Here is a 115,343-nt window from a genome sequence, read left to right as displayed (position 1 = left end):
CAGAAGCTCAAGAGCTCCGCTTTTGCTGAAGGAGAGGCCGTTGGAGAAGGGATTATACAGCTCCGGGTCGGCAATGGCGAGGCGGTTGATATCGCTGTGTTGGCAACAGATACTCTATCCGATGTGGCAGAGGCCATTAACGAGGCCGATGTCGGGGTGCGCGCCAATGTCATTTATGACGGAACAGATTACGTGCTCTCCCTTTCGGTTCAGGAATCCGGTGAATCAAATAGGGTTGCCCTAACAGTGACAGAAAGCGGAACGACTGCAGAAGACCCCGCAAACTTTGACTCGACCGGTCTTTCGAGACTGGTTTACCAGGCCGCCGGGACCCAGAACCTGATCCAGACGCAGGAGGCATTGGATGCTCTGATCAGTGTTGATGGAGTTGATAATATCAGGCGACCCAGCAATATTTTTGAAGATGTGATTTCGGGAATAAGCATCACTCTGAAGGCGGAGTCGGCCGCCGGCGTATCTGTTACAGTCAGCCGTTCAACGGTGCCGGGCCGCACCAAAATCGAGAATTTCGTTAAAGCATATAACAATTTTGTAGATTTTGTAGCGGAATACCAGGGCTATTCTGAGGAAACGGGAACCGCAGGAAGGTTATTGGGAGATTCGACCACAAATCTTATTCGCAATCGCTTGCGGCAGAGCCTCTCGGTCTCCTTTTCAGCAGATGAAGGCTATCAACACCTGTCGGAATTGGGGATCAGCTTTCAAAAGAACGGCAAACTCGTCATCGATTCGGTGAAACTGGGTGACGCCCTGTCAAACAGAATCAACGATGTCATCAACTTTTTCACCCGGGGAGATGATGGCGGGAATGGTTTTGCCCAGACCCTCTCAGAACAGCTCGATTCGATGCTTTCGACCAACGGAGGTATTCTCGCTGCTCGCACCAGCGGCATAGAGAAGTCCATCAGCAAGTTGCAGGACGATGTCGACACTCTGCAGTCAAGACTTGCGCGCATCGAAGAGCGCTACCGAAAACAGTTCAACGCCCTGGAATCGCTCATCGCTGAATATACCACCACGGGAGACTACCTGACCCAGCAGATTGACGCACTACAAAACCTGAACCGCGCCATATCCAATCGTTCTTAGTAGCACCCCGCAGCTCGCTCATCAACCCACCAGGTCGATTTGCTGGATGCTCTTGACCGCGCCGCTTTCCTCCAGGTAGATCCCGCTTGCCCTCACTTGGCCCTGCAGGTTATGGGCGGCGTCCTTGAGGTCGAACGGGGTGTGGACCGCCACCAGAGATATGGCGCCAACGCCTTTATCCTTAAGCGATTCCAGCTTATCTTTGCCTGCCTCGTCCCGGCTCCAAACGGCAAGTCGATGGAAAATGGGGTCATTTTCATCGATCCAGAGATTGCCGTCGCGGTCAAACTGGGCGAGTTCCTTGAATCCATTTCCGCTACTCGGACCAAACAGCTCGCCGCCATCGTTGATCGTGCCGTCGCAGTTGCGGTCGAACACCAGCAAGCCGCTCCCGGAGCTCAGCAGAGGCACTTGTTCCTTGCGGCCGTCCCCATCCAGATCAAAAGCAAAGGTCATGTTTGAGAGCTCTGCCGCAGTTCCCTCAAAATTGAGCACCAGAGGATCGGTCACAGGCGTGCCGCCCGCTGCGAAGGAGAAACTTTCCCGGTGATAAAATTCGCGGCTCATCTGCAGGTTCAGGGAAAAAGTGATTTCCTGGCCATCGGCGGTCAGGACGGATCCACGGGCTGAGAACAGAGCTTCCTCATATTCGTAGTGAGACGTTGTCCGGCTGTAGGTGACGCCCCAGTCTACCTGAGAGCTTCGGCTGCCAGCCTGCTGCGGTTGTACGGGGGCGGCGTCGGGTCCGTCCAGCCAGGCGCGCACATCCGCCAGATGAATCTTTTTGCCGGTTATGGCTTCAACGATGCTCTTGAGCAAAAGCAACCTGCGATCGGTATGGCAGCATTCGGATGATTTCCGCACTTCGGAGGAATGTGCCTGGTTGGCGCCGTGGCGGCCGGGAGAGAATCGCCTGGGGCGGTTGCCCGACAAAGTAACGCGATCATCGCCCGTCGCAGCGTGCCCCGCCTGTGGGGAGCGGGCCGGCAGCTCTTCCGCGCCGGTCCTGGATGCGGACCTGGACCAGAGCCGCACCTTTTCCTGGCTCTCTTCCCTGGTAACCCGGGTGTGAGCGGAGCTCAAACGGAGTGTGGAGGAAGCGATTTTCATCTTGGTCTCCTGATATGACAGGTTGACGCATGGCGGCGATAGTTGTGCAGGCGGCAGAGTCACGCATTGGAGGTGCAGAGCCGCTGATATTTTGGCAGTTCACGCGGATCGATGGACCACTGCAGGGCCTGGCGGTTCTTGGCGTTGAACAGCAGCGGCCCGGTAAAATGGGGCCGCGGGATGTTCTTGCGGCGGTCAAAGGAGATCATGACGAGCACCACAAGGTCCTCTCGATCCTCCAGTTGCAGATGCCGCAGCTGGCTCTCCGGTATCTGATAAGTGACCCCCACCACCTCGGGAGGAGAGACGATAAAGGCCACCTGTGGATCATCGACGGACTGCAGCCATTTGAATGGCCCTTCGCGGTGATCCAGCAAGACATATTTTTTGAGATTCTCAAAGCCGGGTATCCCCCAGGGGAAATGAATCACTGCGTCACGGCTTAATTGCAGGATTCCAAATCGCGCTGTTTCAATCCGCATGATAACTCTTCAACCATTGGCAGAATGTAGATTCGGCAATTTTGCCCGTAACCCTCTGCTGAATCCTGAATTTGATGCTCGAAGTTCTCTCCGTTTCTCTTATAACCCCTGCTTTTCATCATCCACTTCGTCGCGCGCCGAGCTCTTCGGCTGCAGCAGATCACTCAGGCGATCGATATCGCTCACGCTCATGCACACGGCCTTGCGGTTCTCCTGCCGCATCTTGCGGTACAACTCTTCACGATGTACCGGAATGTGGCGCGGACTGCGGATGCCTACTCTCACCTTGTTCTGTTCCACGGCGGTGATGACAATTTCTATGTCGTCGCCGATGCGGATGGATTCTCCCGTTTTTCTTGTGAGTACCAACATGGCTGCTCGTCCATGGATGTCTATGGTTTTCGATGCTCATGGGCATTCCAGAGAGAATCATCATAGCAGAAACCATCAGGGCTGAGCAAAACCATCAATTGCTCAGAAACTGTTTGACTTCCCGCAGGGCTACTGCCAGGTCCGCCAAATATTTTTGTGCCATCAAGGCAGTGATGCCGAGTTCGACAAAAGCCTCATCCTGGTTGGGCTGCATGAAGCCGTCCACTCCGCATCCCACTCCCAGGGCGGAGACCATTCGGTTGGCAACATAGATGAGGTGCACCAAATGCCGGTGCCTGGGTGCCTGGGTGGGACGATGATGATGCCCGATCGCCATGACCACTTCTTCGGGGAAGCGCCAACGACGCGCGATGCGCATTCCCAGTTGCTGATGGTCCAGGCCGAGCACCTGCCGTTCGGCATCGAGAAAGCTCACATTCTGCTCCCGGGCCAGACGAAAAATGGAATCGAAATACGTTTCAACATAGTAGTTCAAAACGGTTTTTCCGACATCGTGCAGAAGCCCGGCGGTATAGGCGGCAACAGAGTTGTTCCAGCCAAGCCCGGCAGCAACGATCTCCGTCATCAACGCAGTGGCGATGGCATGCTCCCAGAGCTCCCCTTCCATCAGGTCGTATCCTGCCGCCCCGCTTTTGAAATAGCGGCTGGAACTGGCCGCCAGAATGACCTTGAGCAGTTGCTGCTCGCCCAGTCGAAGCACCGCCTCCTTGACCGTGCCGATGGAATATCGGCCGGCATAATAGCTCGATTGACTGAGCGCCAGTAACTTTGCAGTGATGGCCTGATCGTATTGGATAACCGCTTCGATTTCGTGGACAGGGGCGGCACGACGGATCAGCGGAATCACCTTCCAGATGACGTCCGGGAAAGGGGGAATGGACTCCGAAGCTCGAATCAACTGCTCGACGTCGGACTGCGATGGGGGCTTGGCCATAAGATTCTTTTCCATCCTGTGATCACTGCCATACACCTTCAACTTACTACCCTATCGAACCGGTTCGTGCAAAACTTGAAATCTTTCTGCAGGCGGGAATATTTTTCGCGGCCGGAACTTGACGATGGGTGCCTCCCGCCGTCCGCTTGTATCATGGCCTCGGGGCTGGCGGGCATCCAATCCTGAACCCTTGCGAGCCCCAACGGGATTGCCGCCGCCTTGGCGGTACTGCTCGCAATTGCCGGAAGGCCGCGCAGAAAATCGACCGGCTGCGGAGGGCAGATGGATCGGGACATGAGGGATGCGTGCACAGGCGTTGGCGTTGGTCATGCCGAACCGTCAAACATCTGACGATGACAAAAAACCGCCATGGGCGCCACTGCACCCGGTGCCGAAAAAGATCCCAATGGCAAGGTATTTGCTTAACACTGTCGATGTTTGTCAAGATAGCGCACTCAACCTGTTTGGATCGACAAGTGTGGAGTTGGCTGAAGCAGACAGGCATTTGTCATGGACCCGAGTTGAAATGGTTACATCAGCACGTCAGCGGGTGAATCGATGAAAACGCACAACATTCCTGCTCCCCATACACCAGATGAGGTTTCTGCCGGACGAGCCAGGTCCGTCGCTCCAGGGAGCGGCGGTTTCGAGGCGATGCTGAAACCGATGCAACTGACGACATCGAGCAGTGTCAGTGACCTGATCGGTTCCAGGGAAACATCGAACCTGCCGTTATGGAAACCGAGGGCGAATCCTGCTGCGATCAATTCACATCAGGTGATTGCCGCCTATGATTCCAAACGTTTCTATCCCCTCGGGGGCAGGCAGGAATCGGGTCGGCCGGGGGCTAAGATCGGAGCGCAAAATCAGGCCAACGAGTTAAGAGGATTGACGGCACGGGGCGGTGAGGACTCCTGGAAGACGAAAGGGCGGATCACCAAATCCTCTCAAAGCAATCCCTCATTTTCCAATTTTATCAGCAAAATCAAAAACTTTTTCGGTAGGCTGTTGACCCCGCACGCCTCCGCCTCCGAGGTGTCACCCAGTTTGCCAGCGGCCGCGGGACCTCAGTCGCAGTCTTCATTTAAAGCGACGTCCATCGGTTCTTTCTTCAAGAACCTTGGCAATTATTTGACCACCGGCAAGTGGGGCCGAGCGGCCGAGGACCATCTGCAGGAAGAGGTCGATGCCAGCATCGGCAGGTCCCAGCAGAGTGAGCAGGCAGTTTTTGCCGCAAAGGGTGGGCAAATTTTGCCCGGCATCGGCGCTGTTGATGGACAGGAGACCGCCGACCAGCGGGAGCGTGCAAAGATGCGGCAGCAATTTCGACGTATCGCCCGATTGCCCGCGAGCCGCGCCAGTTTGCGAAGATTTCCACCAGCCGGCGGCGGCAGCCGCGCAGGAAATCTCAGCATCAGCTCCAGGTTGGTGGAACACCAGGGCTTGACGGACAAGATCCATAAAGCCATTATCGATTCGGCGGTGCGCTATCAACTGCACCCCAATCTCATCGCCTCCGTCATCAATGTGGAATCCAACTTTTACCCGCGCGCCGTTTCCTCCAGAGGCGCCCGCGGACTGATGCAATTGATGCCGGCGACCGCCGCGGAGCTGCGTGTGCGGAACAGCTTCGACATCGAGCAAAACATTGACGGGGGCTCCCGCTACCTCAAGAGCTTGCTGGATGAGTTCGGTGGCAGAGTGCACCTGGCTTTGGCAGCGTATAATGCCGGGCCCGGTGCGGTGAAAAGGTATGGAGGGATACCCCCATACCGCGAAACCAGGCATTTTGTGCGCAAGGTTATGGCCAACCTCTAGGAGGCTGTCCGTGGATTCCCTCTCCTGTGCGGAAGAGGGCCGGGGTCAGGGAGTCAGTGCTTGCGACTTCACCCCCTTGGGATGGCAGTAAAACAGACTTTGAGCTGGTTCCTTCGGCTTTGAACGAATATGCCGACTAGTCACGAGAAAGCATCACAGCACGATTTTGCGATACTGGGAGTGAGCTCCAAAGCTTCTCCAGAGCAGATCAGAAAATGTTACCGCGAGCTGGTCAAAAAATGGCATCCGGACCACTTCCAACAGCGCTCGCCGCAGGATCGGCAAATGGCCGAGGAGAGATTGAAAGAGCTCACGGCGGCGTACCGGCGTGTTTCACGCAGTTGGATTGCGCAAGGAACAAGGGCGGAGAAGCCGCGGCAATCCGAACCATGCTCCCGGGAGGCCCCTTTTTCCGCAAAGCCGGCGGCGGCTAAATCCGCTTCCGCCGGGGCGCAAGCTTCTCGACAAGGTGGGCAGGAAAAGGCCAAAAGCAGGGTTTTGGTGCCATCCAAGGAGCACTTCATCGGTTATGCTGTGCTGTTACTGGTACTTCTTTTGACAGTGCTGGTCACTAACTTCTTACCTCACAGGAAGCCGCACCCGGTGCATCCCAATCCGCAGGGAAAAATCCTGCAGACCGATCCGCGAAAGGTCCGTCCCCAACAGCAGGCAGGGGCACCGACACCTGCCGGTGCGCCCTCCCGGCAGTCGTCCGGGACTGCCGGCCGGAGACAGGAGAGTGCCCCGCCGGCAGCGCAACACGTTGCCCCAATCGGCTATTTCAGCGTGGGCTCCAGCCAGGCGGAGGTGCTGCAGATTCAAGGACCGCCTCAGAAGATCCACGGGCAAACGTGGGTCTATAACTTGTCCGAAGTGAAGTTCAAAGACGGCCGGGTAGACCGCTACAACAATTTCGACGGTTCCCTCAAGGTGCGCCTGTTGCCCTCTCAGCCCTCGACGGCCGGCGCCGCGTACTTCACCCTCGGCTCCACGCAAGATGAGGTGCTCGTGGCCCAGGGGACGCCCACACGAATTTCACACGACACGTGGTACTATGGCTTCAGTCAGATCCGCTTCCGGAACCGGGTGGTGGTGGCCTATGACAACTTCTTCGGCAACCTGAAAGTGCGTATGCCGCCTTCCAGGCAGCCTGAGGCCGGTGCGCCGGTATCGTTCTTTACCGTGGGTTCCGATGCCGATGAAGTCCTGGCGGTACAGGGCACGCCCACGAGTATTCAAGGCAACATGTGGTTTTACGGTTTCTCGAACATTCTATTCCGAGACGGAAGAGTAGAGTACGTGTTCGATACCAGCGGACATTTGCGTTTTCGGGAGCCCGATTCTTATTGAAGTTCTGTATGCCGGTGCGAAAGGGGGAAAACATGGGAGAAAACGGCAAAGCTAAGAATCTACTGCTGGGGCTGGGAGCGGATTTGCTGGTGCGCATCCAAGGGATCGAAGCCCGGTTGAGGAGCGTCCTCGTCGGTGTGAAGCCGGATGAGTACCTGATCATAGAGACCCCCAGAACCAAGGGTATCGAGGCGCGACTTGGCATCGGCAACCGCGTGACGGTCATTTTTATCTGGGCGGGTACCGTGCATGGCTTTAAATCGTCCATTATCGGCACCATAGAAAAACCGGCAAAGGTGATGTTTATTACTTTTCCCGAGAAAGTTGAAACCCATGAGCTCAGACAGTCCCAGAGAATAAGTTGCTATTTGCCGGCGACCATGAACCTTGCCGGAGATGACGCCGCCTATGACGGCGTCATCCTGGATATCAGCCGGCTGGGGTGTAACTTTACTTCTCTTGTCATTCCCAGGCAAAAAGCCAATTTGCTTCAGCTGGGGGGCACAGTCGAATTGACATTCGAAGTGTTTGGCGTCGAGGGTAAAAGGACGCTCACTGCAGAAATAATGAATCTCAACCTGGACGATCGAACCGCCAGCATTGGTGTGCGCTTTGACGCGGTAGATGATGAGCTGCAAAGAAAAATTGACAGTTATGTGGAGTGCGTCACCGAGCATTTCAAAGTCTAGGAGAATGCCCGAGACCCCCCTATCCCTCAAGGGCCGCAAGTTGCCCTGCAGCGATCGTCCGCTGAAGCGGTACGGTTTTGCTAAAGATCATGGTCTTATTTGCCGATAGAAAGGAGATGCCGAGTCCGTTCGTGGTTGCCGGGATCAAGGCCGCGCGTTGAACCGATCGCCTGTGGCCGCCCTCTAGGCCAAATGCGGCCGAAGATGCTCGGGTACCATGATGGTGACCATCGTTGCGAGAGGGAAGTGCCCGTGAATGATGGCAAAAAATCCTTAGCGTCTTGTTTCTTTATGGTGCTGTTGTGCCTGCCTGCGTTTGCTCTGGCCGGGAATGCCGGGCAATCGCCCCTGACTGCCTATGACGTCGAGATAGGATCGGTGAGGTCCTACCAGGTGCCTCTTGCCATCATCAAGAAGTTCAAAAAGGCGGGCGTACCCGTATATTCAGTCCCTGAAGGCGGGAATGTGCGGCTCGTTGCCGATACAAATACCTCGCGCCATGGTGCAGAAGTCTTTGTGGAGCGTTATTTGGGTGAAGGCAAGGGAACTCCGGTTGAGAGCAGACTGGATGTCGCCCGGAACGGGGCGGTGGTGCGCGCCGGCATCTATCCCCCCGGCCAGTTGTACGTGTACAGTCCCAAGGATGATCGCTCGGCGAGGGACAAAACATTCAAAAAAGAGCGAGATACGTCGGTCTCGAGGAGGACGGTTCGAGACCTTGCCGCTCTGCCCTCCGATCCGAACAGCCTGTCCGCAAACGAACTGGCCGCACTGCCGCCGCACCCCGGCCGGCTCTCGGCACGGGAGCTCAGTCGACGGTCCCGCGACGCTCCCTCTGTTGGGCAGGAACCCCGGCCACATCGCGGGGTGCCCGCTCCCGCCGGCACCGAAGACCTGACCGAGCTGCTTGCCGGCAATGAAAAAAAGTTCAATCGGGCCACCTTCATCGCAGTCATGAGTGAGTACATCCGGCGTGAATACAAGCGGGGTTCTTACGGCAGCGATCTGCCCGCGCTCAATCGAAAAGGTGCGGCTTACTACGCAGCCTGGATCTATGATGCTGCAACGCTTTACCAGTTGGATCCGTTCCTGATGATCGCCATTCCGAATCACGAAACCAACTTCATGAATGTGAACGGGGATTGGAATCATTTCACCAACGGCGTGCGGAACCACTCGGAGGGTATATTTCAAATGCTCAAGACCACGCAGGTTGAAGTGTACAACGATATGAAAGAGCGCGGCGTGGCCCATTTGGTCAGCTGGAGGCCGGGCCAGGATCTCAAGAAATTTCCGCGCGACCAGGCATATATGGCGGCCCATTTCCTGAGATTTTTCTGTTCCGCCCATCCCAAGAACTATCAAAAAGCACTCACCACCTACAATGGCAGTCCTGCCTATCCTCCCAAAGTCATTCAACGATTGCGCAACGCCAAGAGCTTCTTCCTGCAGCATATCTCGTGATTACCGGCAGTGCGCCTGACGTGACCCATGTGTATGGCGCATACAGCGCCCCGGGACACTCTCGACTTGCATTGCCTGGACATTGAAGAGCTATTCGTGCCTCGCTGTGTTGCCAATTTGGTCTCGGTTTTGCTTCTACCCGAGGTGTCTCACTAGGCTTTACACCCTAACTCAATTCTCGGACAGTCTGCGCCGGGGTGCGGGAAAAGACTGCCGTTGCAGTGGTAGAAAGGGAACAGTTCAATGGGCGTGGTAGAACGTATTTCCGAGATCATTATCGAGACTCTGCACGATCTTTCGGCCAGCCAGCAACCTCTGACGATCAGATCCATGAGTCGGGCGTTATGCGCCAGAGAGGATTTCGAACGGTTGTTGGCTGAGGGTTCCAGCGGCAACGGGAAACAACCGAAGGCGTCATGCGGCGCATGCCGCACCCGGGCCGATGACAGGGATTCCACGGAGGAGATGCGCAAGCAGGAAAGCAGGACGCTGTGGGCGGCGGAAGAGCTCCACAGGCAATATGTGGAAGGCCAGGAATTCACCAGGCGTGCTCTGCTCACGCTGGCAAACCTGCTGGAATGCGAAGAAAGCGAGAATGTCGGGAAAGCCCTTGCGGAGCTCAAGAGCAAACTCAGAGGTGAAATCGCCTTGGACTCTCTTGAAGAGTGCCTTCAAGCCCTTAAACGTGCGGTGCTGCAGGAGGACTTCAAGGCTGGCGGCAGGAGTCACAACCGAAACGGCTTCTGGAAAAAATTGCTCGGGCGCGATGCCAGCGCAGGGCAGCCGCGAGAGGCCACAGAGCTGGACGGTCAGCAGATGCAGCAGTTGTATGTGGATATTTTGAGTTCACTTCCCCTGCAAGACAGTGAAGTTTTTTCGCGCCGGCGTGACCAATTGCTGCAGCGGATCTGCGAAACTCGAGGTGTCCGGCAATTGTTCTCGTTAAATGAGCAGGTGATGGCTATCATTGAAGAGTTTTCCGCGTCCATAGCAGAAGAAAGATCCCTGCTCACCGCCTTCATTGGCGATTTGGGCGTCAATCTTTCGCAGATTGAACGACAGATTGCGGCTTCCTTCTCGATGGATGCCGAGTCGCAAGATTCAAGTCGAAAATTCAACAGCCTGCTCGACGGGCAGATAGAAGAACTCAAGCGCAACGCCCGTAGCAGCAGCACGCTTGTCGAGTTCAGGGGATTTGTCAATTCCCGCCTGGCTTCGCTCAAGGATATTCTGGATCGCAAGCGCAGGGAGGAGGAACGGCGCTGGCAGGCGGCCATGCTGGAAAAACAGGCGCTGGAGCAAAATCTGCGGCACGTCCGGCAGGAGATAGAGAACGCTCGCTCTCGAACGACGGCTTTGGAACGTGAGACACTGCTGGATCCGTTGACCGGCATTTACAACCGGAGAGCATACGAGCAGCGTCTCAAGCAGGAGATGCAGCGCTTCAGCCGCTACGGTCACAGATTCTCACTGCTGCTGTTTGACGTGGATCACTTTAAGGGCATCAATGACCAATACGGCCATGCAGCAGGGGACAAGTGCCTGAGGGAAATGATCCAGCGCTTCAGGCCGATTCTGCGTGGGTCGGACTTTATGGCGCGTTACGGCGGAGAAGAGTTCGTCGTCCTGCTGCCGGGCGTAGACCGCGAGGGCGCCTACCTGGTGGGCGAGAAGCTGCGTCGCACGCTTGCAAACATTCGTTTTCGCTGGCGAGGCAAAAACATCCCTCTCACCATCAGTGTCGGCGTTTCCCAGGCATGCCCCGCAGATAAGGATGAGGGGGTTCTTTTTCAGCGGATCGACAGGGCCCTCTACCAGGCCAAGCAGCTGGGCAGAAACAGGACGGTGGCAGTGTGATCCGCGAGGTGGAGTGAGGGCTCGCAAAGAGCCTGCAGCCCCAATGCCGGGAACAAATGTTCCTTTCCAGCTATTTTTCACTCAAGTTGGTCACCCCTCTTCCCGATACTAATTCAGAATACTTTGTGCGCTGCAGGCAAGGTGTTCCACATGGTGAATTGTTGGTTTTGATCAGCACCCCGGGGAGGTCTTCAATGCTCAAAAACATCCAGCTCAGTACCAAGTTGATCGTTAGTTTTGCTCTGGTTGCACTCATTTCACTGGTTGTCGGCTTCATAGGATGGAACGCCATCGGCAATCTGGGCGGCCACCTCGATGCAATTGGCAGGGTGCGCCTGCCGAGCATCGTGAGTTTGCAGGATATAGAAAAGAATATGGAAAGCGTGAGGGTTGCGCAGAGGACCCTGCTCGATCCCAACCTCGACAGTGCTGCCCGACAAAGGCAGTACGACAATATTGCCGAGGCGCGGAAGGGCTATGAAAATGCCTGGAAGATTTACGAAGCGCTGCCGCAAACGGATGAAGAAGCCCGGTTGTGGCAGCAGTTTGTGCCGGTGGTAGGCGCGTGGAAAGAGGTCAACAATCGCTTTTTCACGTTGACTAAAGAGTTGGAAAGTTCGGGCATTACCAACCCGCTGGAATTTTCCCGCCGGCTCGAAACCTTCCGCGCTGATCATTACCGGCTGTTGAGTGATTGTTTTGCCTTGATTGTGAACGGTAAAGCTTTCGAGGGGGGAGAGGACCCGACTGCCTGCAATTTCGGAAAGTGGATGGCGGGTTTGAAGATCGACAATCCAACCCTCACGGCAGCGGTTGAAAAAATAGGGTTCTCCCATGCCCATTTTCATGAGTGCGTTGCCAAGGTCAAGCAGGCCATGGCCAATGGAGACAAGCAGGCGGCGGCCATTGTGGTGAGCGGTGAAATGATGCCGTCCGCCGATCTGGTCTTTGCTGAATTGCGCAAGATGCAGAACGAGGCTGCCAGGGCAGGCGAGCTCTACCAGGCTATGGAGCAGGTGGCGATGGAGGATTCCCGCGAAAAGCAGGTGGTGGCACTCGGACTGCTGAAAAAGCTCAGGCAGGTCAACGCGGATGCCGTCAAACAGTCCATGGGGGCCGCCCGGCAGGATTCCGACAGCTCCCGCTGGTTTGCCGCCGCCGCCATGGTTGCGGGCACCCTTTTGGCACTTGCGCTCGGTATCATTCTGAGTCTTTCCATCACGCGTCCGCTCAACCAGGTCATTTCCGGGGTCAGTGAAGGGTCCGAACAGGTCGCTTCCGCTTCCACCCAGGTATCCTCGGCAAGTCAGCAACTGGCCGAAGGGGCCTCCGAGCAGGCGGCTTCACTGGAGGAAACCTCGTCCGCCCTTGAGGAAATGGCCTCCATGACCCGGCAGAACGCAGGCAATGCCAAGGAAGCCGATGCGTTGATGCGCGAGACCTTCAAGATCGTCGACCAGGCCACTCGGGCGATGGGGCAGCTGACCACTTCGATGGCGGACATTTCCAAGGCCAGCGAAGAAACCCAGAAAATCATTAAGACGATCGACGAAATTGCCTTCCAAACCAACCTGCTGGCTCTCAATGCAGCGGTTGAAGCGGCGCGTGCCGGGGAGGCGGGGGCCGGCTTCGCGGTGGTTGCCGATGAGGTGCGCAATTTGGCCATGCGTGCCGCTGAAGCCGCCAAGACCACCGCCGATCTCATTGCCGAATCGGTGAAGCGCATCGGTGAGGGTTCCGACATCACCAATGATACCAACCAGGCCTTTCAGAAGCTGGCCGAAACTTCCAAGCGGGCCGGCGAGCTGGTCAGTGAGATCACTGCGGCTTCGGAAGAACAGGCCCAGGGCATCGAACAGGTCAATCGAGCCATTGCGGATATGGACAAGGTGGTGCAGCAGAGCGCCGCAAACGCCGAAGAGACGGCTTCTTCCTCTGAACAGCTCAACGCCCAGGCCGTTCAAATGAAAGAGTTCGTCGGGAAGCTCACCGCGCTGGTGGGAGGAAACGGCGGGCAAGGGGCGAAAACCGGGAAAAAGAGCCGGCACCAGCAAACCACGCAAGCGTTTGCTGTGCTTAAAGAAAAAACAGTCGGTGCAGCAGACAACGGCAGAAAAAGGGTGGCGGACAGTCGCTCACCCGCGATTCGGCCGGAGCAGATGATTCCGTTCCAGGAATCGGATTTCAAGGATTTTTAGTTCAAGGCAGAGCATGCCGCAAACATTCGGGAAATGACCTGAGGTTGCCTGGAGTGCGGGCAGCTGCAGCGCCAGGCTCAAGCCATCAAACCATCAAAAAGGAGGTCCGGAGAGCTCATGCATAGATTGTCCCTCAAGGTGAAACTGATTGTCGTCTGCGTGGCATTGACTGCTTTGCCGGTCCTGCTCATCGGAGGATTCAACCTGTGGCAGCTCAATTCGTTTTCCGGCAACGTCCTGAATCTTTCCTATTCGGGATTGGAAAAACAGGCCCAGGAAAGTCTTTCCAATGGTCTGCTGGCCGATCAAGAAAAAATAACCGCATTGATCGATAAGGCTGAGAGCAACGTATTACAGCTGGCGGCTTCCGCCAATATGAAGAATTACCTGGATTCGACGGTGGGTAAGAATGAGGTGCTCAACGAACTGGCCTCCAGAGAAGTGCACCGGATCGTAGCGGGACTCATCGACAGCTGCATTATCCAGCAGGATCTCCTGCAACGGCAGTTGAACGGCAACCTGGCGGTCATCGCGCATCTGGTCGAGTCTTATGGATCGCCCACACGGACTTCTCTCTCCTCCAGTTGGACGGCAATCGATCAACACACTCAAACGCAGCAGCAGATTACCCTGCCGATTCTCCAGCTGGGCGAAATCTATTTCGATCCTCATCGAGCCCGGGCAAAGCATGTGCCTGTCGTCGACGATGTGGAAAAACTGGCTGGAGGGACCTACAGCATTTTTCAAACAATCAATGCGCAGGGGGATATGCTGCGAGTGGCCACGAGTGCTCGCAACGCCGACGGCACGCGCGCCGGCGCGATATTCATTGCGGCGATGGGAGCGGACGGCAGGCCGAACCCCGTTCTGGAAAAAGTCATCCATGGAGAAACGTACCGGGGCAGGGAGCTGGTGGGCGATGATTGGTACACTGTGGCTTACCAGCCGCTGCACGACCAGACGGGGAAGCTGACGGGCATGCTGTATGCCGGACTCAAGGAACAGCAGAACAGCCGCTTGAACGATAGTATAAAGAGTCTCAAAATAGGCCGGTCGGGTTATCCCTTCATCATGGATTCGCAGGGGTACCTCATCATGCACCCGCGTGCCGATCTGGTGGGGAAAAATGTCATCTCGGACCTCAACCTTGGAATTTTTTCAACGATACTGAATGAACGAGAGGCTGGTCAAATCAAATCATTGTCCTACCAGTGGGAAGGCAAGGACAAATTCGTTTCTTACGGATATTTTCCCGCTTGGGACTGGATCGTTTGCGCCAGCGGCTATTGGGAGGAATTTTCGCAGCAGGCGGCGGAGGTTTCCATGGCGCTTTTGAAATCCGAAATGGAAGCGCTGCATGATACCAGCCACATTGAGACGGATGGCAAAAGAATTCCCGTCTATAACCAAATTCGCTATGTCGATGAGAACGGCAAAGAAGTGGTCAACCTGAAGCAAGGACATTTCTCCGAGAGTTTGGGGTCCAAGGCTCAAGAGGGTTGGTTCAAAGCCTGTTTGGACCTCAAGAGCGGAGAGATGTTTAATTCCGGCGTGGTGCTTGCCGCCAATACCGGCAAACCGGAGATGCGCTTCGCCTGCCCCGTCCATCAGGGAGAGACGTATAAAGGGGTCGTTGTGTTGAACCTTGATTGGAGCCTGGCCTGGCAGTTGCTCAAAAATCATGTGTACGGCAAGACCGGATATTCCTACATCATCAACGAGGAAGGAGTGCTGGTCAGTCACCCCAAGTACGACCTCACCAACCCTGTCAACATCGGCAATGCCGAATACGGGGAACTGGCCGAAATCGTGAGAAATAAGATGCTCGCCGGTGAACAGGGTGTCGGCACCTACACCTTCGAGGGGTTGGATAAGGAGGTTTCCTACGCGCCTCTGCGAGTTGGAGAAAGGATTTACAGCATTGCCGCAACCTGCCCCCTCAGTGAATTTTTCGAGATGGCGGACAGCATCAAAGCCAGCGCCCAACAGGAAACATCGCGCCTGAGCTGGATTCTTGCCATTGCCATTGGCGCGATGGTGCTCATGGGAAGCCTGGTTGGGTTTTTTTCCAGCAACAGCATCGCCAAGCCGCTATTGCGGATTGTGGGAGGCATGCGCGAGGGAATTCAGCAAGTCTCGGCGGCTGCCGATGAAGTCTCTTCCTCCAGCCAGTCGGTGGCCGAAGGGGCTTCGCAGCAGGCCGCCTCCATCGAGGAGACTTCTTCCGCTTTGGAGGAGATGTCCTCCATGACCAAGAGGAATGCAGACAACTCCGATCAGGCCAACACCCTGATGTCCGAGTCGGCACAGGTGGTGCAAATTGCCAATACTTCCATGCACGACCTTACCCGGGCCATAGAGGAGGTTCGGCAATCCAGCGAAGAAACCCAGAAGATCATTAAAACCATCGATGAGATCGCCTTTCAAACAAACCTGCTCGCTTTGAACGCGGCGGTTGAAGCCGCCCGCGCGGGTGAAGCGGGGGCCGGCTTTGCGGTGGTGGCCGACGAGGTGCGCAATCTCGCCATGCGCTCGGCGGAAGCGGCCAAGAATACGGCGATGTTGATCGAGGGCACGGTACAAAGAGTCCGGGGTGGCTCCGAACTGGTGAAAAAAACCGCCGAGGCCTTCTCCAAAGTCAATATGACTACCAACAAAGCCGCCGAATTGGTTGCCGAAATCACCGCTGCCTCCAAGGAGCAAGCGGTGGGGATCGAAGAAGTCAACAAGGCGGTGAGCGAAATGGATAAAGTCGTGCAGCAGAATGCCGCCAATGCGGAAGAATCTGCTTCTGCGGCTGAAGAGCTCAATGCCCAGAGCCAGCAAATGAAGGATTATGTTGGAGAGCTTGAGCAGGTCGTTGCCGGAAATGGCAGAAAGACAAAGTCCGCCAGGTTGAATAAGCACGCCTATGGGGCCGCCCGGGAGTTCAGACCAAAAAGCGTTATGGATGATCTTGACGGCAATGGGAACGGGCTGAAGGAAAGGAAAAACAGGTTTGTGTTGAAAAAGACCGGGCCTGATGAGTTCTCTTCCCGACCGACCATCCCCCTTGAAGATGATGCACCGGACCGGTTTTAAGAGGGTGTCCATGGGCTTTCTCTTGTAAGGGAGAGGCTTGAGGCGTGGGCGTATCACCCTCCCGCGCCCGACCTCTCCTCCTCGATGGAAAGAGGGATTGGTGATGCGTGGACTGTCTCCCACGAGGCCGATCCGAAAATGCTTTATGCTCTGTAGCGGCGGGGTTTTTCCCGGCCCGTGCAGGTTCGAGGAAGGGAAGCCGACTGCAGCTCTGCTCAATGACAGGATTTTCTAATTGAAAAAAAAATTGGTGATCATCATCGGCGGGGAACCTGAAGGAACCATGCTTCGTCGCTTGATGGCAGAGCATGATCTTGATGCGACGGCGTTTGGCAGCGGAGAGGAAGCACTCCGCTACTTCGGCCTGGGGGAGGTGCCCGATCTGATTGTCACAGACCTCCATCTGCCCGACATGGACGGCCGACGCCTGTGTCGCTTGCTGCGCTCTTGGCGCTACCGGCCATACCACCGTGTTCCAATAGTGGTTGCGGTGCCTCGGGTCACGGACGAATTGATCGCCACAATGGTCAACGAGGCCGGGGCCGACGCCTTGTTGCCGCAACCCCTGGATGATAAAGCGTTCATGCGCAAGGTGCACGGGCTGCTCCGCAACGGAAGAGCCCATAGTGCTCCGCGGGTTTTGATCGTCGATGACAGCAGGACCCTGGCACTGCTCTTGAAGCAGGCTTTTGACGACCGGGGATACCATGCCGACACCGCCTATGACGGTCGGCAGGCTTTGGATAGATTGAATGAGCGGAGCTATGATTGGGTGGTTCTCGATTATCACCTGCCGGACATGCGGGGAGATACCATCGCAGCGCTTATTGGTGAAAAATGGCCGCGCACTATAGTCATAGTCATGACGGCTGATTCCCGCCCCGATCTCGCCTGTCACTGCCTGCAGAAAGGTGCCGCCGCCTTTCTGCAGAAACCTTTTGATTTAGCCGTTCTCCTGGAGCTCTGCAGCACAACCCGGGAGCCGTCGAATCACCAGTAGCCTCGTCGCGACACCGGCCGCGCTGCAGCACTCCGGCAGCTGTCCGTACAATCCGGAAAAGTGCTCCGGTACCGTCTCCCACCGTTATTTCCCCATGGATCCGGTAAAGCATCGGGTAAAAAACCACAACGACAAAAACATCCTGCAGGGCGTAAACGGTCACAGGTCGATTCCCGGGGTGCAGTTCCGTCGGTGGCACATATTTTGATAGATGCAAGGTGGTGGAGTGATTGGATGGTCCTGCTCTGTGCTCGCCACGGGATCGCGCAGACCGGACCCGAGCGGAATCATGTCAAAATTGTGACGTTGGGTTGATTGCATGGATATCCTGACTACTGTGGCTCCGTACCACGCTTTGTTGACCTTCGAGCAGGTCTCCATTACGGCGTGGGGTGTTTTTGCGCTGCTGGCCTACTTTTCTGTCTCAGTAGCCGTCCTGTGGCGCTCCTGCAGCAAGATGGCTCGATCCGTCGACCGCATCGCACAGGATTTTTCTCCCTCGGTTATCGCCGCAGATCCGTTCCTTGGAGAATCCTGGGACAACTATTGGCGCACCTTCCTGCGGGAAAGCGGCAAACCCCGCAAGACCTGTGAAGATGCGGAGAATTATTTCAATGCGCAAACCTTGATTGATCCGCACCTGAACCTGCGCTACTGGCAGGCGGTGCCGGCGACTCTAGTGGGGATGGGCATACTTGGAACCTTTGTCGGTCTCACGTTCGGCATCTCTGCTTTTGACGTGGATTCCGTCGCTAAGATTCGGCAGAGCATTGCGGCGCTGCTGGCGGGCATGAGCACGGCCTTTGTGACCTCGTTGTGGGGTATGCTGCTGTCCATTCTGTTCGGCTGGTTTGAAAAGGGGCAAGTGAATGGCATTGCGGTGCGCATTCAGCGCCTCTGCTCATCCATGAACAGAGAATTTAAAATGACCCGGTTGGACGAATTGAGACTGGCCAGGGACTATCAGAAGGAGACACTCGAACCGCTCTTCCTGGTCGCATCGGACCAGGGGGGTCATAAGACCCCGGGAAATATCCTGAGTGAGTTGCTGCAAGAATCGATCGAGCACAAGCACAAACTCGAATCGCTCGTGCGGGTGGTTCGCTTCACCTCGGCCTCGTTCTCTTCAAACTTTCACGCAATAACCGCGCAGGTGGAGGCACTGGCCAAGACTTTATCCAATTTTTCCGGGCAGTTTCATGAGGTCGTCGCGCAACTGCACTTACCGGTTGACGAGACCAAGTCTCGCCGTCACGGGCCGGCCGCGATTTTCGAGCAGGCTTCCGCACGCCTCTTGGAGGAAGTCCGCCAGGTCATCTCTTTGCAAAAACAGGCCATGGACAATTTGGCGGCGAAGGTGGATGAGCAGGCTCTGGCTTCTTACAGCCTGGTTCGTGAGACATCGAAGGTGAGCGTCGAGCAGATTGAAGCCCTGACACGATGTTTCCATGACAATCTGGCCGGAATCCTCGACCGGCAGGAGCAGCACGCCCGCACTGTGGAAGATCTCATTGCCCAGTCCAAGTCGCTTGTTGATCAGGGGAAGGAGCTCACCCAAGGTGTTGATTCCACCCTGGGGAGAGTGACCAGCGTATTGCAGTCAATGGGGGCAGTCTCCGTCCAGATCCTGCAGAGCAGCGACCGGTTGAAGACCGGCAGTGATACGCTCCATACCGCCAGCAGGCACCTGGAGAGGTACGGTGATCGCATGCTCCATCTTAATCAGAGTACCTTTGCCAATCTGGAGATGCTGTTGAGCAGGGCCGAACAACTGGCCTCCGACTATGTGCATCAGTTTGAAAGCATTCGGGCAGGGCTCAATGGAATCTTTGCGCAGATGCAGGAGGGCCTCTCCGACTATCAAAAAAGCACCCGCACTTCACTCAATGAATACCTCGGGCAGTTTGCCGACCAGCTGGCCAGAGCGGTCCAATCATTATCGGGAGGAATAGAAGAGTTGAACGAGGTATTTGGCGAAATAGCAGACGCCAAAGTCAGGCTCAATTAGTTTTTCAGAGCAACATCAGCCGTGAGAGGGTCTCCGTGTAGCATGTCACAAAAATCCAGATCATTGAGCATCTCGCATCACCGGGACAACCCCTTCTCCCTGTCTTTGGGCGATCTGATGGCAGCACTGACGCTTATTTTTGCGCTGCTCATGTCCGCCACCTTGCTGCAGTTGGAGTCTGATCTGAAGCTGAAGAGGGAACTGGCCGTTCGGGAAGAGCAAACCGCCAGAAAAATTCAGCTCATTGCTCACACCTATCGCCGGCTCCAGGATGAGCTCTATCAGGACCTGAACCGGGAGTTTAGGGAGGAGCTCAATGCCTGGTCGGCGGTTATCGATAGAAAGTCGCTTTCCATTCGCTTCCGGGAGCCGGAAGTATTTTTCGGCCGTGGGGACACACGCATAAAGGAGACTTTCAAACAAATTCTCAATAGTTTCTTCCCCAGGTACATCGCCCTGCTGGCACAGCCCAGATATCGCGCTACCATCGAAGAGATCCGCATAGAGGGGCATACTTCCAGCGAGTGGAGCACGGATGTGGACGCGCAGACCGCCTACATAAGGAACATGAGACTCTCCCAGGACAGAACCAGAAGTGTGCTGCAATATTCGTTGGCGCTCATCGCTGATCCCGCACTGAAGGAGTGGGCACGCAGCAAGATAACCGCCAATGGATTGTCATCGAGCAGGCAGGTCATGGTTGATGGATTGGAGGACAGGGAGGCTTCCAGGCGAGTCGAGTTTCGAGTGCGCACCGACGCCGAAAAGCGCATCGGTGAAATTTTGAAAACAGCCAAATAATACCAGTTGTCTATGGACCTGCAGACGTTATTCACAACCACCCCGGAACGGCTCGAGGCCCTCAGCCGCCTGCCCGGCTACGATCATTCGGGATCACCCGGCGAAAAACAACTGCTTTACGGGACCGGTCGGCAACTCATGCGCCATGCCCAAAGGGTCATCCGGGAAGTCTCCTGGCGCCACTCGATCTACTCGAAGCAGCGCGCCTGTTCGCAGGTGAATGCGCGCTTCCATCAGCTGGCTCCCGCGGGGATGGCGGCAGTGAGCGAGCATTTCAAGAGCATCAGGCAGGTGCACCAGCTTGCCTGGTCCTTGGATGCGCCATCCTCCGGCCGCAGCAGAAACGACCATGCAGTCCCTTTTCTGGACCTGGCTCTGGCTATCATCGAGCAGCGCTTCCATTATGGAATGCTGCTGGGTTTGTTCGACCTGCTATTGAAAAGATGGGTCGGTTTGGACCGTGACAGCCGGCAGGTTCTCAGCGACTTCATTGCAAAGAAAGCGAGCGATTATTCGGCCAGACGCATTTGTCTCGACAACATCAGGCGATATGCCAAGTATTACACACGCCGGGATGGGCCGGCCGCTCTCAGTAGAGATCTCTGGCAATCCGGCTTTGGTTTGGCGCTGGTTTGGGAATACCTCCAGTTGCCCGACCATGTCGCCACCTACGAGTATTTTTCAGAGGTCGCAATCGCGTACACCCGTCTCATTGTGCAGGAGGGAGAATGCGAGCAAGGCTTTCCCGATATCATCCAGTTTCTTGGCATGCATCAACAAATTGAGGTCAGCAAAAAGTGCCTGACGATGATGATACCGGCGCTCGATGGCTGTGACGCGCCGACGCTCGATGAGTCCGTTCAGGCGGCTGCTCTCGATCTGGTTGGCAACCCTGTGGACCCATCCCAATGGGACATCTGGTCGGGAGCCACAAGCGCGGAAGCAGACGACTTCGACCGGGCGCGGCGAAAAGTTGGCAAACTGATCATTGCCTGGCTCATCCAGTATTTTTTCGAACACATCAATCCCGACCCTGCCAAAGCGTCCTGGTGGCTCAAACAGATTCGCCACATCTCCGCCGTGACGATTTTCTGTTCCGACCAGTTCTACGAGAAAGCCAAATGTAATCCCCGGCTGAGTTCTTACCTGCGTACTCATTTCATTGTGCTGAGTGGTGCTCAAAACAAAGACTCGGTCCTGGTTTTGACGGTCAAAAACTATTTTTTGATTGAAGCCGTCGTCGGTGAATCCCTGTTTTGGGCCTGTAGACTGGATAATCCGGCGGTGTCAGGGGGTACACCGGGGCAGGTGAAGTCCATCGACCTGCGCAGGCTGCTGCAGATGGAGCCCTTGCTGCAACGGCGAGGTGAAAACGTCATCAAGCACAGGCGGGAGGGCAAGCTGTCGCGGGGGGAACTGCGGGAGTCTTTGCTGGCGTGGTGGATGCGCCACCACCTGGGAGTATAGTCTGCCCCGCCCGGCTTTTATCCACCCAGGCGTCAATATTGTTTCGATCCGGAGCGCCAACTAAATGACGCTCGTTGCTCCGGCGCTCAACGAGGGTGCTGCTTCGCAGTGGCGTGCGCCCGGTTGAACGCAGGGTCATTCCTTCTTTTGCGCCATTTTGTAGACGAAAATGAGAATCTGGGCCACCGCCTTATAGAGTTCCACTGGAATCTCGCGATAGACCTCGAGAGTGGCAAGCACTTCGACCAGGTGCTGATCCCTGGTGATGTGCACATTATGCTGCCGGGCGAGTTCGATGATCTTTTCTGCGACGATTCCGCCTCCTTTGGCCACAACCTTGGGAGCATTGTCCTGACCGTGTTGGTATTTGAGCGCTACTGCTTTCTTTCGTTGGCCGTGCATCGTCCGTTCCCCTGAGCTGTCAAAAAGTGGATTTGCCGGCAGCCTGCCATCCTGCCTTTTGCTACACTTTGATGTTGATAATGGTGTCCAAATCATCGAGCTGTTCGAGAGGTGTCAGGCACCTGTCATTCGATTTCAGCACGTTCACCGATTTGAGCTTGATGTCGTTTTCTTCAAACAGTTGGCGAAGATCATCCAGGTGGTTTGCGATCAAAGCCTGCAGCCGTGAATTCCCTGTCTTGAATGACACGAAGAATTCCTTCTGCTGCATCAACACTGTGATCGTCACACCGCCGAAACGCTCCAGATCAAGGTTCACCAGGCAGTAGAATGCATCTTCAACCCCTGTTCGCGCTGCCTTCCTGAACGCAAGCTCGCCATATTTCAACGCATCCCAGGCAATCGGCAAGTAGGTATAAAAGGAATCGGTCAGCTTTGACAGGAGTTGAAAGGCTTCAATGTCGCGCAACATGGCTTCAACCGCAGCCAGCGCCTCTTTGCCGGCAGGTGGTGCATGCGCACTGGATGAGGCCTCGGCGTGATCATGGCTCATTCGGCCGGCAAGCTTGGCAAAATTGTCATTTTGAAGCAATGTCCTGAGCTCTGAGAGTGCCGCCTTGACGTCTTTCTGCAATGTCGAGCCGGTTTGCCCGTGCTCCTCGCCGTGCCCTGCAGTCCGTGCGCGCAGAGCGGAATGCAGCTTGGCTTCGTAGATAACGCCGCTGTTTTCAACCGCCTGCTTGAGGTTTGCAGGGGAAAGCTGGTGTATGTGCACCAGCAAATCGTTCAGGGGTTTGCTGGTGGCCGGATTTCCCTGCGCCTTGCTCTCCAGGTGGTGTAGAAGGTAACCGATCTTTTCCGGCATACTCCGGCCTGAGAGCCTGATGCCCGATTTCAGAATATGCATCAATTGAGTGCGTTCGTCAGCGGCAATGGTTTTTATGTCCGCGGGCAGCGCCTTCAACAGGTGTCTCATGAGATCTGCGGAATTCTTTTGCCACTGCTCTGCATCCGTCGCCAGCCGTGCAGCTCGATCAATCAGTTGACCGCCACTGAACTGCTTCAACTCCGACGTGGGCCGGTCGACGTAACCAATGAATTGCAGCTTGACATCCTGAGGCGAGTCCTGCGGTGCTCCCGGCAAAACTTTGAAATAAGCCGAGGCACCCGGTTCGAGATCAATTTTACTGCTGGCTGTGATTACCGCGCCACCCAGGCGCAGGGCGACACCTGAAGATTTGGAAACATTGAGCACCTGCGCCTCGACGATTGTTCCCGCCTTGAGGGACAAGAATTTGCCATCAAACCCCTCCCACTTGACAATACGCGAAAGCAATCCAGCGATCTTGAAAGGATTCATCGTCAATCCTGCCGGCGAAACGGGAAGATCCGACACAGCCGGCCAAGCAAGCTTATTCTGCCGTCAGAAGGAGAAATCGCTCTTCTGCGATTGGAAGGCAGAGCGAGTTGTCTCCAGCAGCTCATCAATGTCGGCTCTGTTCAATCCCAGAAAGCTCACCGCATCCAGTCTCATGAGATCGAGGTCGGGAGAGCGGGTCGGGCCGATTTGCAGCTTGTGACAGAAACCGTTGGCCAAATTGACAATGTGCGAAAGAGGCGGGAGAATGACAGCCGATTGGGGTTCGTGATGACAGCCAATGGCTTCCTCGATTTCCTCTGCGAAATTCCACTTGCGCCCGATCAACTGACCTACCTGGGCATGGGTAAAACCCAGCTCCCGTCGTTCCAGATCGAGCGCTCGCAATTCCCCATTATTGAACACCTGTTTGGTGATAACCAGCATATGTTCGGGAATTCTCTGGTTGAGGACGACTTTGCCCACATCATGCAGAAGACCGGACAGAAACGCCTCTTCGGTTTTTGAAAATTTTACCGCGACGGCAATGACTCGAGATCCGAAAGCGCATCCCAGGGAGTGCTCCCAGAGCAATTTCTCAAGTAATCCAAAGTTTTTCAGCATATCCTGCATGACCGTGGTGATCAACATGGACCTCAGGGTCTTGTAGCCTATGATGACAACGGCATCACTGATTCGGCTGATGCTTCGAGAACAGCCGTAAAAGGTTGAATTGGCAATCTTTATTATTCTTGCCGCGAGGGCCTGATCTTTGGAAATAATATCGTGGAGTTGCTTTGCGGTCACTTCCGGATCGGAAAGCTTCTCCAGGACCAGATTGGCGATCGGGGGAAGGCTCGGCAGGTCACCCGTGGTCTGAATGATTTTTGTGAATACAGAGCTCTGGTTCATGGACTATACTCTTATGCTGCGAAATGTTCTTGTCGACGTGATGGTATCCCCGGAAAACATTAGAATGTCGTTCGCGCAGGAGCAATCGAACCGTCACACCCGGTACAGCTGTCAGCGGCAATTCGACAATCTCTCTCCCGAGACCTGTCTAATAAGCAAGCATTATTCCAAGTGACACTTCTGCCGGTATGATTCCTGAGAAAATGTGGAATTCAGGTGAGGGGGGTGCGGAAATGCCGGCGGAATTCTGACCGCTATGGCGGGCACGCATCAATTGCATGCGTGGAGGGTTCCGAGGTGCCGGGCGATCTGCCGGAACCCTGCGGATTTCACTGGAATTGTTTGACAAAAGGCTATAGCATATGACCAAGCTATCCTTTCAGAACCGGGCTCGAAAGCCTTGGGCTGCACCCATGGGTGCACACGGGCCAACCACTTCAAACCGTCTGAAAGGGCGAAGCGCGGCTGAATGCATCATGTGCCGACCGGGGATGATATCAAGATTAACGGACGCACAGCTGCTGCGCTGCTCATGGCCGGATGTACTGAGAAGGCACCCACGGGTTTGCGTCTGCAGGCTCGTTCTCCCGCAGGGGTAGCTAACAAACCCGATCTGGTCCTGCGGCACTAGTACCCGCCTGGTCAATAACTCTCAGGTGAGGCGTCGGTTTGGGATCAATCCGGAGCTCGATTACGCCTCGTGAGGATTCACTCCCCCGCCTCTGCCGTAGCAAGAGGTCGCGCAAAAATTGGCAATTGCAGATATGGCAATTGTGTTTCAAGGCCACTGGATCCTGAAGATTTGATGGAGAGATTGGGGCATCGGCCCACCAAATTGGAGGGGAGACATCATGTCCAAAGTTCTTGCGATTGATGCCGAAGAAGCCATTCTTCCCGTGATCCGGGCATTACTGGAGCGGCGCCTGTTCGACTGTGCGGTGATGACCGCCCGATCCGCTGCGGACGGTATCAACCTGGCTGAAACAGAGCTGCCCGATGTTGTCCTGCTCGACGTTATGCCGTCAGCGATGGACGGCTGCGACGTCTGCAGGAAGCTCAAGGGGCAGGATGCGACATGTCGTATTCCGATCGTTGTGCTCGCCGACGTTGCAGCCGATTCCCGGGGGTTGGTCGATTTTTTCGAAGCGGGTGCCGACGCGTGCGTGACCAAGCCCATCAACGAATTCGCACTGGCTGCTCAGATTAAAACAATGCTGCGCCTGAAAAAAGCCGAGGACATTTTGTGCAGGCAGCGGGATCCATTGAGGTGCAAGTTGTGCGGGAGCAGTGCCGAACCGGATGAAATCAGTGTGCGGCTCCAAAATGAGCTAAAATACCGTGCCATGGTGGAGGATCAGGCGGACCTGGTTGTGCGCTTTCTTCCCGACGGGACTCTCACGTTTGTCAACCGGGCCTATGGCACATGCCATGGAAAAAGACCGGAGGATCTGATCGGTCAGAAGTTCTGGTCGCGTGTGCCGGCAGGGGAACGAGCCAAATTGAAAGCGTATCTTGCGTGTTTCAGCGTTGCCAGTCCCGTCGGCATGATTGAGCTTCCAATCGTGGACGGTACAGGAGAGATCCGCTGGCAGCAATGGAGCAACCGAGCTGTGTTCAGCGAGTGCGGCGAGATCCTGGAATTTCAGTCCGTGGGAAGAGACATCAGCGAGCTGGAGAAGGTCCAGAAGGCACTGGCAGACAGCGAGAGACGCTACCGCATATTGTTTAACAGCGTCAGGGATTCGTTGTTTATACACGAAGGACCCACCAGGGGTGGCATGCCGGGAAGGTTTATAGAAGTCAATGACTCGGCTTGTGAAAGGTTGGGCTACACTCGAGAGGAGCTGTTGCGGATGACTCCGCTCGATATCGATGCTCCGGAGACCATCGAGAGAATTCCGCTCATTATGGAAAAGCTCATGGAAAAACGGCAGTTTCATTGGGAAGGGGTGCATCTGAGCAAAACCGGCGAGCGAATTGAGGTGGAGATCTCCGCGCACATTTTTGAATTGGATGGAAAGCTCGTGATATTCTCCCACATTCGGGATATCTCAGAGCGAAAGAAGACGGAGAAAGAAAAGGAGGAGTTGGAAGCCCAGCTGCGCAGGGCCCAAAAGCTCGAAGCCATCGGCACTCTGGCAGGGGGGATTGCGCACGATTTCAATAACATACTTGCACCCATCATTGGCTATGCGGAAATGGCAATCGAGGATGTTTCCGATCAGGGCTCCGTCCGCCGCGATGTTGAGCAGATTCTCAAGGCGGCCCACAGAGCCGGCGATCTGGTCAAACAGATCCTGGCCTTCAGCCGTCCTGGCGAGCAGCAGCACAGGGTTCCGCTAGACGTGAGTGTGATCGTGCGAGAAGCGCTAAAACTGCTGCGCGCATCACTTCCAACCCTGATCGAAATCAGACAGAACATCCAACAGGGTATGGCAATGATCGATCCCACTCAGATCCATCAGGTGCTGATCAATTTATGTACCAATGCCGCTCACGCACTGGGCGGTCGGGGAGTACTCGAAGTTTGCCTCGAGCGGACTTACCTGGACGAGGCCGATCTGATGTCACCCCCCTTCCTCGATCTTCAGCCCGGCCCCTACTTGAAACTCAGGGTGGCCGATAGCGGCTGCGGCATCGATCCCAACATCATTCCGCGCATCTTCGACCCCTACTTCACCACAAAGGAGGCGTGTAAGGGCAGTGGACTGGGACTCGCCGTCGTGAATGGCATTGTCAAGCGCCATGAAGGGGCGATTGCCGTCCACAGCAGGGTGGGGGAGGGGACCACATTTGATGTTTATATTCCTCGCATTGCGAACACCTTGACGATGCAGGCAAAAACGATCCCGAAAATCCCGACGGGTGTGGAGCACATTCTCTTTGTGGACGACGAGCCGATGGTGACCAGTTTGGGCCGCCTGATACTGGAGCGTCTCGGCTACAGGGTGACGGCCGTGACCAGCCCGCTGGACGCCCTCGAGGTGTTCCTCTCGAACCCGCATCAATTCGAACTCTGTATAATGGACTATACCATGCCGCACATGTCCGGCACGGAGCTTTCCCAGGAAATCCTCAAAATCCGGCCGGACCTCCCGATCATCCTTTGTACCGGCTATAATGAAAATTTGACTGAGGAGCGGGTGAAACATTTCGGTATCAAAGCATTCGCCGTCAAGCCCCTGAGTCGCATTCAGCTGGCTGAGGTGGTCCGCAATGTTCTGGACCAGCAGAAGAAGGTAAAATAGAATCGATGCACTTGATCAGCAATTGGTTTCGTCGGCAACTCTCTGATCCTCAGGTGGTTATCCTCGTAGTGCTACTCATGATCGGGGTGACCTCCTTTCTGATACTCGGCAATATGCTGGCTCCGGTGCTGGCCAGTGCGGTGATCGCCTATCTGCTCGAAGGGCTGGTGAGCTTCATGGAAAGATGGAAGATCCCGCGCATCATTGCCGTTTTGATCGTTTTCCTGATTTTCATGACGTTTTTGGTGTTTTTGCTGTTTGGACTTCTTCCGCTGTTGTGGCAGCAAATCGGGCAATTGTTTCAGCAGCTGCCGGCGATGATCAGTTGGACGCAACAGGAGCTCATGCGCCTTCCGGAGCGGTATCCCGGCTACATTTCAGAGCAGCAGGTTGTCGATCTCATCAACGTGATCCGCTCGGAGCTCACCTCGCTTGGCCAGCGAATCCTCTCGCTTTCGGTCTCTTCGGTGCCCAGCGTCATATCCATTGTGGTCTATATTTTCCTGATGCCGTTACTGGTCTTCTTTTTCTTGAAAGACAAAGATCGCCTGGTGGGCTGGGTCACTGGTTTTCTCCCCGAGGACCGCCGCTTGGCCAGTGAGGTCTGGCAGGAAGTCGACCTGCAAATCGGCAATTATGTTCGTGGTAAGGTCTGGGAAATATTCATCGTGTGGGGGGTCAGTTACATCACCTTCGCTGTCCTGGGTCTCGATTTCGCCATTCTGATCAGTCTTTCCGTCGGCCTATCAGTGCTGGTGCCCTACATCGGTGCGGCGGTCATGGGACTGCCTGTCGTTTTGATCGGCTACTTCCAATGGGGGTGGAGCAGTCAGCTGGCCTATGCGGGCGGGGCCTATCTTGTGATTCAGCTGTTGGACGGCAATCTGCTGGCGCCGCTGCTGCTTTCAGAAGTGGTCAATTTGCACCCCATCGCAATCATTGTGGCAATTCTTGTTTTTGGAGGCATGTGGGGCTTCTGGGGTGTGTTTTTTGCCATACCCCTTGCCACTCTTGTCCAGGCGCTGCTCAAGGCGCTCTCGAGCCAGGCCAGGAAGAATGGTCAGACGCAGCATGAGGATGATCCCAACAATACCGGCGCAAGGCCCATGGCTTTTGGTGGCGGAGCCGAATAGCAGAAAGAGAGGCAAGGCGGTTGTGATGAAGAAGGCATGGGTTCGCATCGATATCTTGTGCCAGGCTGAAGTGGCCGAGGAACTTGCGTTTGACCTGGCCGAGGCCTTCGGGACGGGGGTAGAAATAACCGCTGCAGGGGTCAGGATGTACCTGGCGGAACAGTCCTTTTCCAAGAAATGGACTCAGGTTTTGGAACGACTGCTGAGTGGATTCAGACCCTCTGCGGAATTAAGCTTTCCTTTGACCTACAGCTACTCGACCATCGTGGAAGAGGACTGGACGGAGGGGTGGAAAAAGGATTTGAAGCCCCTGCGGATCGGCCGGCGGTTTGTGGTCAGCCCTACCTGGGAGACGGTCAGAAGCGACGCCGACCGTGTGATTATCCGGATAGATCCCGGACGTGCCTTTGGTACGGGTCATCACGCGACGACTCGCCTGTGCCTGGAGTGGCTGGAGGAGAGTGGGATGATGTATCCGGCAAAAGGATCCAGCTCATTTCTGGATGTCGGAACGGGCTCGGGGATACTGGCCATCGCCGCGGCGCTCATGGGCTTTGTGCGAGTGGTGGCGGTGGATACGGACCCTGAAGCCATCGAGGTGGCCGCAGAGAATGTGCGTATCAACGGCCTGTCCGGACGTGTTCAGCTCAAGCTGGGCAGTGTAGCGACCAGGGAACGATTTGATGTGGTGATTGCCAACATCCAATCCAACCCGCTGATGGGTATGGCTCAGGCGCTGGCAGGCAGTGTAGCCGATTCCGGCCGACTGGTGTTGAGCGGCATCCTGGCTGAGCAACGCGAGCAAGTGCGGGCGGCTTTTGCCGCACATGGCGTGGATCTGCTTGACGAGAAAGTCTCCGATGAATGGTGTTTACTGGTGTTTGGTTTTGTGCGCGCCGTTGCATAGCCTGGTCGGTCTTTGGCGGAGAAAACGCCGCCTCATTCAGCTCAACTTACCTGGATTGGCGCCCAAGGTGACCGTATGCGCGTAAAAGTCGCTCTAAAAACCTTGGTCTGTTCTCTCAAGGATCTTTTTTTCCCGCGACTCTGTGCAGGTTGCTTCAGTGCATGGCTTCCGCCCGACGGGGGATTCTGGTGCCGGCAATGCCTCGAGACGCTCCCCTGGATCAGATCACCCTGTTGCCCTCGGTGCGGTCGACCTTTCCTGAAAAGTACATGGCATTTCGACCATCTGTGCGGCGAATGCCTGATCCAGGCTCCGCCCTTCACCAGTGCCCGTTCTGCGGTGGCGCATGCCGGTGTGGCACGAGACAGGATCAATCAGCTGAAATTCAGTGGTCAGATCTACTGGGCTCCGGCACTTGCCCAGCTGTTGGAGCAGGCGGTGCAAAGCAGGGAGCCCGGTTCCTTTGATTGCATCATTGCCGTACCTTTGCACCACCGGCGCCTGCGCCAGCGCGGTTTCAATCAATCCGGTCTGATTGCCGGTATGCTTGGAAAAAGCCTGCGCTGCCCGGTGCGCTTCGATCTATTGGTGCGCCGTCAGTGGACCGAACCCCAGACCAGGCTGAGTCGGCGGGAGCGACTGCAAAATGTCAGAAATGCCTTTTCTGCTGCACGGCCTGCACAGGTGAAAAATCGCAGCATCCTGCTGGTGGATGATGTTTTCACCACCGGCACAACTCTGGTTGAGTGCAGTAAGGTATTGAAAAAAGCAGGAGCTTCCGAAGTGCACGCCGTCACCATCAGTCGCTCTCTGCCCGAGATGCGCACTGATGTGGAAAAGGTGGGAATAGCACTTGAACTCTAACCATCGATCATGCATAATACCCCTGCTTCCAGAACTATATTATCCAAACTAATATAACTATATGTTTTTTATTGATGTTTTGGGTTATTGGCGGACTGTTCCAGGGACAAGATGTGCCCTGTGGCGAGCCGTTGGAAGCTCATATCTCAACCGGTAAGGCTGATTTGTTATCGCTCAAGAATGTCGGGGGCTCCCCGCGCCCCGCTGTCGAACAATGGGTGCTCAAGTTGCGCTGTGGAAAAGGGCATGAACGGACCAAGAAAGACGCTCAAGGGATTTACCGTAAGTAAGCGATGTGATTCTTGCGGAATCAGATGCACCGTCGCGGTGGATGACGGCGAACGATGCATTCTGAAATGCTTGCAGTGTGGTAAGGAATACAGCTTTCGCTCCAAGCCGGTGTGAGGCTGAAGGGTCAGCGGAGCTTCAGCGCTGCAGTTTTGGCAAGAATACCGTTGTGCTCGAGCCATTGGAGATCAGGGCCAACCAGGAATGGTCCGTTGATGAGGTCGGCTTTGTTGTAGGCCAGGGGCACGCCGACAAAATCCACCACCACCCCGCCGGCTGCCGTAACGATTGCCTGCCCCGCCGCCGTATCCCACTCCCAGGTAGGACCGAAGCGCGGGTAGAAATCGGCTTCTCCGGTTGCCACGGCGCAGAATTTCAGGGCGCTGCCACGGGTAATGACCCGGTACTCCGGCAACAGCTGCAATACCTCATCCAGTTGGGGCGAGGGGTGAGAACGGCTTTTCACCACCCGGATGCCGCCATGGGGAGGCGATTTCACTGTTACAGGACGCCACTCTCCGTTCCTGACACGCCATGCCCCCCGTGTGACATCGGCAGCATAGCAGGTATCCTTCACGGGAATGTGAATGACGCCCCAAACGGGTTTGTCCCTTTCGACCAGGGCAATATTGACGGTAAACTCACCGTTGCGTTTGATGAATTCTTTGGTGCCGTCGAGGGGGTCGACCAGCCACAAGCGTGACCATGCGCCACGAATCGAATAGTCCACTTCCTTGCCCTCTTCGGACAGCACGGGAATTTGCGGGTAGCGCTCTTGCAGGGCACGGCTGATGATACGATGAGAGCGCGTATCGGCTTCGGTCAGTGGCGAGCGATCCTCTTTGCGCTCTACACTGAACTCCGTTTCATACACCTGCAAAATAGCTCTTCCAGCCTGCCTGGCCAGATTGACCAGAAATTCAAGTTCCTTCACTTTCCCTCCTTGATCAGTTTCAGGCGGTCGCACCTCCGGGTGGCCCGTCAATCGTCCTCTTCCATATCCTGCATGATGCCCAGCGGTTCGATCAGATCCGCGAGAATTCTTTGTCTGGCCCATTCTGTACCCTTGGTGCGGCCGGCCGTGTGCAGCTCAATGAGTGCCAGGGCGTTTTTCTGAGCGTTCCGATAAGCTTGATGGCGAGCTTCATCAATGATTTCCCAGTCCTGTTGCAACTGAAACTTTTTGAATGCTTGCGCCGCCTGTGGAAACATGACTTTGGTAAAGGGGCGCATGAACGAAATATAAAATCCCAGAGAAGACTTTATCCGGTTGTCGATGATGTGGCCGAGCAGGCCCTCGCTATGGGTATCGGCCAATAAGTCCTTGATGACTCTGGCAAAGAGTTCTATGGGGCTGTCGGCATAGGTGGATACTATTTCATGCCAGATGAAACCTTCAAATACATCCTCGCGAGCTTCTCCGATTTCGTGGTGAATCCAGGTGTTCAATTCAAATTCAGCAACCCGGTACAGTTGCGTGCCCAGTTCCTTGGGATGGGAGCGGATTTTGCGGGCATCCAGATCGTATTGCAGCAAAGCAAATATGATAGCCTCCCGAATGGACGGACGCATTTCCATGATGAGATCCCACAGAGTGAACAGCATGGCCGTGCGTCTGGCGAATATCTGGTCGCCCTGGCGCATGGCCGGGGCAACGAAAAGATCTCTTGCCAGTTCGCGGTCCACCATGTCAATGTGCAGCTCGCCGGCGGTGCGCGAATCGACCAGTTCCGCCAGAAAAAACGAAGGTTTCATGGCGGCCGCGTAGCCCGCTCCGTAAATGAGCCCATAGGGGCGCAATAGTGAATTGATCGTTGCGCTGTCAAAGGGATCATAGGACTTATCCCCGATGCGCAGCGGCTGTAATGAGTTGTGTGCGATGGCTTCCCAATGCCTTTCCCGCGCGTCGACCCATTCCAGCAGGTCGGCTGGTTCGGGTTCCTGCCAGGGTTGCAGGCCGCTTTCCCACTTGTACAGGTCGCGCAAGCGAAGCAGCAGTCCGCACAGGGAATAGGCGCCGCCAAATTGAGCATCCGATATGTTGCAGTTGTTCTGCACCTGTCGTTGAAGATCTTGTAGGGCAACATTATTCACGCTGACGTTCTCCTCAAACTGGCTATCAAGGGTGGCTGTGACTATTTTACCCCCATCGGGGTGTAGAGTCACCCCACCTCAAGTGTGAGATCCAAAATGAGAATTGCCGGTCTTTGTCGTTCCATTATTGACAATGGGTGAAAAATATCGTTTAAATAACAACTTGTTTTTTGGACGGGGACGATCAAAGAGACTGCCCAAGAATAGCCTGAAAGTGCATCTCCGTCATTCCGGTACACGTCGGCATCCGGTCATCACGACCTTTTCTGGATTCCTGCCGGCGTGGCGGTACAGCATCGGAATGACATCCGACCGGCATTCTCGGACAAGCTCACAGAGTGAAACACTCGGAGCGTTCAGTCGAGCTCTGATAGTCGACCGGTATCTGGTAGTCAGTTCAGTTCAATAGGACATCGCAGGGAGGATTCAATGGATTTGTTGAGTGTAGCGCACGCCATGGGTACCGCAGGGCAGGGGGGCAGTGGACAGGCTGGGGGTGGTTTTGCCGCTTTTGTACCTCTTCTCCTGATGGTGGTGATTTTTTATTTTTTGCTCATCCGTCCTCAGCAAAAGAAGCAAAAGGAACATCGAGCACTTCTGTCGGGTTTGCAGAAAGGTGATGTGGTCGTCACCCAGGGCGGGCTGCATGGCAAAGTTGTAGGACTTACCGATACGGTTGTCACTCTGGAAATTGCCGAACGGGTGAGAGTCAAAATTCAGCGGGGCTATGTCGCTGCCCTATTGTCCAGGGGCGAAGTCAGCGAGTAGTTCGTTGCACATGTTGCAGGTGTTCAACAGGCTGGGGGCACAACAGGGAGTAGCGCTGGTGTGCCTTTGTTTTGTTGAAGGGTATGACGCAACGCTATGCGGTCGGGAGGAGTCAGTTTGAAGAGCTTGAAATGGCGAGCAATTTTGGTCAGTGCGGTGGCGCTTGTCGCACTCTTTTACCTTGTTCCAAGCCTCAGCTCCGGTCTTCCTTCGGGGATGAGCAAATTTTTCCCCAACAAGAAGATCAACCTGGGGCTGGATCTGCAGGGAGGCATGCACCTGATCCTCGAAGTGCAGGCGGACAAGGCGGTCGAGGGAACCGCCGAGCGCATGGTGGAAGATCTCAAGGAAACTTTGCGGCAGGAGCGCATTCCGTTCAGTTCCGTTAAGAAGGTGAACTTCTGGGACGTACAAGTCCAGCTGCCTGGCACAAGCAAGCAGGAAGAGCTCAAGAAGCTGCTTGACAAGGATTTCTCCAGCCTCGAGTGGCACCGTGCGGAAACAACCGGTGAAAGCAGCTCGATTCTGCTCACGCTGCGCAACAGCGAGGTGCAAAATATCCGCAAGCTGGCCATTGACCAGGCACTTGAAACCATCCGCAATCGCATCGATCAGTTCGGCGTATCGGAGCCGGACATTCGACCGGAAGGCGATGATCGCATATTGGTGCAATTGCCCGGCATTAAAGACCCGCAAAGGGCGGTCAGCGTCATTGGCAAAACCGCCTTGCTGGAATTTAAGCTGGTGGCGGAGGATGTGACTCCCGAACAGACCAAAGAGGGAAAACTGCCGGCCGGGGTCAAGGTTTTCTCCATGAAAAGCTTCGATGCGAATACGGGCAGAACCGTCGAGAGCGAGATTGCCTTGAAGGACCGCACGCTCATGACCGGCGAATACATCACCAATGCCCAGGTGCGCATTGATCCCCAGTACAATACGCCCTATGTAGCCCTCGAGTTCAACCCGCAGGGAGCCCGGCTGTTTGAACGCATCACCGAGGCCAACGTCAAGCAACGATTGGCCATTGTACTGGATGGCATGGTCTATTCGGCACCCGTCATCCAGGAAAAGATCAGTGGCGGCAGGGCGAGCATTACCGGCTCCTTCAGTATGGAAGAAGCACGCGATCTGGCCATTGTTCTCAGGGCGGGCGCACTCCCCGCTCCGGTGGTTGTGCTCGAAGAGCGGACAGTAGGCCCTTCGCTCGGCCAGGATTCAATTCGCAAGGGGTTCATGGCATCGCTCATCGGAGGTATTGCGGTGGTCATCTTCATGATCATCTACTATAGGTTCGCGGGGGTGATTGCCGATGCCGCTCTGGTGTTGAATATCCTTCTGATCATGGCGGGCCTGGCGGCCTTCGGGGCTACGCTCACCTTGCCCGGTATCGCGGGCATTGCCCTGACGATCGGTATGGCGGTGGACGCCAACGTGTTGATCTACGAGCGTATTCGTGAGGAGCTGCGCCTCGGGAAAACGCCGCGAGCGGCTGTGGAGACGGGATATGACAGGGCGACATTGACCATCCTGGATGCCAATGTGACGACTCTCATCGCTGCAATAGTCCTGTTTCAGTTCGGCACGGGCCCGGTGCGCGGGTTCGCCGTGACCCTGACCATCGGCCTCATTGCCAATCTTTTCACGGCGATCATCGTAACACGTGTCATCTTCGACTACTTGCTGCTGCAGCGGCGTATGCGAACACTCAGCATTTGATCATCTTCCCCCCATAAGCGCGCGGTGCGGGTACGGGGCAGGCAAATGCAGGGCAGTCAGAAACGGTTTCAGCCTTATTCGATTTTCAGCGGGTGACAAGACAGGGGAACGCAACAATGGAACTGATCAAACCAGGAATCAATATAAATTTTGTGGGGATGCGCTTTAAAGCCTGCATCTTGTCCTGCACCCTCATTTTGCTCGGTGTGGCGGTTTTGTTTTGGCGCGGCGGCCTCAACCTGGGTGTGGATTTTGCCGGAGGCACCCTCATCCAGGTGCAGTTTAAACAGAGCACCACTCCGGAAGACATCCGAAAAGCGTTGAAGGACCAGATTGCACGCAGCACCATTCAGGAAATCGGCAGTGGAGAAAATGAATTCCTGATCCGTACCGAGGTGATCACCACGGGGTTGCAGAGTTTTGCTCAGGAGATCCAGCAGAATCTGGACGCTGTTTATGGAAAAGACAATGTCAGTGTGAGAAGAGTGGAGATGGTGGGTCCCAAGGTGGGCCACGATTTGCGTCAAAAAGCCTTGTTTGCAATCTATTACGCACTGCTTTTTATCGCCATCTATATCTCCGGCCGGTTTGAATTCAAATGGATGAGCAGTGCCATCATGGCGGCTCTGCTCATGGTCGGCATATATCTGCTGCAGGCGGCCGGGGTCAGCGTCACGTATCTGATTGCGGGCGCTCTCATCATTACCCTTGGCCTGTGCTGGAAGCTCAAGCTGCCTTATGCCCTTGGCGCTGTGCTGGCACTCGTCCACGATGTGCTCATCACGGTGGGCGTTTTTGCGTTGGTCAACAAGGAGTTTACCCTTGAAATCCTGGCAGCCCTGCTCACTCTGGTGGGTTTCTCACTGAACGACACCATCATCGTGTTCGATCGAATCCGCGAGAATTTAAAGAAGAGCCGACGTCAGGATTTGGCGGTGGTGATCAACACCAGCATCAATCAGACCCTCAGCCGCACCATCCTCACCTCGGGTACGGTTCTTGTCGTGGTACTCAGTCTATTCTTGTGGGGGGGAAGCGTCATTCATGATTTTGCTTTCGCTCTGCTGGTAGGCATCATCACTGGAACTTACTCCTCCATTTATGTCGCCAGCCCCGTTTTGCTCCTCTATGAGGACTGGACCAGGGGCAAAGCTCGAGCGGCGAAGCCCGTGGCCAAGAGCGTGTGAGCAAAATATTGGGATGAAGAGAGTCGCGGGGGAGGCTCCGAGGCTCTGTAACCTTCCACAGCTCGGGCTCATTGTCGACCAGCTTTCCCCAATTTCCCCAAGGCCGCAGGCGCGAGGGACCCCTTTTGGGCACGGGTCCCAGCGGGCACATGCTACTGGTTGACCCAGACGGACATGTTTTCAAATTCACCGAGCAGTTTCTTGGTGACCGAGGTCTTGAAGAAATTCCAAACACCCTCCGGGTTCGAGTGTCCCAATACCACGATGCCGGCAGAGCGTTTTTTCGCATACCCAAGAATTTCCCCGGCCACTTTGCCGCCCTTTTGCTTGCCGGGCAGTATGGTCACCTGGCATCTTGAGGCGTCTATGCCCGAGTTTTGCAGGATCTGGCAGGCTTCTTCGATGAACGGCTTGATGTCTGTGCCCGCCGCTGTCTTGAGCCATTGCTGCAGTTCGGTTGCGGGCTGCAGGCCGGGGCTGGTGAGCGCCCGTGCAATGGCCGGGGTGACATGCACGACCTCCAGGGCAGCGCCCGTGTCGGCCAGCATGAATGCCGCGTGGTCCACGGCTCTGAGGGACGGCTCTTCGTCCTGAATGCAGATGAGCGCTCTGGAAGGATCGATTTCTCCTTCCATGAACCACACCGGACTCACGAGGCAGTGCTGCAAAAGAGCGCTGCTCGGATCATCTTTGAGCAGTCCTTCCAGTGGGCTGCTGACGCGCTTTTGCACCAGAACCGCGTCTACTTTCTTGATATCGGCCAGTTGGCACGCATGATGTGCGGCACTCATGGCCTTTTCCTGGGTGTGCTCCTGAATGTTCTCCTCGGTAAAACCATTCAGCAGCAGCACTCTTCTGGCCTGGTCGAGGGCAGCCCGGGCGCTTTTGTCCCGGGCATCGAGCAATTGTTTCTTTTTGCTCAGCATCTGTGCGGAAATGGGTCGCTGATCATAGACCGGGGGTAAAGGCGGAACAAAATAACTGAGGATGAGGTCGATTTTATCCAATCGCGGAAACAGCCGGCCCACAAAATAGATGGGCAGCAAGGCTTCTTCCGTGCCGTCGATTGGCAGCAGCAGACATTTGGGTATGGCTTTCATCGGCGCCTCCTTGGACTTGGTATCACTTCAGTTCAACAGCGGGAGTCACTTGATGCTGGTTTCCGATTTCGCAGCGAAGCCCGTCCCATTCGCACACCCGGCACAGCTGGTGAAACCCCTGGGAGACCAGATGAGGATGATTGTTGACTTCGCTGAGGTGAGCGAACACTACGACCTTCAGTGCTTCATGGTAGACGGATCTGAGCAGTTCGCAGGTGTCCTCATTGGAAAGGTGTCCGTGTCTGCTGCGAATTCTCTGTTTCAAATGCAGCGGATAGGGGCCCTTGAGCAGCATGTCCGTATCGTGGTTGGCTTCCAGTATCAGTCCATGACACTTCTGCAGCCTGGTTTTGACCAGATGGGTGGCGATTCCCAGGTCGGTGCAGATACCGAGCCGAGTCTCTCCGTGCTGAATGATGAAACCGGAAGGTTCTGCGGCGTCGTGGGAGATGGCAAAAGGACGGATTTGCAGGTCGCCGATGGTGAATGCAACGCCGGGGTGAAAAACCTGGGGGTGGGCAATGTGACCGACCTGAGGTGGAAGCTTCTCCAGGGTCCCCTGACTCAAGTAAACTGGAAGATCAAAGCGCCGACTCATGACCCCCATGCCCCGTACATGATCCTGGTGTTCATGGCTGATGACGAGGGCGTCCAGCCGGCGCGCCGGCACGTCCCCCATGTCCATGCGCCTGGCCAGTTCCTTACCGCTCAGACCGGCGTCCAGCAGGACCCGCGTTGCGGCACTGCAAATCAGGATGGAATTGCCTTTAGAACCGCTGGCAAGAATCTGAAAATACAGAGGCATAATCTGTTTCCATCATGTGGATCGCTCATTGGCGACGGGTGTGCCGCACACCGCCGGTGAATCAATTCATCCTGCCTGGCAGCGCCGCAGCATGAGTGTCCCGCTTCAGGATTACAGTGCCGCAGACAAGCTGTCCGGTTCAACCGGACCGAGCAACACCAGGGCCAGCTGATCCGGATGAAAAACCTGCCGGAACCACTGCCGGATTTCGCGTGCCGTCACCTGGTTGATTTTCTCTTCAACTTCTTCATAGGGGATGTAGCGTCCGAACAAGAACTCGTTTTTGGCCAGTCGGTTCATCCGGGAATCGGTAATCTCTGCATTGAGATACATGCTGCCCTTGACATATTCCTTGGCGGCATTCAGCTCGGTTTCTGCAATGGGCTGCTCTGCCAGCATGTTCAACTGCTCCTTGATGACCTGCAGAGTTTCTTCGACGTTGTCGGGGGCAATGCCTGAATAAACGCCAAGCAGGCCGGTGTCTTCATGGCTGTTCATGAACGAGTAGACGGAATAGGCCAGGCCCCGCTTTTCCCGGATTTCCTGAAACAACCGGCTGCTCATGCTGCTGCCCAAAATGACATTGAGCAGATGACAGGCGAAGCGGCTTTCGTCCAGATGGGATGCCCCCTGCATGCCAAGGCACAAATGCACCTGCTCCAGATCCTTTGGAATGACTTCGCGGATGGCCTGGTTTGTGGGAGTTTCACGGGTATTGGAGCTGTCTCGCGTGGGCAGCGTTGCCATCGAGGGAGACACCAGCTCGACGAATCGCTGGTGCTCCAGATCTCCGGCGGCGGCGATCACGGTTCGAGCGGGGTTGAACGTCCTGGCCTGGTAGCGCAGGATGCGCTCCCGATCAATGCTTGCAACGGCCTGTGCCGTTCCATAGATGGGGCGCCCCAGCGGGTTGGGGTTCCAGAACAGCTCCTGGAGAAGAATGTGGATGTACTCATCGGGCGTGTCTTCGATCATGCGTATTTCTTGCAGGATGACCTGTTGTTCACGCAAAATTTCTTCGGGTGCGAAGGTCGAGTGCAAAAAGATATCCGTGAGCACGTCCACGACCATCGGCAGGTGAGTCCCCAGCACTTTGGCGTGGAAGCAGACATGCTCCTTGGATGTGAAGGCATTGGCAAAGCCGCCGACCGCGTCCAGTGCTTTGGCGATATCCAGGGCGCTGCGCCGCTGCGTTCCCTTGAACAGCATATGTTCGATGAAATGCGTGACGCCCTGCTCCCCGTCATCCTCGTCGCGCGAGCCCACACTGACCCAAATCCCTGTGGACACGGACCGGACACCGGGAATCTTTTCGGTAACAACCCGTACGCCATTGCTCAGGACCGTCTTGTGATACAATATTCCCCCTCTTTTGACTTCAGCCGCTCGACAACGCTGATCCAGAGTCTCGGTCGGCCTACTCTTTATCCGGCTGCGGCTTCTCGATGACTGCCTTGCGGCTGAGCCGGATGCGCCCGTCTTTATCAATCTCGATCACCTTGACGAGCACTTCATCCCCTTCCTTGACCACGTCCGTGACTTTTCGAACCCTGTGATGCTCGAGCTGGGAGATGTGAATCAAGCCGTCCACCCCGGGCAGGATTTCCGCGAAAGCGCCAAAATCCGTGATTCGGACGATACGCCCCAGATAGACCTGTCCGACCTCGGGCTCTTCGGTCAGCTTCTTGATCTTGTTTATGGCCTGGTCGCAGGCCTCGCCGTCAGGGCTCATCACCACCACTCTGCCGCTGTCGTCGATGTCGATCTTGCACCCGGTTTCCGCCACGATGGAGCGGATCACCTTGCCGCCCGGACCGATCACGTCCCGGATCTTTTCGGGATTGATCTGAATGGTCACCACGCGGGGCGCGTAGGGTGAAAGTCGATCCCTCGAGACGGGCATGGATTCCTTCATTTTGCCCAGGATAAAGAGACGTCCCTGGCGCGCCTGTTCCAATGCACGCCGCAGAATTTCACGGTCAATTCCGGCAATTTTCACATCCATTTGGATGGCGGTGACCCCGTTTTCTGTTCCGGTCACCTTGAAGTCCATGTCCCCAAGATGATCTTCATCCCCCAGGATGTCGGAAAGCACTATGACATGATCGCCCTCTTTGACAAGTCCCATGGCAATGCCGGCAACGGCGTCCTGCATGGGAACCCCTGCATCCATCAGGGCCAGAGAAGCGCCGCACACGGTCGCCATGGAACTGGAGCCATTGGACTCGAGAATTTCCGACACCACTCTCACCGTATAGGGAAATTCACCGTCCTTGGGCAGCAGATACTTGACCGCACGCTCCGCCAGTGCCCCATGGCCGATTTCACGCCGGCCGGGCCCGCGCAGAGGCCGGACTTCACCCACACAGTAGGGAGGGAAATTGTAGTGCAGCATAAAGGACTTGAAGGTTTCCCCCGCCAGGGCTTCAATTTTTTGTTCGTCCGAGGAGGAGCCGAGAGTCGTTACCACCAGTGCCTGGGTTTCCCCCCGCTGGAAGAGGGCGGAACCATGCGTTCTTGGCAGCAGCCCGACTTCGATTTTGATGGGGCGAACCTCGTCAAAGCGTCGGCCATCGATGCGTCTTTGGGTTTCGATCATCATTTGGCGGACAACGCGCTTTTCCAGGTCACTCAGGGCTTCTTCGATTTCCTGCCGGCGTTCGGCCAGTTCACCACCCGCCGTCAATTCCTCGATTACACGCTTCTTGAGGGCCTTTTTGCGCTCTTTGCGCAGCATTTTTTCCGGAGTCGTCATGACCGTGCGCATATCATCCGCCGCAATCTGTGCCACTGCTTCTGTCAAAGCGACGTCGCTGCTCGGAGATACGACTTCGTCCTTATTCACTCCGTGCTCCATGGCGAGCGCCTGCAGCTTGTCTTGCGCCTGCAGGATAGGAATGATAGCCTTGTGAGCGGTCTCGATGGCTTCCAGCAGATCGTCTTCGCTCACCAGGTCGGCACCGCCCTCGACCATGACCACCGCATCATGGCTGCCCGCCACCACCAGGTTGATATCGCTTGCGGTCAACTGAGCGGAACTGGGGTTGATGACGAACTCGCCGTTCACCCGGCCCACGCGCACAGCGGCAACGGGACCCTGGAAGGGAATGCGCGAAATGTGCAAGGCCGCTGACGCACCGGTGAGAGCCACCACGTCCGGTTCATTTTCCTGGTCAACAGACAGGACGGTTGCGATAACCTGCGTTTCAAACGCATATTTTTTGGGGAAGAGCGGACGGATGGGGCGGTCGATCAGCCTCGATGTGAGAGTCTCCTTCTCGCTCGGTCTGCCGATCTCCCGGCGGAAAAACCCTCCGGGAATGCGACCTGCGGCATAGCTCATTTCCTGGTACTCCACACTCAAAGGAAGGAAATCGATCCCCTCCCGCACGCGGTCTTCTTTGGTTGCCGCTACCAGCACCACCGTGTCTCCGTAGCGCATCATGACAGAACCGCTGGCTTGTCGAGCGACGTGGCCGCACTCAATGATGAGGGGCCTTCCGCCGACCTCCACTTCTACCGAATATTTCATACAGTATTTCCTTTTCTTTAAATGATAAGTTACCGCTCACCGGCCAACCACGGCTGAACCGGAAGAATCTAGCGGCGCAGCCCCAGTCTCTCAATCACGGTGTTATAACGTTCCACATTCTTGCGCTTCAGGTAATTGAGCAGTTGTCTGCGCTGGCCGACCAGCTTCAACAGACCGCGTCGCGAGTGATGGTCTTTTTTATGAACCTTGAAGTGTTCGGTCAGATAAGTGATCCTCTCACTCAACAGCGCGATTTGCACCTCGGGAGAGCCGGTATCCGAGGGATGCGTTTTGAAATCGTCGATGATGGCGTTCTTTTTCTCAGGGGTCATTACCACGATTGTTCCTCCTTCTCATCAAACATATTAAAACCGGTTGTAGTGATCGCTATTTCAGCTCAAAAAGTAACGTACAATTGCAACCTTGCCTCATGCCGTCTCATGTGAACACGCGAAGGTGCCGCTTGCTGTGTGCGTCTTCGCTTGATCCGGGCCACCACAGTGCCAGCAGCTGTGGGGCGGCGCCGGTCAGCAGGCGGACAGGGCCGGCGCTGCGCGCGAACTGTCCGCGTTTTTCTGCAACCCAGGCGGGATCCAGATGCCCATTGTCTAAGCCCTGCAGGATTTGCCTGTCTTTGATGACCATTGCCGGCAAATGATCCAGGGCTTCACTCATTGAGATCAGTTTTTCCCGCCAGCGATTATCCTTTGCAATCGACTTCAATTCTTCCATGGAAATCGCCTGACAGATGTCAAATGAACCGCTGGCCAGCCTTCTCAATGCGTTCACATGGGCACCGCAGCCCAACCGGTGACCAATGTCCGCCGCCAGCTGCCGGATGTAGGTTCCCTTCGAGCAGCGGGCCTCCATGATGGCTTCAGGCCAATGGTAGCGGATCACCCGCAGGCGGTGGATTGTGATGTCGCGTTCAGGCAGCGGAACTTCTACGCCTTTACGGGCCAATTCGTACAGGCGCCGGCCCTGGACTTTCACCGCCGCATAGCGCGGCACCTGCTGCCGTTGAATGCCCACGAAACCGTGTGCCGCCGCGGCCAAATCGCTTTCGTCGACGGCCGGTCCATCATAGGTCTGGACCACCTGACCCGTGCGGTCCAGTGTATCCGTCTGTACTCCAAAGTGCAGCGTAAACCGATAGAGTTTGTCTTGCAGAGAAAGCTGGTCGGCAATGCGCGTGGCTTGATTGATACAAAGTACCAGCACCCCCGTAGCAAAGGGGTCGAGGGTGCCGCAATGACCGACCTTTTTCAGCTTCAGCGATTTCTTAACCCGGGCCACCACCGCAAAGGAGGTGAGTCCCTCGGGTTTGTCTACGATCAGGATGCCGCTGTCGGCTGCCGGCGAGGAGCCGACATCCGATTGAGCGCAGCGAAAAAATTCAGCCTCTGAAGTCATCTTCATACATTTGCCTGTGCTGGTTGCCATCATGCCCCGAGTAAATAGGCCAGAGCCTGCCGGGTGAATTCCACCCGCGTCCTTGGCAGGCTGCCGGCAACGCGAAAAGCGGCGGCGCGGCGGTGCCCGCCCCCGTCAAAGCGCTGCGCAAATGCCGCCACATCGACAGCGCCCTTGGAGCGCAGGCTCACGTGGATTTTGCCGTTGGCGTCTTCACGGAACAGCATGGCCAGTTCGACAGATTTTACCGAGCGCAGGTGATTGATGAACCCTTCGCTGTTGACCGGAGTGGTGTCTGTTTCCTCAAACATTTGCCGGGTCAATTCGGCCGTTGCCAGGCGATTATCGGCGGCGAAATCGATGGTTGCAAGCATTCTCGCCAACAGCTGCATGCTTTCCGGGGACGCCGATTCGTAGATCTGCTCTGCGATATAAGCGGGCTGCGCTCCCGCTGCCACCAGACTGGCGGCAATTTGCAGAACCGTTTGGTTGGTGTTGGAAAATCGAAACGAACCGGTATCTGTCAAAAGCCCGGTATAGAGCTGAGTGGCGATGTCGGGGTCGAGCGCCAGGCGCAGGTGCGCGCCCAACCGGTAGAGCATTTCACAGGTGCTGCTCGCCGTCGAGTCGACCCAATAGGGGTTGCCGAACGGCGAGTCGTTTACGTGATGATCGATATTGACGACCGTGGCAATGGCGCGAATCGATTTGGCCAGGTCGTCTCCAACGCGGAGATAGCTGCCGCAGTCGACCAGAACGGCGGCTGCATAGTGATCCGGCTTGTTAAGACGGTGGCGGATTTCGCTGCTCCCGGGCAAAAACGCCTGTGCCGGCGGCACCGCATCCTGGCAGTAGGGATCGGCTGTCTTGCCCAATTTGCGGAGCATATAGGTCAAAGCCAAAACCGAGCCGATGGCGTCACCATCGGGGCGTACATGCGTTGCCACCACAAATCGATCGCAGCGTTCAACCACTTCCACGATATCGCGCATGGCGCGATCCTGCCCGTTATTCATGCTCGCCCAACTCTTTCAGCAATCGCTCCATTTTGTCGCCGTAATCAAAAGACATATCGTAGTGAAATTCGATTTGCGGCAAATACCTCAGGCGCAGCCGCTTGCCCAATTGCCGGCGGATGAATCCGCGCGCTTTATTCATGCCTTCAGCGGCGTTTTGCCGGGCATCGTCAGCGGGGGCGCCCATGACGCAGTAATAGATTTTGGCAAGGCGCAAATCTTCTGTCAGGTCAACCCCGGTGATCGTCACGCCGGCGACTCTCGGGTCTTTTACTCTGCGAAAAATCAGGTCGGCGACTTCCCGTTGCAGCTGGTCTGCAACCCGATCGGATCTCTTGAATTCCATTATAGGGTCATCCTCCCAAAGGGATCAATTCCACTTCATGCTGAATCAGATCGGCTAGGTTCATGGACTCCATATAGGCAATGATGCGGTCCAAAATCGAGTTCAGCACACGACCGTCGCTGCCGATGACAGCTACGCCGATGGTGGCGCGTTGGTGCAAATTCTGGTCAGCCACTTCCGCCACGGAAACATTGAAGCGATGGCGGCTTTTCTCGACCAGGCTTTTAACCACCTTGCGCTTTTCCTTCAGGGACTGGTTTCCGTGCAGCCTGAAGGTGATTCTGGCAATTCCTACGATCATGGCTCAACATTCCCCAGGGTTGTCCTTGGCAGACCCCCGGCCTCAGGCGGATCGAACCGGATGATTACGTTTTGCCGCCCGTCTTGGACTCCCCTCCGATTTCCAATACGGGCTGGACCTCCTGAAGTTCGTAGACTTCCAGAATATCTCCCACTTTGATGTCGTTGAAGTTTTCTATGCCAATGCCGCACTCGAAGCCGGCCTTCACCTCTTTGGCATCATCCTTAAAGCGTTTGAGGGAGTTGAGCTTGCCGTCATAAATCACCACCTGATCACGCAACACCCGCACCTTGGCATTTCTCTCGACCCGTCCGTCCAGTACATATGATCCGGCGATGGTGCCGATTTTAGGCACGTGGAAGGTCTGCCGCACTTCGGCCCGGCCGATGACATTCTCCTCATACACCGGCTCCAGCATACCCACCATGGCATCCTTGATGTCGTTGAGGATTTGATAGATGACATCGTAATAGCGCAGATCAACCTGTTCCTGCTCGGCCACTTCCTGGACTTTTGCGTCGGCGCGCACATTGAACCCGATGATGATGGCGTTGGACGCGGAAGCCAGCATGACGTCCGTTTCCGATATGGCTCCGGTGGCCGAGTGGATAAGGTTCACCTTGACCTCGGGCGTGGACAGTTTGGTCAGCGAATCGCTGATGGCTTCCAGCGATCCGTGCACGTCGGTCTTGAGGACAACGTTCAACTCCTTGACTTCGCCTACCTTGATCTGGTCGTACAGGCTCTCGAGTGTCACCTTGGTGGAGCGGGTGAGCTCCCTTTCGCGCAGTTTGAGGGTACGGTTTTCCGCAACCATTTTGGCCTGCTTTTCATCTTCCAATACGATGAAATCGTCGCCCGCACTGGGGACTCCGGAAAGCCCGATGACCTCCACCGGCATGGACGGCCCGGCGGATTCGAGCCGTTGGCCTCGATCGTTGAACATGTTGCGCACTCTGCCCGAGTTGACCCCGCAGACATAGATGTCTCCCGCACGCAGGGTGCCTTCCTGGATGAGAATGGTGGCCACGGGTCCGCGCCCTTTATCCAGCTTTGCTTCAATCACCCAGCCGCGGGCCGGCTTGTTGGGATTGGCCTTGAGCTCCATGATCTCGGACTGGAGCAGCACCATTTCCAACAGATCCTCGATGCCGATGCGCTTCTTGGCGGAAATTTCCACCATGGTGACATCGCCGCCCCATTCTTCGGGAATGAGCCCGTGGTCTGCCAGCTCCCGTTTGACCCGCTCGAGGTTCGCGTTGGGCTTGTCAATCTTGTTGATGGCGACAATGATGGGAACATTTGCGGCCTTGGCATGGTTGATGGCTTCCACGGTTTGCTGCATCACCCCGTCGTCGGCCGCGACCACCAGGATGACCAGGTCGGTCACCTTGGCTCCGCGGGCGCGCATGGAAGTGAATGCCTCGTGGCCGGGGGTATCCAGAAAGACCACGTCGCCGTTTTCCAGTTTGACATAGTAGGCGCCGATGTGCTGCGTGATTCCTCCGGCTTCTCCCCCGATTACGTCGGTGTGGCGAATGGCGTCCAGCAGCGATGTTTTACCGTGATCCACGTGGCCCATGACCGTTACGACCGGGGGACGTAGGGTGAGATCTTCGATGCGATCCTCCTTCACCTGCAAGATTTCTTCTTCTTCAAATGATGTACTTTCCACCTCGAAATCGAACTCCGCAGCAAGCAGGGTTGCCGTATCAAAGTCAATGGCCTGATTGATGTTGGCCGGCAGGCCCAGGTACAATAATTTTTTGAGCAGTTCACCGGCTTTGATGCCCATCTGCTTTGCCAAATTGGCCACCGTGATGGCTTCGTCGACCTTGATGCGCCGCTTGCCCGGTTTGGCCACCGTCGGTTCGGGCTTTGCCGCTTCCTTCAGGGACGGCTTGCCTTTGTCCTTGATCTTCTCGCGACCGGCCTGCGCCGCCAATTCCTTTTTCGAGTAGAGATCCTCCCGCTCGACCACTTCTTTGCGCCGATGCCCCCGGTGTCGACGATCGCCCGCCTCTTTTTCGACTTCCGGCGGCTTGGGGCGCTTTTTCCTGGGAAGTTCCTTGATTTCCTCTTCTTCCTTTACCGCGATGCGTGCCGCCACGGGCGGCAGCTCCACTTCTTCTTCAGGTTCTTCCGGAATGATATCGGGAAGCTTGATAATGCGCGCCGGTTCGTCCTTGGGAGATTTCTTGCGCCGCCGTTTCTTGGCTTTCTTGGGTTTGGCCTTGGCGTCTTCCTCCTCTTCCTCGAGTTCTTCGGCAACCTCGCGCTGCTCTTCCGCGTGCTCTTCTAATTCAGGTTGCGTCAATTCCGTGGGCTGGGCCGGCTGGGCGGCTGGTTCCATAGGCATCTCGGTTTCCGTCGGCTTAGCTTCAACAGGTTCCAATCGTGCAGCCTCTTGCGGAACCTGTTCGGGTTCCGGCTCGGCTGGTTCTTCGGGCAGACTCGGTTCGCCGGTCTCTTCTCTTGCCGCTTCGAGAGGCCCCTCTGCGGGAGCGGACGGGGGTGTTGGCGGAGGCGCTGCTTTTGGGGGCTCGGCTTCAGGCAACGGCGGTTCCGGTTGTTGTTCCGCCGGGGCTGCGGGGGCCGGCGGGGGGGCTGCTACTTGCGGTGCTTCCACCTCCTGCGCTTCAACGGCAGCAGTTGCAGGAGCTTCCTGCGGTTGCGCAGCAGCCTCTTCGGCAACCTCGACAGGCGGGAGTTCCTCTTCTTCCGCTACCTTCTTGCGTCGCCTGATTACGGCACGACCGATGCGTTTTTCCTCGACTTTCTGAGTCGCGCCCGCGCCCCCGGCATACTGATCGCGCACCTTTTGCACGGCCGCTTCATTCAGCGTGCTCATGTGGTTCTTCACCTGGATGCCCAGCTTAAGGATCCGTTCGATCAGTTCCTTGTTGGTTATGTCTAATTCTTTTGCAAGTTCATGCACCCTCATGCGTGCCATTAAAACTTCCCCCTTGTTGTCCTATTTAAACGTCTCTCACATCTCGGCCTCCGCTCCTCGGAATCCTCTCTAGTTCCATGGTTTGGAAGGATTGAGGGCTGTGGGAGGAGGTTTATGGCTAATCCTCTAGCCTGGTTGCGAAAAGCCCGTTGAACCCGGCCGGTGAAGCGCAGCCGGGGCAGGCAATCAGAGCATGCGTAAGCTCCCCGTCCCCCTAAACCTTGATTATAATCGACCACGATCAACTTATCACAATTGATTGCCAGCCGCACAAGTTCAGCTTTCGGCTTTCTGCCGCTGCACACCACGCAGGTTCTGATGGGCGTGTGTCCGCTGCTGACCAAAATTACTCCTCTGATTCCGCTTCCTGCTCCGGTTCGAAGCTATCTTCAGCGGCCGGAGTTGTCTCTTCCTGCTTTGCTTCGAGAGCCTCCTCGTTTGCTGACTGCAAAACGGGGACGTCGTCGGGAAGGGCCCCGCTTTCGTCTTGCTCTTCTGCAGGTGCCTCTTCAGACGGAGCGGCCGGCACGTCACTGTCTTCTTCCAGTGCCTGGGCCGCCGCCAGGCGAGCGGCTTCCTCCTGCATCATGGCAAGGGTTGACGGCGATACCTGGGTCAGCTCCTCAAGTTCATCGAGCCCTGCTTCAACAAACACCTGCAGCGAAGTGATGCCGGCCTCGTACAGTTTGTCCGCGAGCTGCTCGGTGAGGCCGTCGATGAGCAACAGCGACTGATAACCCGCCTGCTTCTGGCGTTCGTAGCGACTTTCGCTCTGCACGTTGATGTGCCAATTGGTCAGTTTGGAAGCCATGCGGACATTTTGGCCGCGCTTGCCGATGGCCAGTGAAAGCTGATCATCCGGTACGATGACATCCATGGTACGATTGGCCTGATCGATGATGACCTTGGAAATGATGGCCGGTGCCAGGGCGTTGACCACAAATTTAGCCGGGTCCATATTCCAGGGCACAATGTCGATCTTTTCTCCGTGGAGTTCCTGGACCACGTTTTGCACCCGCGATCCCTTCATGCCGACACAGGCTCCTACCGGATCGACGTCGGGGTTCTTTGACACCACCGCTATTTTGGCGCGTGAACCTGGTTCCCGCGCGGCGCTGATGATGCTGACAATGCCTTCGGCAATTTCCGGTACTTCGGCATGAAACAACTGGATCAGAAAATGCGGATGAGTTCTGCTCAAGACGATCTGAGGTCCTTTGCTGATCTTCCTGACATCCAGTATGTAGCAGCGGATTCGGTCGCCCTGGCGGTACACTTCCCTGGGAATCTGCTCTTTGGCCGGCAGAATGGCTTCGGCATGTCCCAGGTTCACAATGATGCCGTTCTTGTCAACCCGTTGGACAATGCCCTGCGTGATCTCGGACTTGCGGCCGATGAACTCCTCGTAGACCACTTCCCGCTCAGCATCCTTCATCTTCTGGATGATCACCTGTTTGGCGGATTGGGCGGCAATGCGGCCGAGGGTATCCGTGTCCATGCGAATGCCGAGCTCGTCGCCGATCTCACTTTCCGGGTCCAGATCATGGGCTTCGTGCAGGGAGATTTCCTTATCCGGATCTGTGACCTGTTCCACGACCTCTTTAAACAGAAAGGCCTCGATTTCGCCGTATTCCTCACTAAAAGTCACATCCAGATCGAGTTTGCTGCCAAACTTCTTCTTGATGGCGGATTTGATGGCCTCTTCCAGGGTATTGATCAAAGTCTGGCGGTCGATGCCCTTTTCCCGGCTGACTTGGTCGATCAACCGCTTGAGTTCACTGGCCATGGTGCTCTATCTCCTCACAAAGTCTATACACAGAAGCCCGTCACAGGGGGACGGTCTGTCTATTTTTCAAATGAATCAAAATAACACAATCGAGCCCGCTCCACGAGCGCCACGGGAATCTCGAATACTTCTCCCTGGCAATCGACCGATATCGTTTGGGGATGAACGGCCACCAGAGCCCCTTTGAATTTTCGTCGATTGTGCGCCGGGTCCAAGGGAGCCGAGGTTTTCACCTCGATGATGTTTCCAAGGTGCATTTTGAAGTGCTCCGGTTTGCGCAACGGGCGATTCAGTCCGGGTGACGAAACCTCCAGATGATATGGATTCTGAATGGTATCCGCGACGTCCAAAAGGTCTCCCACCACCCGGCTGACTCGGGCACAGTCCTCCACGGTTATGCCGTCCGGTTGATCGATAAAAATGCGCAATACCCACCCCTGAGACTCACGGCGGTATTCCAGTTCGACCAGCTCCATGCCCTCGGCTTGAATGAGCGGCTCAAGCATTTCCCACAGGTCTTCGGTTAATTCGGTTCGCCTATCTTCCATTCCCTGCAAAAGCCCGGCTGTTGAACAAAAAAAAAGTGGGTGAATTACCCACTTCTCTTAGCAGACCAACAATAAACTACTAGAAGTTAGAAAAGGCTTCTTTACTGAACATCTAGGAGTCGGTCATCCACTAATCGAAGTAAGCGCGCAACCCGCAAGCGGGAACGTGCGGCCACCTCAAAAAGGGAAGCCTTCTCACCGAGAAGGAGCACCTTCTGTTCTGGAGCGGGCGACGGGATTCGAACCCGCGACCCCAAGCTTGGGAAGCTTGTGCTCTACCAACTGAGCTACACCCGCAGGTAGCCCATAACAAACGGAATGTTAATTCATTTCAGGGCGGGAAGTCAAGGTGAATTTGGGGGCGGGTGCACTTCTTTTTCCCAGGACGGCGCCACACAATCAAATGGTCCTATTTTGCAGGTTGGGTAGAGCTGCAGTTAGCCTTCCGGACTCCGCTCTGCACCGCCCGTGACGGCTTGGCCGGGCGCTGCAGGGGCTCACGCCTGGATCGACAGGATGCGGTAGACGCGCACCCCCGCCGGGGTGGAAACCGCCACTTCGTCCCCTTCGCGACGCCCCATCAGGCATCGGCCCACGGGCGATTCTATGGAGAGCTTGCCGTTATTGACATCCGATTCATAGGGGCCGACCAGTTGATATTCATGGGCTTGCCCGGTGTCGACGTTGAGCACCGCGATGACCGTACCGAAACCCGCCTGCCTGAAATAAAATTTGCGCCCGACGAACACCTCGCTGCGGGCCAGCTTCTCTTCGATGTCCTGAATTTTTCTCTGCAGCACCACATGGCGCTCGCGCGCATGGAGATACTGCTGATTGTTCAGTTTTACTCCGTAGGAACGGGCCTCCTGCAGTTCTTCCAGAACTTTCGGCCGCACCACTCGGCGCAGATAGGTGAGCTCCTTCACAAGGCGGTAATAGCCGTATCGAGTGATGGGAACCTTGCTCATGACGGTTACCTGAAAAAGTCGCCGGGAATTTCCCCCCGCTCCCATCTGGCGCGAAACAGAGAAATACCAATCACGGTTTTGCCGTCCTGGATAATGCCCTGGCTGATGAGGTCGTGCACGTGCTCCACTGCAATCAGCTCCACCCGGGAAATCTCATCCTCATCCAGCTTCTGCGACTGTTTTTCCAGGTTTGAAGCTGCAAAGATTTCGATCACTTCATTGGAATAGCCGATGGCGGGAAAATAGCGAAACAGGGGGACCAGCTGCCTCGCCCTGTAGCCGGTCTCTTCCTGCAGTTCGCGGCGCGCACAATCGTGCAGATCTTCACCGGGGTCGGCTTTGCCGGCCGGGATCTCCAGAGTCTCGCGGCCGATGGCGTAGCGCCACTGGCGCACCATCAGGATATGGTCCGCGTCTGGGAAGGCCACCACGGCGGCCGCTTCGGGATGATCCACGCGTATGCGCTCGGTCACCCGCCCCGTTCGCAGTCGCACGGCATCCAGGTCGGCGCTGAAATGGTTCGCGTAGAGACTGCTGAGTGTCTTGATCTTTTCTTCCATGAAATTTGGCCTACATTCCTTCTGCTAAGCGGAACAGTTCGCCGCACACGGCTTTGCGGTAGAAGAAATAAAGCATTTTTCCCCGGAGGGATCAAGGGGCTCAATGCGGTTGCTCAAAGGCGGATTTTTTGCGAAAACTGAATGGTCGAGTATAATGCGGCATTCGTGACAGGAAAATGGTCGGCGCGAATTTTGGTGAGTTTTGCATATTCGTAACGGAGGCGGCTGGCTTGAATTGGAGGAATTGGAATGGACCGGATTGTTTATACGCCCATCGGCGTAATCAGATCTCCTTTTAAACAAGTGACGGGAGCGCCCATCCAGCCGGGCGGCGCCAAAGGCGTCCGTGGCTCGGCAGAGCTGAATCCGGCAATGGAGGAGGGGCTCAACGACCTGGACGGATTCTCTCACATCATTTTACTCTATCATTTTCATCGTTCCGAAGGCTTTGCCCTCACCGTCACACCGTTTCTCGACGACCAGCCGCGCGGCCTCTTCGCCACCCGCGCCCCGCGGCGCCCCAACGCCATTGGGCTGTCGGTCGTCAGGCTTATGGCCAGGGAGAACAATGTATTGCACATCGAGGACGTGGACATCCTGGACGGGACTCCGTTGCTCGACATAAAACCGTACGTTCCGGAGTTTGATGTGAAGCAGGTCGAACGATGCGGGTGGCTTGCCGACAAGGCAAAGGGTGCAACCGATGTCAAGGCGGATAGGCGATTTGCATGAGAGGCGGGGATCCGGGTGTGAGCATATTTTTCCATAGAGTTGCGGCTGAGCGGTGAACATGGTTCCCGCCAATGTTCACCGTAAGCCGTTGAATATTGCCCATCGGGGCGCCCGCTCGCTGGCTCCGGAAAACACTCTCGCTGCTGCCGCAAAGGCGCTCGAGGTCGGTGCGGACATGTGGGAGCTGGACGTTGCCATGACCGCAGACGGCGAGTTGGTTGTCATCCACGATGCGACGTTGGAGCGAACTTCCAATGCCACGAACGTGTATCCGGACCGCAAGCCGTGGCGAGTGAGTGATTTTCTGCTGAAGGAGCTGGAGCCGCTTGATTTCGGTTCCTGGTTCGTCCGCCAAGACCCGTTCGGTCAAATTGCCGCCGGCAGCGTCGCTGAATCCGAGTGCGCACGCTATGCGGGAGAGCCGATGCTCACGCTGGCCAAGGCTCTGGAGTTTTCTCTCGAGCACCGCCTGCCGATCAATGTGGAAATCAAGGATTTGGCGGGAACCGCAGGCGATGCCGTCGTGGTCGAACGGGCCGTTGGCCTCATCGAGGACCTGGGGGCGGAAGATTACGTTATCCTGTCTTCCTTCAGTCCTTCCTATCTGCGGCGAGCGAGAGAGGCCAACGCCGGTTTGACCACCGCCCTGCTGAGCGATTCTTACCGGGAGAACCTCATGGCGCTGCTGGGTGAGCTAAAGACACAAGGATTCCACCCCCGCATCGAGGAGGTGCCGCGGGTGAATGTTGCAGCTTTGCAGCAATGCGGCTATGCTGTGCGCGTGTGGGTGGCCAACGATGAAGCGGCCATGCGCGCCATGATGCAAACCGGAGTCGATGCTGTGTTCACCGATTTCCCCCAACTTTTGAAAAAGATTCTGACCTGTTGAACATCACGCTGCTGGCTGCCTTGCCGGATGAATACCGCTGCTTCAAGAGGCTTACCGGAGGTTGGCGGCTTGTCTGCCGACGACCTTTCCGGGAGTTTGCACGTACGGACCCCGCCAAGCAACTCCATCTGGTGGAAACGGGCATGGGGCAAAAGAGGATAACAGCGGCTCTCAACTGGATAATGCAGGAAGCGCCCCCCGATATGCTCTGCTCCTTTGGGTTTGCAGGCGGTTTGAGCCGGGAGTTGCGCGTGGGGCAGGTGGTCTGCGGTGCCCGGTTCAGTGCTCCGCATGCAGGTCGGGACGGTGTTTTTCCAGAGACGATTGCTGCCGGCGGCTGTGCCGAAGCTCTGGCGGACTTTTGTCACACCCACGGCGTGATGCCGGCCGAGATCGTCACCGACGAGCAGCCGAGAGAAAAATGTTCGGTCATGCCGGGCTGTGGCGACCTGGCCTGCGTCATGGATATGGAGAGCTGGTTCATTGCGCGGTTTGCGCAGCAGGAGGGAATACCGTTGATCTGCTTTCGTGCCGTAAGCGATGGACTCGGGGACGAAATCACCTTCGATTTGGATGAGATCACCACGGAAGGCCGGGTAACCATAGCGAAGGTGGTGCGCCTGTTGGCCAAACACCCGCGTCTCTTGCCGGAGTTTTACGCACTTTGGAAAAACTCGACTCGGGCGGCCCGGGAGCTCGCACGAGTCGTGTCCGGTTTGGTGGATATTCCTTCATTCAGGCTGGAGAGAATGGCTTCTCAATGCCGGGGGGGCAGAGAATAGTCGAGGCTTCCCGCAGCCTCTCAGATGATCTATTTGCAGGGGGCTGGATGGAGCCGCATATTCCCCTGCCAAACGCATCAGGGACGGGCGGTCGCCATGGCGGGTGCAGGATCCCGGGGTTGTGCCGGCACGGGCCTGGATTTGCCAAAGTCCGCTGCGTGCCTGGTAATGCACGTGGCATTGAGGTGAGTCTGTTTATACAGGGTAAAAAAGAAAACCAGCAGAGCAGGAAAAAAGATCAGCAGGCAGTCGACGGTGGCCAGAAGGATTTCACCGATCCAGAAGGTGATGGCGACGTTGAAGAAAAGAATGGAGGCGTAAAGCACAGGCCCGAGCAGAACGATTCCCGGTATGGCATGCAAAGCGGATGTTTTTCCGGGTTCCAAAAGGCGCTGGCGATCGAGCATTTGCAAAGCCCCGACCAAGACAAATCCCACCACCAGCCAGCCGGCAAAATTACTCATGGGAACCCCAAAATAGACACCGATTTCCCGGTATCCGTAAATCTGGCCCAGAAACCAACGGTGGCCGTGCAGTGTAACGGGATCGATAACGATGTCCAAGAAGACGAACAGGAAGGATCCCAGGACCAGCGTCTGCCAGGACTGTCGAACGCGATGGGTTTCCAGCACGAAGGCGTTGCCCTGGGAAAAAAGCACCGGGCTGAGCAGGAAGATGGCCATGGAATAGCTGCAGTAAGAGAGGAACACATAGGACAGGGAGTCCATAAAGGGAACCCCGGCGAGCCAAAGCTCCTGGTTGATGGTCGCCGGAATGTAGAAATAATCCCCGTATGGGATTCCCCAGTGAATCGAGCTGTATTCGGAAAGCCAGGCAATGCCGTAGCCCAGAGGCAGATAAACCAGGGTGCGCCGCCAGCCCATGTGGGCTGCTGCGGCGACCAGATAGACCGCCAGAAAGGCAAAGACATAGGGGCGCAGAAACACGGTACCCAAAAGCAAATTCAAAAACTCAGGCATGCAGATTCCACTCGACCATACGCAGTAAGTCCCTGCCGTTCATTTTTCTCACCACCGTCGGCTCAAAACCGCAATGCACCATGCACTGTGCACAGCGCGGATCCTTGCCCGAAGCGTAGTGCTCCCAGTCGGTTTTTGTCATGAGCTCCCGATAGCTGGGGTAGTGGGTGTCCGTGATCAAATAGCAGGGGGATTTCCAGCCCCGCACATTGCGGGTGGGGCTTCCCCATGGAGTGCACTTGAGAGATCGATGGCCCGCCAGAAAATCCAGATATATTGGATTGCTGATCAACGGGAAGCGTTTCTGCCAGGTGCGGATCTCCCTGAATTTCTGGGTGATTTCCTGACGGGTCAGGAAAACATCGCGCGTCACTTTTTCATAGCTGAATCCCGGCGCCACCAGGATGCCGTCGACTCCCGCCTGAGCCAGTTGTGCAAAAAGCTTTTCCAGGTCCTTGACATCGGTTTCACGGTACACCGTGGTGTTGGTGCTGACGCGAAATCCCTTTCGCTTGGCCGCCTTGACTCCGGCAAGAACCTTTTTGAATCCTCCTTTACGGCCAATGATCAGGTCATGTACCGGTTCAGTGCCGTCAAAGTGAATGTTCCAGGTAAAGCGCGGGTTGGGCTGAAACAATGGGAGCGATTCCTCCAGCAGCAGCCCGTTCGAGCAGAAATAGATGTGTTTCCCGCGGCGCAGAACTTGGCGCACCAGTTCCTGCACCTGGGAGTACATCAGCGGTTCTCCGCCGGTGATCGTGACAACCGGTGAACCGGCCTCGTCCACCGACTGGAGGCACTCTTCCAGGGACATCTCCTGCTGGAGTGTCCCGGCGTATTCTATGATGCGGCCGCACCCCGAACAGGTGAGATTGCACCGGTGGGTGGGTTCCAGCATGAGGACCAGGGGGAAGTGCTCGTCGCCGTTGATCCTTTTCTTGAGCAAGTAAGCACTCATGGATGCATAAAGAGAGAGGGGAAAACGCATGGTGTGGTTACCTTCCAAAATGTGATGATCGCCGCAGACGGCACAGAAACAGCCAGAGGAAAAGCAAAAAAGCGGGACCTTGCTCTATCGAATCTGCGCTTTCGGCGTGCTTTGTGGTCAGCAGTGCCTCTACCGCCAACCGTCAACGTTTGACATAACAGTTCTCGCGATACCAGCGAACCGCGTCTTCCAAGGCAACGCTTGCCGGCGTTTGTGGAAGTCCCAGTTCGCTGATGGCTTTGTCCGCTTTAAAGAACATGTAGCGATGGGCCATTTTGACACCTTCCGGAGGAATCAGGGGTTCCGTTCCGGTAAGCCGGGCAATGAGCTCGCTCAGGTAGGACAAATAAAGCACGGGCCGATGCGGCAGACGAAGGCGCGGCGCCGGAATCTTTGTGATTCTTTGCAACAGGCTGAATATTTGGGATAAAGTCAGATTTTCGTTGCCCAGAATATACTTTTCCCCGATTCTGCCCTTTTCCAGTGCCGCCAGATGGCCGTGCGCCACATCGGAAACATGCACGATATTTAATCCCGTATCCAAATAGGCAGGCATCCTACCGTTGAGAAAATCAACGATGATCCTGCCGGTCGGGGTTGGCTTGTGGTCGCCAGGTCCAACAGGAGTGCTGGGGTTTACAATGACTAGTGGGAGACCCCGGCGAAAAAATTCTTCCGCCTTGCGCTCCGCCAGAAATTTCGATCGCTTGTAGTGGCCGACCATGTCTTCCAGACGCACGGGCGTCCCCTCATCGGCCGGCGTGCCGTCAGGGTTCAAGCCCAGAGCACCGACGCTGCTGGTATAGACTGTCCGCCGGACACCGTGCTGCAGGGCGGCTTCGAGCACATTGGCCGTACCGGTGACGTTGTTGGCATAAATTTCGTTTGGATTGCGGGCCCACAGCCGATAGTCGGCGGCCACATGAAAGACCGCCTCGCATCCCGCCATGGCCCGGTAAACCTGATCAAAGTCTTTCAGATCGCCCTGTCGCCAATCGATGGGGTCTGCCGGAAGCCGGCGCTGGAAGACGGGGCCCCTTCGCAGAGCCCGCACCCGCCAGCCTCTTTGCAGCAGCTGAATGGCAACGTGGCCGCCGATGAAGCCGCTTGCCCCCGTGACAAATGCCGTCGGCATGCTTGCATCCTGTCCAAAAGTTATCCTGGTTTCCTGTAACAAGTTTGCGCCCTCCATATAACAAAACAGACCGGCCGATTCAATGCGCATATTGACAAGAGGCGCAGCAAACCTTTTTTGTTGACACAAAATAGCGCGTAGAGTAGAGACTTGACATTCCACCATGTTTAGAGGCATATAAACCCGTTTGTTGATGCACAGGTCGGAGGATGTTTACGCGCAGGCATGAACATTTTGAAAAGGAGGAGAGGATGCAAAAGAACAGTCTTTTGGCTCTGGCACTGGTAACATCATTGGTCTTCTTTGGGCCGGCCGCCCAGGCAACGGCTGCCGACACCATCAAGATAGGAGCCTATCTGCCCATGACCGGTGCCGTGGCCGCCTATGGCGAAATGGAAAATGCAGGCATAGAAATCGCCCGCAGCATGGAACCCGAGGTGCTCGGGAAGAAAATCGAAGTCATTCTGGTGGACACCAAGAGCGATAAGATCGAGGCCGCCAATGCGGTGACTCTTCTGGTTGAAAAGGAAAAAGTAGTGGGCATTCTCGGGGAAGCCATCAGTGGCAATACCATGGCCGGCAACCCCATTTCCGAAGCGGCCAAGATCCCCTCTGTGAGCCCCACGGCAACCAATCCCCTGGTGAACCAGGGCAAGCAATATGCCTTCCGCGCCTGCTTCATCGACCCCTTTCAGGGGGAGGTTGCGGCCCGTTTTGCACTGAACGAGCTCAAGGCCAAGACCGCTGCCGTGATCATTGATATCGCACAGGATTACTGTGTCGGCCTGGGTAACTTCTTTGTCAAGGAATTCGTCAAGAACGGCGGCAAGATCGTTTCCACCACCTACATCCAGACGGGCGATCAGGACTTTTCGGCCCAGTTGTCTGCGGTGCAGGCCGCCAACCCCGATGTCATCTACGCTCCCAACTACTACACCGAAGACGCTCTGATGGCGAAACAGGCGCGCGATCTCGGCATCAAGGCTCCCATCCTGACCGGTGACGGCGCCCAGGCGGACGCTTTGATCGAAATCGGTGGAGCCGCCGTCGAGGGGATGTATTTTACCGGGCATTTCCACAAGGACGCGGCGACCACCGAGCGATCCAAGCAATACATCAAGCTGTATGAAGAAAAATTCAAGAAAGAAGCCGACGCCTTCGGGGCGCTCGGTGCCGATGCTTATTTTCTGCTGGTGGACGCCATCAAGCGCGCCGCATCGACAGACGGCACAAAAATTCGTGACGCCCTGCAAGACACCAAGGATTTCCAGGGAGTATCGGGTATCATCACGATGGGAGAGGATGGCAATCCAATCAAGAGCATGGTGATCAACAAGGTCCAGGACGGCAAATTTGTTTACGTCACCACGGTGAATCCGTAGCCGGCTGAATCGTCCGGTGGTCGAGGTCAACTGCAACCACGGCGCTTCTGCCAATGGATATAAGTGCTGCCAATGTGACGCAATACATGGCTGTTATGAGTGGCAATGGAGGCAGGGTAGGCGTTCAGTCTACCCTGCCTTTTTTGAGTCGGCATCCGTACGGGACGTGGTTGAGCTCTTCCAACACCTGACGAGAAAGCAGCGGGGAGAGCATTTTTCACCGGAGAGTGAATTCCTCCGATGATTTCAGAATAAGGACTTCATGTGACCGGGACAATTTTATTTCAGCAGTTGATCAACGGAATCTCGCTCGGCAGTCTATACGGGCTGGTCGCCATAGGTTATACGATGGTTTACGGCATCCTGCGGCTGATCAACTTCGCCCATGGCGACCTGCTGATGTTTGCTGCCTACACGGCCATCTATTTGATCGGCATCTTTACGCTTCCCTGGCAGATCAGCTTTCCGCTGGCCATGGTCATTACCGGGTTGATGGGAATCGTGCTGGATCGATGCGCTTACCGGCCGCTGCGCGACGCCCCCAGAATTTCACTGCTCATTTCCGCCATCGGCGCCTCCTTTCTGCTCGAGAATCTGGCCATTGTCATCATCGGTGGAATTCCCAAAGGGTTTCCACGCCCGCCGATGTTTGATCACGTAATCACCATCTTGGGCGTTCGAGTGCAGGTGCTGACCTTGTATACCCCGGTCATCACCATCGTGCTGCTGCTTGGACTGCTGTATATCGTCTACCGGACCAAGGTGGGCAAAGCCATGCGAGCCGCTTCCAAGGACTTTGAGGCCACTCGTTTGATGGGCATCAACCTGGATCGGGTCATCGCCATCACATTTTTTCTCGGATCGTTTTTGGCGGCGGCAGGCGGCATCATGTGGGCTATGAAATACCCGCAGGTCAATCCGTTTATGGGAGTTTTCCCCGGGCTCAAGGCGTTTATCGCAGCTGTTTTGGGCGGCATCGGCAACATTGTGGGAGCGGTCATCGGGGGATTTCTGCTGGGGCTGGGGGAGATCATGATTGTGGCTTTTTTCCCCGAAGTGTCTCAATACAAGGATGCCTTCGCCTTTGTGATTCTGATCCTGGTGCTGTTGTTTCGGCCGACGGGCATCATGGGAGAACCCATGATCGACAAGACCTGAGAGCTTGAGCCGGCGGGGCGCGAGCTGCCAGAGTACCCGTCAGCCATTGCCGACTGCGGCTCCTGTGAGCGGGGTGCTCACTGGGGTGAGTGAGTTGCAGAGAATTTTAAGGAATAAGGGATGAGCAAGGAAAGACGGAACCTGCTGCTGAACATCATGGGCATCCTTGTGCTGTTCGTGATCCTCTACCTGTTCAACGAATACGGGACTGACTACCAGATTCGTATCCTGAACAATATGGCCGTCTTCATCACCCTGGCCGTCAGTTATAATTTAGTGAACGGCATCTGCGGGATACTGCACCTTGGCCCCAACGCCTTCATCACCATCGGCGCCTACACCTCGGCTCTACTCACCATGAGTGCCGCCGAAAAGCAGATGACCTACATCATTGTGCCGTTGGTCTGGCCGCTCAATGTTTTGCATACGCCTTTTGTGGTATCGTTGTTGTTGGGCGGTTTGATGGCTGCGGTGTTTGCCTTTGCCATCAGCTTCCCGGTGTTTCGCGTGCGCGGCGATTATCTGGCAATCGTCACGCTGGGATTCGGCGAAGTGATCAGGGTGCTGGCCAACGCATTGCAGGGTGTGACCAACGGCCCTCTGGGACTCAAGGGATTGGTGCCTTACACGAATCTTTGGTGGTCCTGGGGGGTGGCAGTTCTAACCATCATAGCCATCACCAAGCTGATCAACAGCAGTTATGGACGAGCGATGAAATCCATCCGGGAAGATGAAATCGCCGCCCGGGCAATGGGTATTGATCCGTTCAAGCACCTACTCATGGCGTTTCTCATCAGCGCCTTCTTCTGTGGTGTGGCGGGGGGGCTGCTGGCTCATCTGATCACCACCATTTCACCGACTTTGTTCACCTTTTTTCTCACTTTCAATCTGCTCATTATCATTGTGGTGGGCGGATTGGGAAGCACCACAGGGGCGGTCATCGGTGCCGCCCTGTTTGCCTGGGGCGGAGAAGCACTGCGTATCGTGGAACGTCCGACCGATCTTGGATTCCTCAAAATTCCGGGGATTCCCGGTATGCGCATGGTTATTTTTAGCATTATCCTCATGCTGGTTATCATTTTTGCCCGCCGCGGCATAATGGGACGCAGTGAATTCAGCTGGGATTGGTTGTTGTCGAAGCTGGGCTGGAAAGAGAAGGGATTTTAGGAACACCCATGGGTGATTTTTTCCAACTGAACGACCTGGTGATGCAATTTGGCGGTCTGACCGCCGTGAAGGATTTTTCCATTGAACTGCAGGCGGGCGAGTTGGTGGGCCTGATTGGGCCTAACGGAGCCGGGAAAACCACGGTTTTTAACATGATCACAGGCTTTCTGACGCCGACCTCCGGGCAGGTGCGTTGGCAGGGTGAGGAGATCACCGGTTTTCCCGTCCATAAGGTCACCGCCCAGGGCATTGCCAGAACGTTTCAAAATATCAGGCTGTTCACGGACCTGACCGTCTTGGAAAATGTGATGATTTCGTTTCATCAGCGTATCCGAACCTTTTTCTGGGAAGCAATGTTAGGCTTTCCTACCTATCGACGTGAAGAAAAACGAATCCGCGAGAGTGCCATGGCATTTTTGCAGGAACTGGGATTGGCCCATCTGGCTAAGGAAAAAGCCGGTGGATTGGCCTACGGGCAGCAGAGGCGCCTGGAAATCGCCAGGGCCCTTGCAACCCGTCCCAAACTGCTGCTGCTGGATGAACCGGCGGCGGGCATGAATCCCCAGGAAACCAACGAACTGGCCGTATTGGTGCGCGAGCTTCGGGACAAGTACGCGCTCACGATCTTTTTAATCGAGCATGACATGAAATTTGTCATGGGCCTGTGCGAACGAATTAAAGTTTTGGACTACGGCATTACCATCGCTGAAGGAACCCCGGCGGAAATCCAGAGCAATCAGGCCGTCATCAAAGCCTACCTGGGAGAACCGAAGTAGTCGAAGCCGATTTGGAGATTTACCGAATGCTTAAAGTTGAAAATTTGCAGGTCTACTATGGAGGTATTCATGCTTTGAAGGGCATTCATATCTCCGTGGAGAAGGGCCAGATTGTGACCCTCATTGGTGCAAACGGTGCCGGCAAGAGCACCACGTTGCGTGCCATTGTCGGGCTGGTGCGGCCGCGCTCGGGTTCGGTGAAATTTCTTGGCAACGAGACGACTCGGCTGAGCACGCATCAGATCATCAAACAGGGTATAGGGATAGCTCCGGAGGGCCGGAGGGTTTTCCCCAACCTGACCGTGCTGGAAAATCTGGAACTGGGCGCCTATAATACCGGCGGGAAGGACTTGGAGGTAAGCCTCGACTGGGTGTACACTCTATTTCCCAGATTGAAAGAGAGGCATAAGCAGCTGGCCGGAACCCTCAGTGGAGGAGAACAGCAAATGCTCGCGCTGGGCAGGGCTCTCATGAGCCGGCCCGATTTGGTTCTGCTGGACGAGCCTTCGCTGGGATTGGCTCCGCTAATCGTTGAAGAAGTGTTCAACACGATTCAGACGATCAACCGGCAGGGGGCCACCATACTGCTGGTGGAGCAAAATGCTATGGCGGCTCTGCACGTGGCTAACTATGCCTATGTGTTGGAGACGGGCAGTGTGACTTTGGAAGGTCCCGGGCAGCAACTTTTGCAGGATGAGCGTGTGCGCAAAGCCTACCTCGGAGAAGATTAGCGGGTGGTACGTCTGCAATTCTCGCAAGCAGCGTTCCCCTTCGTTCCATTCAAGTCTTTTTGTTCCCTCAATTGAGTGATTTCATCCGCAACCCCTTGCCGTGCCGGCGCGTCTTACCAAGGCCACAGACATTCAGTGAGTGAGGCTGACTCTGTGAGTTGCAGAGCCTGTCCCGGATTCTCATTCAGGCGTTGCCGGATGACTATTGCGGCTTGGCCTGACGCACCCCGCTGAGTTTGACTTTTCAGTTCAGCCGGGCGGCATCTTCCTGTAAAATCTGCAAGGACGACAGTTCCAACTAGCCGGGCGGTGCAAAATTGTCTATTTAATTTGTGAACCTTGAACAGCGCGGCGGGATTTTTCATGCGACAACAGAACCTGTTCCAACAACACATTGAGCGGGAACTTGAATCCATGGCGCCTTTGGCGGACAGGATGAGGCCAGGGTGCCTGGAGGAGTTTGTCGGCCAGGCGCACCTGCTGGGCCCGGGCCGCATTTTGCACCGGCTGCTCACCAGTCGACAGCTGCAGTCGCTGATTTTGTGGGGTCCTCCAGGCTGTGGTAAGACGACCCTGGCGCGGCTGATCACCAATCATACCGAAGCTCATTTGATCGCACTTTCAGCGGTCACCGCAGGAACGCGGGAAATTCGCTCGGCCGTAGAGGAGGCAAAGCAGGTCTGGATGAAAGCCAGGAAGCGCACCTGGCTTTTCATGGATGAAATTCATCGATTGAACAAGGCACAGCAGGACTCGCTGCTGCCGCATGTCGAGCATGGCACGCTGATCCTGCTTGGGGCCACGACGGAGAATCCCTCCTTTGAGGTCATACGTCCGCTGCTTTCCAGAACTCGAGTATTGGTTTTGCAGCCGTTGCTTGAAGAAGAACTGCGGATCATAATCGACAGGGCACTGCAGGATGAAAAGCGGGGGTTGGCTGGTTACCGTGCGAGTCTCAGTCGGGATGCGGAAAGCTACCTGCTCACTTCCTGCGGTGGCGACGCCAGGATCGCTCTCAACGCTCTGGATATTGCGGTGCGCTCCACTCCTGCCGATGATGGGGGCAGACGATGCATCGAACTGGACACGATGCAGGAGGCGATGCAGAGGCCGGCCGTGCATTACGATAAGGCCGGCGAGGAGCACTATAATCTGATTTCGGCGCTGCATAAGAGCGTACGCGGCAGCGATCCGGATGCCTGCCTGTATTGGTTGGCGAGAATGCTGGAAGGAGGGGAGGACCCTCTCTATATTGCCCGGCGATTGGTGCGCATGGCCAGCGAGGACATTGGCCTGGCCGATCCCTTTGCATTGGTGCATACCATGCACGCCATGCAGTCGTACCAGTTCCTGGGCAGCCCCGAAGGAGATTTGGCCCTTGCTCAGGCGGCCGTCTACCTTGCCCTGGCGCCCAAGAGCAATTCCATCTATACGGCTCTGGGCAAAGCGCGCGAGGCGGCCAGGAAAACCGGTTACGCCGCGGTTCCCCTGCATCTCCGCAACGCCCCCACCGACCTGCTGAAAAAAACCGGGTATGGAAAGGGTTATCGCTACCCTCATGATGATCCCAGCGGATGGGTTGCCGAAAGGTATCTGCCCGATTCGCTGCCCGCCGTACAATTCTATCATCCGACTCCCAGAGGGTGGGAGGGGAAATGGCGCGAGCTGCTCGCCGGCAGGCGCCGCCGGGTGGCCGGAGAAAAAGGTGCGCAGCAACAACATGAATCGTCCAGTGCGATAGGCGGGCATGAAGAACGTTAAAGATAAGAGAAAAGATCTGGAATCTTTCAAGCCGTTTAAGCTTGTCAAATATGTGTCTGTTTCAAGTCTTGTGGTCATTTTGGTGAGTACCCTGCTGTTGTCCTCGTTCATTACTCAGCGGGTGAAGGCCATTTTGCTGCAAAAGAGCGAGCAGTATGCGTATCTTTTGGCTGAGAATATCAATCATCAGGTCTTTTTTGAATTCACGCTGCCCACTCTCATCGTGGATGGAGCCATCCGTTTGAGCCGCAAGAGCCAATACGAAAGGCTCGACAAGGTGGTGCGCAACACGATCCATGGGTTTTCCGTTGACCGTGTGAATATTTACGATCCCGACCAGGTGCTCACCTACAGCACCGTGCCTGGGAATATTGGAACCAAGGGCGATCTGGGGGAACCTTTCCAGAAGGCCTTGAAAGATGAGTCCGTTTCGTTTCTTGTGGGCGAGGGCAGTTCGTTTTTGGGCTTTGACTGGAATGGTGGGGTGCGCCAGCTGAAGACCTACCTTCCCATGTGGGAGGAGCTCCCCATGAGCTTGAAAAGAGGCAAAGTTCTCGGGGTGTTTGAAATCACCCAGGACATGACCCGCGAATATGAGTCGATACATCGCTTTCAGCTCATCATCATACTCAGCTTCATGGTGTTTGTCGGCGTGCTCTTCACCACCATCATTCTCATAGCCAGAAGAGCGGATACGATCATCGCAGCCCGGACTGCGGAACGCAACAAGCTGGAGGAACAGCTGCATCAGGCGGAGCGGCTGGCGGCCCTGGGGGAGATGGTGGCGGGCGTTTCCCACGAAATCCGCAATCCGCTGGGGATCATCCGCAGCACTGCCGAACTGCTTCAGGGTCGAGCGGAAAATGAACGGCAGAAGCGCTTTTCGTCCATTATCGTGGAAGAGTCTACGCGTTTGAACGACATCCTGACGGAATTCTTGGACTTTGCACGACCCAAGACGGTTGCGCCGACACGCTGCCGGGTCGAGGATATCCTGGAAAAGAATCTGAGCGTGCTGGACGCCGAGTGCCAAAAGCTTGGAGTGTGGGTGGAACGGCGCTACGAGAGCGGCAATTACACCATGGAGGCGGATCGGGATATGCTCTACAGGGCTTTCGTCAACCTTTTTTCCAATGCGCTGCAAGCCATGCCGGACGGCGGGGCCCTGGAGGTTCGAACGGCGCTGGTGAACGGCGCCGCCGGGGCGCCGCAGCTCGAGGTGGTGGTCAAGGATTCAGGGCGGGGAATCCCTGTAGAAATTCAAAAAAAGATTTTCAATCCATTTTTTACCACCCATGAAACAGGCACCGGCTTGGGCCTTGCCATTGTCCGAAGTATAATAGACAGTCATCATGGCGACATAGAAATTGACAGCCGGGAAGGCGAGGGAACGGCTATAATCATACGGTTGCCGCTATTTCAGCCGGGCTCAACCGATGTTGAAGAAATCACGGTGTAATCCACTATGGAAACGATTCTCATTGTTGACGATGAAAAAAACTACCTTTTGGTCCTCGAGGATCTGCTCTTGGAGGAAGGCTACCAGGTGTTGACTGCGGATTCGGCGCAGAAGGGGCTGGAGATTGCCGAGGAGCATGAAGTGGATGCGGTGATCACCGATATGAAAATGCCGGGCATGGACGGAATTGCCCTGTTTGAATCCATCCACGTGCGGAAGCCGGATGTTCCAGTAATCATGATGACCGCCTACGGCACCCAGGAAAAAGCTCTGGACGCCATGAAAAAGGGTGCCTTCGATTACATTTTCAAGCCATTTGAGAATGAACAGTTCAAGTTCACGGTGCGCAAAGCGGTCGACCATCACCGCCTGGTTCAGCAGAATCGCTATCTGACCAAGGAACTTCACGGACGTTACCAGTTCAGCAACATTATCGGAAAAAGCGCCGCCATGGAGCGCATTTTCCAATTGATAGAAAAAGTGGCGCCAAGCAAAGCCACGGTGCTGATTACGGGAGAGTCGGGGACGGGTAAGGAGCTGATTGCCAGGGCCATCCACTTCAACAGCACTCGGCAGGATCTTCCGTTCATTTCAGTGAATTGTGGAGCCTTGCCGGAAAACCTCCTGGAAAGTGAGTTGTTCGGGCATGAGAAAGGGGCGTTCAGCGGGGCGCTGAATCAGCGTAAGGGACGCTTTGAAATGGCTCACGAGGGAACCTTGTTCCTCGATGAGATCAGTGAGATGTCTCCTCCGTTGCAGGTAAAACTGCTGCGCGTGCTGCAGGAAATGGAATTCGAGCGGGTGGGCAGCAGCCAGACCATGAAGGTGGATGTGCGCGTTGTGGCCGCGTCCAACCGCAATCTAAAGCATGAAGTTGCCGCCGGGCGGTTCCGCTCCGACCTGTTTTACCGTCTCAATGTGGTTCATATCCAGATTCCTGCTCTGCGCGAGCGAACCGATGACATTCCGCCGCTGGTGAATCATTTTTTGAGCAAGTATGGCCGGGAAAGCGGCCGTGGGCCACTCACCATGCATCCTGAAGCAATGCGGCGGCTGCTGGATTATCACTGGCCCGGGAACATCCGTGAGCTGGAAAATGTCATCGAGCGGGCCGTCATTCTCTGTACCGGGGAACAGATTCTAGTCTCCGATCTTCCCTCCGAGGTGCGAGAGCCGGGTCAGACCGTTCGGCCGGTCTCTTCCGAGGGGGCACAAACGCCGCCGGGACGGGACCGCCTGCCCGAGCTCGATCCCGGTGAGCGGCTGCCGCAATGGGGGTTGAAGCCACGCCAGCTGAGAGCATTTGATTTTTTGAAAAATCACGGCTTCATAACGAACAAATACTATTCGCAGCTGAATGACATTTCCGAGCGCCAGGCCTTGCGGGAACTGAACGAAATGGTGGATTTCGGTCTGCTCACGCGCATTGGCAAAGGCCGTGCGTGCCGCTATGTGCTGGGAGAGGAATATTCCGACCTGCCGCTTTCCTGATCCGTCTGACGCACGCGGCCGGCATCCGGAGACGACCGCTGACGGCAAAGAGGCGGGCCGCAGCTCCGGCCGTATACAACAGGGTATGATCTGCGAGTTGGGTCGGTCTATTGATATGGTATCCAGGGAAAGATCCTTGGCCGTGCACCCTTTTTCGAACCGGCTGAAACTTGACCACCCACCCTCTGGCGCCTGATTAGAGTGAACCACGACACAGACCGCAATCCTTACCGCTGCTTCCTTCCGGACCTGACGGGGTTCGGATCCGCCTGTTGCGCGGTGTCCAATCGGTACCAGAGTTAGCAACGGCCAGCCCAACACAAGCCCTCAAAAGGGCCTTCAACCCCGCTAAGCGGATTTCGGGTTACAAGGCACCGCTAACTCCCCATCTAGCACGACCAAGGCTGAGGGTCGCAAAAATCATTGGCTTTGTAACACATTATGGTGCCACTGACAACCGCTTAGTACGGCGCCACACAACCGAGCGGCCCACCTACACTCCTGCAAGTCCGCTGTATTGTGCTCTGCTGTGCGGCACTCTAATCAGGGCCTGTTCGTGGATGCTATGCCCTCGTCCGTGCCGGGCAGTGGCTTGTTGCAGCAAAACACATTGAAAGGATTCAAGTTCGAGGAGGTCGCGCAGCGTGGGTATCGCCGTCCCGCGGGTGAGATGCCACCAACCGCCCAGGTAGAGAGGTTGCCTGGGGTGGAACTGCGCCACCTTGTGGCGTATTGCGGCAGCCAGGTAGCGTTCGCGTGCGGCCCACGCTTCCTCCGCCCCGTGCACACGGCCGGCTGCGGGAAACCGGCAGGCAGGTTCGCTGGAGGCGCTTATGGCTTTCCCGGCAAGCTCGTACAGTGCGGTTGTGGAAGTGCGCTCGGCAGGCAGGCTGAGCAGAGTTTCCAGGTTGCCCGGGGAAAGCAGCTCATCCCACCCGGCAATGCGCTCCCGGCTGAAATCCGAAGAATCCACCAGGGCCAATGGGACGTTGCGCTGTCTGGAATAACGTGCGGCCGCCCGGTATTCAAAGGGCATTGATATTTGGTTGTGAACCAGGACGATTTGTGGATGCTTCAGGGCCTGTGCCGGGGAAATACCATGCCTTTGTGCTGCTTTTTTGAGGTTGCGGCGAAAAGTTCCATGCAGCTGTCGACGCTTCGTTTGGCGGTATCTGTAGCCGTATGGGCTTAATTCGACCAGGATCAAGTCCGGCCGCACCCGCTCGAGCACGGCCAGAGATTTCCTGCAGCCCCGGGGATCACTGTGGACCGTGCCCACGAACAGGATGGGTGGTGGCCGATGGTCCATACGTTCCCTACGAGAGTACCGCCAACAATTCCTTGAAATGACTGATATGCAGGTGTGCCCGGAGTTTAGAGTTCTTATAGGCGACAAAAAATACACCGGTCGCTGCGGCGAACGCTTCATCGACGGCGGAGTCGCCGACGTACAAAATTTCTTCCGATGAGGCCGAAAACTCCCTGAATATTCTTTCCATGCTCTCGGGGTGGGGCTTCGGGTGGCACACATCGGAAGCTGAGACAACCAGATCAAAATAATGGTCCAGGCCGAAGTGAGCGAGTATGTCTCGGGTAGAGACCGTCCGATTGGTCGCCAGCGCAACCCGGTATGACTTCTTGACAAACTCGAGGGTTTCTATGAGGCCGGGTTCGCACTGCATATATTCGTTGAACTGACTGAAATCTATGGTCCGGCAATACCTGACGGCCTCTTCATAGCGGGGACCGGGCCCCAGCAGGTAAAGCAATGATTGACGCACCGGATGCATATGAATGTATTCGCGTTGCTCCGGCCGAATGCCATGATGACCGACCTGTTGCATCACATGACTGTAGAAGCGTATGTTGGCTTCCTTGGAATCGAACAAAACTCCGTCACAATCGAATACCACTACTTTGATGGTGTTGAAATGTGTCGAGTTGTGCGCAATGTTTGAAAGACTTCGAACGTTGTCCATGGCAATCCATTGTCTGTCGGTTCGCGGTTCCCATGTGATAGACTAATCGTCAAACTTTACAAAGCCCTACTTATAGAATAGGCTGACCAGTGTCAAGCAGGCGGAGAAGCCCTGCGGGAAATCGTCCGAGCAAATTTGCGTGGCCAATTGTAACCGAACTGATGGAAAAATATAAGAGAGCCCCCAATGGATTATGCATGTGATTTTCTTGTGATTGGCAGCGGCATTGCCGGCCTGAGCTTCGCTCTCAAGGCGGCAAGACATGGGACGGTTGCGGTAGTGACCAAAAAGGATCGGCTGGAGACCAGCACCAATTACGCCCAGGGAGGAATTGCCTCGGTGCTGGGTCCGGACGATTCCTTCCAACTTCACCTGCAGGACACGCTCAATGCGGGCGATGGACTGTGCCATCCGGACGTGGTGGAAAACGTTGTGCGCTCAGGGCCGGATCGAATTCGTGAATTGATCGAGTTGGGCGTTCAATTCAATCCCAATTCAACCGGAGGTGCGCCGTTTGATCTGGGGCGTGAGGGAGGCCACAGCCGCAATCGCATCATTCACGCTCAGGACATGACCGGACAGGCGGTGGAGAAAGCTCTGGTGGCGGCAGCCGAAGCCAATACCAATATCCAGATCTATGAAAACTGGCTGGCGCTGGATTTAATCGTCGAGGAGCATTCGATCCGCGCCGGATCCATCGCCGTCGGGCAGGAGAGCACCTGTCGCGGGGCCTATATTCTGGACAGTGCCGGCGGCGAAATCCACAATTTCCTGGCAAGCGCCGTACTCCTCTGCACCGGTGGGACGGGCAAGATTTATCTTTATACCAGTAACCCCGACGTGGCCACAGGCGACGGCGTTGCCATCGCCTACAGGGCCGGCGCCAAGCTGGCCAACCTTGAGTTTGTGCAGTTTCATCCCACCTGTCTGTACCATCCTCAGGCAAAAAACTTTTTGATCTCTGAGGCGGTAAGGGGCGAGGGCGGCCGCCTCATCGACAGGCGCGGCAGAGCTTTCATGGAAGAATACCATCCGCTCAAAGATCTGGCGTTCCGCGATGTGGTCGCTCGAGCCATCGATACGGAGATGAAAAAATCTGGAGATGACTGCGTTTTTTTGGATATCACCCATCTTGATGCAGAATTTGTCAAGAATCGCTTCCCAAATATCTACCAGAAATGCCTCTCCTTCGGTATTGACATCACCAAGGACCCCATCCCGGTGGTGCCGGCGGCCCATTATATGTGCGGCGGAGTCGTCACCGATCGGCACGGCCAGACCTCTTTGAAGCGCCTCTACGCCATTGGCGAGTGCGCCTGCACCGGCCTCCATGGAGCCAACAGGCTGGCAAGCAACTCTCTTCTGGAAGCGATGGTGTTCGCTCACGAGGCGGCGCTCCATTGCACTCAACATCTGGAACAATGGCGCAAGCAGCGCGTTCCCGAGGTTCCCAGGTGGTCCAGTTCAGCAGTGCCAAACGGCAACAACGCGCAGAGCGAAATGGTGCTCATTGCCCATAACTGGGATATCATCCGCCGTCTGATGTGGAATTATGTGGGAATCGTAAGAACCGACAAAAGGCTGGCTCTGGCAAGAAATCACATGGAACAGATACGCCACGAGATCAAAGAGCACATGCCGTATATCAGGGTCAACAACGACCTGGTCGAGTTGCAGAACCTGGCGCTGGTGGCCGAGTTGATCATTCGCTGTGCGATACGGCGCAAGGAGAGCAGAGGGTTGCACTACAACCTGGATCATCCCGCCAAAGATGACCTCAATTGCCGGCATGACACGATCCTGCAATATCAGGCTGAGGATTTCCTCTATGCGGCGCTGGATTGGAAAAAGGTCCTCTGCGTCGCACTCTAAAACTATCGGGTCGGCTGTGACTCCAACGTTTCCGCATCCATGATCGGTGCCGCGGGCGGAGCTTCCAACAGGCGACGCGGATTCTGTTCCACGCGCATGGTGAGGACTCCTCCCATGAAGCTTATCTCATAGTTGCGATCGGAAAGATCGACCTTACTGATGGCCTCGCGTAATCTCTGAAACTGCCTGCGGGCCTTGCGATAAATGTAGACGCATCCGCCGATCCCCATCATCAGCGCAGCCAGAAAGACCCACATGGGTGTCGCCAGTACCTTGCCGATGGCCATGATGATTCCGACCAGCGCCAGAACAAAGAAGACCTGCAGGATGATGATCATATACAGGTAGTAAATGCCCTGATTAATATCTGTCTCACGGCTTTCCTCTTCTACCACTTTTTGCTTTCGTCTGAACAAACGATTCAACAACATGCTATCCTACCTTGAGAAAAGCTCTGGGGCTCATTGCTCTTGAGCTTCATTGATGGAGCCGGGCAGCAGCGGAGGCGATTCGGCCTGTATGAGCAGCTGTTTTTCGACCCGAAATTTTTCGATATCAAGTTGATTTTCCAGCATTTTCTTCGATAGCTTGTAGCGCAGAAAAATGACCCAGGTCACCAGGAACGCAATGAACAGGGAAGCTCCCAAAAAAAACCATTTGAATTCTCGGATGGTCACGATGCTGATTTTGAGAAAGTCCCCCAAAAAGTTTGGCACCATCCACAGGAGCAGCACAGCGACCACCAGAAAAAAGCCAACATGAAAAATGGAAAACCCATTGAAGAGATGGAACAGGGATCCAAACCGATTGGTCGTTGCAGATTCGGAATCGCTCTGGGGTTTGTCCTTCTCTTCGCCGTAGAGGAGGTTGAGGTACACTTTGACCACAAAGGAGACGAGCAGCACCAGGCCGACGGGAATACCGACCGCTGCCGACAACCAGGCCCGGAAAGGGAACGGTTGTGAGTCGGTTTGAATCTGGATCTGGTAATTTTCCAGGGGACCAAAGGTATTTTCGAAGGTCATCCGCTCATAGCTGGTTAAGGAGGTCCCCGCGGTCTCGTATTTGATCGCGCCGTTGTGGTCGGTTACCACGACACGCGTCTTCTGTCCGGCCTGGCTGGCGGCGGCCAGATAAATCAGCAACTCCAGCACAAGGAATGCCAGCACGGCAATCGTCAAAACAATTTTCTGGTAACGTTTACCCTCGAAAAGATCCAGTAGGCGCACTTTCTGTGACATGGCTCTCGATTCAATCGCTGCAAATAGTTAACTTGTGGAATGTCTCCAGGCTAACACCCGGCCCGGAGAGTGTCAAACGAAAACACTTTCCTCCTACATGCCTTGCGGCTGCCGCCGTTGGCGAAAATATATTAACCGGTCCGGCCGGCTTTTCAAAGCATCGCTGCCGATATTTTTCAGTGACGGGGCGGCATCCCCGAGAAAAAAACCAGCGCCCTACAGGAAGTGATGATGCCATCCCATAAGGCGCTCGATGGATCCAGCAGACATGACACGGTTTGTCGCTCGGCCGGGTAGTGACAAACCCGCGATGGGCTAGTGCGGGTTCAATTCCTTTTCTCGCGGGAACAGCGGCAAGTAGCGGTAGGCCAGCGAGATCACCAGGGCGCAATAGGCCAGCATGGCGATACCCGGGGCATACTCGTACATGGTGGGGATGTAGACCTGCCAGCTGTCAAACGGCATGACCGGGACGGCGAGAGCTTGTACGGTCATGACAAAACGGTTGATCACGACGCCGATGCAGGTGAGGGCAAAGGCGGTAAAGAGCAGTCCGTTGCGTGCCCTGGCTTGGGGAATGAGCAACATTATGGCGGGAATGATTCCGCACACGATCAATTCAACGACAAGCAACCAAATTCCGTAAGGCTCGCGGTAAAAGTCGGTCAATTTAAAGCCGAAGCTTGGGGCCAAATCGAGCGCCCAATAGAGGGTGTCGGCGATTTTCAAGACCATGTAGATTGAGAGAAAGGCGGCCACGATTTTAGCGATGAGATCGTACACGCTGCGGTCTACCAGTTGCTTCCTGCCGGCCTTTTCAATGGTTCGGCAGATCAGGGCGGTGAAGGCAGGGCCGGAGGCGACGGCGGACAGAATAAACAGGAAGAAAGTCCACGGCCAGATAAAGAAACCGGTTCGGTAGGCGAACGGTCTGCCGAACAGAACGCCGGCGACTCCACCCAGGGATCCCTGGTGAAAAAAACTGAGAAAAGTCCCGGTCAAGGCAAAAATCGCCATAATTTCGTGCAGTGAATGACCGAACAGATGCAAAGGCTTGATGGCATCCAGTTTGCGGTTTTCCAGGATGAGCGGCACGAACTCAATGACCAGCACAATGGCATAACAGGAAATACAAAAGATCACTTCGGTGAGCATGGAATGCACATTAGCATGCCAGTATCCAAACCAGCCGCGCAGAGGCTGACCGATTTCCAGCAACAAAACGGCCAGGGCGCCTGTATAACAGACAAAACCGACCACTACGGCGAGATTGATGATCTTGTAGAGCTCTTTTAAGGCCGGAAAGAAGCGTGACATCCCATAAAACAGGAAACCGGAAAAGAACGCACCAGCCCCCAGAGCGATTATAGCCAGGTCGATGGTGATGTAGAATCCAAATCCGAAGTAATCGTTCAGTCCAGTAACGTTCAAAGCCTTCAGGAGGACTACGATCCCTGCGTAGACACCCCAGCCGATTACAGCGAACAGCACCAGTAACCATCCTGCGAAAACCGGAAATGGGCTACGCTTAACTCCATCAGGAATCAATGCCTTATCCATCCGCATCCCCTCATGTATTGAAAGTCTCAGGTCAGCGCCCTCCGGGCGGGTTGCTATACTAGCTCTCGGACCGCAAATTTATCCACTTCATCCCGCTTACAGGCTTGCATTGGCCAGATTATGCAGCCATGGGTGACGGCTGAGATAGTAGACCTTGGGTTCCGTGTTGAGCTTGCTGAGCAAGCGGAAAGCGCGTTCACTTTTGGCCAACCTGGCCACTTCACTGTGCTCATCCAAGAGATTGCCAAAGGCAATGGCTTGGCTCGGGCAGGCTTCAACACAAGCCGGCGTGTAGGTCACTTCACTCATTTCAAGGCCGTCCAGATAAGCTTTGGAACGTGCAGCGTTCAGCCGATGGCTGCAAAAACTGCATTTTTCCACTACCCCGCGCATCCTGGTACTGACTTTTGGGCTGAGCATCTGCTCCATGGGCTCGGGCCAGGCCGGGTCCCACCAGTTGAAATCCCTCGCATGGTAAGGACAAGCCACCATGCAGTAGCGGCAGCCGATACAGCGCGGGTATATGTGCCCGACAATGCCTGTTGCTTCATCTCGCACCGTGGCATTGACCGGACAGACGAAGGTGCAGGGTGAATGATGAGGTGCATTGCAGTGCATGCAGGGTCGCGGCAAATAGCTGAACCGGTAGTCCGGGTGCTCGGCACCATTGTCCAGGTAGTACACTTCCATCCAGGTGATCGACCGAAGCTTATTGGACTCATCGGGGCGGAATGATATGTTGTTCTCTGCCTGGCACGCTACACTACAGGCCATGCACCCGGTGCACTTGTCCAAATCGATCGCCATTCCATAGAGAACACCGCTTTGCGTATGTCCATTGTCACTCACAGATTACCCCCCTTAAGCGCGAGCCAATTGGGCGCGGGTTGCCCAAACCGTTCCCATGCCGGTGATGGGATCCATTTGCACTTCAATGATATCGTTTATATTGATCCCTTTATCTTGGATGTATTCATCGTAGGCCGTATGTCCCAGCCCATGCACCACACAAACGGTGCCAGGGTGTGCACCCGCAAAAATGCGAATACGCACTTTAACTTCCCCTTCAGGAGTCGTCAGAGTGGCTCGATCACCCTGCTTCAGTCCCAAAGACTTGGCGGTTTCCGGATGAATCTCCACGAACAGGTCATTGCCCTTGAGCAAAAAGTCCCACAGGGTCTTGGTCATGAAGGGTGGATTGGCCAAGTACTCACTGGAAATATTGAGACGGCGGTACCCCATCATGAGCAGGGGAAAAGCCTGTGCGTCGCCAGAGGGTGTGAGGGGGGCAAAATGGGGGAGGTAGACGGCGGCGTCCTCCACATTGACGCCCCTGTTTTGCAGCGAGACGCAAGCCAGCTCATATTTGCCCGATGCGGTGTTGATCTGCTGCAGCGCATCAACGGGGGGGCCGTACCAGCACAGCCCGGACGTCAATTTGTTCCACAGGTCTTTGGGGTTCTTGTAGTTGCTCTTGGGCGCCTGCCCGGATTGCAGCGCCCAGGGTTGCACACCGGGCTTGCCGGCAAGGGCGCCGGTTCCTGCCGCGGCAAGCCCTTTGACGCGACTCTGCAAAAACGCTTCGAAATTTTTCCACGGCAGGGAACCTTTGACGGTTCCTCCAATCGTTGCCGCCAGTGCCAGGATTACGTCCCCCGTGTGTTTGGTTTGCAGGCGGGGTGGCAGAACAGGCCTGGACACCGCATAATATGCGTACGGAACGCCCGGCAGACCGATCACGTCATCGTAGCGCTCAAGAGCCATGTGATTGGGCAGAATAAGGTCGGCCTGCAGCGCGGTTTCGTCCATGTAGGAGGTGAAGGTGACGACGCTGCTGATTTTTCCCAGAGCTTCCTTGATGAGACGGTTTTCAGCCAGGCTGTACACTGGATTGGCTTCATAAATCATCAACATCTCAACAGAATAAGGGGATCCCCCGCGATTGATTGTATCCAGGAAAGCATACAGCCCATTCCCCGGCAGCGGCAGCTGTCTGGTTTGAGTCAAATCCAGCCTGGGTTGCTGCAACCCTCGATAAGCCCATTGGTCCATCTGGACTTCGGGAAGGACTTCCAGGGGAACCGGAGGTACCAGGGAAACCATACCGCCCGGCTGCATGTTGCCCTTGAGCAAATTCAAAGCCAGGAAGCTGAGATCCGAATAGATATTGTCGGGGGTTTTCCCGCCGTCTTCGCCCCAAATGGCGACCGCGTATTCCTGGGCTGCAAACTGTCCTGCAATTTCTTCAATTCTTGCCGCCGCCACGCCCGTCCATTCAGCGACCTGAGCGGGCGCATAGTTCTGCATGACCAGACTCTTGAATCCCTGCCTGGTGTTTCCGCCGGCATCGATCCAGTCTTCAAAGCCAACCACCTGGCTGGTCATGAAAAAGTCATCGTACAGATGGTTCTTAATCATCACATGGGCTATGCCCAGAGCCAGGGCACATTGCGTGCCCGGCTTTACGGCGATCCATTCATCCGCCTTGGTCGCGGTCAGGGAAAGGCGCGGTTCGATCTGCACAATCTTGGGTTGGGCGATTCCCGCCCGTTCCTGCCTCCACTGTCCGAAGACCGATTGCATGCGGGCGGGGGCGCCCCAGCCTTCGAGCAGGTTGGCACCAAAGCTCAACACATAGCTGGCCCGCTCCAGGGCAAATGCGGGAGTCGCCTCGTGCCCCAGTGTGAGCATGCAGGCCAGTTCAAGACTGTCCGCATGGCTCGGCATTTGAAACAGGTTGGGTGAACCGTAGGCGGAGAAGAATTGCCGCCACAAATGGAACATACTGCTCCGGGGGCGACCGCTGATGCCGGCAAGTCCCTGGGAATTGCCGCTCGTCCGCATTTTACCGAGTGCCGCGCCGACCTCACCGATAGCCTGTTCCCAACTGATCGGCTGAAAGCCGCTGGCATCGCCACGTGCCTTGGTTTGCTTCAGCGGTTGTGAGACCCGGTAGGGTGCGTAGAGAAACTGGCATCCGGATGCCGCCAAAGGGCATACGCCGCCCTGGTTGACGGGATTGGCGGCATTTCCTTCGATGTAAATGGCGTTTTTCTTGTTCACCAGGTGCACCTGGATTCCACAACCGCCGTCGCAAAAGAGGCAAGTGCTCGGCACTTTGCTGACCAAGCCTCTTTCAGGGGATGGCCGCCAGGACCAGTTCTGGCTCCAAATAGCAGAATCGTCTGCCAGTTTCCACGGCAATGGAGACAGGAGGGTGCCCCCCACCGCGCCCGCAGCAAATTGTAGAAATGCTCTACGACCAAATTTCATGCCATTAACCCTCTCAGTAAGGCAGCTAATGTCCCAAGCCAGGGATATCCATCAGAAAACGCGGCCGCTATTTGTGACACGTCTGGCAGGCATTGCTTGCGCCCCGCTCAGCATGGCACTTTTCGCATTCGACCATTTTCATTGTTGATTTGCTGTAACCTGTCCACCTGTTTTCATATAAAATCGGGAGCTTCTCTTCATCCGCCGTGACATCGCGATGACACTGCACGCACTCCAGTTCGGCGGCCTGGTGCGGCGCATGGCTGAAATAAACGTTGTCCGGTTGCCACCCATAAACCAGCCAGGGAATCTCGCGGTCCTTCTGAATGTATTCTTCCACCAGAATGCGCTCTTGTTCTGAATCCGTCATGGGTTCTTCATGGCACTGCCGGCAGTTTTCGATGCCAGGGGTTCCGGAGTAAGAGCCGTCCGGCAGAAAATAGTGGCAATCCTCACAAGCACTGTCCTCATGTGCTGCGTGACTGAAGTTCATGGGCTGAGTCTTTTGCGAGTAAAGGACCTTGGGAAAGACGACCCAACCCACAATTAAGGCCACGATTAAACCGGCAATGAAAAACAGTCCTCCCAACATCGTCCGGCCGGATGTGCTTCTTTTCTCTTCTTTCATAAGGCAGCCTCGGCTATTACAATCAATGTGTTTGAGTGTTCAGCAAGGTATTGATTCGTAGGCGTCGGACCTGGCATCAAAGGAGCCATAGCAAAAACATTTTTTCACAAAGGAAACGCCCCCTTTTACTCGCTTCAGCGCGCGTTTGTCAAGAAAAAATGCGGAATTACGGCCGGTTTTTGGGGTTACGGCGCAGGCCAGCGGTGCCCTTCGTCTTCCAGTGGTTGGGTGAGGTGACGGGTATAATTTATGGGTAGTCATTCCCCGGTTGCTAAAGGGCAACGCTTGTCGTTAAATAACTGGGTCAAGAACTGCCGGAAGCATCGCGCACCAGCTCGATTCTGTAAAGTGGGACGGTAGGAGAGAGGCTTCGGGAGCCGGCAGGAATTTGTTGGTGGAGCTTGAAAAAATGCGAATAATGACTTTCAATTTGCGCTTTGAAAATGACAAAGACGGCAAAAACAGTTGGTCTAACCGCAGAGGTCTTGTTGTTGAGGTGATCCGAAAATATGCTCCCTGCGTTCTGGGCACGCAGGAAGGGACGCGCAAGCAGCTTTCCTATTTGCAGGATAACCTGCCGGATTATTTGATCAGTGCTCCCGAACGAATTTTCGATGCCACCTGTCAATATCCGACTCTGTTCTATCGTGTCGCTAAGTGCGGGCTGCTGTCCGCTGGAGAATTTTGGCTTTCCAAGACTCCGCGGCAACATCGGAGCAAAAATTGGGACAGCGCCTTTCCGCGTATGATGAGCTATTCCTTGTTGCAGGACCTTGACGCCAACAGGCCATTCTGGGCGGTAGTCACACATCTTGATCACATGGGCGCGGCGGCGCGGCGCGAACAGGCGAAAATCATAGCGCACTGGGTGGCGCAGAAAACAGAACCTGTGGTGCTCATGGGCGACTTCAACGCCGTTCCCGGATCACCGGTACACGACTTGCTGGGTTCGCGCCGGACGGGGCTGCGTGACACCTGGCAGGCCCTGGGCAGACCCGAGGACCAGGCGAGCATGACGCATCATGGTTTTGCGGGCATTCCCCAAAGGGGCCGGCTGGATTGGATCATGGTGAGCGAGCAGTTCCGCGTGTGCCGGGCGACTATCGTGCGTGACCGGTTCCAAGCCGGATATCCGTCCGATCACTACCCCTATATGGTTGAACTGGAGTGGCGCCGGGAGCCCGTTTGAGCAGTGAACGAGCGTCATCGAGGTCAACCTCCGAGGGAGTCAATATGAGGGAGTACGTATGAAGGATGTTATCAGGGTTGCGATGATTCAGCCCAAACCTTACCCGACCTTCGATGATCCCAGAAATCTTGCTCACGCTTTGATCATGCTGGAAAAATGCAGAGGCGAGCAGCTGGATGTTGTCTGCTACCCGGAATATTTTCCCTATCAGGGAGATTCCGAGCTGGCAGCCGCAGCGCGGCAATACGGCACCTACATTATTGCCGGGCTGGTGGAGGCAGAAGGGGACAAACTGTATAACACCGCTACGCTGTTTGATCGAAAGGGGCGCATTTTGGGAAGACAGCGCAAGAGGAACATTGGCGTTATGGAAAGGGATCGGTTGGGTATTTCACCGGGTGACGGCGTGTTTCGCGCTTTCCCGACAGATTTCGGCAAGATTGGAATGCCCGTTTGCATCGACCTCTGGGGGCAGCCGGAGGCCGCTCGACAGCTCACCGACCAGAACGCCGACATCATCTTCAACATCAGCCTCTTCCCCGTTCTTCGCGGTCACTGGAAGCGGGCGGCACTGGTCAGGGCGTTCGACAATTTCATGCCGATCGTCGGTGTCAATACGGCGGACTATAATGCCCTGGTGCAAGGACGACGTATCCATCAACACGGGGGACATAGTTTTGCTCTCCACCCGCCGAAGCTTCTGGACCGGCATGATTTCAACCGGTGGTTCCGCAGCCTTGACCATGTGGACGAGTGGGTGCAGACGGAATTGAGCGAACTGGAGCAGATCCACATCGCTGAGATTAGCTTGAGCAGTGCGCGGCAGTTTCGCAGAGAGTTTTGGAGTCGGCTCGGTTTTCAAAGAAATTGAAGGCCTGCCGTCACTAACGTGGTATTTTTCAGTGGAATGAGGAAAGCATCTTGTTGGGTCAAATCCTCGCTGAGCTCCCGGAGATTTCCCTGCTCGAACTGGGCTGGCTGGTGATCGGCCTGGGGATGGTCTTTTTTGGGCTCAGCTTTTTTTTCTACCTGCGCAGAAGAAGTGCCATGCAGCAGACTGTCAGGCGTGTTACCCGGCAGTTCAACGGGGTGCCTGTGAGGATCCTCGCCTCCCGGGCGTATTTTTGCGGCATGAACCGCCTGTGGGACAGGCAATGGAAAGGAAACGGGGTTTTGCTGCTGACCGGGAAAAGACTCTACTTTCGCCTGTGGGAAAGAAATCTTGACCTGTCGATTCCGCTGAAGCGGGTAAGAAGGGCTGAAATAGTCTACGAACGGGGACCTTTTCTTTTACCCCGGAGGCACATCAGGGTGGTATATCAAGGCATGGACGATCATCTGAGAACCGCCACGTGGCATGCTGACAAGCCCTTTGACTGGCTGCAGATGATTCAAGAGACTCTTAGGGAGAACGGTTCACATGAAGAGGCAACACCGCAGGAACATCTATCTCACGATGAAAACGCTTGAACAGGCGCGGACGATATGGTCTGCGGAAACCTCGAGTGTGCGGGCGCCGGTCGAAACGATACCGGCGGCAATGGGATTGGGGCGCGTGACGGCCGCGCCGGTAACGGCCAGGCATTCCGTCCCCCACTATCATGGTGCGGCCATGGATGGAATCGCCGTGCAGGCTGAAGACACCTTCGGTGCGAGCGATGTCAATCCAGTGCGACTGGTGCTCGGGCACAATGCCCATGCGGTCGATACGGGTGATCCTTTGCCGTCCGGCACGGATGCGGTGATCATGATCGAACACGTGGAACAGGTCGGGGATGCAGCGGTGGAAATCAGAGGGGCGGCGTTTCCCTGGCAGCACGTCAGAAAAGTCGGTGAGGACATCGTGGCGGGAGAGTTGCTGATCCCGCAGAATCATCGACTGAGGCCCGCTGACCTGGGTGCGCTGCTGGCCGCCGGGGTCACCAGCGTGTCTGTCTTTACCCGCCCCAGAGTGTCCATACAACCCACCGGCACCGAGCTGATTCCTGCGGACCGGGCATCTCAGGCGAAGCCGGGAGAAATCATCGAGTTCAATGGCGTCGTACTGTCGGCCATGGTTGCCGAGTGCGGGGGGGAACCTTTGATGCAGCCAGGGATCGTGGACGACTACGAGAGTATCAAGCTTGCGTTGCAGCGTGCCGTGGACTCAGACGCCGATGTCGTCCTGGTCAACGCAGGTTCTTCGGCGGGTAGTGAAGATTACACGGCGGAAGCCATCGGCGAGTTGGGTGAAGTTTTTGTCCATGGCGTGACCATGATGCCCGGCAAGCCGACCATTCTGGGCATGGTCAAAGGCAAGCCGGTAGTCGGCATCCCCGGCTACCCGGTTTCGGCCATATTGGCCTTCGAACAGTTTGTTCGCCCGCTGCTCTTTGCCATGCAGGGATTGGCGCCCCCTGCGTTTGCTCACGTGGAGGCAAATCTTGGCAGAAAAATGCCTTCACGACTGGGCCTGGAGGAATTTGTCCGGGTGATTTTAGGCAGAGTTCGGGGTGATCTGGTGGCCATGCCCTTGCAGCGCGGTGCCGGGGTCATCACCTCACTGACGCGGGCTGACGGCATGTTGCAGGTGCCTCAGGAATCCGAAGGCCACGATGCGGGAGAGAGGGTTCGGATCAGACTGCTGCGCCCGGAAGAAAGCCTCGAAGACACCCTCATAATGATAGGAAGCCATGACAACACCATCGATGTGCTGGCCAACGAGTTGAAGATACGCAACAGCCGCCTGCATCTTTCTTCGAGCAATGTGGGAAGTCTCGGGGGGCTGCTGGCGGTTCGCAGGGGCCAGACACATTTTGCCGGCAGCCACCTGCTGGATACGGAAACGGGTGACTTCAATAGTTCCTACATTGCCCGCTACCTGCCGGGCGTGCCTGTGCGCCTGGTGGAGTTGACCATGCGCCGGCAGGGGCTGCTGCTGCTTGCCGGCAATCCCAAAGGGATCAAGGGCGTGGAGGATCTCCGCCGGCCGGACGTGCGACTCATCAACCGGCAGGCGGGATCGGGCACGCGGATACTCCTGGACTACCAGCTGCAGCGGCGCAATATTTCTCCTGACGACATTGCCGGGTACGATCAGGACGAATTCACCCACATGGCTGTCGCAGTGAATGTTCTGAGCGGCCGGGCCGATACCGGCATGGCCATCTTTGCGGCGGCAAAGGCTCTGGGACTGGATTTCATTCCCGTGGCAGAAGAACGCTATGATCTGGTGATTCCTGACAGCAGCTGGGATGATCCCAAAATGCAACTGGTCCTGGAGATCATCGGCACGGCTCATTTCCGCCGGAGGCTTGCCGCCCTCGGCGGCTATGACGCATCGAACTCGGGCCGGGTGGTGGGCCGCTGGGATGGGCAGAAGTGGCTGTAGAGCCGCGAGGAATGTTCCATGCCGGAGTATTCATTTGTTGTGGGTTTTTTTGAGGTTCAAGGGGAATATCCAAAGCGATGACCTTGCGAGCAGTTTGAAGATTGCACGCCGATGATCAGGAGACAGCATGGTCGAGTATGAAAACATCATCCGCATGGACGCGGAAGGACAATTGCGGGTTCCCGATTCAGTGATCATTCCATTCATCGAGGGTGACGGCGTTGGTCCGGACATTTGGCGAGCTGCCCGGCCGGTTTTCGATGCAGGGGTGGCAAGGGCTTATGGAGGCAAACGCAGCATCCGCTGGATGGAAATCTTGGCGGGAGAGAAGGCCAATCGGGAGACCGGCAGTTGGCTGCCGGAAGAAACCCTCGAGCAAATCAAGAAATGCCGCATTGCCATCAAAGGCCCGCTCACCACTCCCGTGGGAGAAGGAATCCGCAGCATTAATGTAACCTTGCGCCAGGTGTTGGACCTCTACGCCTGTGTGCGGCCGGTCAAGTACATTCCAGGCTTGCCCAGTCCACTGCGGCATCCGGAACGGGTGGACATGGTCGTGTTTCGAGAAAACACCGAAGACGTCTATGCGGGACTCGAGTGGGAGGCGGGGTCTGCCATGGCGCAAAAGCTCATCGAACTGGTCAGGCGGGAGGATGGTCGGGACATTCGGCAAGACTCCGGAATCGGATTAAAACCCATCAGCAAGTTCGGTACGGTTCGGCTGGTGCGCAGGGCGATTCAATTTGCTCTGGACCACAAGCGGCGCAGCGTGACCCTGGTGCACAAGGGCAACATCATGAAATTCACCGAAGGTGCATTTCGCAAATGGGGCTATGACTTGGCCAGGGAAGAATTTGCACAATCTGTCGTGAGCGAGGAGGAAGTCGCCGGCCGTTTGCGGGGAAAGGTTCCCGGCGACCAGCTGCTGATAAAGGACCGCATCACCGATGCCATGTTTCAACAGATTCTGCTGCGACCGGAAGAGTATGACATCCTGGCGATGCCCAATCTCAACGGCGATTACATGTCCGATGCTCTGGCGGCCATGGCCGGGGGGCTCGGCATGGCACCCGGCGCCAATATCGGCGACGACTATGCGATCTTTGAAGCCACCCATGGAACCGCTCCCAAGTACGCCGGGCAGGATAAAATCAACCCCGGATCCGTCATCCTTTCCGGGGCGATGATGTTCGATCACCTGGGCTGGGAAGAGGCTGCGACATTGGTTCGACACGCGGTGATGCGCACAATTGAGGATAAGACGGTCACGTACGATCTGGCCAGGCAAATGGAGGGAGCCAAAGAGGTGAAGAGCTCGCAGTTTGCTGAAGCCATTATCGGCAATATGTGATGCCACCAGCACCCGGCACGAGGGCTGGGGCAGCGATGGCTAATCATTATCGGATCGTTGACAACCAGCCAAGAAGTCTTACTATATCCTCGAACAGGAGCGGTGAGACGGGTGACCTCGATTGGTTAAGTGTATGAAAAAAACGGATCGTGACGAATGGAAAGATGGAGGTTGCCATGAACATGAACGTAAATATCGATGAACTGAGGAAGCAGAGACGCCCTCTTTGGATGACAAACTATGGTCAGGAATCCTATGCAGACATGCTGGGAGGCGGTGGTGACGTATACTTTGACAGGCTGTATCCCGAATGGATGAGAGATTACGGTAGCGAATATTCCGATGAGGATGAGGCGTAACACCTGCTGCCGGGTGAGCTATGGATTGACCGGTGTTATTTGCATACTCCGCCCAAAGTCAAGGGACTTTGGGCGGTTTTATTAGTTCCCCCCTCCTTTGCAACACCTCCCTGCACAATGCTGGCAAGGGTGCAGCATCTTCCGCGGCACAACTTGGATCGTGTCACAACCTGAATCGTTGACTTTCTGGTTCACATTTTGTAACAAGGTGCGTGAGCGCTAAAAAGAGCAACATTGTGACCCCATAGCCGCGCCCAAATTTGACCTCCAGCCATGTGCCACTCCGAGGTTTCGAGGTGCTTCTCTTCCACACGGGAAGAGAATGTGCGGTTGATTTCCCTAACGCAGGAGCAGACACGTATGATGCGAATTGTCAAATTGACGACGCTTAGCTTGCTGGCCCTTTCCGTTTACAGTCTTCCCACGGTTCACGTTCCATCCCGGTTAGCCGGTCTTACCCCGACCTTTCATCAGGTGACGGTGACCGCCTATACCAATACTTCTTCATGTGGCAAAGGAAACCCCAATGTTACGGCTTCAGCCGTAAAGATTAATCCGAGCCATTACCGAAGGCTGGTGGCATTGAGCAGCGACCTTGCCAAACTTTACGGCTTCGGGGATCGGTTTCAATTGTGGATCAACAAGAAACTCTACCAGGTCACTTTCCTGGATTCCATGGCGAAGAAACACCGCAAAAAAGTGGATCTGTTGCTTCCTTCCGTTGAGGCTTGCCGAAAGTTTGGAAAAAGATCAGGGGTGCTGATTCCTCTCAATGAAACGTAATTCCCGGCTCTCCAGAGTGTTCAAGAAAATGAGTTCGGCTTCCAGGTAGGCGTTGGGTTGCGTCACGCGAAACGCGTAGCTTAACCCAACATACACCGAGAATATTATCTTGGAAGCTGTAAAGTGCTCCCGCCCGGGACCTTGTACTGACCACAGCCATTTTGCTCCAGAAGGCAAAGCCCATCCGGCCGCTTTCTGTGATCAGAGCGGAGGACATCCAGCGTTTGCGGGAACGGCTGTGCGGGCGAACTGTGCAGGCGGCTGGCCGGGGTGCTGAGATGTCAGGAAAACATGTCCAATCCACCGCGAACCGTAGCTGTCATTGGAGCAACCGGCTATGTGGGCGGCCGGCTGGTTCCAGCGCTGCTCAAGAAGGGCCATCACGTTCGAGCCGTGGCCCGCTCCTTGGAAAAATTGCGCTGCCGATCTTTCGCCGCCTCGCCACAACTGGAAATCGTCGCGGCCGACGCTCTTGACGAAAACCGGTTGGGCGAGGCGATGCGAAACTGCCGGGTCGCCTATTATCTGGTCACCCATGCGGGGACGACGAGGGGTGACGTGGCGCACAAAAACCGCAAAGCGGCCCGGAATATGGTCCGTGTTGCAGAACGCGCGGGGCTTCACCGGATCATTTATCTTGGTGGCCGGTCAGCGCAAGACAGCTTCAAGTCTTCCGGGCACCTGGGTTCGCGCGGGGACGTCGGGTGGATTCTTGCCTGTGGAAAGGTGCCGGTCACCTGGCTCAAGGCCGCACCGATTCTTGGATCGGGCAGTCTTTACTTTGAAATGCTGCGTGCTCTGGTCGAGCGACTGCCGGTGTTGCCTGCCCCCCGGTGGACGGTTACCCCGGTGCAGGCCATCGATATCGGCGATGTCATCGCCTGCCTGCTGGAGTGTCTCGACAACCACGCCACGATCGGCCGGACCCTCGACATCGGCGGCCCCGAAAGCGTTAGTTGGCGGGATGCTTGTGTCGTTTATGGGGAGGAAGCGGGTCTGCCCGGAAGAATCATCATTCCTGTTCCTGCAACGGCCCCGCGTTTGAGTGCGTACGGGATCAGCTGCGTCACGCCGGTACCGATGCGCCCGGCGCTTTCTTTCATCGAAGGATTACTGGATGATGCCGCGGTCGATTACAACCGGGCAAGACAACTCATCGGCGTGGACATGACCTCTGTGCGCCATGGCATTCGAAGGGCGCTGCAGGAGACCAGGCAGCAACTGACGCAAACGTGTTGGAGCGACGCCGGAGAAATCAGACCTCCAGAATGGCTGGCCTGTTCGGCAGCCAGGTTCGGTTCGGCCAATATCTATGAATGCAGCTACAGGGCGATCCTCGAGTGCCCGCCGGAGGAGGTTTGGCGTTTGCTGAAAGCGGCTGGGGGGCGCACCGGCTGGTACTTCGGCAATAGTCTGTGGAAAGCGCGCGGCTTGGTGGACCGGCTGCTTGGTGGAGTGGGTTTGAGCCGCGGCCGGAGGAGTCAGGAAGAGATCCGTACGGGCGATGCACTGGATTTCTGGCGGGTGCTTTTGGCTGAAGAGAATGTGCGGCTCATCCTGTTGGCCGAAATGAAGACGCCGGGCGAAGCGGCCCTGATATTCAGTTTGAGACGCTTGCAGGATGGCTGCGAGTTGGTGCAGACGGCCCGCTTCCTTGGCCGAGGCGTGGGCGGCTTATGTTACTGGTATGCCATGGCTCCATTTCATGCCTTCCTGTTTCAAGGGATGCTGAAAAATATAGCGTATCGAGCGGGTTGCGGCCTGCGGGCGGGTCCCGAAAAGTTTGTGGGACCACACGAAAGCTGCCGCCTGCCGAGCAACTGGGGGCAACCCAACTAGTTTTTGGTTTGGGTTTCGTGTCGCCGCGTGTGTATCAGATCGATCATTATACACTTGTGTCTCAGGAAACACCCCGGGGTTGCCGGGGTGACCCGGGGTGCTCCACAGGCACCCTTGCGGGGCCGCTGGTGAGGACCGGAGAAAAGCATGGAATCTCCTTGTTTACTCCCTCTGTGAAGCCTGCCGGGGGCCGGCCGCCGGCGTGCGGGAGAGTCATTTTCGGGAGCCTTTGGCATGGTTTGTGCCTATTGATTTGACAAGGGGGCGTGCCAAATGGGCACGGTATGAACGGCAACAGGATGGATATTCGAGCACCATTCATGTGGCTCGATGCAGAGCGCTGGTCAGTGCTGTTGTGTGTGTATTGACAGATTTTGGAGGAGTGATTGTATGCCAAGTTTGAAAGGATCGCAGACGGAAAAAAATCTTTTGGCCGCTTTTGCCGGTGAATCGCAAGCGCGAAATCGTTACACTTTTGCTGCAAGTATTGCAAAAAAAGAGGGTTTCGAGCAGATCAAGAATATTTTCCTGGAAACTGCGGAGAATGAAAAGGAACATGCCAAACTGTTTTTCAGGCTGCTGGAGGGAGGCGAGACGATCATCACCGCCGGTTATCCGGCCGGTGTGAACGGGGACACCCTGACGCAATTGAGGTCCGCTGCAGAAGGCGAAAAACTCGAGTGGACCACTCTTTACGCCGGCTTTGCAGAGGTCGCCGCACAAGAGGGCTACAAGGAGGCGGAACAGGTTTTCAAGCACGTGGCGGAAGTGGAAAAATGGCATGAACGCCGCTACAACAAATTGATCGAAGCGGTCGAGGGGGGCCGAGTTTTCAGGAAGCAAGACAAGGCTCACTGGAAATGCATCAATTGCGGACGTGTGCTGGAGGCAACGGAAGCCCCGGAAAAATGCCCCACCTGCCAGCATCCGCGGGCGTTTTTTGAGCTTCTGGCGGAAAATTATTAGGCGGTGAGCACCATCTGAAAATCCACGCTATGCTCAATCGGCTTGACGCGCAGGCGACACGTCGAGCCGATTTTTCCCGCAGCAATTCCCCCGCCGGCCATCGACATCGCTACTACCGGCCTCCCTGGCAAGCGCGCAGCTGTTCGAGCTTTGCCATGGCCTGGCCGTTCGCCAGTGCTTGCTTGGCCAGGTCGGTTCCTTGTCGATAGCCGGGCGCAAGACCCGCTGCATACAGCGCTGCAGCGGCATTCATGCAGAAGAAGTCGGCTGTCGGCGTGTCGTAGTGGCCACGCAGAACATCCATGATGGCTGCAGCGTTTTGATGGGCGTCCGCCCGGCTGCTGATTTTACTGAAATCGACCATGGGCAGTCCAAAATCTTCCGGGGTGACTTCGTACGTATTGATGGTCCCATTGCGCAATTCCACGACTCTGGTGGGGCCGGCTAGGGAAAACTCGTCCATGCCAAGGGAGGGGTCCATGCCTTCCACCATGCCGAACGGCGCAAGGGCGACAGACATGTTGATTTCCTTGAGCACCGCAATGAGCTGGTCGCAAACCTGAGGTGCATAGGCGCCGATCACGATGCAGTTGTTCTGTTCACAGGGGCGCGTCAGCGGTCCGATGATGTTGAAGGCGGAAGTGAAGCGCATGACTTGAATAAGGCGCGCCCAGCCGGATTTTAGGAACAGCTCGCCGGGCAGATAACAAATGCCGTATTGGGTGAGGCATTGTTCCGCCTGCTCCAGAGGTGCGTTCAAATCGATGCCGAAAATCTCGAAAATGTCCGACGCACCTGACACGCCGGTGACCAGCCTGGCTCCCTTCTTGGCAACGGTCAGGCCGCACCCGGCGGCTATAAGAGCGGCGGGAGTGGAGCAGTTGATGGTCTTGAGCGGGTCCGATCCGGTTCCCACAATGTCGCACACAGGGCCACTCAACTGCGTGTGGATTTTGGCGGTGTCATACCGATCCAGTGCGTCCCATGCGCCCGACAGTTCTTCCGTCGTGGGCCCGCGGGTGATATGAGCCATCAGGAACGCTCCCTGTTGAAGTTCCGGCTGCTCGTTCAAAATGACTTGCCGGTAGGCTTCCGAAGCTTCCTCACGGGTCATGCATCGGTGTGCCGCCACGGCGCATATCAGGCGACCGAATTCCCTCAATTTATTCTCTTCGATCATCATTTGTCCTCGATCTTATGCCAATTTAACCACAAACTTCAGTGTCTTCCCTGCAAGGATTTGCCGCAGCGCATCCTCAACCTCATTCAGGCCGATGTGCCGCTCGATCAGCAGATTCACCCGCGCTCGATGGTTCCAAAGCAACGTCACCGCCTCCTGAAGCTGTGATGAAGTACAGCCATAGGCGCCCACCATGCGCAACTGGCGGTAATGGATCTCGTTGATGACCTCGACGGGAATGGCTGCCGCGTTGGTGATGCCGCTGAAAACGCAATAACAGCCGGCGGTTGTGAGCCGTTTAATCCCCGCGGAAATGGCTTCACGCGCAGGCGCTGCGTTGATGACCGCGTCAAATGCCAAGTCCGATCGGTTGTCGTGGGAGGCTATGTTCAAGCCCTTTCTGAATTGGTCGCTGCGCTTCAGTTTGGAGTCGCTCCGTTCGCTCATCCAGGTTGCTGCACCTCGTGCGGTGGCTGCCATGGCCATCAGCAGTCCGACGGGACCGGCGCCGTAGATGAGGAGCTTTTGGCCGCCGCGCAGGTTCGTTTGCTCAATTGCGTTCAGTGCACAGGCCAGCGGCTCCGCCAGGCACGCCAGCGCATCGGGCAGGTCGGCGGGGAGAGGAATCAGGCTGGTTCTTGGTACGGCGACAAACTCGGCCAGGCCGCCGTTCCTGTGAAACCCCAGGATCTGCATTTGTCTGCAGAGGTTTTCCCTTCCGTTCCGACATTGAGTGCAGCTTCCACACGAACTGCCGGGCCAGACAGCATAGCGTTGTCCTGTGGCGACCTCGACTCCACAAATTTCGTGGCCGAGAACTCTCGGGAGCGTCAAGTCGCGATGCCCCTGAGCGAACATTTTGGCATCGGTTCGACACAGGGCACAGCGGGTTACCCGTAACAACACCTCGCCCGGCCCCGGTTGTGGGAGCGCTGTGTGGGTCGGGATCAGGGACCCCGGCTGCTTGAGCTGCAGGCATTTCATGACCGTTGCCGACTGCCGAGGCGGTGCACCGTTTGCCGGTCCGTTTGCGCTCTGGTCTATCACGGCGGGGTCAGGGGGCGGGCGGGACGGTTGGCGGAGATGCCGAGATTTGCCGCAAAATTGGGGATATTTTGTGGAGAAAGTTGATCGGTCACATAGAACTTGAGAAATCTTGCGTCACTCAACAGCTGCAGTATGTAGCTCATGTGTCCCATACAGCCGCTGGAATCCAGTTGGCGGATGGCCAGTTGCACCTGTTCTGCAGCTTCCCACGCCTGACGATGGACAGTCGGACCGGTGGTTCCGCAGCGCTGAATGGAATACAGCCTGCGGCAGCTGAAGGGGCGCACAGGATAAATCATACAGCTGTTGTCAGCCAGCAAAAAGGCACAGCGGGCGAATTTGGATTCCCGCTTGGTCTTCCTGTTTTGCTTCAGCCGCTTCTGCACCTCTTTTTGAACGGCTGCATCAAGGGATTTCAACTGCTTGAGGATGATCATGCCTTCCAGAGTGACAATGTCCACTCGGCCTACCGATGTGCAGCAGTCAGCACAGCCCTTCTCGCACACTGCGGAGGCGAAAAAGGGCCTGGCGAGCTCAGCGTATTTGTCGTAGAGCGCAAAAAGCCGTGATTTCTTTGCTTCGATGTTCATGGTTCAGTGTCGTTTACACCCGCTTGCACTTCACGAAACCTTGTGACGCTTGCGCAGTCGTTCCATTTCCCGGGCCTCTTCCTTGCGCTTCAGGGTCTCGCGCTTGTCGAACAGCTTCTTGCCGCGCGCCAGAGCCAGCTCAACCTTTGCCCTGCCCTCTTTGAAATAGACCTTCAGCGGAATCAGGGAAAAGCCTCGCTCTTGGGTTTTCCCCAGCAGGCGTTTGATCTCGTAGCGGTGAAGCAGAAGCTTTCTTACCCTCTCCGCTTCGTGATTGTCGTAGGAAGCGTGTGTATAGGGACTTATGTGAAGTCCGTAGAGATAGATTTCTCCTTTTTTCACCCGCGCATAACTGTCCTTCAAATTGGCCCTGCCCTCACGCAGGGACTTCACCTCGGTTCCCAAAAGCACCATACCCGCCTCGAAAGTCTCCAGGATTTCGTAGTTGTGATAGGCTTTCTTATTTTGACAAACCAGGCGAATCCCTTTGCCCTTGATTGCCTCTTTTTTCTGACCCATGGCATACCCGTATCGGACTGTTAGACCGATCCTGCGAATTTTGTTCAGCGTCTGCGAATGTGTGCAACACCCTTGGGAATCAGATCGCTTGGATCGAACACGCGAAATTCTTCAGGGAAATTTTTCAGCATCATTTCCTGCAACAGTTCATTGATTTCTCGAGCCGTTCTAAAACCTAAAATTTTCTTAACGAAACGGCGGCAGGATTTCAACCGGGAACGGCATATCAGATTCTTGACTCGCGGAACCGCCTGTGGGTTCATGCTCAGGCTGTCCAGATTGAGTCCAAGCAAAATGGGCACATAGAGAGGTTCACCGGCCATTTCTCCACAGATGCTCACCGGTATTTTGGCTTTGTGCCCGGCATCGACCGCCTGCTTGATGAAGCGTAAAACCCCGGGATGAAGCGGCTCGTACAAATAAGCCACGTGCTCGTTGACGCGATCGATGGCGAGGCTGTACTGAATCAGATCGTTGGTGCCGATGCTGAAAAAATCCACCTCTTTGGCCAACAGATCCGCCACGGCAACCGCCGAAGGGACTTCGATCATGACCCCCAGCGGCATCCGGTCGTCGAAGGGAATCCGTTGCCGGCGCAGTTGCTCCTGGACTTTCCGCACCATGCCGAGAACTTCGTGCAGTTCACCAATCCCCGAGACCAGGGGAAACATCAATTTGAAGTTGCGGGCCACGGCGCTGGCCCGCAAAATGGCTCGTATCTGTGTTTCAAACAGGTCCCGGTACTGCAGGCACAGGCGAATTGAACGCAGACCGAGGGCCGGGTTGGTTTCCTCCAGCTTGGGGAACCAGCTGGTCAGCTTTTCGGCTCCCAGATCCAGGGTCCTGATGGTGACCTGATGCGGTGCCATGAGCTCCGAGAGCTCTCGGTACTCGTTGTATAGGGCCTCTTCATCCGGGAGATCGGTGCGATTCATGAAAAAGAATTCCGTTCGGTAGAGCCCGATTCCTTCAGCCCCATTGTCTTTGACCGCAACCACTTCCTCCAGCAGCTCGATGTTGGCCTCAACCTTAATGAGAAAGCCGTCTTCCGTACGCGCCGGCAGATGCGACTTGCGTCGAATTTCTTTGAGATACGTCTCCAGCTGGTCCTGGCGCTCGTAATAGTAGCTGATTTCTTCTTCGCTCGGATTGATGATGATATTGCCCGAAGTCCCGTCCACAATGACAATATCGCCCATCTGTACCTGCTTGCTCGCCACTTCGGCGCCGACTACGGCGGGAATGCCGAGAGAACGGGCGATAATGGAGGTATGCGAGGTGCGTCCGCCCATGTCCGTCACCAGGCCGAGTGTGCGCTCGAGCTGCAGCTGCGCGGCATCGGCGGGTGACAGGTCGTGCGCCACAATGATGACGCGTTCTTTGATGGCATTGAGGGCGTCGTGCTCTTTACCCGAAAGATTGCGCAGGATGCGCTCTCCGACTGCGTGGACGTCGGCAACGCGACTCTGGATGTATTCGTCCTCGACGGTGCTGAATACCTCCTGCGCTTTCATCAGGGCGCGGATCAACGCCCAGTGAGCATTCAGTTTGTCGGTTTGAATGAGTCGCAACGTTTCGTCGTAAAGCAAATGATCGCGCAGGATCATCTGGTGTACTTCCAAAACGTTGGCATGTTCCTTCAAGTCGGGATGAACTTTTGCTTTTAACAGCTCCAAGTCCTGTTCCGCTTTATTGACCGCGTCCTCAAAGCGTTTCACTTCATCACTGACGGCCTCTGCCCCAAGCAGCGTGTAGTAGGGAATCGGAATGCGGCCTCGCTCCAACAGATAGGCCTTGCCTATCGCGATGCCCGGCGATACCCCGATGCCGGTTATGGTTTTTGACGCTTGCTCCATCAGCTAAATTTCCACATTATAGACAGCTCGGATTGAACCCGGTAGATTCGAGACGTATGATCTCGCCTGCGGCAGGATTAATTTAAGGCCGGAATGGCAGACAGTTCTACATCTAGTTGAATAATGAACCGACGGCAATGGAAACTGGAATCAAACTTCCCCAAACTTGGTCTGAAATAGAGCGGCCAGAGCAGCCATGGCTTGAACGGCATCGGGACCTTCGGTATGGACGTGAACCGTGCTGCCGTGGGGGCAAACCAGAGTCATGATATCCAGGATGCTCTTGCCGTTGACTTTGTGATTGTTTCCGCTCTTGGATATCCAGATTTGAGACTCAAATTGATTGGCCACTTTAACAATTTGTGCTGCAACTCGAGCATGAATACCCAGCCTGTTGGAAACAATGAATTCCTGTTCCAAAACCAGCATTCTCCAAAAAGGCACGATGATAACCGCTTTTCCTCCAACTCCAAATCCCGCCGTCTCTTAGCATATGAGACATGCTAAGTCAACTCCGGTGCAACTCGAACCGGGCATCATGAAAGGCCGGCGACACTCGGGTCCAACTCGGTCGTGCGCGGAAGATCCGGCGGTCGAAGGATTCAATCCCCAGCCCTCTCTTGCAGCTGGGCAGAAGCATGCCTTTGCAGGTAGTCCGACACCAGCCTGACGAGCGGCACATGATAGAGCATGGCCAAATGGCTGAGCGGTTGACATTCCTGGTGAGTCCACCCCGCATGGGCCACTTGGCACGATTCGTTGGGCAGCACCATGTTGTCGATGGGCGAGTATACGGCCAGGCGTGGGATGTCGGGCGGCTCGTCTTCCGGCTCCAACGCGGCCAACAGCTTTCCCCGGTAGCAGAGACTCCTGGCCAGTTTGAGGGAGCCGAGGGCGGCCAGTTTCGAACCCTGGTGGGGCGCTCCCAGGGTGACGGCCGCCGCAATTCTGTGCGTGTTGTGGGGATCTTCAGCATAGGCGCGCACCAGCAATCCTCCAAGACTGTGGCCGATCAGAACCAGCCGCTGGCCCGGGAACACCCGGCCTACCGCCTGAACTTTCCGATCAAGCTTGTTCAGTATTTCCTGGAAGCTGGTATTCAAGCTGCCGTACCCGAAGGCATAAATATTTCGAAAGCCGTTTCGCCTCAACACATAGCGATACAGGATCCAGGCGCTGACATTGTGAAAAAGGCCGTGGATGAGAATGATGGGGGGGTGCGGGCATGACGTGTCGGGATGCGGTTCCCACAGCTTGCGCCAGAAGCGCAACGGGTAGCATAGAACGGTGAGGTTTTGGCTCACGAAGCTGGTGACAATGCCCCGCAGTATCCATCCGGCCACTCTGTTTTGCGAGCGTTGCCGCAGGCGATCCAAATGGGGACCGTTGAACGTCTCGTACCAGAAAAACGCGTAGGTGAGCAGAGCAAAGCCCAGCAGCGCGCTCAAATAAACACACAGCGCCATCAAAAAGAGGATGCCCACGGTCATGCCTCCCGGTCTCCAAAAAAAGACGCTATTTCTTCAAGGTTTTCCACCACCCAGTCCGGCGGTTGTTTTTCTCCCCGCAGCAGTTGTGCAATCGTTGATTTTTCCCTGGCGGGTTGATTGAGCAGCCAAATGGTGCGCATGCCTGTTTTTATGGCGGGCGCCATGTCCAGCTCGTAACTGTCTCCAACCATCCAGCAGTGCTGCGCAGGGATTCCCATGGTGCGCAGGGCGTGATGGAAAAACCGCACATTGGGCTTCTTGCAGCCCACCTGATAGCTCAAAAACGTGTGATCGATCAGTTCCAGCATTTCGGCACAGGCCCCGCGAAGCCCCTCGTAGAAGGGGTGCCACATGTTGGAGAGCAGCGCCAGTTGGAAGCCCCGTTGCTTTAATGTTCGCAACAGAGCCGCAGCGCCGCCCATTTCCTCGATGGCGACCGTCTGCCGTTGCCAGATCTTTTCTACACTCTCCTCGATTTCTGCCTGACTGCGATGGGGCAGCCTTTGTTTGAGAACGTCGGCCAGTGCGGCGGGTCGCTCGCAAAAGTGAGTCATCAGCAGACGTCCGGCCTGCTTGGTTTCCTTTGCTGAGAGCCGCAATTCTGCGCCCAGCAGTCTCCGGGCGGAAGGCTCCGATCCTCCGACCAGAGTATGGCCGACATCAAACAACACCGCTTTCGCCCTCTCCCTCACTACTGTAATCCTCACCCGTTGATGCAGACTCCGATTAGACAATGCCCGGTGTTTGGACTATCATAAGGTCTGCTGATAGCCCCCTGCCCAGTGCAGCACCATGGTTTCCATCCGGAAACCTCCTCGCCCACAGGGTGAGAGAAGCCATGGGTTTTCGGATGGGTACGGCATAGATTACATCATCTGGAAGCGGAATAGCAAATGAGCCGAGCAAAATATAACATCGCATACTACATCACCCCTCATGGATTCGGACATGCGGTTCGTTCCCTGGAAGTCATCCGCACCTTGATGCGGCGTGACACGCAAATCGAGGTGACGATCGTGTCTGATCTGCCGGAATTCTTGATCGAACAGAACCTCGAGGGCCCGGTGACTCTGAGGAAGCGGAAATTGGACATCGGACTGGTTCAGCTGGACAGTCTGCGCTTTGATCTGGAAGCGACCTGGCAGGCTTTGCGGCAGCTGTACCATCAAAGGCATTCTATCATCGCGGAAGAAAGGAATTTTCTTCTGAAAAACGAAATTCAGCTGGTCGTATCCGACATTCCCTTTTTGGCTTTTCATGCTGCGGATGACGGCAACATCGCCAACCTGGGACTTGGCAATTTCACCTGGGATTGGATCTACCAGGCGTATGCCTCCGAGGATTCACGCTGGAGGCCTTTGATCGAGTGGATCCGGGAAGGTTACAGCCGGTGTGAGCTGTTTTTGCGGTTGCCCATGCACGGGGACTGCTGCGCCTGCCCAAAGGTGCTCGACGTTCCCCTCATTGCCCGCAAAGCGAAAAGAGAACCGGCCGTTACCCGTGAAATCCTGGGGTGTGCGCCCGATCAGCAAGCGTATCTCATATCATTCTATGCGTTGCAGCTTGATCGGCAGGCACTCCGTCGCATAGAAAAAATCGAGCACGCACTGTTTTACTACAAGCATCCCACTTGCTACCCGCTGAAAAACGGCCGCTGCCTGGATGACTTCGACGTATCCTACGTGGACGCTGTGGCGGCCATGGACGGAGTCATAACCAAGCCCGGCTTCGGGATTGTCGCCGATTGTCTGGCTCATGGGACGCCGGTCATCTATGCGGACAGGGGCCATTTCCCCGAATACGATGTTCTGGTTGATGCCCTGCACACTCATCTCAATTGCCTGCATCTGCCGTCCGAAGATTTATACCGGGGGCGCTGGGAAGCCTGCATCAGGCAATTGGAGAGTCAACCGCGGCGGCGTCCTGAAATAAGAACAGACGGTGCGGCGGTTTGCTCCGATCTGATCCGCAGTGCGCTGGCACTTTCCTGTCAAGATGCCGCGCAGGGACTGGTGGCGGTGCCCATTGAGGATTCCCTGGACTTGCACACGTTTCAGCCCGGAGAGGTCAAAGCCCTTCTGCAAGATTATCTGGAGGCGGCTCATGCAAAGGGCTTCAGGGAGGTTCGAATCATTCACGGAAAGGGCCGTGGGGTGTTGCGCAACTGCGTGCATGCCATTTTGACCCGGCACCCGCTGGTGGCTTCCTTCCGTTCGGCTGATCCCGCAGGCGGCGGCTGGGGCGCAACCCTGGCCCGTCTGAGCGGCGTGGAACACGACCGCCGCTGAGGCTCGCCCTCATTCCCTTCCATAGCCACCGCGATGATCTCTTGGAATCCGGAATCCTCTCCCTGCAAACTGGATCATTGTCTCGCGGCCGAAATTTCGTAACGACTGATGCGCGGGTTGGGCTTGATGGTGGCCATCACAGCAAAGAGATGACCGCGAATGCCCAGTTTTTTCATGGTCTTGGCATCCAAATCCAGCTTGTACACATCACACGCCTGCCTCTGCAGGACGTTTCCTTCCGCATCATAAAGGCTGAGCAAAAACCGGCGAATTTTGAGTTCGTCCCTGCTGCTGAGGATATTTTGCATGACCAGCAGCAGGCCGTCTCCCTTGAGACGCACGAGGTCGGTAAAATCTCCCTGGTTGGAAAATATGGGCCCCCGGATCTGCTCACCTGTCTGATGCGATTGGGTGGTCGCCAGCTTTTCCAGCAAAAGGATGCTTTGTTCAGGGCTTACCCTCTCAAGGTGAGGTGGTGCCGGGGTTTCCTTGTGCACTATTTCCGCCAGTGTCTTTGTGCGTTCGTCGCCGTCGGATTGGACCATGACCTCGGGATCAAATTCGCGCATGGTGACAATTTCTTGAACGGATGTGACATGGGTCTTGGGAATTCCTGCCACTCCACCCGGCATTTCGAACTTGATTTCCCCATTCTCTTCCCAGTAGTAAGGGACTTCGATGGAGGTGCCGTTGGACAGGTTGATTCTCAGCGGTCCGCCCAGGGCCGCCGATGGCAGCACGGCACAGCACCAGCAGAGTAGGGTTGCCCACAGGTATGTTGTTTTTTTTCTGCCTGGCAGCTTCATGGCGTCTATCCTTTTTTGGCTTTGCTAGCGGCGCTGTTTTCGGGTATAGACAATTACACTTCAGTGTGCCGATGGCACAAGGCACAGTACGGCACCACACAATCAAGTGGCCGAATTCCGTAGGTTGGGCAGAGTCACACGGTACGCGTGATGAAACCCGACATGGGCTGGGCCGGCAACAACCTTTGCTGGGTACTGTCAGGCGGTACGCGTGACTCCACCCGACCTGCACCGTCGCAGGTGCGCTGCATTTTGGACACGCTATCGGCTGGAGCCGTAGTCAGTTCCATGACCGGTCCATGGCGGCTTAAACCCTCAACCCAAGACGAATCAGGAGCGATCTGAACTCGATGGATATCTACATTTCAGGATCTCTGGCCTACGATCGCATCATGGATTTTCCAGGTCATTTTGCCGATCACATTCTACCCGATAAAATTCATGTGCTCAATGTTTGCTTTAACATCAATGCTCTCGTGGAAAAGTTCGGCGGAACCGCCGGCAATATCGCCTACACCCTGGGAGCCCTCGGTGAAAAGCCGTTTATCGTCGCCACAGCCGGAGATGATTTTGAGCACTACGAGACCTGGCTGAACCAAAACCAGCTGCCGACCAGGTGGATCAAGCGCATTCCCGGAGTGGTCACGGCCGGAGCGTACATCACCACCGATTTGGACGACAATCAGATCACCGCGTTCAATCCGGGGGCCATGGCGCACGAGGCCGATCTGCCCGCCCTGGACGGGGGGCAAAATGACGCCGTGGTGTTGATTGCCCCCGGCAACAAGACGGATATGGCCCATTTTGCCGAGCGCGCACGGCGCCGGCAGACCCCTTTTATTTTTGATCCCGGCCAAAGCCTCAACATCTGGCAGGGCGACGAGTTGCGGGCAGCCGTCGCCGGGGCCCTTTGCTTCATCTCCAACGATTACGAGCTGTCGCTGTTTCTGCAGATGACAGGCTGGTCCATGGCTTCCATGTACAAGCATGTGCAGGTGGTGATTACCACCCGGGGACCGCATGGGAGCGTGCTGGATATTCAGGGAGACAAGGTGCTGATTCCGGCTGTTCCGGTCAAGGAGGTGTGCGATCCGACAGGAGCCGGGGATGCTTACCGAGCGGGTTTGCTGAAGGGCTGGAGGCTGGGCATGGATTGGCCGACATGCTGCCAGATGGGCAGTGTTGCGGCAACCTATGCCGTCGAGCACTACGGCACTCAGGAACACCGCCTGGAATGGACGGACTTCTGCCAACGCTATGAAGCCCGGTTTGGAACGCTGGCCTGCTGACAGGCGGCATCGGCCCATGACCCCGGCTCAGTACCGCGCCACGCACTGGACTGTCCGCAATGCAAGGCTGTAGAAGGTTGGGTTTCGTCTGATATCAAGTTCCGGTTAACAGCTGTTGCTGCCTGAGATGTTTGATTTGGTCCCTTATGCCGGCGGCTTTTTCGAATTGCAGCTGAGCGGCTGCTTCCTTCATGGCTTTTTCAAGTTTCCTGATGGCTTGATCCAAATCGAGGTCCGCTGAGATTTCAAACAGCGCTTGAGGTTCCTGGACAAAATCCGCGGGACCCGCCGCATCGGTTTTGTATTCGGCCAGGATATCCGCAATTTTCTTCTGGATGGTGCGCGGCTCGATGCCGTGCTCCCGGTTGTAGGCAAGCTGAATCCGGCGCCGGCGCTGCGTTTCGCTGATGGCTCGCTGCATGGAGTCGGTCACTCTGTTGGCGTACAGAATCACCAGCCCCTCAAGGTTTCTGGCGGCGCGTCCCGCGGTTTGAATGAGAGAGCGGTCGGAGCGCAGAAAGCCCTCGTTGTCTGCGTCCAGAACGGCCACCAGGGAGACTTCCGGGATGTCCAGGCCTTCCCGCAGCAGATTGATTCCCACCAGGACGTCATACACTCCCAGGCGCAAATCCCGCACCAGCTCGATGCGCTCGATGGTGTCGACATCCGAATGCATATAGCGCACGCGGATATCCAGATCGGTCAGGTATTCGGTCAAATCCTCGGCCATGCGCTTGGTCAGGGTGGTGACCAGGACCCGCTGGCCCGCTCCCACTCGCTTTCTTATCTCTGCCAGCAGGTTGTCCACCTGGAAGTCGGCGGGTCGGACTTCGATCCGGGGATCGATCAGGCCGGTCGGGCGGATGATCTGTTCCACCACACGGCCGGCGCAGCGGCTCATTTCATAAGGCCCCGGGGTCGCCGACACATAGATCACCTGGTTGACCTTGCGCTCGAATTCGTCAAAGGAGAGGGGGCGGTTGTCCAGAGCCGAAGGCAGGCGAAATCCGTAGCGCACCAGAGTCTCTTTGCGCGAGCGGTCCCCGCGATACATGCCGCGCAGCTGAGGGACGGTGATGTGGCTTTCGTCAATGAACAGCAGCCAGTCGTCCGGAAAATAGTCGATCAGAGTGGCCGGCGGCTCACCCGCCCTCCTGTTGTCCAGGTGCCTGGAATAATTTTCGATTCCACTACAGTAGCCGAGCTCCAAAAGCATTTCCAAATCAAACCGGGTGCGTTCTTCAATGCGCTGTGCTTCCAGCAGCCTGCCCTCCTGATGAAAAGTCTCGAGGGCCATGGAAAGCTCCGCCTTTATGGCCTCGATGGCCCTCTCGAGATTGCCTCGGGTGGTGACGTAATGGGTGCCCGGATAGATGGCGATGCTGTCCAGCGTTCGCAGGGTCCTCCCGGTGAGAGGGTCCACTTCTTTGATGCTGTCCAGTTCGTCGCCGAAAAACTCCACCCGCAGAGCACGATCCTCTTCCCATGCGGGGAAAATTTCCAGCACATCGCCTCTGGCCCGAAAAACGCCCCGGTGAAAATCGACGTCGTTGCGTTCGTATTGAATTTCCACCAGTTTGCGCAAAACCTGTTCGCGCGGAACTTCCATACCGGTTTTGAGCTCGAGCAGCATTTCCTGGTAGGTTTCCGGGGAGCCCAAACCGTAAATGCACGAGACGCTGGCCACGATGATCACGTCGCGCCGTTCCAGCAGGGAGCGTGTGGCCGAATGGCGCATTTTATCGATGGTGTCGTTGATGGAGGCGTCTTTGGCGATGTAGGTGTCGGTTTGCGGCACGTAGGCTTCAGGTTGATAGTAATCGTAATAGGACACGAAATACTCCACGGCATTGTTCGGAAAAAACCCTTTGAACTCGCCGTAAAGCTGCGCTGCAAGGGTTTTGTTGGGAGCGATGACAAGGGTCGGTTTTTGTGTTCCGGCAATCACATGGGCCATGCTGAAGGTTTTGCCGGAGCCCGTTACGCCCAGCAGGATCTGTTCTTTGCAGTGTGCGTCCAAACCTGCAATGAGCTGCTCGATGGCGCGCGGCTGGTCCCCCGTGGGTTCAAACTCGCTGCTGATCTGAAACGAATTCATGGCGAATGGGTCATCTCCCTCATGAGAATTGGCGGCCGGCATACATGTCGACCCCCGCCGCATCATTTAACACGAAGGTCAATGGTTGGGCCAATCTTAATAATAATGGGTCATCGTTCCCATGGTTTACGGAGTGCCTGCCCCAATTGTTCCTGCAGAAATTTGCAGACTCTCTTGGAATGTGCACACGCATCTCGCTGGGTCAAGGCATCTCGGTCAGGGCTCTCCTCGGCAGGTCAGGGTGTGTGCAGCACTCCCTGACAAAAGCGTTTTATCGGGAAGCTCCCTCCGGTCGCACCCCGACCTGCGGATCATTGGGCTGCCAAATTTCCGCAGGAACGATTGGTGTTAAAATTTAGTTTGGATAACAAAATAAAGTGTCGTATAGTGACGCTAACAAGCATGGCGCATGCCGGGCGAGGCACCACACCGCCGGGTGCGCATGTTGAGGATGACCGAGCCGGATGGCCGGCCGCTGGGCAACGCACGCGGGCCGGACATTCAGCAGGCGCATGGGCCAAGACAGGAGCGTTATTTTGGGCCGGGGTTCAAGAGGGGATAATTTATATCTGGGGAGTTTCAGATTATGGCTGACAAAAATCCGCGCTACCACGCCGGCATCGTGACAATGAGTTCCTCCTCCAACCTGCGTGATTTTGCCGAATACGTTGAAAAACAGGCAAAAGGCATGGAGCAGTTCGGCTGGAAGGAGGTCCACGGTCTGCATCAATGGGTTCAGGAACTGCGCAGGAAAGCCCGTTACGAACGGGTTTCGTTGGAATAATCGGCCAATGCCGTTGTTTATGGCAGCGGCACCGAAGCCTTGAAAAGAGTTCCCTGCCCCACCAGGGAGTAATGGCTCAGTGCGCCCGGTACAATGACGCAACCTCCCTGACTCAAATCCACGACCTCGCCATCATCGCTGCCCGAAATACGCGCCTGCCCCTCGGTACACATTAGAATTTCCACACTTCCTTTCTGTCGGCTCTCATAGGAGTGCTGCCGGTCGAGGCGAATGACCGACAGGATAAATTCTTCAGCGGGCGTGAAATAACACGATTCCTGCGGCGAAATCATTTTGGGGGCCACCGGATCGGCCGGCACTTCCTTAAAGTGCAGGGATTTTGCCAACTCGGCCACATCCACGTGCTTGGGCGTCAACCCGCCCCGCAGGACGTTGTCCGAGTTGGCCATCAATTCGATTCCCACCCCATGGAGGTAAGAATGCAGCACCCCTGCCGGAATGTACAGGGCTTCCCCCGGCTGCAGCCGAATCAGGTTGAGAAACAGAGGTGACAGCACTCCGATATCCGCGGGATAGTTGCGATTGAGCTCCCTCATCCAGTGGAAGATCGTTTCATTATCGCTGATCTGGTCAATGCAGCGCATCACCCCCGGCACCAGCCGCCTCTGCCGCTCCCTGTCCATCTCCATCAGGGCGGAAAAGAAGCGCTGCAGTGCAGAGGCGCGCGAGTCATCGTGCAAACAGCGGCTCACTTCGGTGAGTTGAGGGTTATGGATTGCCTCCACCAAACCAGCGATCTGTTCGACTCCGCGAAAGCCCATGAGTGCCCAAAAGGGCGTCAGAGCGCATATCAGTTCGGGTTTGTGATTGTCGTCACGGTAATTGCGGTGGGCTGCATCGAGTGGGATTCCCATTAAATTTTCCAGGGCATAGCCTGCCCTGGCCTGCTCCAGGTTGGGATGGGCCTGAATTGACAAAGGCTTCTCCGCCGCCAAAACCTTCAGAAGAAAGGGCAGTTCGTTGGAAAAGCGCTTGGCCACCTGATCGCCAAGAATTGCTTGGGGCGCAGCCTCAATCCAGTCGGGCAGCGGAATCCAACGCTCCTCCCGGCGAACCAGGGAGGGAGCCTTGGGATGTGCCCCTATCCACAGCTCGGCCTGCGGGCTTGCGCTCGGGCAAGGTTCGCCAAGCAGCCGGGAAATGGCCGTTCTCGACCCCCAGGCGTATTCCTGCACTGGATTCTTCAGGCGGGAGATGGTCAATTTCATGATCTCTGAGTTTAGCCAAACCGGTAATGTTTCTTCACATCCTTGCGCACTTTCCAGGTGCACGACAGGCCCTTGGGAAAGCTCACCAGATCTCCTTTGCCGACTTCCACCGGTTCCCCGTCGTCGGGCGTCACCAGCACATCCCCCTCGAGGAAAAAGCAGGTTTCCGGATCGGCGTAGTGCCATGGGAATTCCGAGACTTCCTTGGTCCAGATGGGCCAGTCGCGGACGCCCAGCCGCTTCAGCTCCTCTTCACTCGGTTTGCGAATGACATTGATTTGTGACATGTAAACCTCCTCCTATCCCGTAATGCTTTAAACCAGACGACAATGGCGATCCCTATTGCATAACGGTTCAGCATGAACTTTACCACCACAAAATATATTCCATATGTCGCGTTTCGTCACGCCCGCGACGCAACCCAACCCAAGGCGCCACCGTAGCCACCGCAGGTTGGGTTGAGCGCAGCGAAACCCAACACAAAAACTGGATGGTTTCATTAAAATGATCGGCATCTTGTCCCGATTGCTCCAGAAAAAACCAGCAGTGTTGCCGCGCGCAGTGAGCGGCGGAGTCCCCGTTCAGGTTTCGGAGTACAGAGAAACCGTTGCCTGGCGCCACCTGGACACCTGTTCGATGCGAACCTGCCCGAGGGCGGCTCTGCCCAACGTGACCTGTCCAAAGCACGGGAAGCAGACCCTGTGCCCTCCATGGGCGGGTCAATGTTTGGGCATACGACTTGTTTGTGCGCAAGGTGATGCGTCTGCATGCAGGGGCAAAAGATGTGGCGGCCGATTACTGAATTCCTGGAAAGGATCATTGGGGAAAGGTGGCAACCCGCTGATCCACAACAGGTCCGGATTTATTTGTGCCTGCGGTTATGATTTTTCCTCGAATCGTCGCACGAGCCGGAAGGGCAGGGGCCAAAAGCCGGCCAGGGCGAATAGAGTGGAAGCGGATAAGGCGCATTCCATCGGTCCCAGTAACCCGCCCACGAGCGTTCGACATCGGTTTGGGTGCGGTTCTGGACCTCCATGTTTCTTCTCATCTCCCTATCCACCAGGCGGTCGTAGATATCAGGTGCGATGCTCGTGGGCGGGCTTTGCTGTGCCCACGCTGCAGAGTCTTCAAGCGCCCCGGTGGACAGCGGGTACAATGTTACGGTCATCAGGAAAATCAGCCACACCCTGGTCAAATTGACTCCCATCATAGCTTCCTCTCTGCAGGTTTGCCGCTCAAGCGCACGTCCCAGCGAGCTTGCGCGCTGATGCCTGAATGGCACACGAAGTTGGCGAATCCACGGATCGGTTCCAGTCCTCGGCGAATCACAGGTCAGGGTCCAGGGTCACCGCCGGAGCCCAAGATATTATACTTGTTAAGGAAAGAAACATGCATTTCCCTGCCCGCAGTCACTACATCAAAGTGGTTACGGGCAGTGCCGTAATGCCGTAGGATGGGTGAAGTCACGCCCAAGCGTGACGAAACCCATCAACAGGGCCTGCAAACAATGCAACAGCTAATGCTTAACCGGTGTAATTCAAGGGCTCCAGCGTTGACCGGACGGATACCGGCAACCGTTCCCCATACAGCCTGTTAAGAACCCCAAAGGCGCAAGGAACACCAGGGTTGTATCCTTCGGGGAGGGCTCTTTGGGTGTTTTTGAATCTTTTGCGCCTTTGCGGTGAACGCTTGCTCAAGGGTTGTACCGGTCGCGGGCGGTCGGCAACACGCTCCTGGATTCGGACGACCGACGGTTCATCTTACTGGTAGTGAAAGTACTGGGTGGGGGTCTTGTAGCACAAATCCTGGACCGCCCGATCGATGCACACACGGATGGCCTTTTCCATCGGAGTGTTGGAATAGGCGCCCAGGGAAACGGGCATGCCGATGCCGCCCCCGTCGATCAGGGTTTCCAGGTTGGCCGAATAGTCGGTCGCCTTCCCCTCGACCCTGGAAGCGGTCAGTATACGCCCGGTGGCGGTATCCACTACCCTGAGATCGATGGCCATATGCGCGTTCCTGGCCCCACCTCCCAGGCCCAGGGGAATTGCGGAGAATCCCAGGTTGATTCCGCCGCCCGAGGCGTTGGCTTCAAACTCGGAAACCACGCCGTAGATGAGGAGCTCAGCCCCCTCAATCTGGCCGATGGGTGCCGCCGTCCCGGGCTTCACACGGCCGCTGGCACCCATGTCCTGCTCCAGCATGACGTCTTGAATGGCCGCCCGTTCCAGCACGATGAAGCGATTGGTGTTGAACAAGCCGGTCACGAGCATTTCTCTCAGTCCGTCTCCTATGGCCATGGTGGCCCCCGCCGCCTTCACCTGGAAGTCGCCCACGGCGACTCTCGCCTTTGGCCCGTTGTACCTTTCGAGCTGCACATTCACCAGGGACTGTCCCTCCCCATGGGTGACTTTGGCGGTCGGCTGGTTGGGCATGGTGGCGCATCCCCAGGCGAACAGGCATGATACGAGCAGGCAGGCGGTGATCATAGTGTTTCGTCGGATGGTCCGGAGTTTAAATCGGTTCGTGCTCATCACTCCTCTTCCCTTTCTAGCCGTTAGCATCAAACTTTGCCGATATGGCAATTCAAAAACCAATGATCCGATATGTTTTAATTATGCGGCAATTCCAAAAGTCTCTCTGCCGGCCGAATTTGCGGATTGGTGCCGAACCGTGCCATGCGCGTCATGCCGACGAAACATCGCTGCGGCGGCCGGCATCCAGTGGTTGACGAGGGTCGTCTGGATGCCGGCCGCTTGCGCTGGCCTGACGATGGTCGTGTTGCCCGATTCGGGTCGCCGGAGCCCGCATACGTCATGGCTAGTACTTACGTGGCGCCATCTTCTGCTGTTGCTGCTGCATTTGCTGCTGCCCCTGCTGCTTGGGGTAATCTACCGCCTGCCCCTTGGGGGGCGGCTGCCACTGGGATTGTCCCTGGGGTTGGCGCTGTTGCCCCATGTGTTTCTGCTGTTCGACGGACTGCCCTTTGGCGGGGGGCTGCCACTGCTGCTGGCCGCTCTGTCCATGCTGCCTGGTTCCCTGCCACTGCTGCTGTCCCTGCTGCTTGGGGTAATCTACCGCCTGTCCCTTGGGGGGCGGCTGCCACTGGGATTGTCCCTGGGTTTGCTGGTGTTGCCCCATGTGTTTCTGCTGTTCGACGGACTGCCCTTTGGCGGGGGGCTGCCACTGCTGCTGGCCGCTCTGTCCATGCTGCCTGGTTCCCTGCCACTGCTGCTGTCCCTGCTGCTTGGGGTAATCTACCGCCTGTCCCTTGGGGGGCGGCTGCCACTGGGATTGTCCCTGGGTTTGCTGGTGTTGCCCCATGTGCTTCTGCTGTTCGACGGACTGCCCTTTGACGGGGGGCTGCCACTGCTGCTGTCCCTGCTGCTTGGGGTAGTCTACCGACTCTCCTTTGGCGGGGGGCTGCCATTGCTGCTGGCCGCTCTGCCCCTGATACTGGGTCGGCTGAACCTGTTGCTGCTGCCCCTGATATTGGGGCTGCTGGTATTGTTGTTGACCGCTTTGGCCTTGATATTGCGAACTGGGCCAGGTCGGTGCCTGCCTCTGCCCCTGGTATTGGGGTTGCTGAACCTGCTGCTGCTGTCTTTGCTGAGTCTGTGACCACTCCCGCTGCTGGTATTGTGCCAGCTGTATTGTGGCAGCAGCGGTGGTGAGAGGGTCATGCATCGCGTCCCGCGCCCCCGGAGGTTGACCGGCAAGGCAGATGGCAAAACAGCCCATAAAGAGAACCGAACCAATAGCCGCCGCTGTAGACAAAGTTGCGTTCTTCATGGCATCCCCCTTTAATGAATGAACATTCCTATCTATACTTGTTACCGAAAGAAACATTTACCTTGTGCCCGCAGCCACTGATGGGTTTCTCTCCGCTCCCCCCCATCCTGCATCCTCCCTGCAGCGGCAGCCCTGAAATCTCTCCTTGCAGGCACAGGACGAAAAACGCGGGCTCATAACAATGGCTAAAGATTGAAAACGAGAGTGAGGAATTTTGCCATTTGTGCCCTGGTCACGTAATCTTCCGGGCAAAAGTAGCCGGGTCCGCAACCGCCCGTAATTCCCTCGTCGTAAAGCTGCTCGATGTAATAGGCGGCCCAATAGCCGAAGGGCACATCGTAAAAGTAGCCTTTATAAGGGTTCATGGGCTCATAGCTGGCCTCGTACAAAACCTTCAAAAGGAATTTCGCCATCTGTGCCCTGTTTACGGGATCATCCGGGCAAAAGTAGCCGGGTCCGCAGCCGCCCGTAATTCCCTCGTCGTAAAGCTGCTCGATGTAATAGGCGGCCCAATAGCCGAAGGGCACATCGTAAAAGTAGCCTTTATAAGGGTTCATCGGTTCGTACGGCGAACCGTACCTTCCTTTGAGCAAAAACTTGGCCATTTGTGCCCGCGTCACGTAATCCTCCGGGCAGAACCTGCCCCCGCCGCACCCCTGGGTGATGCCCGCCTGGTAAATCTTGTCGATATAACCCGCTGCCCAGTAGTCGCTGGGAACATCCGTGAAGGTTCCGCTGTTGTCCTCAAGGATGGCCGCCAGATATTGGGAGGTCAATTGCGTATTCTCGAGGTACTTGGTATAGGTATCGGCATAGTAAGGGCGCCAGATGGCATCGGGGCGGTCCTGGGGTCCGCTGCCTTCCCAGATTCCCGAGTCTGTGGGGATACCATCATTGAAATAGACGCCCGACCAGTAATACTTGAAATAAGCCGCATCTTTGTCTTCCAGTGAGGTCATGTCGGCAAAAACGTTGGGGCTGTCGTTGGCCGCCCATATTTCCACGTAGCCGCTGTACCCGCTTGTGGCACTCCCTTCACCGGACCAATGATACTTGTAGACGGGATAGTTCCAAACCTGAAAGTCGCCCGGCTGATCGAAGTACAGCTCACCCACAAAGCCCATGGACTCGCCATGCATGGAGTTGTAGTTGCCGATTTCGTTCTTGAGATAGAGCATGAACAGCCCGGGGCTCGGCTTCGATGAGTACAGCTCGTACTTGGTGCCGTCAGCGCAGGTGAAGTACATTTCGACCAGCAGGCCCTTGAGGTCCCGCACACGGAAAGTGACGCCGCTCACATCTTTTGAAGCCAGGGGTTGCGGCTCCCAGCAGGCGGCGCCGGCCCAAGCGTGGCAGTGCCCCCACCAGCCTTCCGCATCCGGATTGCCGCCGGGACCGTGGGCGTAGTGTTCCCACCCGCGAGAGTCCGCTCCGGAAATGGAGTCGTAGCGGTGCATGGCTTCATTGGCATCGTACAGGTTCGGGTTCAGGTAGTCCACATAGGGCCAGTACCAGCAGTGCCATATGCGGCTGCCGGAGGCTTCGGGAGCAGCGCTGGAGCTCTCAAAATCGGCATTTACGGCGTTTGGCGTTGCGCCGCTCTCCTCGACAACGGCCGCCATACCCTGGGTGCCAAACGGCGTCACAGCAAAAACCATGATGCTCAACAGCGCAGCACTCACAAGACTTAATCTGATAGTCTTCATATCCTGTCTCATGTCTCATCCCTCATATTTTACAGCTTCCGCAAGATAATGTTCTTGGTGCAGGTTGGGTTGAGTCACGCCTTGCGCGTGACGAAACCCAGCCTGCTTGAAAGCCAAAATCGTTCTCTTCAGCACTCTGGATTTACTCCTTATTCGTGTCCGTCAGCCAGTAGCGCCGAGTGAGATCCTGGCCCTCCTGCTGTTCGCCGTAGACGTACCAGGGGAGTCCAGCGGACCAATATTGGCTGTCGGTCGCGGTCCCTCCCCGGGTGATCCTGACCAGGGCCGCTTCACCTTCCAGGCGGAAGTTTCCTGCTGATTCACCCAGTGCCGCCTCGGCTTTTTCCATAAGAGCCGACGGCGATATCTTTTCAACTGTTTGAGATGTTGCTCCCAGGGCGGCGGGATGTCCAAGGGAAGTACTTGCGGCTTCACTGCTTCGAGCACCGAAGATGGGGACGACCATGGGCAGGGTCGGAAAGGACGGCGCCGCATAGGGAGCCGCGTGCCCTCCTGTGAACGTCTTGGTTACGGTACCGGCCTTGGCAGCGCGCCCACGGGAGCCCTGGGGATGGATCATATCGACGCGCGACACGAATAAATCCAGCTTGCGCAAGAAATAGCGAAAGCTGTAGGGGCAGGCATTATTTTCAATGGGCTGCACGGCCACCACGAAGTGCGGTCGGCCGTCGAAGGGCTCTTCCTTTTCCACGATGAACCTCCAGCTCTGCTTTTCCCGCCAGCCGGGCTTTGCCCCGGGCATCATGGGGGCTAGGTCCTGAACCTGGCAATCGACCGTCCACCAGTCACCGACCGACCATCTGGGGGGTTGCAGCGTGACGTCGGCCGCTGCAAGGGGGACGGCGCTCATCCCCACTGCCAAAGAGACTGCCAAAAGCCCCAGCAAAAGCACACCTTGGTGTGTTCTCGTCAGCTTCCCCATGATTCCCTCCTTTGCTATTTCTTCTATTAGTATCGGGTCCAATTGGATAATGCTTAACAAAGCGCCAATTTTGCATGCTCCATGCTGCCGGATTGCCGCTCATACGTCCGGAGTTTATCCGCCCCCGGCAGGTGTGGGTTGGGTTGAGTCACGCGCCGGGCATGACCAAACCCAACGCCTGTTTTGCCGGGCTTCGCACCTCAACCCAGCCTGCTTGGAAGCCGAAATCATTTTCTTCAATAGTATATTTCAGCTGGTTCTCCTCGAGTGGATGGCGGCAACGGTGTGTGTTTCGCCGGCAGGGCTGATGCCGTGTGGACCTCGCAAAAGGGCGGCCACCATGCCTTGCGGGCGGGCGATCATTCTGGGGAACGGATCGAAGGCAAAAGAGCGCAGGTCGTTGGCCGTTGATCGGGTCAGGTGGGCCGCCCGAAAAAGATGCGATGCGCCTGGGACCATTGGTTTGGCTCCGCAGTTCCCGGAAGTGTCAATGGTTATGTGGAGATAGAAAAAGGTTTTGGGTTAAATTTCGCTTAAAATATATCTTTATTGATAGTGGAAGTCAAAGTGTTTCGAAGCCGCGAGAGGCAAACCGATCGCGCTCCAGAACGGTCGACTGCGAGCCGATCCACAACTTTGGCAGGCGCTGCTTTGACCCCTGGAAAGCAGGGGGTTGACTTGCTGCAAGCGCATCGAATAAGAATACTCGGCAATCAATCAATATTGTCCAGTTGAGGGAAGACATGCGGCTGCCCATTTTTTGGCGGGTCATCCTGGTTCAAAGTGCTCTCATTGGGTTGATCCTGGCTTTGAGCCTGTATGCCCTGGTGGAGCTCAGCCGTGTGGTTCGCCTGAGCAGCACCGTGGTGGCGGTGGATTCCAAGTGCATCGAGGAGGAAAAGCGCCTCCTCAAGCTGTTTCTGGCCCAGATGCGCGCTGCAAAGAAGTATTTGCTGCTGAAGGATCAGGCCTTTTATGCGGCTTTTCAGCAGGGCAACCAGGACATCACCGGCTCTCTCGATGTCATCCAAGGGCTGACGGATACTTCCACAGAAAAAGGTTTGATCGAAAGCATCCGCATTCTGCAGCGCCACTACACGCACCAGTTCGAATCGGCTCCTTCGGATGAAACAAGCTGGCAGGAAAAAGAGCCCCAGATCAGCGACGGAATTCTTGCGGCGGCCAATCAGCTGATACAAATCCGCCAGAGTCTGATTGCGGAGAAGACCGCTGCGGGGCGGGACCGCGCCCAATCGGCAATGACGGTCATGGGCTGGCTCACCCTGGGAGGAGTGTCCATTGCCATCGTGCTGGCCTACCTGCACGCGCGCGGCGTTACCCGCCCCTTGAAGTTGCTGGCGAACGAGATGCACCAGGTGGGACGGGGTGAGTTCGGTCGTTCCATCGATATCAAGGCGCCTCGAGAGGTCAAACAGCTGGCGGAAGATTTCAACTGGATGGCCGCGCGGCTGGCTGAATTGGATCAGATGAAAGCCGACTTCATTTCCCACGTTTCGCACGAGCTGCGCACGCCGCTCACGGCCATAAGGGAAGGCGCGGCGCTTCTGCTGGAGGAGGCTCCCGGGCCTTTGACGTCCTCCCAGCGGCAGATCATCGAAATAGTGAGCAGCAACAGTGACAGGCTGTACCAGAGTATCTGTTCGATCCTCGATCTGTCCAAGATGGATGCGGGCATGATGGAATACCAGCCGGCCCCCTGTGATCTGGCGTCGGTGGTGCGGCGCAGCGCCCAATGGGTTGAACCCATTGCCCGAAAAAAGGGCATCCGTGTGCGCATTTTTGTGGACGAGAAGGTACCGCTGGTGCTGGTGGATGAAGAGCGTTTGCAGCAGGTGGTGGACAATCTCCTCAGCAATGCGCTCAAATTCAGCCCGGAAGGGGGAGAGGTGAGCATGCGGGTGTTATACAGGGGAGAATCGGGTGATGCTCATCCCGTTGAATTGCGTGTGACCGACAGTGGGGAAGGCATTGCTCCGGAGGATGCGCAGAAGGTTTTCGAGCGCTTTTATCAGAGCTCACCGAGCGGTGCCAGGCGCCGCCAGGGGACGGGCCTGGGTCTGGCGGTGGCACGGCGCATCGTGGAGGATCATCAGGGCAAAATTTGGGTGGAAAGTGACGTGGGAAAGGGTTCTACTTTGGTGGTGGCTTTGCCCCGGAGTGCGTTGGTCGAAGTCGGTTAGGAAGTTGCCCGGGAGCTTTGTTACCCTTGTATATACTGGTTTTTCGCCTCGATTTGGAGGCTGCGCGCGCGTGGCCCCCGGGGAGCGAAACGCAGAGGGTGGCGCGGTGAGGCTGAGAGGGATAGGAAATGTCAATGGAGTTGCCTTGGTCTGGGAATAAGACGTTTCACCGGCGGGAGATTGCTTCACTTCTGGGAATGGTGCTCGCACTGGGTTTTACCGTGTGTCTCAGCAGTTGTGCTGCGTTGCAGGAGAGGGAACCCTGTGGACCGGTATTCCTGCCGCAGAGGGTTATGGAAAGCCAGGATTACGCCGGTTTTTTTAAAGACAACCAGTCATCGCTCGCAACGTGCGGTGCTCAGGGCCGCTGTGATGGACCTTTGTTCAACCTTGGCTTTTTGCACGCCTATTCCATGAGTCCCTATTACGACCGGCCCGAGGCGCTCAAGTATTTTGCCCGCATCGTCAAAGAGTACCCGCGCAGCCCGTTGGCTTATGAATCCCTGGTGTGGATGGATTTGATCACCGAAAACGTCAACCTGGACAACAAACAGCGTGAGCTGAAGAGCCAGGTCAGGTCCAAGAACGCCGCCATCAAGTCCAGGAACGCAACGATTCATGAGCTGCGCGAGCAGATGAAGCGTTCGCGCGACATCGATGTGGAAATGGGCCAAAAAGAGAGGGAAGTTCTTTATTAAGGTTTGGTGTCATGGCAGCCGAAAAAATACTGGTAGTGGATGATGACGCCGGCTTGCTGACGCTGATGAAGACCCGCCTGGCAGCGGCGGGTTACCAGGTCACCTTGGCGGACAAGGGTGAGCAGGCCGTCCAATGCGCCGAACAGGAAATTTATGACGCTGCTGTTCTGGACCTCAAGCTGCAGGACGCTGACGGCATTGGCGTCATGGAGCGGCTGCTGCATCTGCAGCCGTCTCTGCCGGTCATCATTCTGACGGCTTACGCAAGCATCGCCGGTGCGGTGGAAGCTACCAAAAAGGGAGCCTACGATTATTTGACGAAACCCTTTGACGCCAAGAATTTGCTGCACAGCATTGAAAAGGCTCTCGAAGTCGGCCGGCTCAAGGGCGAGTTGAACCGGCTGCGCTCGCTGGTCAAGGAGCGCTTCGACGTGGCCAACATCATCGCAGCCAGTGAAAAGATGCAGCAGGTTCTGGCCCAAGTGTCGCACATTGCGGCCACCGACTCCACCGTGTGCCTCTATGGGGAAAGCGGAACGGGTAAAGAGCTGATCGCCAAGACGATTCATCTTGCCGGCAGCCGTTGCAATAGAGATTTCGTTGCCATCAACTGCGGTGCAATCCCCGAGGGGTTGTTGGAAAACGAGCTGTTCGGCCATGTTAAAGGGGCTTTCACCGGGGCGGACCAAAACAAGAAGGGACTGCTCCAGCAGGCGGACGGAGGCACCCTGTTCATGGATGAGATTGCCGAGCTCTCTCCGTCACTGCAGGTGAAGCTCTTGCGGGTGCTGCAGGAACAGGAATTTTACCCGGTCGGCTCGGTGCAGCCCCAGCGCGTCAACATACGCTTTCTCGCGGCCACCAACCAGGATCTGAGCAAGGCCATCAGTGAGGGAAGATTTCGCGAGGATCTTTATTATCGAATCCATGTCATACCCATCCATCTGCCGCCGCTGCGTGAGCGTCCCGAGGACATTCCACTGCTGGCCCAGCATTTTCTGTGTCATTTCAACCAGGAAATGAGCAAATCCGTGCGAGGTTTTTCGCCCCAGGCGATGCAGCACCTCATGCTGCATCGCTGGCCCGGCAACGTGCGTGAACTGGCCAACGTGGTGGAACGTTCCGTTGCCCTTGCGACGGACGGACTGATCCTGCCGGAACATTTGCTGCTCGGCGAGTCAAAGGCTGCTCCCCGTGAGGAGAAACTGCTGCCTTTCAATGAAGCGCGAGAGGTATTCGAAAGGGCCTATGTGACCCGGGTTTTGACGGCCACCCGCGGCAATGTTTCGCGCGCGGCGGCGCTGGCCGGCAGGTACCGGGCGGAGTTCTACAAGCTGTTGCGCAAGTATGACCTGAATCCTGCCATGTTTAAGGAAAATGACGGAGAAGCCGACTAGGTGTCATTCTTCCAGCCACCGTTCAAGCGTTGGCGGTGGCGCCACAAATTCTGAAATGGGCTTCCAATCGCATTGGGCTGTCAGCTCAATGCCTCCCTGCAGAACCGAAATGCGTCGATCCGAAGATACCACGACGACAATCACGTTTTCATTTTGCGCCGTGAATCGGAGGGCCGAGTTAAACCGCGCCCCTCGGGCGCGATCTTCTCCCACCACGGCGATGCCGTCGAGAAGACAGGCGAAGGCGTGCAGCTTCAGATCGGAGCGTATGTGCAGGGCGCCGTCAATGTTGGCCAGAGCCTCGGACAGGTGCAGCAGGTCAGGCCGCAGCAGATTCAATGGACGTTCAAGCTTCTGCCCGGAGGTCACCAGGGGCTGATAATTCAGGTCTATGACAATGGTGCAGCCCTGCTTCGATTCGCATGTTCTATGAACTATGGCGGACACCACCTGGAACAGGCTGCCTCTGACGGATGCATCGATGGGAGTCTCGAGCAGGGCCTCTTCCAGCTCCACCAGTTTGGGTTTGCGGTTGGTCGAGTGAAAACTGCCGTCGGAAAAGCTGCAGACCAACTCCCCGGCAAGTTTGAGGAACCCGTATCCGCCTTTGAAATCGGCGCTGATCCGGCACTCGGGAAGCGTTCCCGAGGCAATCCCGACGACATTCTTGCCGTCTGCGACCAGCACCCGGTCGGAATTCTCCGCAGCGATCAACAGCTTCCTGACATGCTTGTGGTTTCTAAGACTCGGCTGTTCGACCGGGGGGAAGCGGATTAAAAAGCTGACTTTGGAGAGCTCACTCGGCTCGATGCAGACCAGTTTCCCGCGCGGCCAGGCGCCTTCTTCCTGGGTCCTCGAGATATCCAGCACAGCGTCCAGGATGGGATAGACCTCGATCTGTGTGTCCCAGCCGAACAGGATGTTCAGCTGATCGCGGACGTGATCGCGTACGGCGTGCGTCTTGTATTCCCGGATGACGTAGCGCGAGCTGCCGAGGTAAACGGCGTCGCGATTGGCAAAATCGTGGGCGAGCAGACAAACGGCGTGCTCCAGCCATCTTTCCGTAGGGCCGATGGAGCACATGTCCGGATGGTGCTCGGTGAACCACATCTGGTAGTAGATGGAGCGGGTCCTCCCACCAAACGATATGAGGCCGGCTAATTCCAGGTTTTTTTCCGGAAGCGGCTGCCAGTCAAACTGGTCATGCGGTTCGTGCCGTGGGCCCTCACGCCAACTCCGGGAGCTCACATAGAGCTCTTTGAGCTTGGGCTGATGCCCCTGCAACAGATTCTGGGGGTCATAGATGCGCATGGCATCGTGTGGATTCTCGGCATAGATCAAGGCTGCGCGGCTGGGACCGGAAAACGACGATAAACCCTCGCATAAGCCGTCCACCATGCGAAAAATACACAAGTTTTTGGTGGAATTGTTGAGTGTCGACAGACAGCGGTCATTCCCCTTGTTCAGCATGCAGATTTTCCCGTGTGTTGTTGGCTGGGAACCTTCCCCGAAACTTTCTCACCTTTGCTTGGTATAGGCTGTGCCGAGCGTCGCCGGGCCTGGTATCGCAAGCCGGCCTGCTTGCAATCCCAATTCCTTTTCTCGAAAGCCGCGCTAAATATC

General features: G+C 56.1%; 100 protein-coding genes, 1 tRNA gene and 1 other RNA gene (1 of these 102 running past the window's edge). 47 read left to right on the top strand and 55 right to left on the bottom strand.

Annotated elements, in window-relative coordinates; genetic code table 11:
• Window positions 1-1,110, top strand: partial view of a flagellar filament capping protein FliD gene (gene fliD / locus K1V27_RS11855; RefSeq protein WP_258930214.1) — the 3' portion only. 315 nt of this gene lie to the left of the window's left edge; only the last 1,110 of its 1,425 coding nucleotides appear in the window; its start codon lies off the left edge, out of view; the stop codon is at window positions 1,108-1,110.
• Window positions 1,111-1,131: 21 nt separating this feature from the next.
• Here fliD and K1V27_RS11850 read toward each other — a convergent pair whose 3' ends face one another.
• The 4 genes from K1V27_RS11850 to K1V27_RS11835 form a co-directional block, all read right to left on the bottom strand.
• Window positions 1,132-2,220: an SPM autocatalytic domain-containing protein gene (locus K1V27_RS11850; protein ID WP_258930213.1), complete on the bottom strand. Its 1,089-nt coding sequence runs from the start codon at window positions 2,218-2,220 to the stop codon at window positions 1,132-1,134.
• A 59-nt stretch (window positions 2,221-2,279) separates the two neighbouring features.
• Window positions 2,280-2,702, bottom strand: coding sequence for a flagellar assembly protein FliW (gene fliW / locus K1V27_RS11845; RefSeq protein ID WP_258930212.1), 423 nt, complete (start codon window positions 2,700-2,702; stop codon window positions 2,280-2,282).
• 99 nt (window positions 2,703-2,801) lie between these two features.
• Window positions 2,802-3,074 (bottom strand): carbon storage regulator CsrA, encoded by a 273-nt coding sequence (gene csrA, locus K1V27_RS11840; protein WP_258930211.1) that lies wholly within the window; start codon window positions 3,072-3,074, stop codon window positions 2,802-2,804.
• A gap of 94 nt (window positions 3,075-3,168) precedes the next feature.
• Entirely contained in the window at window positions 3,169-4,029 is an 861-nt protein-coding gene (locus tag K1V27_RS11835; protein ID WP_258930210.1) for an HDOD domain-containing protein, read from the bottom strand.
• A 558-nt stretch (window positions 4,030-4,587) separates the two neighbouring features.
• Between K1V27_RS11835 and K1V27_RS11830 the strand changes: the two genes are divergently transcribed.
• The 11 genes from K1V27_RS11830 to K1V27_RS11780 all read left to right on the top strand — a co-directional run bounded on the left by K1V27_RS11830 (window position 4,588) and on the right by K1V27_RS11780 (window position 21,762).
• On the top strand, window positions 4,588-5,847 hold the full coding sequence (locus tag K1V27_RS11830; protein WP_258930209.1) for a lytic transglycosylase domain-containing protein: 1,260 nt from the start codon (window positions 4,588-4,590) through the stop codon (window positions 5,845-5,847).
• 129 nt (window positions 5,848-5,976) lie between these two features.
• Entirely contained in the window at window positions 5,977-7,197 is a 1,221-nt protein-coding gene (locus K1V27_RS11825) for a J domain-containing protein (RefSeq protein ID WP_258930208.1), read from the top strand.
• A gap of 8 nt (window positions 7,198-7,205) precedes the next feature.
• Complete coding sequence (locus K1V27_RS11820; RefSeq protein ID WP_258930207.1) at window positions 7,206-7,886, top strand: flagellar brake protein; 681 nt, start codon at window positions 7,206-7,208, stop codon at window positions 7,884-7,886.
• Between the two features lie 252 nt (window positions 7,887-8,138).
• Window positions 8,139-9,350 carry a hypothetical protein gene (locus tag K1V27_RS11815; RefSeq protein WP_258930206.1) on the top strand — a complete coding sequence of 404 codons (1,212 nt, stop codon included), beginning with the start codon at window positions 8,139-8,141 and terminating at the stop codon, window positions 9,348-9,350.
• A 243-nt stretch (window positions 9,351-9,593) separates the two neighbouring features.
• Window positions 9,594-11,207 carry a GGDEF domain-containing protein gene (locus tag K1V27_RS11810; RefSeq protein WP_258930205.1) on the top strand — a complete coding sequence of 538 codons (1,614 nt, stop codon included), beginning with the start codon at window positions 9,594-9,596 and terminating at the stop codon, window positions 11,205-11,207.
• A 194-nt stretch (window positions 11,208-11,401) separates the two neighbouring features.
• Entirely contained in the window at window positions 11,402-13,405 is a 2,004-nt protein-coding gene (locus K1V27_RS11805) for a methyl-accepting chemotaxis protein (protein WP_258930204.1), read from the top strand.
• A 117-nt stretch (window positions 13,406-13,522) separates the two neighbouring features.
• The gene (locus K1V27_RS11800; RefSeq protein ID WP_258930203.1) at window positions 13,523-16,486 is read left to right on the top strand and encodes a Cache 3/Cache 2 fusion domain-containing protein; all 2,964 of its coding nucleotides are present in this window, start codon (window positions 13,523-13,525) and stop codon (window positions 16,484-16,486) included.
• 235 nt (window positions 16,487-16,721) lie between these two features.
• Window positions 16,722-17,486, top strand: a complete 765-nt coding sequence (locus K1V27_RS11795; protein WP_258930202.1) for a response regulator — start codon at window positions 16,722-16,724, stop codon at window positions 17,484-17,486.
• Window positions 17,487-17,805: 319 nt separating this feature from the next.
• Window positions 17,806-19,494, top strand: coding sequence for a hypothetical protein (locus K1V27_RS11790; RefSeq protein WP_258930201.1), 1,689 nt, complete (start codon window positions 17,806-17,808; stop codon window positions 19,492-19,494).
• A 42-nt stretch (window positions 19,495-19,536) separates the two neighbouring features.
• Window positions 19,537-20,295: an OmpA family protein gene (locus K1V27_RS11785; protein WP_258930200.1), complete on the top strand. Its 759-nt coding sequence runs from the start codon at window positions 19,537-19,539 to the stop codon at window positions 20,293-20,295.
• Between the two features lie 12 nt (window positions 20,296-20,307).
• Window positions 20,308-21,762: an EH signature domain-containing protein gene (locus K1V27_RS11780; protein WP_258930199.1), complete on the top strand. Its 1,455-nt coding sequence runs from the start codon at window positions 20,308-20,310 to the stop codon at window positions 21,760-21,762.
• Between the two features lie 135 nt (window positions 21,763-21,897).
• Here K1V27_RS11780 and K1V27_RS11775 read toward each other — a convergent pair whose 3' ends face one another.
• From K1V27_RS11775 to K1V27_RS11765, 3 genes are all read right to left on the bottom strand, one after another.
• Complete coding sequence (locus tag K1V27_RS11775) at window positions 21,898-22,164, bottom strand: EscU/YscU/HrcU family type III secretion system export apparatus switch protein (RefSeq protein ID WP_258930198.1); 267 nt, start codon at window positions 22,162-22,164, stop codon at window positions 21,898-21,900.
• Between the two features lie 61 nt (window positions 22,165-22,225).
• Window positions 22,226-23,524, bottom strand: coding sequence for a flagellar hook-length control protein FliK (gene fliK, locus K1V27_RS11770; RefSeq protein WP_258930197.1), 1,299 nt, complete (start codon window positions 23,522-23,524; stop codon window positions 22,226-22,228).
• Window positions 23,525-23,587: 63 nt separating this feature from the next.
• Complete coding sequence (locus tag K1V27_RS11765; RefSeq protein ID WP_258930196.1) at window positions 23,588-24,433, bottom strand: HDOD domain-containing protein; 846 nt, start codon at window positions 24,431-24,433, stop codon at window positions 23,588-23,590.
• 851 nt (window positions 24,434-25,284) lie between these two features.
• Between K1V27_RS11765 and K1V27_RS11760 the strand changes: the two genes are divergently transcribed.
• From K1V27_RS11760 to K1V27_RS11745, 4 genes are all read left to right on the top strand, one after another.
• Window positions 25,285-27,681: a hybrid sensor histidine kinase/response regulator gene (locus tag K1V27_RS11760; RefSeq protein ID WP_258930195.1), complete on the top strand. Its 2,397-nt coding sequence runs from the start codon at window positions 25,285-25,287 to the stop codon at window positions 27,679-27,681.
• 5 nt (window positions 27,682-27,686) lie between these two features.
• Complete coding sequence (locus K1V27_RS11755) at window positions 27,687-28,814, top strand: AI-2E family transporter (RefSeq protein ID WP_258930194.1); 1,128 nt, start codon at window positions 27,687-27,689, stop codon at window positions 28,812-28,814.
• Between the two features lie 25 nt (window positions 28,815-28,839).
• Entirely contained in the window at window positions 28,840-29,721 is an 882-nt protein-coding gene (prmA, locus tag K1V27_RS11750) for a 50S ribosomal protein L11 methyltransferase (protein ID WP_258930193.1), read from the top strand.
• A 75-nt stretch (window positions 29,722-29,796) separates the two neighbouring features.
• Window positions 29,797-30,585 carry a ComFC family protein gene (locus tag K1V27_RS11745; protein ID WP_258930192.1) on the top strand — a complete coding sequence of 263 codons (789 nt, stop codon included), beginning with the start codon at window positions 29,797-29,799 and terminating at the stop codon, window positions 30,583-30,585.
• 415 nt (window positions 30,586-31,000) lie between these two features.
• Here K1V27_RS11745 and cysQ read toward each other — a convergent pair whose 3' ends face one another.
• Window positions 31,001-31,807 (bottom strand): 3'(2'),5'-bisphosphate nucleotidase CysQ, encoded by an 807-nt coding sequence (gene cysQ / locus K1V27_RS11740; protein WP_258930191.1) that lies wholly within the window; start codon window positions 31,805-31,807, stop codon window positions 31,001-31,003.
• Window positions 31,808-31,854: 47 nt separating this feature from the next.
• The gene (locus tag K1V27_RS11735; protein ID WP_258930190.1) at window positions 31,855-32,967 is read right to left on the bottom strand and encodes an Sfum_1244 family protein; all 1,113 of its coding nucleotides are present in this window, start codon (window positions 32,965-32,967) and stop codon (window positions 31,855-31,857) included.
• Between the two features lie 429 nt (window positions 32,968-33,396).
• On the opposite strand from K1V27_RS11735, the gene yajC reads away from it, so the two are divergent.
• From yajC to secF, 3 genes are all read left to right on the top strand, one after another.
• Window positions 33,397-33,735, top strand: a complete 339-nt coding sequence (yajC, locus tag K1V27_RS11730) for a preprotein translocase subunit YajC (RefSeq protein WP_258930189.1) — start codon at window positions 33,397-33,399, stop codon at window positions 33,733-33,735.
• A gap of 117 nt (window positions 33,736-33,852) precedes the next feature.
• The gene (secD, locus tag K1V27_RS11725; protein ID WP_258930188.1) at window positions 33,853-35,451 is read left to right on the top strand and encodes a protein translocase subunit SecD; all 1,599 of its coding nucleotides are present in this window, start codon (window positions 33,853-33,855) and stop codon (window positions 35,449-35,451) included.
• Between the two features lie 116 nt (window positions 35,452-35,567).
• Window positions 35,568-36,638, top strand: a complete 1,071-nt coding sequence (gene secF / locus K1V27_RS11720) for a protein translocase subunit SecF (RefSeq protein WP_258930187.1) — start codon at window positions 35,568-35,570, stop codon at window positions 36,636-36,638.
• A gap of 152 nt (window positions 36,639-36,790) precedes the next feature.
• Here the strand turns inward: secF and K1V27_RS11715 are convergent, their stop codons facing one another.
• The 16 genes from K1V27_RS11715 to K1V27_RS11645 form a co-directional block, all read right to left on the bottom strand.
• Window positions 36,791-37,738: a universal stress protein gene (locus K1V27_RS11715; protein ID WP_258930186.1), complete on the bottom strand. Its 948-nt coding sequence runs from the start codon at window positions 37,736-37,738 to the stop codon at window positions 36,791-36,793.
• Between the two features lie 22 nt (window positions 37,739-37,760).
• Complete coding sequence (locus tag K1V27_RS11710) at window positions 37,761-38,543, bottom strand: MBL fold metallo-hydrolase (RefSeq protein WP_258930185.1); 783 nt, start codon at window positions 38,541-38,543, stop codon at window positions 37,761-37,763.
• Window positions 38,544-38,654: 111 nt separating this feature from the next.
• Entirely contained in the window at window positions 38,655-39,902 is a 1,248-nt protein-coding gene (locus K1V27_RS11705) for a M16 family metallopeptidase (protein WP_258930184.1), read from the bottom strand.
• Between the two features lie 58 nt (window positions 39,903-39,960).
• Window positions 39,961-42,075, bottom strand: a complete 2,115-nt coding sequence (gene pnp / locus K1V27_RS11700; protein WP_258930183.1) for a polyribonucleotide nucleotidyltransferase — start codon at window positions 42,073-42,075, stop codon at window positions 39,961-39,963.
• A gap of 68 nt (window positions 42,076-42,143) precedes the next feature.
• Entirely contained in the window at window positions 42,144-42,407 is a 264-nt protein-coding gene (rpsO, locus tag K1V27_RS11695) for a 30S ribosomal protein S15 (protein WP_353740571.1), read from the bottom strand.
• A gap of 106 nt (window positions 42,408-42,513) precedes the next feature.
• Window positions 42,514-43,494 carry a tRNA pseudouridine(55) synthase TruB gene (gene truB, locus K1V27_RS11690; protein ID WP_258930181.1) on the bottom strand — a complete coding sequence of 327 codons (981 nt, stop codon included), beginning with the start codon at window positions 43,492-43,494 and terminating at the stop codon, window positions 42,514-42,516.
• Window positions 43,495-43,517: 23 nt separating this feature from the next.
• Window positions 43,518-44,504 carry a DHH family phosphoesterase gene (locus tag K1V27_RS11685; protein WP_258930180.1) on the bottom strand — a complete coding sequence of 329 codons (987 nt, stop codon included), beginning with the start codon at window positions 44,502-44,504 and terminating at the stop codon, window positions 43,518-43,520.
• Window positions 44,497-44,850 (bottom strand): 30S ribosome-binding factor RbfA, encoded by a 354-nt coding sequence (rbfA, locus tag K1V27_RS11680; protein WP_258930179.1) that lies wholly within the window; start codon window positions 44,848-44,850, stop codon window positions 44,497-44,499. The genes K1V27_RS11685 and rbfA overlap by 8 nt, the downstream gene beginning before the upstream one ends.
• A 7-nt stretch (window positions 44,851-44,857) precedes the next feature.
• The gene (locus K1V27_RS11675; RefSeq protein WP_258930178.1) at window positions 44,858-45,151 is read right to left on the bottom strand and encodes a DUF503 domain-containing protein; all 294 of its coding nucleotides are present in this window, start codon (window positions 45,149-45,151) and stop codon (window positions 44,858-44,860) included.
• Window positions 45,152-45,215: 64 nt separating this feature from the next.
• A complete protein-coding gene (gene infB, locus K1V27_RS11670) occupies window positions 45,216-48,104 on the bottom strand; it encodes a translation initiation factor IF-2 (RefSeq protein WP_258930177.1) in 2,889 nt (962 codons plus the stop codon).
• Complete coding sequence (locus tag K1V27_RS22795; RefSeq protein ID WP_353740570.1) at window positions 48,104-48,409, bottom strand: DUF448 domain-containing protein; 306 nt, start codon at window positions 48,407-48,409, stop codon at window positions 48,104-48,106. The genes infB and K1V27_RS22795 overlap by 1 nt, the downstream gene beginning before the upstream one ends.
• A 41-nt stretch (window positions 48,410-48,450) precedes the next feature.
• Window positions 48,451-49,890, bottom strand: a complete 1,440-nt coding sequence (gene nusA, locus K1V27_RS11665; protein WP_258930176.1) for a transcription termination factor NusA — start codon at window positions 49,888-49,890, stop codon at window positions 48,451-48,453.
• 59 nt (window positions 49,891-49,949) lie between these two features.
• Window positions 49,950-50,438 (bottom strand): ribosome maturation factor RimP, encoded by a 489-nt coding sequence (gene rimP, locus K1V27_RS11660; protein ID WP_258930175.1) that lies wholly within the window; start codon window positions 50,436-50,438, stop codon window positions 49,950-49,952.
• 221 nt (window positions 50,439-50,659) lie between these two features.
• Window positions 50,660-50,735: transfer RNA gene (locus tag K1V27_RS11655), tRNA-Gly, on the bottom strand.
• A 200-nt stretch (window positions 50,736-50,935) separates the two neighbouring features.
• Window positions 50,936-51,406, bottom strand: coding sequence for a GreA/GreB family elongation factor (locus K1V27_RS11650; protein ID WP_258930174.1), 471 nt, complete (start codon window positions 51,404-51,406; stop codon window positions 50,936-50,938).
• A gap of 5 nt (window positions 51,407-51,411) precedes the next feature.
• Window positions 51,412-51,966 carry an NUDIX hydrolase gene (locus K1V27_RS11645; protein ID WP_258930173.1) on the bottom strand — a complete coding sequence of 185 codons (555 nt, stop codon included), beginning with the start codon at window positions 51,964-51,966 and terminating at the stop codon, window positions 51,412-51,414.
• Window positions 51,967-52,215: 249 nt separating this feature from the next.
• Here K1V27_RS11645 and tsaA point away from each other — a divergent pair, with 249 nt between their 5' ends.
• From tsaA to K1V27_RS11630, 3 genes are read left to right on the top strand one after another with little or no spacing between them, the layout of a single operon-like run.
• Window positions 52,216-52,698: a tRNA (N6-threonylcarbamoyladenosine(37)-N6)-methyltransferase TrmO gene (gene tsaA / locus K1V27_RS11640; protein ID WP_258930172.1), complete on the top strand. Its 483-nt coding sequence runs from the start codon at window positions 52,216-52,218 to the stop codon at window positions 52,696-52,698.
• Window positions 52,699-52,756: 58 nt separating this feature from the next.
• Entirely contained in the window at window positions 52,757-53,587 is an 831-nt protein-coding gene (locus K1V27_RS11635) for a glycerophosphodiester phosphodiesterase (RefSeq protein ID WP_258930171.1), read from the top strand.
• Window positions 53,584-54,369 (top strand): phosphorylase family protein, encoded by a 786-nt coding sequence (locus K1V27_RS11630; RefSeq protein ID WP_258930170.1) that lies wholly within the window; start codon window positions 53,584-53,586, stop codon window positions 54,367-54,369. Before K1V27_RS11635 ends, K1V27_RS11630 begins: the two co-directional genes overlap by 4 nt.
• Window positions 54,370-54,446: 77 nt before the next feature.
• On the opposite strand, the gene K1V27_RS11625 is transcribed toward K1V27_RS11630, so the two are convergent.
• From K1V27_RS11625 to hpnA, 3 genes are all read right to left on the bottom strand, one after another.
• Entirely contained in the window at window positions 54,447-55,349 is a 903-nt protein-coding gene (locus tag K1V27_RS11625) for a carotenoid biosynthesis protein (RefSeq protein ID WP_258930169.1), read from the bottom strand.
• The gene (gene hpnH, locus K1V27_RS11620) at window positions 55,342-56,337 is read right to left on the bottom strand and encodes an adenosyl-hopene transferase HpnH (RefSeq protein ID WP_258930168.1); all 996 of its coding nucleotides are present in this window, start codon (window positions 56,335-56,337) and stop codon (window positions 55,342-55,344) included. Before hpnH ends, K1V27_RS11625 begins: the two co-directional genes overlap by 8 nt.
• 142 nt (window positions 56,338-56,479) lie before the next feature.
• The gene (gene hpnA / locus K1V27_RS11615; RefSeq protein WP_258930167.1) at window positions 56,480-57,472 is read right to left on the bottom strand and encodes a hopanoid-associated sugar epimerase; all 993 of its coding nucleotides are present in this window, start codon (window positions 57,470-57,472) and stop codon (window positions 56,480-56,482) included.
• 251 nt (window positions 57,473-57,723) lie between these two features.
• Between hpnA and K1V27_RS11610 the strand changes: the two genes are divergently transcribed.
• The 8 genes from K1V27_RS11610 (at window position 57,724) to K1V27_RS11575 (ending at window position 67,397) form a co-directional block, all read left to right on the top strand.
• Window positions 57,724-58,854: an ABC transporter substrate-binding protein gene (locus K1V27_RS11610; protein WP_258930166.1), complete on the top strand. Its 1,131-nt coding sequence runs from the start codon at window positions 57,724-57,726 to the stop codon at window positions 58,852-58,854.
• Window positions 58,855-59,118: 264 nt separating this feature from the next.
• Window positions 59,119-60,012: a branched-chain amino acid ABC transporter permease gene (locus K1V27_RS11605; protein ID WP_258930165.1), complete on the top strand. Its 894-nt coding sequence runs from the start codon at window positions 59,119-59,121 to the stop codon at window positions 60,010-60,012.
• A 120-nt stretch (window positions 60,013-60,132) separates the two neighbouring features.
• Window positions 60,133-61,179, top strand: a complete 1,047-nt coding sequence (locus K1V27_RS11600; protein ID WP_258930164.1) for a branched-chain amino acid ABC transporter permease — start codon at window positions 60,133-60,135, stop codon at window positions 61,177-61,179.
• An 8-nt stretch (window positions 61,180-61,187) separates the two neighbouring features.
• On the top strand, window positions 61,188-61,955 hold the full coding sequence (locus K1V27_RS11595; protein ID WP_258930163.1) for an ABC transporter ATP-binding protein: 768 nt from the start codon (window positions 61,188-61,190) through the stop codon (window positions 61,953-61,955).
• A 26-nt stretch (window positions 61,956-61,981) separates the two neighbouring features.
• Window positions 61,982-62,686, top strand: coding sequence for an ABC transporter ATP-binding protein (locus tag K1V27_RS11590; RefSeq protein WP_258930162.1), 705 nt, complete (start codon window positions 61,982-61,984; stop codon window positions 62,684-62,686).
• Window positions 62,687-63,049: 363 nt separating this feature from the next.
• The gene (locus K1V27_RS11585) at window positions 63,050-64,447 is read left to right on the top strand and encodes a replication-associated recombination protein A (protein ID WP_258930161.1); all 1,398 of its coding nucleotides are present in this window, start codon (window positions 63,050-63,052) and stop codon (window positions 64,445-64,447) included.
• On the top strand, window positions 64,434-65,906 hold the full coding sequence (locus K1V27_RS11580) for a two-component system sensor histidine kinase NtrB (protein ID WP_258930160.1): 1,473 nt from the start codon (window positions 64,434-64,436) through the stop codon (window positions 65,904-65,906). The genes K1V27_RS11585 and K1V27_RS11580 overlap by 14 nt, the downstream gene beginning before the upstream one ends.
• Window positions 65,907-65,912: 6 nt before the next feature.
• Window positions 65,913-67,397, top strand: a complete 1,485-nt coding sequence (locus K1V27_RS11575; protein WP_258930159.1) for a sigma-54-dependent transcriptional regulator — start codon at window positions 65,913-65,915, stop codon at window positions 67,395-67,397.
• Between the two features lie 140 nt (window positions 67,398-67,537).
• Here K1V27_RS11575 and ffs read toward each other — a convergent pair.
• The 3 genes from ffs to K1V27_RS11560 form a co-directional block, all read right to left on the bottom strand.
• Window positions 67,538-67,795, bottom strand: an RNA gene (ffs, locus tag K1V27_RS11570) — signal recognition particle sRNA large type.
• Window positions 67,796-67,890: 95 nt separating this feature from the next.
• The gene (locus K1V27_RS11565; protein WP_258930158.1) at window positions 67,891-68,706 is read right to left on the bottom strand and encodes a TraB/GumN family protein; all 816 of its coding nucleotides are present in this window, start codon (window positions 68,704-68,706) and stop codon (window positions 67,891-67,893) included.
• Window positions 68,707-68,713: 7 nt separating this feature from the next.
• Window positions 68,714-69,376 carry an HAD family hydrolase gene (locus K1V27_RS11560; protein WP_258930157.1) on the bottom strand — a complete coding sequence of 221 codons (663 nt, stop codon included), beginning with the start codon at window positions 69,374-69,376 and terminating at the stop codon, window positions 68,714-68,716.
• A 186-nt stretch (window positions 69,377-69,562) separates the two neighbouring features.
• Between K1V27_RS11560 and nadB the strand changes: the two genes are divergently transcribed.
• Complete coding sequence (gene nadB, locus K1V27_RS11555; protein ID WP_258930156.1) at window positions 69,563-71,248, top strand: L-aspartate oxidase; 1,686 nt, start codon at window positions 69,563-69,565, stop codon at window positions 71,246-71,248.
• A 2-nt stretch (window positions 71,249-71,250) separates the two neighbouring features.
• Here the strand turns inward: nadB and K1V27_RS11550 are convergent, their stop codons facing one another.
• From K1V27_RS11550 to qrcA, 6 genes are all read right to left on the bottom strand, one after another.
• Window positions 71,251-71,679: a hypothetical protein gene (locus K1V27_RS11550; RefSeq protein WP_258930155.1), complete on the bottom strand. Its 429-nt coding sequence runs from the start codon at window positions 71,677-71,679 to the stop codon at window positions 71,251-71,253.
• A gap of 30 nt (window positions 71,680-71,709) precedes the next feature.
• Window positions 71,710-72,489 carry a hypothetical protein gene (locus K1V27_RS11545; protein ID WP_258930154.1) on the bottom strand — a complete coding sequence of 260 codons (780 nt, stop codon included), beginning with the start codon at window positions 72,487-72,489 and terminating at the stop codon, window positions 71,710-71,712.
• 315 nt (window positions 72,490-72,804) lie between these two features.
• Complete coding sequence (qrcD, locus tag K1V27_RS11540) at window positions 72,805-74,049, bottom strand: menaquinone reductase integral membrane subunit QrcD (RefSeq protein WP_258930153.1); 1,245 nt, start codon at window positions 74,047-74,049, stop codon at window positions 72,805-72,807.
• 96 nt (window positions 74,050-74,145) lie between these two features.
• Window positions 74,146-74,856: a 4Fe-4S dicluster domain-containing protein gene (locus tag K1V27_RS11535; protein ID WP_353740569.1), complete on the bottom strand. Its 711-nt coding sequence runs from the start codon at window positions 74,854-74,856 to the stop codon at window positions 74,146-74,148.
• 54 nt (window positions 74,857-74,910) lie between these two features.
• Window positions 74,911-77,322: a molybdopterin-containing oxidoreductase family protein gene (locus tag K1V27_RS11530; protein ID WP_258930151.1), complete on the bottom strand. Its 2,412-nt coding sequence runs from the start codon at window positions 77,320-77,322 to the stop codon at window positions 74,911-74,913.
• Between the two features lie 67 nt (window positions 77,323-77,389).
• A complete protein-coding gene (gene qrcA, locus K1V27_RS11525; protein ID WP_258930150.1) occupies window positions 77,390-77,950 on the bottom strand; it encodes a menaquinone reductase multiheme cytochrome c subunit QrcA in 561 nt (186 codons plus the stop codon).
• 409 nt (window positions 77,951-78,359) lie between these two features.
• Here qrcA and K1V27_RS11520 point away from each other — a divergent pair, with 409 nt between their 5' ends.
• From K1V27_RS11520 to rbr, 9 genes are all read left to right on the top strand, one after another.
• The gene (locus K1V27_RS11520) at window positions 78,360-79,139 is read left to right on the top strand and encodes an endonuclease/exonuclease/phosphatase family protein (protein WP_258930149.1); all 780 of its coding nucleotides are present in this window, start codon (window positions 78,360-78,362) and stop codon (window positions 79,137-79,139) included.
• Window positions 79,140-79,197: 58 nt separating this feature from the next.
• A complete protein-coding gene (locus K1V27_RS11515) occupies window positions 79,198-80,010 on the top strand; it encodes a carbon-nitrogen hydrolase family protein (RefSeq protein ID WP_258930148.1) in 813 nt (270 codons plus the stop codon).
• A 50-nt stretch (window positions 80,011-80,060) separates the two neighbouring features.
• Complete coding sequence (locus tag K1V27_RS11510) at window positions 80,061-80,609, top strand: hypothetical protein (protein ID WP_258930147.1); 549 nt, start codon at window positions 80,061-80,063, stop codon at window positions 80,607-80,609.
• A complete protein-coding gene (locus K1V27_RS11505; RefSeq protein ID WP_258930146.1) occupies window positions 80,560-82,509 on the top strand; it encodes a molybdopterin biosynthesis protein in 1,950 nt (649 codons plus the stop codon). The genes K1V27_RS11510 and K1V27_RS11505 overlap by 50 nt, the downstream gene beginning before the upstream one ends.
• Before the next feature lie 127 nt (window positions 82,510-82,636).
• Window positions 82,637-83,860 carry an isocitrate dehydrogenase (NADP(+)) gene (gene icd, locus K1V27_RS11500; protein ID WP_258930145.1) on the top strand — a complete coding sequence of 408 codons (1,224 nt, stop codon included), beginning with the start codon at window positions 82,637-82,639 and terminating at the stop codon, window positions 83,858-83,860.
• 176 nt (window positions 83,861-84,036) lie between these two features.
• Window positions 84,037-84,219 carry a hypothetical protein gene (locus tag K1V27_RS11495; protein ID WP_258930144.1) on the top strand — a complete coding sequence of 61 codons (183 nt, stop codon included), beginning with the start codon at window positions 84,037-84,039 and terminating at the stop codon, window positions 84,217-84,219.
• Window positions 84,220-84,579: 360 nt separating this feature from the next.
• On the top strand, window positions 84,580-85,002 hold the full coding sequence (locus K1V27_RS11490) for an RlpA-like double-psi beta-barrel domain-containing protein (protein ID WP_258930143.1): 423 nt from the start codon (window positions 84,580-84,582) through the stop codon (window positions 85,000-85,002).
• A gap of 291 nt (window positions 85,003-85,293) precedes the next feature.
• Window positions 85,294-86,841, top strand: coding sequence for an SDR family oxidoreductase (locus K1V27_RS11485; protein ID WP_258930142.1), 1,548 nt, complete (start codon window positions 85,294-85,296; stop codon window positions 86,839-86,841).
• 390 nt (window positions 86,842-87,231) lie between these two features.
• Entirely contained in the window at window positions 87,232-87,807 is a 576-nt protein-coding gene (gene rbr, locus K1V27_RS11480) for a rubrerythrin (protein ID WP_258930141.1), read from the top strand.
• A 112-nt stretch (window positions 87,808-87,919) separates the two neighbouring features.
• Here the strand turns inward: rbr and trpD are convergent, their stop codons facing one another.
• From trpD to K1V27_RS11440, 8 genes are all read right to left on the bottom strand, one after another.
• Window positions 87,920-88,987, bottom strand: coding sequence for an anthranilate phosphoribosyltransferase (trpD, locus tag K1V27_RS11475; protein ID WP_353740568.1), 1,068 nt, complete (start codon window positions 88,985-88,987; stop codon window positions 87,920-87,922).
• Window positions 88,988-89,002: 15 nt separating this feature from the next.
• Window positions 89,003-89,971: an alcohol dehydrogenase catalytic domain-containing protein gene (locus tag K1V27_RS11470; protein ID WP_258930139.1), complete on the bottom strand. Its 969-nt coding sequence runs from the start codon at window positions 89,969-89,971 to the stop codon at window positions 89,003-89,005.
• 59 nt (window positions 89,972-90,030) lie between these two features.
• Entirely contained in the window at window positions 90,031-90,624 is a 594-nt protein-coding gene (locus tag K1V27_RS11465; RefSeq protein WP_258930138.1) for a YkgJ family cysteine cluster protein, read from the bottom strand.
• A 30-nt stretch (window positions 90,625-90,654) separates the two neighbouring features.
• Window positions 90,655-91,143: an SsrA-binding protein SmpB gene (gene smpB, locus K1V27_RS11460; protein WP_258930137.1), complete on the bottom strand. Its 489-nt coding sequence runs from the start codon at window positions 91,141-91,143 to the stop codon at window positions 90,655-90,657.
• A 44-nt stretch (window positions 91,144-91,187) separates the two neighbouring features.
• Window positions 91,188-92,999, bottom strand: coding sequence for a phosphoenolpyruvate--protein phosphotransferase (gene ptsP / locus K1V27_RS11455; protein WP_258930136.1), 1,812 nt, complete (start codon window positions 92,997-92,999; stop codon window positions 91,188-91,190).
• Window positions 93,000-93,149: 150 nt separating this feature from the next.
• Window positions 93,150-93,443: an HPr family phosphocarrier protein gene (locus K1V27_RS11450; RefSeq protein WP_258930135.1), complete on the bottom strand. Its 294-nt coding sequence runs from the start codon at window positions 93,441-93,443 to the stop codon at window positions 93,150-93,152.
• Window positions 93,444-93,601: 158 nt separating this feature from the next.
• A complete protein-coding gene (locus tag K1V27_RS11445) occupies window positions 93,602-94,489 on the bottom strand; it encodes an esterase/lipase family protein (protein ID WP_258930134.1) in 888 nt (295 codons plus the stop codon).
• On the bottom strand, window positions 94,486-95,181 hold the full coding sequence (locus tag K1V27_RS11440; protein ID WP_258930133.1) for an HAD family hydrolase: 696 nt from the start codon (window positions 95,179-95,181) through the stop codon (window positions 94,486-94,488). The genes K1V27_RS11445 and K1V27_RS11440 overlap by 4 nt, the downstream gene beginning before the upstream one ends.
• Window positions 95,182-95,382: 201 nt before the next feature.
• On the opposite strand from K1V27_RS11440, the gene K1V27_RS11435 reads away from it, so the two are divergent.
• Window positions 95,383-96,777: a Smr/MutS family protein gene (locus tag K1V27_RS11435; RefSeq protein WP_258930132.1), complete on the top strand. Its 1,395-nt coding sequence runs from the start codon at window positions 95,383-95,385 to the stop codon at window positions 96,775-96,777.
• 74 nt (window positions 96,778-96,851) lie between these two features.
• Here the strand turns inward: K1V27_RS11435 and K1V27_RS11430 are convergent, their stop codons facing one another.
• Window positions 96,852-97,583, bottom strand: a complete 732-nt coding sequence (locus K1V27_RS11430; protein ID WP_258930131.1) for a hypothetical protein — start codon at window positions 97,581-97,583, stop codon at window positions 96,852-96,854.
• 350 nt (window positions 97,584-97,933) lie between these two features.
• Here K1V27_RS11430 and K1V27_RS11425 point away from each other — a divergent pair, with 350 nt between their 5' ends.
• Window positions 97,934-98,872, top strand: a complete 939-nt coding sequence (locus K1V27_RS11425) for a carbohydrate kinase family protein (RefSeq protein ID WP_258930130.1) — start codon at window positions 97,934-97,936, stop codon at window positions 98,870-98,872.
• Between the two features lie 94 nt (window positions 98,873-98,966).
• Here the strand turns inward: K1V27_RS11425 and uvrB are convergent, their stop codons facing one another.
• Window positions 98,967-100,970, bottom strand: coding sequence for an excinuclease ABC subunit UvrB (gene uvrB / locus K1V27_RS11420; RefSeq protein ID WP_258930129.1), 2,004 nt, complete (start codon window positions 100,968-100,970; stop codon window positions 98,967-98,969).
• Between the two features lie 586 nt (window positions 100,971-101,556).
• Here uvrB and K1V27_RS11415 point away from each other — a divergent pair.
• A complete protein-coding gene (locus K1V27_RS11415) occupies window positions 101,557-101,754 on the top strand; it encodes a hypothetical protein (protein ID WP_258930128.1) in 198 nt (65 codons plus the stop codon).
• A gap of 17 nt (window positions 101,755-101,771) precedes the next feature.
• Here the strand turns inward: K1V27_RS11415 and manA are convergent, their stop codons facing one another.
• The 4 genes from manA to K1V27_RS11395 form a co-directional block, all read right to left on the bottom strand.
• Window positions 101,772-102,983: a mannose-6-phosphate isomerase, class I gene (manA, locus tag K1V27_RS11410; RefSeq protein ID WP_258930127.1), complete on the bottom strand. Its 1,212-nt coding sequence runs from the start codon at window positions 102,981-102,983 to the stop codon at window positions 101,772-101,774.
• 11 nt (window positions 102,984-102,994) lie between these two features.
• Window positions 102,995-103,270 carry a cupin domain-containing protein gene (locus K1V27_RS11405; protein WP_258930126.1) on the bottom strand — a complete coding sequence of 92 codons (276 nt, stop codon included), beginning with the start codon at window positions 103,268-103,270 and terminating at the stop codon, window positions 102,995-102,997.
• 575 nt (window positions 103,271-103,845) lie between these two features.
• Entirely contained in the window at window positions 103,846-104,193 is a 348-nt protein-coding gene (locus tag K1V27_RS11400) for a hypothetical protein (protein ID WP_258930435.1), read from the bottom strand.
• Window positions 104,194-104,743: 550 nt separating this feature from the next.
• Window positions 104,744-105,517, bottom strand: a complete 774-nt coding sequence (locus K1V27_RS11395; protein WP_258930125.1) for a CsgG/HfaB family protein — start codon at window positions 105,515-105,517, stop codon at window positions 104,744-104,746.
• Between the two features lie 211 nt (window positions 105,518-105,728).
• Here K1V27_RS11395 and K1V27_RS11390 point away from each other — a divergent pair, with 211 nt between their 5' ends.
• On the top strand, window positions 105,729-106,604 hold the full coding sequence (locus tag K1V27_RS11390) for a hypothetical protein (protein ID WP_258930124.1): 876 nt from the start codon (window positions 105,729-105,731) through the stop codon (window positions 106,602-106,604).
• Window positions 106,605-106,960: 356 nt separating this feature from the next.
• On the opposite strand, the gene K1V27_RS11385 is transcribed toward K1V27_RS11390, so the two are convergent.
• The 3 genes from K1V27_RS11385 to K1V27_RS11375 form a co-directional block, all read right to left on the bottom strand.
• The gene (locus K1V27_RS11385; protein WP_258930123.1) at window positions 106,961-108,481 is read right to left on the bottom strand and encodes an S-layer homology domain-containing protein; all 1,521 of its coding nucleotides are present in this window, start codon (window positions 108,479-108,481) and stop codon (window positions 106,961-106,963) included.
• Window positions 108,482-108,623: 142 nt separating this feature from the next.
• Window positions 108,624-109,424: a hypothetical protein gene (locus K1V27_RS11380; RefSeq protein WP_258930122.1), complete on the bottom strand. Its 801-nt coding sequence runs from the start codon at window positions 109,422-109,424 to the stop codon at window positions 108,624-108,626.
• A 249-nt stretch (window positions 109,425-109,673) separates the two neighbouring features.
• The gene (locus tag K1V27_RS11375; protein WP_258930121.1) at window positions 109,674-109,883 is read right to left on the bottom strand and encodes a hypothetical protein; all 210 of its coding nucleotides are present in this window, start codon (window positions 109,881-109,883) and stop codon (window positions 109,674-109,676) included.
• Between the two features lie 284 nt (window positions 109,884-110,167).
• Here K1V27_RS11375 and K1V27_RS11370 point away from each other — a divergent pair, with 284 nt between their 5' ends.
• The 3 genes from K1V27_RS11370 (at window position 110,168) to K1V27_RS11360 (ending at window position 113,720) form a co-directional block, all read left to right on the top strand.
• Window positions 110,168-111,625 (top strand): HAMP domain-containing sensor histidine kinase, encoded by a 1,458-nt coding sequence (locus K1V27_RS11370; RefSeq protein ID WP_258930120.1) that lies wholly within the window; start codon window positions 110,168-110,170, stop codon window positions 111,623-111,625.
• 134 nt (window positions 111,626-111,759) lie between these two features.
• Window positions 111,760-112,323, top strand: a complete 564-nt coding sequence (locus tag K1V27_RS11365; protein ID WP_258930119.1) for a hypothetical protein — start codon at window positions 111,760-111,762, stop codon at window positions 112,321-112,323.
• A gap of 11 nt (window positions 112,324-112,334) precedes the next feature.
• Complete coding sequence (locus K1V27_RS11360) at window positions 112,335-113,720, top strand: sigma-54-dependent transcriptional regulator (RefSeq protein WP_258930118.1); 1,386 nt, start codon at window positions 112,335-112,337, stop codon at window positions 113,718-113,720.
• 3 nt (window positions 113,721-113,723) lie between these two features.
• Here K1V27_RS11360 and K1V27_RS11355 read toward each other — a convergent pair whose 3' ends face one another.
• Window positions 113,724-115,190 carry a DNA integrity scanning protein DisA nucleotide-binding domain protein gene (locus K1V27_RS11355; RefSeq protein ID WP_258930117.1) on the bottom strand — a complete coding sequence of 489 codons (1,467 nt, stop codon included), beginning with the start codon at window positions 115,188-115,190 and terminating at the stop codon, window positions 113,724-113,726.
• Window positions 115,191-115,343 lie beyond the last annotated feature (153 nt).

Origin of the sequence: Desulfoferrobacter suflitae, assembly GCF_022603395.1 — a bacterium.
GTDB classification, from domain to species: domain Bacteria; phylum Desulfobacterota; class Syntrophobacteria; order Syntrophobacterales; family Syntrophobacteraceae; genus Desulfoferrobacter; species Desulfoferrobacter suflitae.
The sequence above is the reverse complement of the archived record's forward strand: the minus strand, read 5'-3'. Positions and strand labels throughout refer to the sequence as shown.

Bases quoted from the DNA above. Each gene is read 5' to 3' on its own strand.
- fliK (WP_258930197.1), bottom strand. From the start codon at position 23,524: ATGAATCCTTTCAAGATCGCTGGATTGCTTTCGCGTATTGTCAAGTGG.
- K1V27_RS11395 (WP_258930125.1), bottom strand. From the start codon at position 105,517: ATGAGCACGAACCGATTTAAACTCCGGACCATCCGACGAAACACTATG.
- K1V27_RS11715 (WP_258930186.1), bottom strand. From the start codon at position 37,738: ATGAAAGCCATACCCAAATGTCTGCTGCTGCCAATCGACGGCACGGAA.
- K1V27_RS11765 (WP_258930196.1), bottom strand. From the start codon at position 24,433: ATGAACCAGAGCTCTGTATTCACAAAAATCATTCAGACCACGGGTGAC.
- K1V27_RS11835 (WP_258930210.1), bottom strand. From the start codon at position 4,029: ATGGCCAAGCCCCCATCGCAGTCCGACGTCGAGCAGTTGATTCGAGCT.
- K1V27_RS11385 (WP_258930123.1), bottom strand. From the start codon at position 108,481: ATGAAGACTATCAGATTAAGTCTTGTGAGTGCTGCGCTGTTGAGCATC.
- K1V27_RS11365 (WP_258930119.1), top strand. From the start codon at position 111,760: ATGGAGTTGCCTTGGTCTGGGAATAAGACGTTTCACCGGCGGGAGATT.
- K1V27_RS11465 (WP_258930138.1), bottom strand. From the start codon at position 90,624: ATGAACATCGAAGCAAAGAAATCACGGCTTTTTGCGCTCTACGACAAA.
- K1V27_RS11360 (WP_258930118.1), top strand. From the start codon at position 112,335: ATGGCAGCCGAAAAAATACTGGTAGTGGATGATGACGCCGGCTTGCTG.
- csrA (WP_258930211.1), bottom strand. From the start codon at position 3,074: ATGTTGGTACTCACAAGAAAAACGGGAGAATCCATCCGCATCGGCGAC.
- K1V27_RS11820 (WP_258930207.1), top strand. From the start codon at position 7,206: ATGCCGGTGCGAAAGGGGGAAAACATGGGAGAAAACGGCAAAGCTAAG.
- K1V27_RS11585 (WP_258930161.1), top strand. From the start codon at position 63,050: ATGCGACAACAGAACCTGTTCCAACAACACATTGAGCGGGAACTTGAA.
- K1V27_RS11515 (WP_258930148.1), top strand. From the start codon at position 79,198: ATGAAGGATGTTATCAGGGTTGCGATGATTCAGCCCAAACCTTACCCG.
- K1V27_RS11400 (WP_258930435.1), bottom strand. From the start codon at position 104,193: ATGATGGGAGTCAATTTGACCAGGGTGTGGCTGATTTTCCTGATGACC.
- K1V27_RS11755 (WP_258930194.1), top strand. From the start codon at position 27,687: ATGCACTTGATCAGCAATTGGTTTCGTCGGCAACTCTCTGATCCTCAG.
- K1V27_RS11560 (WP_258930157.1), bottom strand. From the start codon at position 69,376: ATGGACAACGTTCGAAGTCTTTCAAACATTGCGCACAACTCGACACAT.
- K1V27_RS11520 (WP_258930149.1), top strand. From the start codon at position 78,360: ATGCGAATAATGACTTTCAATTTGCGCTTTGAAAATGACAAAGACGGC.
- K1V27_RS11600 (WP_258930164.1), top strand. From the start codon at position 60,133: ATGAGCAAGGAAAGACGGAACCTGCTGCTGAACATCATGGGCATCCTT.
- K1V27_RS11550 (WP_258930155.1), bottom strand. From the start codon at position 71,679: ATGTTGTTGAATCGTTTGTTCAGACGAAAGCAAAAAGTGGTAGAAGAG.
- prmA (WP_258930193.1), top strand. From the start codon at position 28,840: ATGAAGAAGGCATGGGTTCGCATCGATATCTTGTGCCAGGCTGAAGTG.
- K1V27_RS11745 (WP_258930192.1), top strand. From the start codon at position 29,797: ATGCGCGTAAAAGTCGCTCTAAAAACCTTGGTCTGTTCTCTCAAGGAT.
- rpsO (WP_353740571.1), bottom strand. From the start codon at position 42,407: ATGACCCCTGAGAAAAAGAACGCCATCATCGACGATTTCAAAACGCAT.
- K1V27_RS11710 (WP_258930185.1), bottom strand. From the start codon at position 38,543: ATGCCTCTGTATTTTCAGATTCTTGCCAGCGGTTCTAAAGGCAATTCC.
- rbr (WP_258930141.1), top strand. From the start codon at position 87,232: ATGCCAAGTTTGAAAGGATCGCAGACGGAAAAAAATCTTTTGGCCGCT.
- K1V27_RS11590 (WP_258930162.1), top strand. From the start codon at position 61,982: ATGCTTAAAGTTGAAAATTTGCAGGTCTACTATGGAGGTATTCATGCT.
- K1V27_RS11580 (WP_258930160.1), top strand. From the start codon at position 64,434: ATGAAGAACGTTAAAGATAAGAGAAAAGATCTGGAATCTTTCAAGCCG.
- nusA (WP_258930176.1), bottom strand. From the start codon at position 49,890: ATGGCCAGTGAACTCAAGCGGTTGATCGACCAAGTCAGCCGGGAAAAG.
- K1V27_RS11375 (WP_258930121.1), bottom strand. From the start codon at position 109,883: ATGGTCCCAGGCGCATCGCATCTTTTTCGGGCGGCCCACCTGACCCGA.
- K1V27_RS11645 (WP_258930173.1), bottom strand. From the start codon at position 51,966: ATGGAAGAAAAGATCAAGACACTCAGCAGTCTCTACGCGAACCATTTC.
- K1V27_RS11415 (WP_258930128.1), top strand. From the start codon at position 101,557: ATGGCTGACAAAAATCCGCGCTACCACGCCGGCATCGTGACAATGAGT.
- K1V27_RS11805 (WP_258930204.1), top strand. From the start codon at position 11,402: ATGCTCAAAAACATCCAGCTCAGTACCAAGTTGATCGTTAGTTTTGCT.
- K1V27_RS11380 (WP_258930122.1), bottom strand. From the start codon at position 109,424: ATGGGGAAGCTGACGAGAACACACCAAGGTGTGCTTTTGCTGGGGCTT.
- hpnH (WP_258930168.1), bottom strand. From the start codon at position 56,337: ATGCGTTTTCCCCTCTCTCTTTATGCATCCATGAGTGCTTACTTGCTC.
- K1V27_RS11470 (WP_258930139.1), bottom strand. From the start codon at position 89,971: ATGAAATGCCTGCAGCTCAAGCAGCCGGGGTCCCTGATCCCGACCCAC.
- K1V27_RS11405 (WP_258930126.1), bottom strand. From the start codon at position 103,270: ATGTCACAAATCAATGTCATTCGCAAACCGAGTGAAGAGGAGCTGAAG.
- K1V27_RS11430 (WP_258930131.1), bottom strand. From the start codon at position 97,583: ATGAAGCTGCCAGGCAGAAAAAAAACAACATACCTGTGGGCAACCCTA.
- K1V27_RS11390 (WP_258930124.1), top strand. From the start codon at position 105,729: ATGCCGGCCGCTTGCGCTGGCCTGACGATGGTCGTGTTGCCCGATTCG.
- K1V27_RS11785 (WP_258930200.1), top strand. From the start codon at position 19,537: ATGTCACAAAAATCCAGATCATTGAGCATCTCGCATCACCGGGACAAC.
- trpD (WP_353740568.1), bottom strand. From the start codon at position 88,987: ATGATCGAAGAGAATAAATTGAGGGAATTCGGTCGCCTGATATGCGCC.
- K1V27_RS11545 (WP_258930154.1), bottom strand. From the start codon at position 72,489: ATGTCACAGAAAGTGCGCCTACTGGATCTTTTCGAGGGTAAACGTTAC.
- secF (WP_258930187.1), top strand. From the start codon at position 35,568: ATGGAACTGATCAAACCAGGAATCAATATAAATTTTGTGGGGATGCGC.
- ptsP (WP_258930136.1), bottom strand. From the start codon at position 92,999: ATGGAGCAAGCGTCAAAAACCATAACCGGCATCGGGGTATCGCCGGGC.
- rimP (WP_258930175.1), bottom strand. From the start codon at position 50,438: ATGGAAGATAGGCGAACCGAATTAACCGAAGACCTGTGGGAAATGCTT.
- manA (WP_258930127.1), bottom strand. From the start codon at position 102,983: ATGAAATTGACCATCTCCCGCCTGAAGAATCCAGTGCAGGAATACGCC.
- K1V27_RS11595 (WP_258930163.1), top strand. From the start codon at position 61,188: ATGGGTGATTTTTTCCAACTGAACGACCTGGTGATGCAATTTGGCGGT.
- K1V27_RS11445 (WP_258930134.1), bottom strand. From the start codon at position 94,489: ATGACCGTGGGCATCCTCTTTTTGATGGCGCTGTGTGTTTATTTGAGC.
- K1V27_RS11780 (WP_258930199.1), top strand. From the start codon at position 20,308: ATGGACCTGCAGACGTTATTCACAACCACCCCGGAACGGCTCGAGGCC.
- K1V27_RS11435 (WP_258930132.1), top strand. From the start codon at position 95,383: ATGAGCCGAGCAAAATATAACATCGCATACTACATCACCCCTCATGGA.
- smpB (WP_258930137.1), bottom strand. From the start codon at position 91,143: ATGGGTCAGAAAAAAGAGGCAATCAAGGGCAAAGGGATTCGCCTGGTT.
- K1V27_RS11775 (WP_258930198.1), bottom strand. From the start codon at position 22,164: ATGCACGGCCAACGAAAGAAAGCAGTAGCGCTCAAATACCAACACGGT.
- tsaA (WP_258930172.1), top strand. From the start codon at position 52,216: ATGGACCGGATTGTTTATACGCCCATCGGCGTAATCAGATCTCCTTTT.
- K1V27_RS11830 (WP_258930209.1), top strand. From the start codon at position 4,588: ATGAAAACGCACAACATTCCTGCTCCCCATACACCAGATGAGGTTTCT.
- K1V27_RS11650 (WP_258930174.1), bottom strand. From the start codon at position 51,406: ATGAGCAAGGTTCCCATCACTCGATACGGCTATTACCGCCTTGTGAAG.
- K1V27_RS11685 (WP_258930180.1), bottom strand. From the start codon at position 44,504: ATGAATAACGGGCAGGATCGCGCCATGCGCGATATCGTGGAAGTGGTT.
- K1V27_RS11490 (WP_258930143.1), top strand. From the start codon at position 84,580: ATGATGCGAATTGTCAAATTGACGACGCTTAGCTTGCTGGCCCTTTCC.
- K1V27_RS11850 (WP_258930213.1), bottom strand. From the start codon at position 2,220: ATGAAAATCGCTTCCTCCACACTCCGTTTGAGCTCCGCTCACACCCGG.
- K1V27_RS11810 (WP_258930205.1), top strand. From the start codon at position 9,594: ATGGGCGTGGTAGAACGTATTTCCGAGATCATTATCGAGACTCTGCAC.
- hpnA (WP_258930167.1), bottom strand. From the start codon at position 57,472: ATGCCGACGGCATTTGTCACGGGGGCAAGCGGCTTCATCGGCGGCCAC.
- K1V27_RS11825 (WP_258930208.1), top strand. From the start codon at position 5,977: ATGCCGACTAGTCACGAGAAAGCATCACAGCACGATTTTGCGATACTG.
- K1V27_RS11675 (WP_258930178.1), bottom strand. From the start codon at position 45,151: ATGATCGTAGGAATTGCCAGAATCACCTTCAGGCTGCACGGAAACCAG.
- K1V27_RS11760 (WP_258930195.1), top strand. From the start codon at position 25,285: ATGTCCAAAGTTCTTGCGATTGATGCCGAAGAAGCCATTCTTCCCGTG.
- qrcA (WP_258930150.1), bottom strand. From the start codon at position 77,950: ATGAAAGAAGAGAAAAGAAGCACATCCGGCCGGACGATGTTGGGAGGA.
- icd (WP_258930145.1), top strand. From the start codon at position 82,637: ATGGTCGAGTATGAAAACATCATCCGCATGGACGCGGAAGGACAATTG.
- K1V27_RS11535 (WP_353740569.1), bottom strand. From the start codon at position 74,856: ATGGCGATCGATTTGGACAAGTGCACCGGGTGCATGGCCTGTAGTGTA.
- nadB (WP_258930156.1), top strand. From the start codon at position 69,563: ATGGATTATGCATGTGATTTTCTTGTGATTGGCAGCGGCATTGCCGGC.
- uvrB (WP_258930129.1), bottom strand. From the start codon at position 100,970: ATGAATTCGTTTCAGATCAGCAGCGAGTTTGAACCCACGGGGGACCAG.
- K1V27_RS11530 (WP_258930151.1), bottom strand. From the start codon at position 77,322: ATGAAATTTGGTCGTAGAGCATTTCTACAATTTGCTGCGGGCGCGGTG.
- K1V27_RS11625 (WP_258930169.1), bottom strand. From the start codon at position 55,349: ATGCCTGAGTTTTTGAATTTGCTTTTGGGTACCGTGTTTCTGCGCCCC.
- yajC (WP_258930189.1), top strand. From the start codon at position 33,397: ATGGATTTGTTGAGTGTAGCGCACGCCATGGGTACCGCAGGGCAGGGG.
- infB (WP_258930177.1), bottom strand. From the start codon at position 48,104: ATGGCACGCATGAGGGTGCATGAACTTGCAAAAGAATTAGACATAACC.
- K1V27_RS11485 (WP_258930142.1), top strand. From the start codon at position 85,294: ATGTCCAATCCACCGCGAACCGTAGCTGTCATTGGAGCAACCGGCTAT.
- K1V27_RS11505 (WP_258930146.1), top strand. From the start codon at position 80,560: ATGAAGAGGCAACACCGCAGGAACATCTATCTCACGATGAAAACGCTT.
- K1V27_RS11370 (WP_258930120.1), top strand. From the start codon at position 110,168: ATGCGGCTGCCCATTTTTTGGCGGGTCATCCTGGTTCAAAGTGCTCTC.
- K1V27_RS11635 (WP_258930171.1), top strand. From the start codon at position 52,757: ATGGTTCCCGCCAATGTTCACCGTAAGCCGTTGAATATTGCCCATCGG.
- qrcD (WP_258930153.1), bottom strand. From the start codon at position 74,049: ATGGATAAGGCATTGATTCCTGATGGAGTTAAGCGTAGCCCATTTCCG.
- K1V27_RS11610 (WP_258930166.1), top strand. From the start codon at position 57,724: ATGCAAAAGAACAGTCTTTTGGCTCTGGCACTGGTAACATCATTGGTC.
- K1V27_RS11790 (WP_258930201.1), top strand. From the start codon at position 17,806: ATGGATATCCTGACTACTGTGGCTCCGTACCACGCTTTGTTGACCTTC.
- K1V27_RS11355 (WP_258930117.1), bottom strand. From the start codon at position 115,190: ATGCTGAACAAGGGGAATGACCGCTGTCTGTCGACACTCAACAATTCC.
- K1V27_RS11575 (WP_258930159.1), top strand. From the start codon at position 65,913: ATGGAAACGATTCTCATTGTTGACGATGAAAAAAACTACCTTTTGGTC.
- K1V27_RS11800 (WP_258930203.1), top strand. From the start codon at position 13,523: ATGCATAGATTGTCCCTCAAGGTGAAACTGATTGTCGTCTGCGTGGCA.
- K1V27_RS11565 (WP_258930158.1), bottom strand. From the start codon at position 68,706: ATGGACCATCGGCCACCACCCATCCTGTTCGTGGGCACGGTCCACAGT.
- K1V27_RS11425 (WP_258930130.1), top strand. From the start codon at position 97,934: ATGGATATCTACATTTCAGGATCTCTGGCCTACGATCGCATCATGGAT.
- pnp (WP_258930183.1), bottom strand. From the start codon at position 42,075: ATGAAATATTCGGTAGAAGTGGAGGTCGGCGGAAGGCCCCTCATCATT.
- fliW (WP_258930212.1), bottom strand. From the start codon at position 2,702: ATGCGGATTGAAACAGCGCGATTTGGAATCCTGCAATTAAGCCGTGAC.
- K1V27_RS11495 (WP_258930144.1), top strand. From the start codon at position 84,037: ATGAACATGAACGTAAATATCGATGAACTGAGGAAGCAGAGACGCCCT.
- truB (WP_258930181.1), bottom strand. From the start codon at position 43,494: ATGAAGATGACTTCAGAGGCTGAATTTTTTCGCTGCGCTCAATCGGAT.
- rbfA (WP_258930179.1), bottom strand. From the start codon at position 44,850: ATGGAATTCAAGAGATCCGATCGGGTTGCAGACCAGCTGCAACGGGAA.